At 51.9% G+C, this 115,343-nt stretch carries 110 protein-coding genes (2 of these 110 only partly in view); 35 read left to right on the forward strand and 75 right to left on the reverse strand.

Annotation, left to right across the window (positions count from 1 at the left end):
• Positions 1 to 869 carry the 5' portion of a tryptophan--tRNA ligase gene (gene trpS / locus BLW37_RS00685; RefSeq protein ID WP_091337974.1) on the reverse strand. 136 nt of this gene lie to the left of the window's left edge, so the window shows 869 of its 1,005 coding nt (coding positions 1–869); its start codon is at positions 867 to 869; its stop codon lies off the left edge, out of view.
• Positions 870 to 951: 82 nt separating this feature from the next.
• On the reverse strand, positions 952 to 1,623 hold the full coding sequence (gene rpe / locus BLW37_RS00690) for a ribulose-phosphate 3-epimerase (RefSeq protein WP_091337975.1): 672 nt from the start codon (positions 1,621 to 1,623) through the stop codon (positions 952 to 954).
• Between the two features lie 223 nt (positions 1,624 to 1,846).
• Between rpe and BLW37_RS00695 the strand changes: the two genes are divergently transcribed.
• The 3 genes from BLW37_RS00695 to BLW37_RS00705 all read left to right on the forward strand — a co-directional run bounded on the left by BLW37_RS00695 (position 1,847) and on the right by BLW37_RS00705 (position 2,999).
• Entirely contained in the window at positions 1,847 to 2,452 is a 606-nt protein-coding gene (locus BLW37_RS00695) for a TorF family putative porin (protein ID WP_091337978.1), read from the forward strand.
• A 114-nt stretch (positions 2,453 to 2,566) separates the two neighbouring features.
• Positions 2,567 to 2,815: a hypothetical protein gene (locus BLW37_RS00700; protein WP_091337981.1), complete on the forward strand. Its 249-nt coding sequence runs from the start codon at positions 2,567 to 2,569 to the stop codon at positions 2,813 to 2,815.
• A complete protein-coding gene (locus BLW37_RS00705) occupies positions 2,802 to 2,999 on the forward strand; it encodes a DUF2970 domain-containing protein (RefSeq protein ID WP_091337984.1) in 198 nt (65 codons plus the stop codon). The genes BLW37_RS00700 and BLW37_RS00705 overlap by 14 nt, the downstream gene beginning before the upstream one ends.
• Here BLW37_RS00705 and BLW37_RS00710 read toward each other — a convergent pair.
• From BLW37_RS00710 to BLW37_RS00750, 9 genes are all read right to left on the reverse strand, one after another.
• On the reverse strand, positions 2,962 to 3,831 hold the full coding sequence (locus BLW37_RS00710) for a Dam family site-specific DNA-(adenine-N6)-methyltransferase (protein WP_091337986.1): 870 nt from the start codon (positions 3,829 to 3,831) through the stop codon (positions 2,962 to 2,964). The genes BLW37_RS00705 and BLW37_RS00710 overlap by 38 nt on opposite strands.
• A complete protein-coding gene (locus BLW37_RS00715; protein WP_091337989.1) occupies positions 3,828 to 5,234 on the reverse strand; it encodes an SPOR domain-containing protein in 1,407 nt (468 codons plus the stop codon). Before BLW37_RS00715 ends, BLW37_RS00710 begins: the two co-directional genes overlap by 4 nt.
• Complete coding sequence (gene aroB / locus BLW37_RS00720) at positions 5,235 to 6,296, reverse strand: 3-dehydroquinate synthase (RefSeq protein ID WP_091337991.1); 1,062 nt, start codon at positions 6,294 to 6,296, stop codon at positions 5,235 to 5,237.
• Positions 6,297 to 6,333: 37 nt separating this feature from the next.
• Complete coding sequence (gene aroK / locus BLW37_RS00725) at positions 6,334 to 6,852, reverse strand: shikimate kinase AroK (RefSeq protein WP_091337993.1); 519 nt, start codon at positions 6,850 to 6,852, stop codon at positions 6,334 to 6,336.
• Between the two features lie 205 nt (positions 6,853 to 7,057).
• Positions 7,058 to 9,112: a type IV pilus secretin PilQ gene (locus BLW37_RS00730; RefSeq protein WP_425426597.1), complete on the reverse strand. Its 2,055-nt coding sequence runs from the start codon at positions 9,110 to 9,112 to the stop codon at positions 7,058 to 7,060.
• A gap of 17 nt (positions 9,113 to 9,129) precedes the next feature.
• The gene (locus tag BLW37_RS00735; protein WP_342744189.1) at positions 9,130 to 9,627 is read right to left on the reverse strand and encodes a pilus assembly protein PilP; all 498 of its coding nucleotides are present in this window, start codon (positions 9,625 to 9,627) and stop codon (positions 9,130 to 9,132) included.
• A 20-nt stretch (positions 9,628 to 9,647) separates the two neighbouring features.
• Positions 9,648 to 10,253, reverse strand: a complete 606-nt coding sequence (locus tag BLW37_RS00740; RefSeq protein WP_091337999.1) for a type IV pilus inner membrane component PilO — start codon at positions 10,251 to 10,253, stop codon at positions 9,648 to 9,650.
• The gene (locus BLW37_RS00745; RefSeq protein ID WP_091338000.1) at positions 10,250 to 10,813 is read right to left on the reverse strand and encodes a PilN domain-containing protein; all 564 of its coding nucleotides are present in this window, start codon (positions 10,811 to 10,813) and stop codon (positions 10,250 to 10,252) included. Before BLW37_RS00745 ends, BLW37_RS00740 begins: the two co-directional genes overlap by 4 nt.
• Positions 10,801 to 11,880 carry a pilus assembly protein PilM gene (locus BLW37_RS00750; protein WP_091338003.1) on the reverse strand — a complete coding sequence of 360 codons (1,080 nt, stop codon included), beginning with the start codon at positions 11,878 to 11,880 and terminating at the stop codon, positions 10,801 to 10,803. The genes BLW37_RS00745 and BLW37_RS00750 overlap by 13 nt, the downstream gene beginning before the upstream one ends.
• 151 nt (positions 11,881 to 12,031) lie before the next feature.
• On the opposite strand from BLW37_RS00750, the gene BLW37_RS00755 reads away from it, so the two are divergent.
• Positions 12,032 to 14,608 carry a penicillin-binding protein 1A gene (locus BLW37_RS00755; protein ID WP_091338005.1) on the forward strand — a complete coding sequence of 859 codons (2,577 nt, stop codon included), beginning with the start codon at positions 12,032 to 12,034 and terminating at the stop codon, positions 14,606 to 14,608.
• A 73-nt stretch (positions 14,609 to 14,681) separates the two neighbouring features.
• On the opposite strand, the gene argH is transcribed toward BLW37_RS00755, so the two are convergent.
• The 8 genes from argH to metB all read right to left on the reverse strand — a co-directional run bounded on the left by argH (position 14,682) and on the right by metB (position 24,828).
• Positions 14,682 to 16,064 carry an argininosuccinate lyase gene (gene argH / locus BLW37_RS00760; RefSeq protein ID WP_091338007.1) on the reverse strand — a complete coding sequence of 461 codons (1,383 nt, stop codon included), beginning with the start codon at positions 16,062 to 16,064 and terminating at the stop codon, positions 14,682 to 14,684.
• A 2-nt stretch (positions 16,065 to 16,066) separates the two neighbouring features.
• Complete coding sequence (locus tag BLW37_RS00765) at positions 16,067 to 17,287, reverse strand: argininosuccinate synthase (RefSeq protein WP_091338010.1); 1,221 nt, start codon at positions 17,285 to 17,287, stop codon at positions 16,067 to 16,069.
• A gap of 8 nt (positions 17,288 to 17,295) precedes the next feature.
• Positions 17,296 to 18,210 carry an ornithine carbamoyltransferase gene (locus BLW37_RS00770; protein ID WP_091338012.1) on the reverse strand — a complete coding sequence of 305 codons (915 nt, stop codon included), beginning with the start codon at positions 18,208 to 18,210 and terminating at the stop codon, positions 17,296 to 17,298.
• A gap of 25 nt (positions 18,211 to 18,235) precedes the next feature.
• Positions 18,236 to 19,006, reverse strand: a complete 771-nt coding sequence (argB, locus tag BLW37_RS00775) for an acetylglutamate kinase (RefSeq protein ID WP_139243638.1) — start codon at positions 19,004 to 19,006, stop codon at positions 18,236 to 18,238.
• The gene (gene argC / locus BLW37_RS00780) at positions 18,999 to 20,048 is read right to left on the reverse strand and encodes an N-acetyl-gamma-glutamyl-phosphate reductase (protein WP_091338015.1); all 1,050 of its coding nucleotides are present in this window, start codon (positions 20,046 to 20,048) and stop codon (positions 18,999 to 19,001) included. The genes argB and argC overlap by 8 nt, the downstream gene beginning before the upstream one ends.
• A gap of 165 nt (positions 20,049 to 20,213) precedes the next feature.
• Complete coding sequence (gene metF / locus BLW37_RS00785; RefSeq protein WP_091338018.1) at positions 20,214 to 21,119, reverse strand: methylenetetrahydrofolate reductase; 906 nt, start codon at positions 21,117 to 21,119, stop codon at positions 20,214 to 20,216.
• Positions 21,120 to 23,516, reverse strand: a complete 2,397-nt coding sequence (gene metL / locus BLW37_RS00790; protein ID WP_091338020.1) for a bifunctional aspartate kinase/homoserine dehydrogenase II — start codon at positions 23,514 to 23,516, stop codon at positions 21,120 to 21,122. It abuts the gene before it with no gap.
• A gap of 4 nt (positions 23,517 to 23,520) precedes the next feature.
• A complete protein-coding gene (metB, locus tag BLW37_RS00795) occupies positions 23,521 to 24,828 on the reverse strand; it encodes a cystathionine gamma-synthase (protein WP_091338023.1) in 1,308 nt (435 codons plus the stop codon).
• Positions 24,829 to 25,053: 225 nt separating this feature from the next.
• On the opposite strand from metB, the gene metJ reads away from it, so the two are divergent.
• Positions 25,054 to 25,389, forward strand: coding sequence for a met regulon transcriptional regulator MetJ (gene metJ / locus BLW37_RS00800; RefSeq protein WP_091338026.1), 336 nt, complete (start codon positions 25,054 to 25,056; stop codon positions 25,387 to 25,389).
• A 64-nt stretch (positions 25,390 to 25,453) separates the two neighbouring features.
• On the opposite strand, the gene BLW37_RS00805 is transcribed toward metJ, so the two are convergent.
• From BLW37_RS00805 to BLW37_RS00825, 5 genes are all read right to left on the reverse strand, one after another.
• On the reverse strand, positions 25,454 to 26,671 hold the full coding sequence (locus BLW37_RS00805; RefSeq protein ID WP_091338029.1) for a malic enzyme-like NAD(P)-binding protein: 1,218 nt from the start codon (positions 26,669 to 26,671) through the stop codon (positions 25,454 to 25,456).
• Positions 26,672 to 27,020: 349 nt separating this feature from the next.
• Positions 27,021 to 27,497 carry a magnetosome magnetite crystal formation protein family gene (locus tag BLW37_RS00810; RefSeq protein WP_091338031.1) on the reverse strand — a complete coding sequence of 159 codons (477 nt, stop codon included), beginning with the start codon at positions 27,495 to 27,497 and terminating at the stop codon, positions 27,021 to 27,023.
• Positions 27,498 to 27,609: 112 nt separating this feature from the next.
• Entirely contained in the window at positions 27,610 to 28,908 is a 1,299-nt protein-coding gene (locus tag BLW37_RS00815; protein ID WP_091338033.1) for an inosine/guanosine kinase, read from the reverse strand.
• A 55-nt stretch (positions 28,909 to 28,963) separates the two neighbouring features.
• Positions 28,964 to 29,740, reverse strand: a complete 777-nt coding sequence (gene yaaA / locus BLW37_RS00820; protein ID WP_091338036.1) for a peroxide stress protein YaaA — start codon at positions 29,738 to 29,740, stop codon at positions 28,964 to 28,966.
• A 44-nt stretch (positions 29,741 to 29,784) separates the two neighbouring features.
• Complete coding sequence (locus tag BLW37_RS00825; RefSeq protein ID WP_091338037.1) at positions 29,785 to 31,431, reverse strand: response regulator; 1,647 nt, start codon at positions 31,429 to 31,431, stop codon at positions 29,785 to 29,787.
• Between the two features lie 211 nt (positions 31,432 to 31,642).
• On the opposite strand from BLW37_RS00825, the gene tal reads away from it, so the two are divergent.
• The 3 genes from tal to BLW37_RS00840 all read left to right on the forward strand — a co-directional run bounded on the left by tal (position 31,643) and on the right by BLW37_RS00840 (position 34,524).
• Complete coding sequence (gene tal, locus BLW37_RS00830; RefSeq protein ID WP_091338040.1) at positions 31,643 to 32,593, forward strand: transaldolase; 951 nt, start codon at positions 31,643 to 31,645, stop codon at positions 32,591 to 32,593.
• Between the two features lie 25 nt (positions 32,594 to 32,618).
• A complete protein-coding gene (gene pgi, locus BLW37_RS00835; RefSeq protein WP_091338043.1) occupies positions 32,619 to 34,250 on the forward strand; it encodes a glucose-6-phosphate isomerase in 1,632 nt (543 codons plus the stop codon).
• 94 nt (positions 34,251 to 34,344) lie between these two features.
• Positions 34,345 to 34,524 (forward strand): DUF3545 family protein, encoded by a 180-nt coding sequence (locus BLW37_RS00840; RefSeq protein WP_091338045.1) that lies wholly within the window; start codon positions 34,345 to 34,347, stop codon positions 34,522 to 34,524.
• Positions 34,525 to 34,574: 50 nt separating this feature from the next.
• Here the strand turns inward: BLW37_RS00840 and ung are convergent, their stop codons facing one another.
• From ung to BLW37_RS00875, 7 genes are all read right to left on the reverse strand, one after another.
• On the reverse strand, positions 34,575 to 35,252 hold the full coding sequence (gene ung / locus BLW37_RS00845) for a uracil-DNA glycosylase (RefSeq protein WP_091339519.1): 678 nt from the start codon (positions 35,250 to 35,252) through the stop codon (positions 34,575 to 34,577).
• Complete coding sequence (gene thrC / locus BLW37_RS00850; protein ID WP_091338047.1) at positions 35,245 to 36,531, reverse strand: threonine synthase; 1,287 nt, start codon at positions 36,529 to 36,531, stop codon at positions 35,245 to 35,247. The genes ung and thrC overlap by 8 nt, the downstream gene beginning before the upstream one ends.
• Complete coding sequence (gene thrB, locus BLW37_RS00855) at positions 36,522 to 37,478, reverse strand: homoserine kinase (protein ID WP_091339521.1); 957 nt, start codon at positions 37,476 to 37,478, stop codon at positions 36,522 to 36,524. The genes thrC and thrB overlap by 10 nt, the downstream gene beginning before the upstream one ends.
• A 14-nt stretch (positions 37,479 to 37,492) precedes the next feature.
• Positions 37,493 to 39,952 carry a bifunctional aspartate kinase/homoserine dehydrogenase I gene (gene thrA, locus BLW37_RS00860; RefSeq protein ID WP_091338050.1) on the reverse strand — a complete coding sequence of 820 codons (2,460 nt, stop codon included), beginning with the start codon at positions 39,950 to 39,952 and terminating at the stop codon, positions 37,493 to 37,495.
• A gap of 317 nt (positions 39,953 to 40,269) precedes the next feature.
• Positions 40,270 to 41,241, reverse strand: a complete 972-nt coding sequence (locus BLW37_RS00865; protein WP_091338052.1) for a sensor domain-containing diguanylate cyclase — start codon at positions 41,239 to 41,241, stop codon at positions 40,270 to 40,272.
• A 66-nt stretch (positions 41,242 to 41,307) separates the two neighbouring features.
• A complete protein-coding gene (locus tag BLW37_RS00870; RefSeq protein WP_091338055.1) occupies positions 41,308 to 41,916 on the reverse strand; it encodes a chemotaxis protein CheC in 609 nt (202 codons plus the stop codon).
• A complete protein-coding gene (locus tag BLW37_RS00875) occupies positions 41,916 to 42,281 on the reverse strand; it encodes a response regulator (RefSeq protein ID WP_091338058.1) in 366 nt (121 codons plus the stop codon). Before BLW37_RS00875 ends, BLW37_RS00870 begins: the two co-directional genes overlap by 1 nt.
• A 307-nt stretch (positions 42,282 to 42,588) precedes the next feature.
• Here BLW37_RS00875 and BLW37_RS00880 point away from each other — a divergent pair, with 307 nt between their 5' ends.
• Positions 42,589 to 44,334: a sensor histidine kinase gene (locus tag BLW37_RS00880; protein WP_091338059.1), complete on the forward strand. Its 1,746-nt coding sequence runs from the start codon at positions 42,589 to 42,591 to the stop codon at positions 44,332 to 44,334.
• Between the two features lie 85 nt (positions 44,335 to 44,419).
• A complete protein-coding gene (locus BLW37_RS00885; protein ID WP_091338061.1) occupies positions 44,420 to 45,322 on the forward strand; it encodes a recombination-associated protein RdgC in 903 nt (300 codons plus the stop codon).
• A 15-nt stretch (positions 45,323 to 45,337) separates the two neighbouring features.
• Here the strand turns inward: BLW37_RS00885 and BLW37_RS00890 are convergent, their stop codons facing one another.
• From BLW37_RS00890 to BLW37_RS00960, 15 genes are all read right to left on the reverse strand, one after another.
• Positions 45,338 to 46,177: an HDOD domain-containing protein gene (locus tag BLW37_RS00890; protein ID WP_091338064.1), complete on the reverse strand. Its 840-nt coding sequence runs from the start codon at positions 46,175 to 46,177 to the stop codon at positions 45,338 to 45,340.
• 21 nt (positions 46,178 to 46,198) lie between these two features.
• Positions 46,199 to 46,633 (reverse strand): HIT domain-containing protein, encoded by a 435-nt coding sequence (locus BLW37_RS00895; RefSeq protein ID WP_091338065.1) that lies wholly within the window; start codon positions 46,631 to 46,633, stop codon positions 46,199 to 46,201.
• Positions 46,626 to 49,208 (reverse strand): ATP-binding protein, encoded by a 2,583-nt coding sequence (locus BLW37_RS00900; protein ID WP_245785566.1) that lies wholly within the window; start codon positions 49,206 to 49,208, stop codon positions 46,626 to 46,628. Before BLW37_RS00900 ends, BLW37_RS00895 begins: the two co-directional genes overlap by 8 nt.
• 177 nt (positions 49,209 to 49,385) lie before the next feature.
• Complete coding sequence (locus BLW37_RS00905) at positions 49,386 to 50,933, reverse strand: M17 family metallopeptidase (RefSeq protein WP_091338068.1); 1,548 nt, start codon at positions 50,931 to 50,933, stop codon at positions 49,386 to 49,388.
• Positions 50,934 to 51,046: 113 nt separating this feature from the next.
• Positions 51,047 to 51,259 (reverse strand): (Na+)-NQR maturation NqrM, encoded by a 213-nt coding sequence (nqrM, locus tag BLW37_RS00910; protein WP_091338071.1) that lies wholly within the window; start codon positions 51,257 to 51,259, stop codon positions 51,047 to 51,049.
• A complete protein-coding gene (locus tag BLW37_RS00915) occupies positions 51,259 to 52,305 on the reverse strand; it encodes an FAD:protein FMN transferase (protein WP_171907505.1) in 1,047 nt (348 codons plus the stop codon). The genes nqrM and BLW37_RS00915 overlap by 1 nt, the downstream gene beginning before the upstream one ends.
• A 9-nt stretch (positions 52,306 to 52,314) precedes the next feature.
• Positions 52,315 to 53,541, reverse strand: coding sequence for an NADH:ubiquinone reductase (Na(+)-transporting) subunit F (nqrF, locus tag BLW37_RS00920; protein WP_091338074.1), 1,227 nt, complete (start codon positions 53,539 to 53,541; stop codon positions 52,315 to 52,317).
• 19 nt (positions 53,542 to 53,560) lie between these two features.
• Positions 53,561 to 54,175, reverse strand: a complete 615-nt coding sequence (gene nqrE / locus BLW37_RS00925) for an NADH:ubiquinone reductase (Na(+)-transporting) subunit E (RefSeq protein ID WP_091338076.1) — start codon at positions 54,173 to 54,175, stop codon at positions 53,561 to 53,563.
• A gap of 11 nt (positions 54,176 to 54,186) precedes the next feature.
• Positions 54,187 to 54,816 (reverse strand): NADH:ubiquinone reductase (Na(+)-transporting) subunit D, encoded by a 630-nt coding sequence (locus tag BLW37_RS00930; protein ID WP_091338079.1) that lies wholly within the window; start codon positions 54,814 to 54,816, stop codon positions 54,187 to 54,189.
• Positions 54,809 to 55,597 carry a Na(+)-translocating NADH-quinone reductase subunit C gene (locus BLW37_RS00935; RefSeq protein WP_091338081.1) on the reverse strand — a complete coding sequence of 263 codons (789 nt, stop codon included), beginning with the start codon at positions 55,595 to 55,597 and terminating at the stop codon, positions 54,809 to 54,811. Before BLW37_RS00935 ends, BLW37_RS00930 begins: the two co-directional genes overlap by 8 nt.
• A complete protein-coding gene (locus BLW37_RS00940) occupies positions 55,590 to 56,792 on the reverse strand; it encodes an NADH:ubiquinone reductase (Na(+)-transporting) subunit B (RefSeq protein WP_091338083.1) in 1,203 nt (400 codons plus the stop codon). The genes BLW37_RS00935 and BLW37_RS00940 overlap by 8 nt, the downstream gene beginning before the upstream one ends.
• 2 nt (positions 56,793 to 56,794) lie before the next feature.
• A complete protein-coding gene (locus BLW37_RS00945) occupies positions 56,795 to 58,132 on the reverse strand; it encodes a Na(+)-translocating NADH-quinone reductase subunit A (protein ID WP_091338085.1) in 1,338 nt (445 codons plus the stop codon).
• Between the two features lie 353 nt (positions 58,133 to 58,485).
• Positions 58,486 to 59,679: an enoyl-ACP reductase FabV gene (gene fabV / locus BLW37_RS00950; protein ID WP_091338088.1), complete on the reverse strand. Its 1,194-nt coding sequence runs from the start codon at positions 59,677 to 59,679 to the stop codon at positions 58,486 to 58,488.
• A 185-nt stretch (positions 59,680 to 59,864) separates the two neighbouring features.
• Positions 59,865 to 60,191 carry a BolA family protein gene (locus BLW37_RS00955; protein WP_091338091.1) on the reverse strand — a complete coding sequence of 109 codons (327 nt, stop codon included), beginning with the start codon at positions 60,189 to 60,191 and terminating at the stop codon, positions 59,865 to 59,867.
• Positions 60,192 to 60,317: 126 nt separating this feature from the next.
• Positions 60,318 to 60,929 (reverse strand): alpha-ketoglutarate-dependent dioxygenase AlkB family protein, encoded by a 612-nt coding sequence (locus tag BLW37_RS00960; protein WP_091338092.1) that lies wholly within the window; start codon positions 60,927 to 60,929, stop codon positions 60,318 to 60,320.
• Positions 60,930 to 60,961: 32 nt separating this feature from the next.
• Here BLW37_RS00960 and BLW37_RS00965 point away from each other — a divergent pair, with 32 nt between their 5' ends.
• The 5 genes from BLW37_RS00965 to BLW37_RS00985 all read left to right on the forward strand — a co-directional run bounded on the left by BLW37_RS00965 (position 60,962) and on the right by BLW37_RS00985 (position 65,183).
• Positions 60,962 to 62,134 carry a methyltransferase gene (locus tag BLW37_RS00965; protein WP_091338095.1) on the forward strand — a complete coding sequence of 391 codons (1,173 nt, stop codon included), beginning with the start codon at positions 60,962 to 60,964 and terminating at the stop codon, positions 62,132 to 62,134.
• Complete coding sequence (locus BLW37_RS00970; RefSeq protein ID WP_091338098.1) at positions 62,131 to 62,697, forward strand: YajG family lipoprotein; 567 nt, start codon at positions 62,131 to 62,133, stop codon at positions 62,695 to 62,697. Before BLW37_RS00965 ends, BLW37_RS00970 begins: the two co-directional genes overlap by 4 nt.
• A complete protein-coding gene (locus BLW37_RS00975; protein ID WP_091338101.1) occupies positions 62,694 to 63,284 on the forward strand; it encodes a peptidylprolyl isomerase in 591 nt (196 codons plus the stop codon). Before BLW37_RS00970 ends, BLW37_RS00975 begins: the two co-directional genes overlap by 4 nt.
• Before the next feature lie 101 nt (positions 63,285 to 63,385).
• Positions 63,386 to 63,706, forward strand: a complete 321-nt coding sequence (locus BLW37_RS00980) for a hypothetical protein (RefSeq protein WP_091338104.1) — start codon at positions 63,386 to 63,388, stop codon at positions 63,704 to 63,706.
• Positions 63,707 to 63,797: 91 nt separating this feature from the next.
• The gene (locus BLW37_RS00985; RefSeq protein ID WP_091338106.1) at positions 63,798 to 65,183 is read left to right on the forward strand and encodes an AmpG family muropeptide MFS transporter; all 1,386 of its coding nucleotides are present in this window, start codon (positions 63,798 to 63,800) and stop codon (positions 65,181 to 65,183) included.
• A gap of 74 nt (positions 65,184 to 65,257) precedes the next feature.
• Here BLW37_RS00985 and BLW37_RS00990 read toward each other — a convergent pair whose 3' ends face one another.
• Entirely contained in the window at positions 65,258 to 65,497 is a 240-nt protein-coding gene (locus tag BLW37_RS00990) for a helix-turn-helix domain-containing protein (protein WP_091338108.1), read from the reverse strand.
• A 305-nt stretch (positions 65,498 to 65,802) separates the two neighbouring features.
• Here BLW37_RS00990 and BLW37_RS18675 point away from each other — a divergent pair, with 305 nt between their 5' ends.
• Positions 65,803 to 65,976 carry a hypothetical protein gene (locus tag BLW37_RS18675; protein ID WP_171907506.1) on the forward strand — a complete coding sequence of 58 codons (174 nt, stop codon included), beginning with the start codon at positions 65,803 to 65,805 and terminating at the stop codon, positions 65,974 to 65,976.
• 42 nt (positions 65,977 to 66,018) lie between these two features.
• On the opposite strand, the gene erpA is transcribed toward BLW37_RS18675, so the two are convergent.
• On the reverse strand, positions 66,019 to 66,360 hold the full coding sequence (erpA, locus tag BLW37_RS00995) for an iron-sulfur cluster insertion protein ErpA (RefSeq protein WP_091338111.1): 342 nt from the start codon (positions 66,358 to 66,360) through the stop codon (positions 66,019 to 66,021).
• 150 nt (positions 66,361 to 66,510) lie between these two features.
• Here erpA and BLW37_RS01000 point away from each other — a divergent pair, with 150 nt between their 5' ends.
• A complete protein-coding gene (locus BLW37_RS01000) occupies positions 66,511 to 68,241 on the forward strand; it encodes a chloride channel protein (protein ID WP_091338113.1) in 1,731 nt (576 codons plus the stop codon).
• On the forward strand, positions 68,238 to 68,666 hold the full coding sequence (locus tag BLW37_RS01005) for a CopD family protein (protein ID WP_091338116.1): 429 nt from the start codon (positions 68,238 to 68,240) through the stop codon (positions 68,664 to 68,666). Before BLW37_RS01000 ends, BLW37_RS01005 begins: the two co-directional genes overlap by 4 nt.
• Positions 68,667 to 68,681: 15 nt before the next feature.
• Here BLW37_RS01005 and BLW37_RS01010 read toward each other — a convergent pair whose 3' ends face one another.
• From BLW37_RS01010 to BLW37_RS01045, 8 genes are read right to left on the reverse strand one after another with little or no spacing between them, the layout of a single operon-like run.
• Positions 68,682 to 70,211, reverse strand: coding sequence for a proton-conducting transporter transmembrane domain-containing protein (locus tag BLW37_RS01010; RefSeq protein ID WP_091338118.1), 1,530 nt, complete (start codon positions 70,209 to 70,211; stop codon positions 68,682 to 68,684).
• Positions 70,204 to 71,703: a complex I subunit 5 family protein gene (locus tag BLW37_RS01015; protein WP_091338121.1), complete on the reverse strand. Its 1,500-nt coding sequence runs from the start codon at positions 71,701 to 71,703 to the stop codon at positions 70,204 to 70,206. Before BLW37_RS01015 ends, BLW37_RS01010 begins: the two co-directional genes overlap by 8 nt.
• A gap of 1 nt (position 71,704) precedes the next feature.
• Positions 71,705 to 73,123 carry a complex I subunit 5 family protein gene (locus BLW37_RS01020; RefSeq protein ID WP_091338124.1) on the reverse strand — a complete coding sequence of 473 codons (1,419 nt, stop codon included), beginning with the start codon at positions 73,121 to 73,123 and terminating at the stop codon, positions 71,705 to 71,707.
• A complete protein-coding gene (locus BLW37_RS01025; RefSeq protein ID WP_091338126.1) occupies positions 73,120 to 73,392 on the reverse strand; it encodes an NADH-quinone oxidoreductase subunit K in 273 nt (90 codons plus the stop codon). Before BLW37_RS01025 ends, BLW37_RS01020 begins: the two co-directional genes overlap by 4 nt.
• Positions 73,389 to 74,324 (reverse strand): hydrogenase subunit MbhD domain-containing protein, encoded by a 936-nt coding sequence (locus BLW37_RS01030; protein ID WP_091338129.1) that lies wholly within the window; start codon positions 74,322 to 74,324, stop codon positions 73,389 to 73,391. Before BLW37_RS01030 ends, BLW37_RS01025 begins: the two co-directional genes overlap by 4 nt.
• Positions 74,321 to 74,620 (reverse strand): monovalent cation/H(+) antiporter subunit G, encoded by a 300-nt coding sequence (gene mnhG, locus BLW37_RS01035; RefSeq protein WP_091338132.1) that lies wholly within the window; start codon positions 74,618 to 74,620, stop codon positions 74,321 to 74,323. Before mnhG ends, BLW37_RS01030 begins: the two co-directional genes overlap by 4 nt.
• On the reverse strand, positions 74,617 to 74,871 hold the full coding sequence (locus tag BLW37_RS01040) for an MrpF/PhaF family protein (protein ID WP_245785567.1): 255 nt from the start codon (positions 74,869 to 74,871) through the stop codon (positions 74,617 to 74,619). The genes mnhG and BLW37_RS01040 overlap by 4 nt, the downstream gene beginning before the upstream one ends.
• Positions 74,865 to 75,404, reverse strand: a complete 540-nt coding sequence (locus tag BLW37_RS01045) for a Na+/H+ antiporter subunit E (protein WP_171907507.1) — start codon at positions 75,402 to 75,404, stop codon at positions 74,865 to 74,867. The genes BLW37_RS01040 and BLW37_RS01045 overlap by 7 nt, the downstream gene beginning before the upstream one ends.
• Positions 75,405 to 75,636: 232 nt before the next feature.
• Here BLW37_RS01045 and BLW37_RS01050 point away from each other — a divergent pair, with 232 nt between their 5' ends.
• Positions 75,637 to 76,659 carry an aspartate carbamoyltransferase gene (locus BLW37_RS01050; RefSeq protein WP_091338138.1) on the forward strand — a complete coding sequence of 341 codons (1,023 nt, stop codon included), beginning with the start codon at positions 75,637 to 75,639 and terminating at the stop codon, positions 76,657 to 76,659.
• 16 nt (positions 76,660 to 76,675) lie between these two features.
• Positions 76,676 to 77,965 (forward strand): glutamate-1-semialdehyde 2,1-aminomutase, encoded by a 1,290-nt coding sequence (hemL, locus tag BLW37_RS01055; protein ID WP_091338141.1) that lies wholly within the window; start codon positions 76,676 to 76,678, stop codon positions 77,963 to 77,965.
• Here hemL and BLW37_RS01060 read toward each other — a convergent pair.
• The 6 genes from BLW37_RS01060 to pepB all read right to left on the reverse strand — a co-directional run bounded on the left by BLW37_RS01060 (position 77,962) and on the right by pepB (position 88,747).
• Positions 77,962 to 80,043: a winged helix-turn-helix domain-containing protein gene (locus tag BLW37_RS01060; protein WP_171907508.1), complete on the reverse strand. Its 2,082-nt coding sequence runs from the start codon at positions 80,041 to 80,043 to the stop codon at positions 77,962 to 77,964. The genes hemL and BLW37_RS01060 overlap by 4 nt on opposite strands.
• A 78-nt stretch (positions 80,044 to 80,121) precedes the next feature.
• Complete coding sequence (locus BLW37_RS01065; RefSeq protein WP_091338146.1) at positions 80,122 to 80,415, reverse strand: hypothetical protein; 294 nt, start codon at positions 80,413 to 80,415, stop codon at positions 80,122 to 80,124.
• Between the two features lie 86 nt (positions 80,416 to 80,501).
• Positions 80,502 to 82,676: a winged helix-turn-helix domain-containing protein gene (locus BLW37_RS01070; RefSeq protein ID WP_091338149.1), complete on the reverse strand. Its 2,175-nt coding sequence runs from the start codon at positions 82,674 to 82,676 to the stop codon at positions 80,502 to 80,504.
• A 133-nt stretch (positions 82,677 to 82,809) separates the two neighbouring features.
• Positions 82,810 to 84,921 carry a penicillin-binding protein 1B gene (gene mrcB, locus BLW37_RS01075; RefSeq protein WP_091338152.1) on the reverse strand — a complete coding sequence of 704 codons (2,112 nt, stop codon included), beginning with the start codon at positions 84,919 to 84,921 and terminating at the stop codon, positions 82,810 to 82,812.
• The gene (hrpB, locus tag BLW37_RS01080; RefSeq protein WP_091338155.1) at positions 84,918 to 87,365 is read right to left on the reverse strand and encodes an ATP-dependent helicase HrpB; all 2,448 of its coding nucleotides are present in this window, start codon (positions 87,363 to 87,365) and stop codon (positions 84,918 to 84,920) included. The genes mrcB and hrpB overlap by 4 nt, the downstream gene beginning before the upstream one ends.
• A gap of 86 nt (positions 87,366 to 87,451) precedes the next feature.
• Entirely contained in the window at positions 87,452 to 88,747 is a 1,296-nt protein-coding gene (gene pepB / locus BLW37_RS01085) for an aminopeptidase PepB (protein WP_091338158.1), read from the reverse strand.
• Between the two features lie 211 nt (positions 88,748 to 88,958).
• On the opposite strand from pepB, the gene dksA reads away from it, so the two are divergent.
• The 7 genes from dksA to cutA all read left to right on the forward strand — a co-directional run bounded on the left by dksA (position 88,959) and on the right by cutA (position 94,379).
• Entirely contained in the window at positions 88,959 to 89,408 is a 450-nt protein-coding gene (gene dksA, locus BLW37_RS01090) for an RNA polymerase-binding protein DksA (protein ID WP_091338161.1), read from the forward strand.
• Positions 89,409 to 89,415: 7 nt separating this feature from the next.
• A complete protein-coding gene (gene gluQRS, locus BLW37_RS01095) occupies positions 89,416 to 90,303 on the forward strand; it encodes a tRNA glutamyl-Q(34) synthetase GluQRS (protein ID WP_091339528.1) in 888 nt (295 codons plus the stop codon).
• Positions 90,304 to 90,371: 68 nt separating this feature from the next.
• The gene (gene pcnB, locus BLW37_RS01100) at positions 90,372 to 91,844 is read left to right on the forward strand and encodes a polynucleotide adenylyltransferase PcnB (RefSeq protein WP_091338164.1); all 1,473 of its coding nucleotides are present in this window, start codon (positions 90,372 to 90,374) and stop codon (positions 91,842 to 91,844) included.
• Entirely contained in the window at positions 91,841 to 92,350 is a 510-nt protein-coding gene (gene folK, locus BLW37_RS01105) for a 2-amino-4-hydroxy-6-hydroxymethyldihydropteridine diphosphokinase (protein ID WP_091338166.1), read from the forward strand. Before pcnB ends, folK begins: the two co-directional genes overlap by 4 nt.
• Positions 92,351 to 92,423: 73 nt before the next feature.
• A complete protein-coding gene (gene panB, locus BLW37_RS01110) occupies positions 92,424 to 93,218 on the forward strand; it encodes a 3-methyl-2-oxobutanoate hydroxymethyltransferase (RefSeq protein ID WP_091338169.1) in 795 nt (264 codons plus the stop codon).
• Positions 93,219 to 93,221: 3 nt separating this feature from the next.
• The gene (gene panC, locus BLW37_RS01115) at positions 93,222 to 94,064 is read left to right on the forward strand and encodes a pantoate--beta-alanine ligase (protein ID WP_091338171.1); all 843 of its coding nucleotides are present in this window, start codon (positions 93,222 to 93,224) and stop codon (positions 94,062 to 94,064) included.
• Positions 94,065 to 94,379, forward strand: a complete 315-nt coding sequence (cutA, locus tag BLW37_RS01120) for a divalent-cation tolerance protein CutA (RefSeq protein ID WP_245785569.1) — start codon at positions 94,065 to 94,067, stop codon at positions 94,377 to 94,379.
• A gap of 71 nt (positions 94,380 to 94,450) precedes the next feature.
• On the opposite strand, the gene BLW37_RS18680 is transcribed toward cutA, so the two are convergent.
• The 6 genes from BLW37_RS18680 to BLW37_RS01145 form a co-directional block, all read right to left on the reverse strand.
• A complete protein-coding gene (locus BLW37_RS18680) occupies positions 94,451 to 94,627 on the reverse strand; it encodes a hypothetical protein (protein ID WP_171907509.1) in 177 nt (58 codons plus the stop codon).
• A 2-nt stretch (positions 94,628 to 94,629) separates the two neighbouring features.
• Positions 94,630 to 95,304 carry a hypothetical protein gene (locus BLW37_RS01125; RefSeq protein WP_091338174.1) on the reverse strand — a complete coding sequence of 225 codons (675 nt, stop codon included), beginning with the start codon at positions 95,302 to 95,304 and terminating at the stop codon, positions 94,630 to 94,632.
• Positions 95,305 to 95,541: 237 nt separating this feature from the next.
• Positions 95,542 to 96,816, reverse strand: coding sequence for a type II toxin-antitoxin system HipA family toxin (locus BLW37_RS01130; protein WP_091338177.1), 1,275 nt, complete (start codon positions 96,814 to 96,816; stop codon positions 95,542 to 95,544).
• Entirely contained in the window at positions 96,813 to 97,142 is a 330-nt protein-coding gene (locus BLW37_RS01135; RefSeq protein ID WP_091338179.1) for a helix-turn-helix transcriptional regulator, read from the reverse strand. The genes BLW37_RS01130 and BLW37_RS01135 overlap by 4 nt, the downstream gene beginning before the upstream one ends.
• 129 nt (positions 97,143 to 97,271) lie before the next feature.
• Entirely contained in the window at positions 97,272 to 99,926 is a 2,655-nt protein-coding gene (gene acnA, locus BLW37_RS01140) for an aconitate hydratase AcnA (RefSeq protein WP_091338181.1), read from the reverse strand.
• Between the two features lie 135 nt (positions 99,927 to 100,061).
• Entirely contained in the window at positions 100,062 to 100,805 is a 744-nt protein-coding gene (locus BLW37_RS01145) for a ferredoxin--NADP reductase (protein WP_091338183.1), read from the reverse strand.
• A gap of 186 nt (positions 100,806 to 100,991) precedes the next feature.
• On the opposite strand from BLW37_RS01145, the gene BLW37_RS01150 reads away from it, so the two are divergent.
• From BLW37_RS01150 to frdD, 5 genes are read left to right on the forward strand one after another with little or no spacing between them, the layout of a single operon-like run.
• A complete protein-coding gene (locus tag BLW37_RS01150; protein ID WP_091338185.1) occupies positions 100,992 to 101,909 on the forward strand; it encodes a prenyltransferase in 918 nt (305 codons plus the stop codon).
• Positions 101,909 to 103,711 carry a fumarate reductase (quinol) flavoprotein subunit gene (frdA, locus tag BLW37_RS01155; protein ID WP_091338187.1) on the forward strand — a complete coding sequence of 601 codons (1,803 nt, stop codon included), beginning with the start codon at positions 101,909 to 101,911 and terminating at the stop codon, positions 103,709 to 103,711. The genes BLW37_RS01150 and frdA overlap by 1 nt, the downstream gene beginning before the upstream one ends.
• Positions 103,711 to 104,463, forward strand: a complete 753-nt coding sequence (locus BLW37_RS01160; protein ID WP_091338189.1) for a succinate dehydrogenase/fumarate reductase iron-sulfur subunit — start codon at positions 103,711 to 103,713, stop codon at positions 104,461 to 104,463. The genes frdA and BLW37_RS01160 overlap by 1 nt, the downstream gene beginning before the upstream one ends.
• Positions 104,460 to 104,861 carry a fumarate reductase subunit C gene (locus tag BLW37_RS01165; protein WP_091338190.1) on the forward strand — a complete coding sequence of 134 codons (402 nt, stop codon included), beginning with the start codon at positions 104,460 to 104,462 and terminating at the stop codon, positions 104,859 to 104,861. Before BLW37_RS01160 ends, BLW37_RS01165 begins: the two co-directional genes overlap by 4 nt.
• Positions 104,848 to 105,246, forward strand: a complete 399-nt coding sequence (gene frdD / locus BLW37_RS01170) for a fumarate reductase subunit FrdD (protein WP_091338193.1) — start codon at positions 104,848 to 104,850, stop codon at positions 105,244 to 105,246. The genes BLW37_RS01165 and frdD overlap by 14 nt, the downstream gene beginning before the upstream one ends.
• Here the strand turns inward: frdD and BLW37_RS01175 are convergent.
• The 6 genes from BLW37_RS01175 to mpl are packed head-to-tail and all read right to left on the reverse strand — an operon-like array spanning position 105,243 to position 111,683.
• Positions 105,243 to 106,187: a hypothetical protein gene (locus BLW37_RS01175; RefSeq protein WP_091338196.1), complete on the reverse strand. Its 945-nt coding sequence runs from the start codon at positions 106,185 to 106,187 to the stop codon at positions 105,243 to 105,245. The genes frdD and BLW37_RS01175 overlap by 4 nt on opposite strands.
• Before the next feature lie 34 nt (positions 106,188 to 106,221).
• On the reverse strand, positions 106,222 to 107,919 hold the full coding sequence (panP, locus tag BLW37_RS01180; RefSeq protein WP_091338198.1) for a pyridoxal-dependent aspartate 1-decarboxylase PanP: 1,698 nt from the start codon (positions 107,917 to 107,919) through the stop codon (positions 106,222 to 106,224).
• Positions 107,920 to 107,958: 39 nt separating this feature from the next.
• Entirely contained in the window at positions 107,959 to 108,747 is a 789-nt protein-coding gene (locus BLW37_RS01185; protein WP_091338200.1) for an ABC transporter permease, read from the reverse strand.
• A complete protein-coding gene (locus BLW37_RS01190) occupies positions 108,744 to 109,673 on the reverse strand; it encodes an ABC transporter ATP-binding protein (protein WP_091338203.1) in 930 nt (309 codons plus the stop codon). The genes BLW37_RS01185 and BLW37_RS01190 overlap by 4 nt, the downstream gene beginning before the upstream one ends.
• Positions 109,670 to 110,299, reverse strand: a complete 630-nt coding sequence (locus BLW37_RS01195) for a flavin prenyltransferase UbiX (protein WP_091338206.1) — start codon at positions 110,297 to 110,299, stop codon at positions 109,670 to 109,672. Before BLW37_RS01195 ends, BLW37_RS01190 begins: the two co-directional genes overlap by 4 nt.
• Positions 110,289 to 111,683: a UDP-N-acetylmuramate:L-alanyl-gamma-D-glutamyl-meso-diaminopimelate ligase gene (gene mpl / locus BLW37_RS01200; protein ID WP_091338208.1), complete on the reverse strand. Its 1,395-nt coding sequence runs from the start codon at positions 111,681 to 111,683 to the stop codon at positions 110,289 to 110,291. The genes BLW37_RS01195 and mpl overlap by 11 nt, the downstream gene beginning before the upstream one ends.
• Before the next feature lie 143 nt (positions 111,684 to 111,826).
• Here mpl and BLW37_RS01205 point away from each other — a divergent pair, with 143 nt between their 5' ends.
• The 3 genes from BLW37_RS01205 (at position 111,827) to BLW37_RS01215 (ending at position 115,227) form a co-directional block, all read left to right on the forward strand.
• On the forward strand, positions 111,827 to 112,816 hold the full coding sequence (locus BLW37_RS01205) for a class 1 fructose-bisphosphatase (RefSeq protein ID WP_091338210.1): 990 nt from the start codon (positions 111,827 to 111,829) through the stop codon (positions 112,814 to 112,816).
• Positions 112,817 to 112,899: 83 nt separating this feature from the next.
• Positions 112,900 to 113,430: an inorganic diphosphatase gene (gene ppa, locus BLW37_RS01210; protein WP_091338213.1), complete on the forward strand. Its 531-nt coding sequence runs from the start codon at positions 112,900 to 112,902 to the stop codon at positions 113,428 to 113,430.
• Positions 113,431 to 113,607: 177 nt separating this feature from the next.
• The gene (locus BLW37_RS01215) at positions 113,608 to 115,227 is read left to right on the forward strand and encodes a methyl-accepting chemotaxis protein (protein WP_091338214.1); all 1,620 of its coding nucleotides are present in this window, start codon (positions 113,608 to 113,610) and stop codon (positions 115,225 to 115,227) included.
• Between the two features lie 57 nt (positions 115,228 to 115,284).
• Here BLW37_RS01215 and BLW37_RS01220 read toward each other — a convergent pair whose 3' ends face one another.
• Positions 115,285 to 115,343, reverse strand: the 3' end of a protein-coding gene (locus BLW37_RS01220) for a two-component system response regulator (RefSeq protein ID WP_091338217.1). 2,164 nt of this gene lie beyond the right edge of the window; only the last 59 of its 2,223 coding nucleotides appear in the window; the start codon falls outside the window, past its right edge — the gene reads right to left on this strand; the stop codon is at positions 115,285 to 115,287.

The following is a 115,343-nucleotide window of genomic DNA, read 5'->3' on the forward strand; positions in this document are numbered from 1 at the left end:
TGCAAAGGCTCCAGTAAACTGACGACTGCATCAGCCACATCCGTTTTTAAATGACCGTACATCTTGCCTTGGTATTCGGCTTCGAGTTCTGGCACGGTTTTGCCGGTAACACCGCTCAAAATACTCAGCAGGTTGGCTACACCTGGCTTTGCCTCCAGATCAAAAGTGACCCGTGGTGGATCATCGGAGTCGGTCACTGCACGTTTGATTTTCTTGGCAATGACTTTGGGTTCTTCCAACAGACCAATAAAGTTCTGCGGGTTGTCGTCGGACTTCGACATTTTCTTGGTAGGGTCCTGCAAGCTCATTACCCGGGCAGCCACTTTCGGAATAAACGGCTCAGGAACGGTAAATACATCACCATGCAGCGCATTAAAGCGCATCGCCACATCACGGGCTAGCTCTAGATGTTGCTTTTGATCTTGCCCGACCGGGATTTGATTGGCCTGATACAATAAAATATCAGCAGCCATTAACACCGGGTAGGTAAAAAGCCCGGCATTGATGTTGTTGTTGTGGCGCTCGGATTTATCTTTGAACTGCGTCATCCGTCCCAGTTCACCAAACTGAGTGTAACAGTTCAGCACCCAGGCTAATTGACTGTGCTCCGGTACATGGGATTGCATAAAAATACCGGCGCGTTCAGGATCAATGCCACAGGCCAAATACAGCGCCAGGCTATCGAGCGAGGCATTGCGCAACGCTGAAGGATCTTGCCGAACGGTGATGGCATGCAAATCAACGATGCAATACAGGCAATCAAAATCATCCTGCATCCGATCCCACTGACGAAGGGCGCCAAGGTAGTTTCCAATGGTCAGTTGTCCTGAAGGTTGTGCCCCACTGAGCACGATCGGCTTGCTTGTCATAGATCCTTTCCGTCTTAAAATTGTAAAAATAATCCTGCAGTATAACTGCTTCCCATACCCTACGGCAGCAGCAAACTGCGTTTTAGCTTACTTTAGCCAGCTCAGCCCGCATAGCGTCGATGGTATCGCGATAGCTCGGACTGTTAAAAATGGCAGAGCCGGCCACAAACATATCAGCACCCGCTGCTGCAATCTCAGCAATGTTATCGGTTTTCACACCACCATCTACTTCCAGCCGGATCGGCCGGCCAGATTGGTCAATCAGCTGCCGTACTTGTTTTAGCTTCTGCAACGTCGCAGGAATAAAGCTTTGACCGCCAAAACCTGGGTTGACCGACATCAGCAAAATCAGATCGACCTTGTCCATCAGATAATCCAGTACCGAGAGCGGTGTGGCTGGATTCAGCACAACCCCGGCCTCACAACCATGTTGTTTAATCAACTGCAGGGTACGATCGACATGTCGGCTGGCTTCCGGATGAAAGCTGATAATGCTGGCTCCGGCTTCGGCAAATTGTGGTACCAGCGCATCCACCGGCTCCACCATCAAATGCACATCAATCGGGGCCTGAATACCATAATCGCGCAACGCCTGACACAGCATAGGGCCAAAGGTCAGGTTAGGGACATAGTGATTATCCATCACATCAAAGTGCACCACATCCGCACCAGCGGCCAACACCTGATCCACATCGTCTCCTAAACGGGCAAAATCGGCTGACAAAATGGAAGGCGCAATTAAAAAAGGTTGCATGGCTAAGTTCTCCGCACCAAAAAGAGTCGCTACTTTACTGAATTTAGGCCGGAAAAGCACCCGCCTTCACTGCACAAAAAGCAAGCAGCATTGCACCAGCTCCGCACAACCAAGCATGCATGTGGTCACGAATAAAACTTAATCAATTGATTTATATTGACAAAGTAAGCTGGCACAGTTCTTGGAATTGCCATGTGATAATCAAAACACAAGGACAACTGCAATGAAGAAAACCATCTTAGCCAGCGCTTTGCTGCTCGCAATCAGCGGTCTTAACACAGCTCAAGCCAATGAAGTCGGCATCAGTGCCGAAGTCAGTGGGATGACCAAGTATGTCTTCAGGGGTTACAAGCTCACCAATCACTTCCACGTGCAAGGTTCGATTGAAGCGGATTACCAGGGCTTTTACGCCGGCTTCTGGGGCACCACCGATCAAGAGGTTGGTTCAGAGACCAACCTTTATCTTGGCTATGGTTTTGATGTTAGCGACAGCATCGCCCTGGATATTGGCGTGCTGCAATACCGTTTTGATGGTATCGATGAAGACTATCTGGAATACCACATTGGCATCGACTTTGGTTTTGCTGGCATTACTTTCTATTACGATGAATTCGATAATATCTACATAGAAGCCAGTACTGAGTTTGCCTTAAATGATCAGTGGAGTATTGGCCTGCATGCCGGCTGGGAAGACTCCGATGAATCCCTGTACGATGTTGGCATCAGTCTAAATTACGCCATTACGGATACATTGACCGCCTCAGCTTTTGCGACCAAAAAGGAAAGCGGCGATCGAAGCATCTTTTTCGGTCTGACAGCGTCTTTCTAAGACGCTTTACTTACCAACTGATTGCACAACAGACCAACATAAAAGTAAATAACTTGTATCCCTACGCTCATTCTGCTATGGTAGCGACCATGGTTGGGACGCTGTGGAATTTCAATGATGAAAGCTTTGTTACAGCATAAAACGCGGATTGCCCTGCTGGTCTCAGTGCTACTGGCCAGTGGTGTCGTGTGGTTGCTGCAGTCTGAGCACAGCACACTTTCTTGCCAGACCTCTGCAGAATGCGCCACCCAATTTAGCTGGCTAAGCTGGTTGCAGGGGCAAAGCCGCTCTTCACAGTTTCACTTTGTTGACTTAGTTGAGTTGCTGGATCGGATGCTGCCAGTCAATAATGACAAAAAATAAGCCTGCCTCCTGGAAGCAAGTTCTCAAAGCTGTTGCCGGTGCATTTATCGGTGTTCAATCAGAGCAGCAACGCCAACAAGATTTTAATGCCGACAGTCCTATGCCCTACATCGTTGTAGGCGTGATAATGGCCTTAATTTTTGTCGTTACCGTACTGCTTGTCGTATCTTGGGTACTACGCTGATCACATTGCTGACTGGCGGTTGGTACAACGCAAATAGCTCGGCTACTTTCTTACGACCATCCCCTTTTTGACTAATAGAGCGAGCCACCTGGATCGGGTGTAAACTCGCTTGCTGGTAAATCTTTCGGGTTAAGGTGGTATCGTGATTACTGATAAGCACAGTGCAGCCCTGTTGGGATGCTTGCTCTGCAAGGTTGGCAAGTTGCGCCTGATCATCCAGATTAAAGCCTTCACGAGCATAACTGGTAAAGCTGGCAGTTTTACTTAGCGGTACATAGGGTGGATCACAATACACCACAGAGCCGGACGCCAGATTTGCAAATACCTGTTGATAACTGCTACAGCTAAACTCAGCCTGCTGCGCTTTTTCTGCAAAAAAATACAGTTCAGCTTCTGGAAAGTACGGCTTCTTGTAACTGCCAAAAGGCACATTAAACAAGCCTTTCAGGTTATAGCGGCATAACCCATTGTAGCCATGGCGATTAAGATACAAAAATAGCACCGATCGCTCATAGGCATCCGTACTATCATTAAAACGCTGCCGGAAGTTGAGGTAACACTCTTTTTGATTGCTGGCTGCAACGAAACAGGCTCTGGCATCAGCCACAAACTGTTCAGGCCGCTGTTTAACAATCTGATACAGGCTGATTAGATCCTGATTAATATCATTCAGCTGGTAACGAGCATACTGGGTATTCAAGAAGACAGAGCCGGCTCCAACAAAAGGCTCAACCAGAGTATCACCCTGTGGCAAAAAGCGGGCTAATGATTCCACCAAGTTGTACTTGCCGCCAGCCCATTTAAGAAAGGCTCGTTGCTTGGATTTACTCATGGACTGTGATTACCCCGCCCCGGTTGACTCGAGCGAATCTCCTGCCACACCTGTTGCATCGATTTAATAAAAGGAGTCTCAGCTCTCAGGGCTGCAGGGATATCAGCCCGGATTGCTCTGGCCTGCTCAGCCGTTGGGTAAGCAGCAAGCACGACCACCCACTGTGACTGGCCATTGTGCTGTCGCTGATAAATCAACACAGTTAGATCCGGGTAAGACTGACGCACTGCCTTAGCAGCATTTAGATTTGCAAAGGCACCGAGCTGCAAGACATAGTGGTTTTCATCCATCGCTAATAGCGTGGCTTCATCATGCGGCCAAGCATTAGGATCCAGTGAAGTGGTATCGGCTATAGTCGCAACGTCTTCTGCGTGCTCCGTGATAGCAGTCTGCCCGGCCATCGCAGATTGTTCAGCACTGGCAAGATGCTCAGTAGTCTCTGGCTGCATGGCAGGCTCTGCTGAAGCTATTTCCAGCACTGGCTCATCCAGCAGCTCTTGCTCGACGGCTGCTATTGATTCGGTTCGATGCAACTCTTCAACATCAGTCACCAAGGTATCGTCGGCGCGAGTTTCATCAGGAAGCCTATTGTCAGCATGCGTTTGACCGGGTTCAGCTTCAGACACCACTACATCGGCGGGGTTCCACGCTTGTACCACTGGTCTGGGCTGATTATCAGCCAGTAATAACTCGGGTTCTGATGGCTGAGACAGCCACCAAAATAACAGAATAGCCACAACCCCCAGCACAGTCAGCACCAGGGATGCTGTTCGGTACTTTTGAGCCAGCATAGCAACCGGCTTGCTGTCGCTTCGATCCGGCACAATCTCGGGCTCTAGCAAACGGTGTAAATTGCCTGCAGCAGCTTGCAAGCGCTCAGCGGCCGTGCGCGTTTGCAACATCTGTACTGGCAGCAACTGCTCTGCTTCAGCTTCAGTTATCGGTGAAATCGCTAGGTTAAGATCAGCCTCAGTTAATACATCAGGGCCTGTGGTGATAATATGAATAGGGTGGGCGCGCAACAGCGATAAACAGCCTAACGGCAAACTACCCTGACTATCTAAGATCCAGACCAATGGCTGGGGTTGTGGCTGCTCCAGCAACTCCATCAGGTTTGCTTCAAACTCACTTAAGCCAAACCATTGTTGCAGAAGATGTTTCTGACACTGTGTAGTCGTCATATCTGGCTGGGCAGAAAAATAAGCCAGATTCATTGCATCCGATAATAACTCTGCAAGCACCAGACTAAGTGTTGTTTTACCTGAGCCGGTACCCCCTATCAGATGGATATGTTGAAACCCATTGAACTCAATTTGAAATAATACCCGTTCCAGCAGCTCGCACTGCGATGGCAGTAAAGTAGCGTGAGCTTGGAGCTTAGCAGCTAGGGGTGATAGCGACATTCAGGAAAAAACACTCAGCAATTCAACTTCATCAACATCAGCAATGATTTCACTATAGCCAAACGAAGTTGGCAATACAAATCGCATCTTGCCAGCCCGGACTTTTTTATCCGTTTTCATATAGGGTAAAAAGTCCTGTATCGACATGCCTTCAGGTTTTGCCACTGGCAGGGAAAAGCGTGTTAGCAACCTTTGAATGCGATTCAGCTCGGCTGCCGATAACCAACCACGACTATGCGCTAATTGCCCAGCCATCACCATACCGACCGCAACTGCCTCACCATGAAGCCAGCTACCATAACCAAGCCAAGCCTCAATCGCATGTCCAAAGGTATGACCCAGATTCAACAAGGCACGTCTACCCTGCTCCGTTTCATCTGCGGCTACGATATCTGCTTTCATCTGACAACAGTGTGCAATCATTTCGCCCAGTACCGTTGGCTCCAATCGCTCAATGGCTTCAGCTTGTTGCTCTAAATAATCGAAAAAATCAGGATCCGCTATCAAGGCATACTTAACAACTTCCGCCATGCCTGCAGCAAACTCTTTCGCTGGCAGTGAGGACAGCACATCGGTATCAATCAATACCTGTTGTGGCTGTTTAAAAGCCCCGATCATATTCTTACCAAGAGGGTGATTCACCGCTGTTTTTCCACCGACGGAAGAATCGACCTGAGACAGCAAAGTCGTTGGGATCTGTATGAAGTCGACACCACGCTGATAGGTGGCGGCAACAAAGCCGGTGATATCCCCGACAACACCACCACCAAGTGCCACCAGCAGACCATCGCGCGCAAAGCGATTTTCAAGCAAAAATGTCTGAATATGACCAAACTGCTCCAGAGTTTTGTACGCTTCTCCGTCCGGCAACAAAAAATGCAGTACCTGACTGTTCGCAAACAAACGGCTGGCAGCCTCGAGATAAAGGGGGGCCACAGTCTCGTTGCTGATGATGATAACCTGAGGGTAGTGTTTTAACAGCAAGTCAGTCTGCTGCAGTAAGGCTGGACCTATATCGATAGGGTAGCTGCGTTCACCCAGTTCAACCTGAACACGATGCATAAGCAGCCCCCTTTAACTGAAAGATAGTAAAACGAAATCAGAAACCCAGCTGCTCTACAATTTGGCTGGCTACGGCGCGAGCACTTTGCTCATCCGTCCGCACGGTCAGGTCGGCAATTTCTTCATACAATGGATTACGCTCTGCTGCCAGTCGCGTCAGTACCTCTTCGGAATCCTCTTCTGTTTGCAGCAAGGGTCGACGCTTATCGCGTTGAGTACGGGCAACCTGCTTTTCAATTGGAGTTTCCAGATACACCACAATACCACGTGCGGACAGCCGATTTCGGGTTTCTTTGCTGGTAACAGAGCCACCGCCCGTTGCCAGAACAATGCCCTGCATTTCCGTCAAGTCTTGAATGACATTCTCTTCACGAACCCGAAAACCAGCTTCACCTTCTAAATCGAACACCCAGGCGATATCAGCACCGGTTCTGCGTTCAATTTCCTGATCCGAGTCATAGAAATCAAGATGCAGCATGTCTGCCAAATGACGGCCAATTGTGCTTTTACCAGCACCCATAGGACCTACAAGGAAAATATTACGTTTTTCTGCCATATGTCGTCGTGCTAATTCATTGTCTTGGTGAACTTAAAGTCAGGAACAAAGGCTCCCACGAAGATTTGAAGCGCTGAATTATGTCAGCAATGGCGTTCGCTTGGCAAGCTTATTTCAAAAATATTAGCCGGTTTGCTGACCGCTCAGCAAGCAGGCCGGACATTGCCGGCCTGCTTGGTTCACTGAGTGCTAAAAAGCAGCTCACTTACAAGCCATCGGTTAAGATCCTTGGCGTTACAAAAATCAACAGCTCAGTCTTTTCATTGAATTCGCTGGTATTCTTGAATAAGCGCCCAACATAAGGGATATCACCAAACAACGGAACTTTGGAAACTGCCGAAATTGCCTGTTGCTGGTAAATACCACCGAGCACTATGGTTTCACCATTATCGACCAACACCTGGGTTTGAATACGTTGGGTATCAATGGCAGTGGCTGGGCCTGTTGGCGTTTGGACCGTATCACCCCGCGTATCCTGAGTAATAATTAAATCAAGAATAATGCGGTTGTCAGGGGTAATCTGCGGCGTAACTTCCAAACTTAACACTGCTTTTTTGAAGGTCACAGTAGTAGCACCACTGGATGCAGCTTGCACATAAGGGATTTCAGTACCTTGCTCGATGCGAGCCATTTTCTGGTTGGATGTAGTGATCCGTGGGCTGGCAATGATTTCGGCTTTATTTTCTTGCTCCAGAGCCGACAACTCTAAATCAAGGATAGTACCATCCGATAACCTGGCGACATGAAAGGCGATATTACCGGCTGGATTAGTGACCGGCAAATTGACATTCCAGCGCTGATCCAGGCTAGGAATTACCCCGCCCGCTATCGTATTGGCACCGGCAGCAGTACCTGAAGTACCCTTGGTGCGCTGCTGATCAGAGAATCCCCAGCGAATACCGAGATCTTCCTGCACATTGTCTTTGACGGTAACCATCCGCGACTCAATCAACACCTGCCGAACAGGAATATCCAGGCGCTCTACCAAACGACGGGCATTTTCAATTGAGCGACTGGTATCACGGATCAAAATGGTATTGGTTCGATCATCCACTGTGACAGCGCCACGCTCAGATAACAAGCTGGTATCCTGATTACGCAGCAGTGTGGCTATATCAGCAGCTTTGGCATAGTTGATGACCAGGAAATCAGAATACAGTGGCTCCAGATTTTCAACATCCAGCCTTGCTTGCAGTTCACGGGCCTCCCGGCTAGCCAGTTCATCAGTCGGTGCAACCATTAAGATATTACCATCCATGCGCTTATCCAACCCACGAACCCGCAATACGATATCCAGCGCCTGATCCCAAGGCACGCCATCCAGACGTAAAGTGACATTACCAGTTACCGAGTCGCTGGTAACCAGATTAAAGCCATTGTAATCAGCAATAATCTGCAATACGGTCCGAACCGGAATATCCTGGAAGTTAAGAGAAATGGCCTGCCCCTGATACTCACGCCCGCCTAAAATACTGCGTTGCGTGGTATCCCGCTGCACGGTCAGAGTAAAAATATTGTCGACTTGCTGGTAGCTGTGCGTGAAGGCTTCCGTTGGTTCAATCACCAGTCGGCTGATACCATCCTGATGAAAGGTTTCAATCTGCCGAACAATGGTACCGAAATCCATCACGTCTAAAATATACAACATGTCATCTGGAATGCTGGTGTTATGAAAGTCCAGATGCAATTTACCGGCGCGCTCAGTCACATTCACAGCCGCGGCATTATTCCGCAGGAACACCAAAACACGCCCTTCACCACGCTCACCACGACGAAAATCGATGGCTTGGATGGCATTGAGTGCCCGCGGTTTAATTTGGTTGTTGTACGTTGGTATCGACTCAGTCTGGCTATCCTGTAAATGCAGGAAAAAGCTGTTGCCATCCTGTCGTGTCTGGTAGGGGTTTAACCGTTCCAGGTAGACCACGATCCGGGCACTTTGCTCTTCACTGAAGGTATTTATTACCTTGATACCGGCTCGGCCTACATCGATTTGTGCCAGCGCTTCATCCACACCTATATTGCTGAACAACAGCTCAATACGGGCCGGTTGGGTGAACACCTGTACATCCGGAGACTGGCCAAACGATCGATCGAACACAAATTCAAGCTCAGTCTCACCGCTCATTAATGGGCTGTAACGCACATCATGCAACAATGGCCTGGCCGTTGCCGGCAAGCTCAGCAACACCATTAATACCATAGCCTTGTAGATGGCGTATTTTACATGGCTTCTCATTGTTTTAGTCATCTTATCCATCATGCATTACACACCTGTTAATTAGCAGATCCAGCCATCTGCAACGTTGTTGTTCTTTCCTGCCAACAGCCTGCTCCATCAGGGATTAGCTCAAGCAATTCAATGTGCGTTGGAGTAACTGCCAGCACCCGGCCATGATACAAACCAAGATAGTTACCCGTTGTCACCCGATGCAATGTTTGATCCCCTGCCTGGATCAAAGCCCATAACTGGCTCCTGTCCCCCAGAGTACCACTCATGATCAGATTATCTAACGCAAAACTTTCCAATGGCTCTCTACGCCGATTTGGATCGGGGTGCGGACAATCACGTTGCTGCACAAAACGCTCCTGAATGACCTCGCGCCGCGGCAGCGCAAACGGACTTCTTGCCTGCGCACCTTGATAAGCGATGTGTTGAAACTCTTTCATTTCAGGTAAAGGTTCAATTCGGGTACGCGTATTGGCTTTCACTTCAGCCTCAAACTGATGAATATCCGACATATCATCAAAACAGGCTGTTAAAAGTAGTACCATTGAAACCAACCACAACCACCTCATTGGTCAGCCTCCTTGTAACGATAGGTTTTCGCCACCACATTAAAACGCAGCTTGCCATCCTGCTCTGCAGCAATATTAAAATCGTGCAGACTAACGATACGCGGTAAGCGAGCAACTTCACTGACAAAGTTACCAAACTGATGGTAGTCACCTATCACATCAATACGTATCGGCAACTCGGTATAAAACTCTTTCTCAATCTCCGGCATCCAGTTAATACGAACAAAGTTCAGTCCACTGGTGGTGCCAACATAAGTAATGTCATCCAATAGACCGGGGGTTTCATGCGTGGCCGGCAACTGTTTTAACAAGAAAGAAAAGGTTTGCTCCATCTCGGCCATTTGCTGTTTATAAGGCTCCAGATTCACGGCCGATGCATACTTGGTACGGTACTCCTGGCGCAGCTGCGTTTCCTGACGCTGAGCTGCATTTAAACCATCAATCTTGCTGCTAACAAGCAAGTAATAACTCAGCGCGGCAACCGCTATAGCCACCATGGCAGCAAAGATGACCTTCACCACTGCGGGCCAGCTGCCAATGTTGTCCAGCGTCAGCTCATTGAAATCAATGTTGGAGAAGTCAATATTAAAATCAAGCTTCATGGCATCTCCCCTTGCAGTACTTCAAAACCTTGCACCCGGACATGCATTTTGAAATCACTTAACAGCTGATTACTGCGACCCGTTTCAATAAATTCCAGCAAAGGGTCCGACAGCAGCTCGGAGTCTTCCACCAGACGAATCATATTGGCCAAGCGATTATTGGATTCACTTCGGCCATTGATAAGGATGGCGTTGCCCTTTTTCTCCAGGCTGGTCAAATAGACGCCACTTGGCACCACTCGCACCACTTCGTCCATGATCTGAGTTCCCAAATTACGACTGCCCTGCAACTGGCTGATCAATGCCATCCGCTGCTGCAGACTATTCTTGGTCTCATTCAAATCACGAATTTCAGCTATTTGCCGGTTTAGTTTAGCAATCTCAGCTTGCAAATACTGATTGCGCTTTTGCTGCCCTTCCAGCCTGGCGCTGTAAATCGAACTAACGACGAAAACGAGCAGGAAACTGACCAGGGCTACGGCAGTCAGAATGCTCAGATATTGCTTTTGCCGCTCTTTACGCGCAGCCTCGCGCCACGGCAGTAGGTTTATATGTGCCATGGTGAAAAACTCCTCAACGCCAGGCCTGTGGCAACCATCAGTTGGGGCCCCTGCTGTTTCAGTAACTCTTTATCAACCGAACTGGCGCAATTCATGTCGGCGAATGGCCTGGCGATCACGGTATAAATACCTAATTCGTCCGTCAGCAACTTATCGATGCCTTCAAGCAGAGACGTACCACCGGAAATCACCAGATAATCAATATTCTCTTTACCACTGGTGGTCAAATACATCTGAACACCACGCCGAACTTGCTGCAACAACATGGTCTGAAAAGGTGCCAACACTTCAAAGGTATAGTTGGGTGGTAAATCACCATTTACCTTGGCTTGCTCTGCCTCTTCGTAACTTTTGTTGTAGTAGGATAAAATACTACGAGTGTATTGCTCACCGCCAAATACCTGGTCACGGGTGTAAAGTGTTTTGCCTTTTTCCAACACCGATAACAGTGTCATGGTTGCGCCAATATCGACCATAGCAACGACTTTCTGGCTGGCATCATCTGGCAACTGTTGCAGGCAAAGAGTCGCTGAGCGGCTTAGTGCATAGCTTTCCACATCGATCACTTTGGCCTGAAAGCCACCATGCTCCAACGCCGCTACACGGCTTTCCACACTCTCGGTGCGGGCTGCACTTAGCAATACATTGACTTTGGATGGATCGGATTCATTAATATCCAACTTCTCAAAGTCCATGCTGACTTCGTTGAGTGGATAAGGAATGAGGCTATCTGCCTCAACCTCGATTTGACTTTCCAGTTCAGCATCGGTTAAGGCGACATCCATAAAAATGATTTTACTGATGACCGTTGAACCAGAGACTGCTGCAGCAGAAAACTTAACCGAGCGCGGAATTTTTTTACGGATTTTATTGATTACATTGCCTACGGCTTCAATGTCCTGGATTTCACGTTCGGACATAGCTCCTTTGGCCATCGGTTCAATTGCAAAGGCTTCCAGCTGGAATTGATCCTGCTGTTGACTTAGCAACACAGCTTTTACCGAGTGGGAGCCAATATCTATGCCCACCATCATCGGAGACTGTTTTCGAAAGAGTGGTTTCATCATAGCAACACACAGCCGTAGTTATTACATTTGTTATTGTTATACAATGTAGCTTAGATCCTTTTTTCAGGAATAAAAAGAGTTTATTCAAAAACAAACAACTATATACTAGTTGTCCGATGTCCAAATTGACAGTTGTAACTGAGGCGAATGGGTGTCCTGGCTTAAAAAAATTCTGTATTTATGCTTAATTGGCCTTGTCCTGGCTGTGTTCACAGTGGCGGGTGCCTATTGGTATGTGAAAGATGATCTGCCTGATGTGAGCTTGCTGCAGGATGTGCGGCTGCAAACGCCCATGCGCGTTTTTACAGCAGATGGCGAGCTGATGTCGCAATTTGGCGAGCAACGACGCATACCTCTAACCCTCGAAGAAATGCCACCTCAATTAATTGAAGCTTTTCTCGCAACGGAAGATAGCCGCTTCTACGAGCACCCAGGCTTTGATGTGATTGGCATGATGCGAGCTGCTATCGTAGTAGCCAGCACCCGGGATGCTAAGCAGGGTGCCAGTACCATCACCCAGCAGTTAGCGCGAAACTTCTTTTTAACCCGCGAAAAGAAAGTGATCCGTAAGATCAAAGAGATCTTCTTAGCCGTTCGTATTGAGCAACTGCTGACCAAGGATGAAATTCTCGAGCTCTACCTGAACAAAATTGAGCTGGGCCATCGTGCTTTTGGTGTTGGTGCTGCTGCTCAGGTGTACTTCGGTAAAACTGTGGATGAACTCACCCTGGATGAAATCGCCATTATCGCTGGTTTACCACAAGCTCCTTCGGTGCTAAACCCTGTCCGCTCACCTGTTAATGCCCGTAATCGGCGAAATATTGTGCTTGGCCGTATGCTGGCCATGAATTATATCACTGAGCAGGAATACCGGGAGGCCTTGCAAGCGCCGGTCATAAGCCGACGTCATGGCGCTCAGATTACTGCTTCGGCTCCTTACGTTGCCGAGATGGTACGTCAGCAGGTAGTGGATATGTTTGGCGAAGATTACGCCTACAGCGCAGGTCTGCAGGTGTATACCACCATCACCAAGCCTATTCAGGATGCAGCCCGTCGCTCCCTCCAGCAAAATTTGTACGATTACGATGAGCGCCATGGCTATCGTGGACCACAGACGCAGCTTTGGACCGCAGTAGCGAATGGAACGGAGCCGGAACCCGCCTGGCAAGAAACAGAGATCCTAAACTATCTGTCAGAGCACACCACCCTGGAAGATTTGCATCATGCCGTCGTAGTCGCAGTTGAAGAACAAGAAGCTCGGGTGCTGCTGGCGGATGGTCGGCAACAGACCTTGCCGTGGGACGGTCTCAAATGGGCCCGCCGTTTTATCAACGACCAACGCCAGGGACATGCCCCTAAGCAAGCAGCCGATATTTTGCAGCCTGGCATGCATATCCGGGTGCGCCACAATGGCGATCATTGGCAATTAAGCCAGGAACCAGAAGCCACCAGCGCTCTGGTAGCCATAGATCCAAATACAGGCGCCATCCAGGCATTAGTCGGTGGCTTTAGTTTTGCTCAAAGTCAGTTTAACCGGGCAACTCAAGCGAAGCGTCAGGCAGGCTCTACCATTAAGCCTTTTATTTATTCGGCAGCCTTAGAGCATGGTTATACCTTAGCGTCCATTGTCAATGATGCCCCTATCCATCACTGGGATCAGGGAGCCGGCATAGCCTGGCGTCCCCGCAACTCTCCGGCCGTGTACGACGGTCCTATCCGGGTGCGTGAAGCGCTGGCCAAATCAAAGAACGTGGTATCGGTGCGCTTACTACGCGGTGTCGGCATCGACGCCACCATTCAACACCTACGCAATTTTGGCTTTGCTGAATCCGACTTACCACGCAATGAAACCTTATCGCTAGGCTCTGCGTCACTGACACCACTGGAACTGACGGCCGGCTACGCTGTTTTTGCCAACGGCGGTTTTCTGATTGATCCTTATGTGATCGAGCGGATTTACAACGAAGAAGGCGAGCTGATTTACCAACACCAGCCTAAAATTGCCTGTCGCGACTGCCTGGAACGACCAGAGCCAAGCGCTAACGGACAAGCGCATGCAGACGGCGATGCTGAAGCTCAGTTGGCCCAACTCTTTGCCAGCTTAGATCCAGTCCCAGAAAAACCACAGTCGGAAGCATCGAACCAAGCCGTACGAGTGCTTTCTGAGCAAAACGCATTCTTAATCCGAGAAGCCCTTAAATCCAGTGTTTGGGGTGGTGGTAACTGGAACCGCGGTACCGGCTGGAATGGCACAGCATGGCGGGTTCAGAGCTTGCAACGCCGTGATATTTCCGGCAAAACCGGCACCACCAACGATTCTAAAGATACCTGGTTTGCCGGCTTTAACAGCCAGCTGGTCGGTGTCGCCTGGGTAGGCTTTGACGATGCCAACCGCAGCCTGGGCCGCGCCACCTGGAACGCGAATTTAGGACGCGATCAAAGCAGTGGCGTCGAAGCCGGTGCCCGTACCGCCCTGCCCGCCTGGCTGGAGTTTATGCGGGTGGCGATGAAGGATATGCCGGCAGATCAGGTGGAAACACCTTCCGGTATCTCCTCAGTGCGTATCGATTTGGAAACCGGTCTGTTAACCCGGGCCAATGATCACACCAGCAGTTTTGAATACTTCCTTCGAGGCACTGAGCCGAGCCAGTACGCTCAACCCGGTAGTCCAGCCTTCTCTTTTGATGAAGATGATCCCAGTACCGAGCTACTGGAACTATTTGATTAGACAGGTAGAGACTCATAACAACCCAAACAAAACGGCCAGCTCAATGCTGGCCGTTGTTTATGCTTAGTACGGCTTATTGCTGAGTAGCCAGCCAAGCCCTTGCTTGCACCAGCGCTGGCAGCACTTGCTCCGGACTGGTCCCCCCCAGCGCATTGCGCCGTGCCATACCTGCTTCTAAGGTTAATGCTGGATAGACATCCTCGCTGATATCCGGACAAACTTTTTGCATCTCAGTAAGTGACAACTGCTCCAGAGGCAATTGCTGCCCGGATGCAATCAGCACCAACTGACCGGATAAGTGATGGGCATCGCGAAAGGGAATGCCCTTCCCCACCAGATAATCAGCCAGATCGGTGGCATTGCTGTAGCCTAGCTCGGCAGCCTGACGACAAACAGCTACTTTCACGCTTAAATGCGGCAATACCGTCGCCAGCACCTGCAAGGATTGCTGCCACTGCTGCATCAGGTCAAAAAAGCCTTGTTTGTCTTCCTGCATGTCTTTGTTGTACGCCAGCGGCAAGCCCTTCAGTACGTGCAAAATAGCGACCAGTTGGCCCAGAATACGACCACTTTTGCCGCGAAGTAACTCAAATACATCCGGGTTCTTTTTCTGCGGCATCAAGGAGGAACCACTGCTGATGGCATCGCCCAGCTTGAAAAAGCCCGCTTCGCCGGAGCAAAAGAAGATCACATCTTCCGATAAACGCGAAACATGGGTCATGCACAAACTGGCCGCGGCTGAGAACTCAACCACAAAGTCGCGATCAGACACCGCATCCAGGCTATTGGCTGCGGCTGCATCAAACCCCAATTGCTGTGCCAGCCAGCTGCGATCCACCGGTACACCGGTGCCAGCCAGGGCACCCGCACCAAGCGGGCAGACATTGAGCCGCTTGCTGGCATCATCCAACCGGCCAAGATCACGTTTCATCATCTCCACATAGGCCAGCGCCCAATGCGCAACCATCACCGGCTGGGCGCGTTGTAAGTGGGTATACCCCGGCATCACCGCCGTACCGGCAGCCTCAGCGAAATTCAGCAATGCCTGAATACTGCCAAGCAAACTGCTGCGCACAGCGCTGGCGGCAGCCCGGGTCCAAAGCCGTAAATCGGTCGCCACTAAGTCGTTACGGCTGCGGCCGGTATGCAGTTTACGGGCGACCGCGCCAAGACGCTCGGTCAGCTTACTTTCGACCCAGCTGTGAATGTCTTCCTCGTCGCTTTCGACCGGTAAACGAGGGTTTTGCAGCAGCTCCTCGGCCAACTGCTGCAACGCCTGCTGCAGCTGTTTGGCTTCATCGGCTGCAATCAGGCCGGCTTTGGCCAGGCCTGCTGCCCAGACTTTGGATGCTGCAATATCCTGCTGCGCCAGCTGATAGTCAAAGCTGATGGAATCATTAAAAGCTTTGAACTCATCCAGCGTTGCTTCGGTAAAACGCCCGCCCCACATCGCCATAATCAGGACTCCTGCGCTGTTTTATCAGCCGCATGCATGGCACGGATGCGGCTGGCCAGGCTGTACAAACGAATAAAACCGGCTGCATCCTGCTGGTTGTAGACTTCATCGTCTTCAAAGGTAGCAAAGGCTTCCGAGTACAGGCTGTTGACAGAGCGACGCTTGGCTACAGTGACCCGGCCTTTGTACAATTTCAATACTACATCACCGGTCAAGTCCTGCGCCAGGCTGGTCGCCGCTGCCAGTAAGGCGTCTTTAAGTGGGGTAAACCAGCGGCCATCGTACACTAACTGGGCAAACTTCAGGCCAATCTCTTCACGGTAATTCAAGGCGGTACGGTCATACACCAAGGCTTCAAGTCCCTGCAAAGCAGCCAGTAAAATGGTGCCGCCCGGGGTTTCATAACACCCCCTTGATTTCATACCCACTAAACGGTTTTCGACAATATCAATCCGGCCAACGCCGTGCTCAGCACCTATGTCATTGAGTAAGCTTAAAGCATCAACCGGCGCCAACACTTGACCATTGATTCTTTGCAACTCACCGGCCACAAAAGACAGCTCAATATAGGCTGGATGATCTGGGGCCTGCTCCGGTGATTTAGTCCAGGTCCACACCTGCTCACTTGGCTCACACCAGGGATCTTCCAGCTCTCCGCCTTCATGCGAAATATGCCACAGGTTGGCATCCCGACTGTAAATCTTGGTGGCAGACGAAGTGGTTGGGATCTTCTTTTCAACCAGATAGTCCAGCAAGGATTGCCGCGAGCTGAACTCCCACTCACGCCAGGGCGCAATCACTTTGAGTTGTGGTGCCAGTGCCGCAAAGGCGCTTTCAAAGCGAACCTGATCATTGCCTTTGCCGGTGCAGCCATGGCTGAGCGCATCAGCGCCTACTTTCAAGGCCAGCTCGACCTGGGCGCGGGCAATCACCGGCCGGGCCATGGAGGTGCCCAGCAGGTACTGACCTTCGTAGACGGCGCCGGTTTTTAAGGTCGGGTAGACCACTTCACGCATCAACTGATCGCGCAAATCCACCACGTAACAGCTGGATGCTCCTGAGGCGATGGCTTTTTCTTCCACTCCGGCCAGTTCGTCATCGCCCTGACCGACATTGGCAACAAAGGCCACCACTTCGCAGTTATAGTTGTCTTTTAACCAAGGCACGATGGCCGAAGTATCCAACCCGCCGGAATACGCCAATACGACTTTTTTTACACTCATCTCGCACCTCATGCTAAAAGTTGAACCAGCACCGCATTTTGCGCGTGCATTCTGTTTTCTGCTTGCTGCAATACCAGGGCTGCTTTACTGTCCAGCAGCTCACTGGTTACTTCCTGCCCCCGATGCGCGGGCAAGCAGTGCATTAAATAGGAAATGCCCAGTCGCTCTAACACAGCACTGGACAGCTGATAATCACCAAAACGACGCAGCTGCTCGGCTGCATCCATCGATTCTCCCATCGACACCCAGGTATCTGTGTAGATAGCCTGGCTACCATGAGCTTCGGATAAATGATGGCTTAAACTGAGGCTGGCGCCCGTTTTTGTGGCTATGGCCTGCGCCTGTTGCAGCACATGGCCATCCGGACCATGATTAGGCGGCGTGATCACCACCAGTTTCATGCCAGCTAAGGCGGCGCCCAGCATCAATGAATGGCAGACATTGTTGCCATCGCCGACAAAAGCCAGCTGCACCTGACTTAAATCGCCGAAGGTTTCGTGCAGGGTCAGCAAGTCGGCCAGCGCCTGACAGGGGTGGTATAAATCGCTGAGTGCATTGACCACCGGAATACCGCTGCTGGCAGCGAGCTTCTCCAGTGTGCTCTGCGTATAAACCCGTGCGACGATGGCATCGGTCCAGCAGGCCAGATTACGACCAAAATCCTCCACCGTCTCCCGCTTACCCATAGCACCATTTTGCTGATCCAGGTAGACGCTGTGCCCACCCAATTTATGGATACCTACATCAAAGCTGACGCGGGTTCGTAGTGAAGGCTTTTCGAACAATAAAGCGATGCTTTTGCCGGCCAGAGCTTGTTGGTACAGTGCTGGCTGATGCTTGATTTGCAATGCCAGTTGCAGCAAGTGCTGCAACTGCTCTGGTGAGAGCTCTTGCAAGGACAAGAGTTGATGAAGAGATGTCATAAGCGAACTCGCTGTTTTTTTTAATCTAAGGTTGGATCCGGCTACCAACAGGCTGCCCCGCCAGCAACGCCAGCAACAGGTCCGGTTGTTGCCAGCCGGCCACTACGATGCTGCGCTTTAAGGCTTGCGCCGTTTCCAGCGCAGCGTCCAATTTTACTTTCATGCCGCCCTTAATCACGCCGCTGGCAACCAGGCGGTTGGCGGCTTGCGCATCTAACTGAGGAATTAAGCTGCCATCGGCTTGCAAAATCCCCGGTACATCGGTCAGCAGCAGTAAATCACCCTGCAGCAACTGGCAAAGCGCTGCGGCCGCCAAATCAGCATTTACATTTAGCAGCGCGCCGCTACTATGACCGATAGAGCTAAGGACCGGAGTAAAGCCTTGTGTCAACAATCCCTGCAATAACTCGGGCTGGCCTGGCAAGGCCTTGGCAACAGCGCCTAGCTGCGGAATGGCTTCAAAGAGACAACTACCTCCGGCTCCCAAGGTTAAACCAACAGGCTTTAAACCCGCCGAATCGGCCAAAGCCACCAACTCCGCATTCACCGCGCCAGCCAGAGCACCGGCAATCACCGGCATTTGCTCAGGCGGCGACACCCGCTGGCCATCGATCTTTTCAGTGACAAAGCCAAAGGTCTGCAACCAGCTTTCTACCTGAGCACCGCCGCCATGCACCAACACCAGTGGCCGCTGCTGTTTGATTTGCTGGCAGACCGCTAGTAAAGCAGTAATCGCTGTCGGCTCTTGCAACAGGCGACCGCCCAGTTTGACAATAAGGGGCCGTACTTCAGTCACGATAACCTCCTGCCAGTAAGCCGGTTGTTTCCGGGTAACCAAACTTCAAATTGGCCAATTGCACCGCCTGAGCCGCCGCTCCTTTTAGCAGGTTGTCGATAGCAGATACCACCACCAGCTGTTGGCCGTGCTGCTGCCAGTGCAAATCGCAAAAACAGGTGCCTGCCACATCGGCTACATTGGGCGAGCGCGGCAATAAGCGCACCATCGGTTTGTGCTGGTAATATTGCTGATAGGCAGCATCGACCTCTGCTTTACTGATTCCGGCTTTTAAGCAGACACTGATGGTTGCCAGAATGCCGCGCTTAAAATTACCCAGATGCGGGGTAAAGACCACAGAGCAGCCCAGCGTCTGCTCAATTTCCGGCCGGTGCCTGTGACCAAAAAAGCCGTAAGCCGAAAGGCCAACCTCGCAAAAAGAGGTGCCGAGACTGGCTTTGCGGCCGGCCCCGGATACGCCACTGATGGCATTGATCACCGGCACAGCCCCATCGGCCAGCAAGCCAGCTTTGATTAACGGCAATAACGCCAGCGCTGAAGCGGTTGGATAACAACCGGCCACGGCAAATAAAGACTGTTCCAGCTCAGAAGCACTGATCCATTCTGCCAGGCCATAAGGTGCCTGTGGCAAAAGTTCCGGATGCTGATGCGGGCAGCCATAAAATTCTGGGTACAAAGCAGCGTTTTTTAACCGAAAGGCACCGGATAAATCGAACACTACCAGGCCCTTGGCCAGCAATTGCGGCGCCAGTGCTTCGCTGGCCTCATGCGGCAGAGCTAAAAAGGCGATATCCGCCTGCTGCGCTATCTCATTGATGGCTTCTGGCTGCCAGGGCAACACCTGCAGATCCAGCTGATTACTGTACCTTGGATACAAACTGGCAAAAGCCTCAGGCTTACGACCAGCAGATGCATAAGCCGCCACTAATTCGATGGCCGGGTGCTGACTGATCAGCTGCACCAGCTCGGCACCGCTGTAACCAGCAGCGCCCAGAATAATAGCGCGTTTTTTCGACAAAAGTTTTGATTGAGATTGCGACATCGGCGACTTTCCTCACACGGATAAGCCGCTAGTCTACGCAGTGGCACAGCAAAAAACAAGAATTATTATGCTGTTTTTGTGAATTTATATCCAAAAGTTGATTATAACTAAACCACTAGTCTGCCGGCACGGGATGACCGGCAGATGACAAAGCAGGTGTTGGCTTCAAACCTGCGGTTGAGCAATAGGCCGCACCCCCAGTAAATGGCAGATGGCATAGCTTAACTCGCTACGGTTCAACGTGTAAAAATGGAAATGTTCCACCCCTTCCCGGCTTAATACTTTCACCATTTCCATCGCAATATTGGCCGCTACCAGATTGCGGGTGGTAGCGTCTTGCTCCAGACCTTCGTAGGCATTATGCATCCAGCCAGGCACAGCCACATTGGTCAGGGCCGCAAACTTCAGCAACTGCTTAAAGTTGGTGACCGGTAAGATACCCGGGATGATGTCGACATCGATACCAACGGCAGCACAGCGATCGCGGTAACGCAAAAATTTTTCCACATCAAAAAAGAACTGGGTGATGGCGCGGGAGGCGCCGGCATCGACTTTTCGTTTTAAGTTCAGCAGATCAAATTGTGCATTGGGTGCTTCCGGGTGCACCTCTGGATAAGCTGCCACTGAAATATCAAAATCGGCCACTGAGCGTAGGATCTCGACCAGATCCGCAGCGTACAGCGCTGGCTTCTCTGTAGTGCCTGCAGGCAAATCACCTCGAAGCGCTACTATGTGGCGAATGCCATTGTCCCAATAATCACGCGCGATTTGTTTTAGTTCTTCAACACTGGCATCGACGCAGGTCAGATGCGGCGCTGCAATTAAGCCAGTACGTTGCTTGATGGATTTAATGATATCGTGGGTGCGATCACGTTCGCCGGAATTGGCACCATAAGTCACCGAAACAAAGCTCGGTGTCAAAGGGGCTAAACGCTCGATGGATTGCCAGAGCGTCTGCTCCATTTGCTCGGTTTTTGGTGGGAAAAACTCGAAACTGACCTTGGTTTTCCCTTGCACATCGTGCAAGTTGCGGTTAATGGCTTCTAAAAATTGGGCATGAGCAAAGGACATTTACGACGACCTCGGTAAATTAGCAACATTTGATAGTAACAACTGGCGGCTCAGCTGAGCCAAATCCGCATGCACACCACCGGCTGTCACGGTGCGACCAGCGCCGGGACCTTTGATGACCAAAGGCAGCTCCTGATACCAGTCGGATTCAATCACAAACACATTGTCGCAGGGTTGTATGCCGGCTAGCGGATCCGAACCCGCCACAGCAACCAGACGGACACTTGCTTCCACCCCGTCACCTGTTAGGCGAAGCTCACCAACATAACGCAGTTTCTTTGCTGCGGCCTGCGCTAAATGCTGCTGCATCAGAGCATCGAATTCAGCGCGCTGTTGCCAGAAATGATCCCAACTTGCGCCAGCCAGAGCTTCAGGAAGTAAAGGCTCCAGCGTGATATCGGCTAAATCCAGTGAGCAACCCAGTTCCCGGGCTAGCACCAGCAATTTGCGCTGAACGTCGCGACCAGATAAATCCTCACGCGGATCCGGCTCGGTATAGCCCAATGCTTTTGCCTGCAGCAGCAAGTCTGAAAATGCGCTGCTGCCATCATACTGACACAGCAACCAGGATAAAGTACCGGAGAAAATACCACTGATGCGCCGCACTCTATCGCCGGCGGATTGAAGCTCCTGCAGTGCCCGTTGCACAGGCAAGCCGGCACCAACCGTGGTATTGCTCAGCCAGTGAAGTTTGTGTTCGCTTAACAGGGTCCTGATCTGCAGGTACTTGCTTTCAGGCAGAGTGACGCCTTGCTTGTTGGCGCTGATAATATGGCAACCTGCGGCAATAAAGTCTGGGTACTGCTCGGCCAGGGCTTGGCTTGGAGTTAAATCAATCAACACCTTAGGAGCCGGTAAACGGGCAATTTCATGAAGTAGAGTATGCTGCTGCAAAGGCTCGGCCTGCTGCACCAGTGAAGGCAACTCAAGCGCTGTGGTAGGCTTTAGCACCATCTGTCGCGAATTAAATAATGCCGCCAATTGCAAACCATGGCTGCCCTGACAGCGCTGCTGATGTCCCGGTAATAAACGCAAAAACTCTGAACCCACATTGCCGGTACCGGCAACGATCAACTGAATCTCGGGGCGTGGCTGAGTACAATACTGATGCAGTTCGGCAAAACGCACGGCAGATAACTCCTGTTCAAATAACCAAACGGCCAACTCTTTGCTTTGATAACTGTGAGCGGGTCTTAGCTGCTGCAAGCAAGCCGCCACGTCAGCAGGTAAGGTCTCCTGCTGCACCGGCGCAGGCTTTAACCAAGCTACCGCATAATAGGGGGTGGTATCATGCACCGCATGCACCTGGCGCTCAGCCAGCAGCTGTACTGCCCGATCCGCAACAGTGGCTGGCAGCAACCACAAGTTGCCCTGTGCACTTTGCTGCAAGGACACCACAGGCTGCTGCAATTCGGCAGCCAACCAGTGCGCATCAAAGCCATGCAGGTCATGCACACTTAGTAGCACCATCTGCTTTAAATCGGTAACAAAACTGGCCTGGCAGCTGGCATCTGGTAGGATTTGACAACCTGGACGGGCCGGCTCAAAGCTGGAGCGCACCTGCAACTGAGTCTGACTGTTGTACAAAGGGGCCAGCGTGCGAGCGTGCAGTACCGGGTTCCCCAATTCAGCCAGCAAACAAGCCTGGCGCCAGCTGACCTGATGATAAGGTCGGGCCGCCGGTAAACGGCGTGGATCGCCGCTGTAAATCGCATCCACATCGGTCCAGATATGCACCTGCTGTGCTTGCACCAGTCGCCCCAGTATAGTGGCGGAATAGTCGCTACCATTTCGCCCCAGCGTCAGGCTGTGTCCGGCCGGATTACGACCAATAAAGCCGGTGACGACCTGAATGCCTTCCGTCCGCAGCGCCAGCAAATGCTGCTCGGACTCATCCCAGCGGATCTGTTGCCCTTCCACAGTTAGAAACTTCCGACTGTCCAGCCAATCGGCTTGCAGGCCGGATTGGCGCAACAAGCGACTCAACAGCAAGGCGGATAAAGATTCCCCCAATGCCAGCACATCAGCCGTTTGACCAGACTGAATCTGTGCAGGCAAAGCTACCAACCACTGGGTAAGCACGGTCAGCACTTCGTCTTGCCAAGGGGTAGTCAGGGTCTGACGAACCAGCTCAGTCAAAGCACCACCCAGCTCAGCTACGGCTTGCTTAATCGACTCGTCCTGACCGGTCAGCGCTAACAAAGCACACAGCTGATCGGTGGTTTTGCCTGGCGCAGACACTACCACCCAGCAATCACTGCCTGGTTGCAAGCCATGTTGCTGCACAATGGAGGCAACTGCCAGAAAGCGGCTGGAATTGGCCAGGCTGGTACCGCCAAATTTATGCACTTGGCTGTTACCGGCACGATCAAGTTTTCTTAAAGCTTGTGTTGTCATCATCTCACCATAAAGCGGTCAATGCCGGATTCAACGGCAATGACTGCGAAAAACCTTGTTTGCTATCAATAGCACCACTGGCACTCGGGCCTGATGCTTTGGCACTGGCCTGGTTGGTAGCAGGAGCACTCTGCGGTCGACCGGCCCGGCTGGCTGATTCCAACACAGCAAAGCCATGCGCTAAATCCGCCAGCAAATCGTCGATGGCCTCAATACCAACCGACAAACGCAACAGGGTTGGCCCTATACCTGCAGTTGCCTGGGCGCTGGCATCCATGGAGGCATGCGTCATGCTACCGGGATGACAAATCAGACTCTCGATACCGCCCAGCGATTGTGCCAGGGTAAAGCACTGCAATGCATCCAAAAAATCCTGCAAAAACACAGGGTCAACCGCCAGGTCAAAACTAAGCATGGCACCAAAGCCCTGCTGCTGGGCCTTCGCAATAGCATGGCCAGGGTGATCAACCAAGCCAGGGTAATAAACGTTACTGACCAAAGGCTGTTGCTGCAAAAAAGCGACGATCCGCTCAGCATTAGTTTGATGTTGTTGCATCCGTGGCAATAAGGTACGTAAACCACGGAGTGTCATGTAGGCATCAAAGGCTGCGCCGGTAATGCCCAGACAATTAGCCCACCATTTTAGTTCATCACCCACCGCTTGATCGGCGCAAATCAAAGCACCAGCCACCACATCGCTGTGACCATTGATGTACTTGGTGGTGGAGTGCACCACGATGTCTGCCCCCAATGCCAGTGGTTGCTGCAGTACCGGCGATAAAAAAGTGTTATCCACTACCACCCTTGCAGTCAGTTTTTTGGCCAACTGGCAAACAGCACGAATATCGGTGATTTGCAGCAAGGGATTGCTCGGTGTTTCCAGCCAAATCATCGCGGGCTGTGCGGCTTCAATCTGGCTGACCCAGTCCTTTTGCTGAAAATTGACAATCACCAGTTTAAAGCTGTGTTTACGCTCAGCCAGATTGGTAAAGAGCCGATAACTGCCACCATAGCAATCATGCGGGATCACCAAAGTATCAGCCGGTGTCAATAACTGCAGTGCCAGCAAACAAGCCGACATACCTGTATTGGTCACGATGGCTTTGGCCCCCCCCTCCAGCTCAGCCAAAGCCTCGGCCAGCAGATCGCGGGTTGGGTTGTTGGAGCGACTGTAATCATAAGCACCCGCCTGCCCGAGCGCCTTTAACCGATAGGTGGTGGTCAGGTACATCGGTGGCGTCACTGCATCATGGGCTGTGTCCTGGGCAATACCGGCCCGGGCCGCTATGGTAGCAAAGTGACGTTGGCTCATGCTGTAGCTCCTGAGTTATTTTAGATGTTTAGACGTCTAAAAGTATAACCAGATAAATGGCGATGTCAAAACTTTTCTCTGCTAAGATAAAGCTTATTGCCGGAAGGCTATTTGACTGGAACGCTAAAAGAGTTAAAATTTCGGCACTTGCTACCACCTTTTGCAGCAATGGATGGAAAGCACGGGTGATTGAGCATCTTACGACAACAACTACAAGGTATTGTTATGGCTAAATGGAATGGTGAATACATTCACCCCTATGCGGAACATGGTAAAAAATCCGAACAAGTCAAAAAAATCACTGTGTCTATTCCGCTGAATGTTCTGAAAGTTTTAACCGATGAACGCACCCGACGTCAGGTCAACAACCTGCGCCATGCCACCAACAGCGAATTGCTGTGCGAAGCTTTTTTGCATGCTTTTACTGGCCAACCATTGCCGGGCGATGACGATCTGCGCAAAGACAGCCCGCACCAGATCCCTCAGGAAGTGCGTGATATCCTGACCAGCATGGGCAAGCCAATCCCGGAAATCATTGAAGCAGAAAACGCCGAAGATTAAGCCGATCTTCACGAAAAAAAAACCGCAGCCAAGCTGCGGTTTTTTTTTACCGGCTTGCGCAACGCTAAATACGGGCCACACCTGAGGCGATGGCAGCATCGGAAACCGCTTTAGAAACCCGCTCCAGTAAGCGCGGATCCATTGGTTTGGGAATAATGTACTGTGGACCAAACTCAAGCGACGCAACCTCGGCTGCTTTTAACACTGCCTCTGACACAGGCTCTTTGGCAATGCTACGAATCGCTTCTACCGCCGCAATTTTCATTTCATCGTTGATCACGCTAGCCCTTACATCCAGGGCACCACGGAAAATAAATGGGAAACACAGCACGTTATTGACCTGATTCGGATAATCCGAACGGCCTGTGGCCATGATGATATCACTACGGGTGGCATGAGCCAGTTCAGGCTTGATTTCAGGATCCGGGTTGGAGCAGGCAAAAATCACCGGTTTATCGGCCATTAACTTCAGCGCTTCGGCTGGCAAGACATCCGGGCCAGACACCCCGACAAACACATCGGCACCTTCGAGTGCATCTTCCAGTGTGCGCTTATCGGTGTTGTTGGCAAACAGTTGCTTGTACTGGTTCAGATCGTCCCGCCGCGTGTGGATCACGCCTTTGGTATCCAGCATGTAAATGTATTCACGCTTGGCGCCGCATTTGATCAGCAACTCCATGCAGGCAATGGCCGCAGCACCAGCCCCCATACAAACGATGGTCGCTTTGCTGATATCTTTGCCCTGAATTTCCAGTGCATTTAGCATACCGGCAGCAGTGACTATGGCAGTGCCGTGCTGATCGTCATGAAATACCGGAATATTGCAGCGCTTGATCAACTCTTTTTCGATCTCAAAGCATTCAGGCGCCTTGATATCTTCTAAATTGATGCCACCAAAGGTATCAGCAATGTTGGCAACGGTATTGATAAACTCTTCGGTGGTGCGATGGCTGACTTCAATATCAATCGAGTCCAGGTTAGCAAAGCGCTTGAATAGCAGTGCTTTGCCTTCCATCACCGGCTTGGAAGCCATAGGTCCCAGGTTGCCCAAGCCCAAAATGGCCGAGCCATTGGAAATAACCGCCACCAGATTGCCTTTGGCGGTATACTTGTACACATCGTCCGGGTTTTCGGCAATGCAGCGCACCGGCTCAGCCACACCCGGGCTGTATGCCAGAGCCAGATCGCGAACCGTTTCTGCAGGTTTACTAATTTCAATGCTGATCTTACCTGGCGTTGGCTCTGCGTGGTATTTCAGTGCTTGTGCTTTAAAATCGGACATGATGATTTCCTGAATGATTTGTAGGGTGCATTCGGGCCAATTGCTTGACCATAAGCGGCGGGCTTGATGCAAGGCTGTTATTTTATCCGCTGGAGTTGCGGAAAAGAATCATTGTTCTGCACCTCGTACCAGTAGCCACGACCATCCAAAGATTAGTGCATTTACTCTGGATGTAAAGCCGTCTGGAATGATTTATAGCAAGTTTCCACAGTTTCGCCAAGCCTGAAAAAGCCGCAGCCGCTGGTGCACTGCAGAAGGATGCAGCCAGACTGGATGCTCATGCAACCAAAGCTATAGCTAACCCAGACAGAGACTACAACGCGACCAACAGCGACTGCATAAATTTTTTTTACGTCTCTTCCACTTCATCGATGCGAAAGAAGCGGATGGAGAGGGGGTAATTTTGAATGATACCCTCTTTTGCCTTGATGGCACCGAGCACACTAAAGGCGATAGAACAAATGACCAACGCCAGCAGGATCGGAAAACCAATAATGATGACAGTCAGCAATAAAGCAATAAAGCAATAAAGCACAAAACTTAAAATCCAGTTAAAAATCACTTTACCATGCCGGTCAATGGTGGCGTCTTCATTGCGCGATAGCCACATCACTAATGGCACCACCCAGCCGAGTATAGGCAAAATGAATGCACAAAGCTGGGCCAGATGCATCAACATGGTGTAGTGGTTGGTTTGCAAAAAAAACTGCTGCAGACTTATCGTGGACTGACTTAGGATTTTTTGTTTTTGCTCGGTATATTCCTGCTCAGTTAGAATGCCCTTCTCACGCAATTCGTTTAATTTTTCCAGTTGCTGCAAATCCATGCTCCCCCCCTGCATTCATTGAGTTCATAAACAACTTAGCCAAGATTACAGCAAACAGCAACTGAGTTCGTCCTTATCCGGAAAGATTCACACGATTCATAAAAGGCATTCGTTAGCGCTCCCAGTAAGCCTCTTCCAAACTGTCTTCGCGCTCAGGTAAACCTTTGCTGAGTCTGGAGGCGAATTGCACCAGGATCTCGTAACTCACCCTGTTGGCATATTTACAAATCTGAGCAAAAGATGAATACGCCAAATAGGGTTGCTCATGTTTACTAGACATTGGCTGCAACTGACGATGATGATGATTGGCTGCCATATCGTGCAGTAAGGCCGCTAAAGCACCATCACCAGCACCATTGGTGTTGGCAATGCGCTCTGGTCCACCAAGGTATGGATCAATATGCGAATAGACTTTCAGCGGCTGACGGCAATCACGCCGCAACATAGGCCGGCTGAATTCGTACCGGTTGAAGTCAGCGAGGCTGCCTGATTTGATCGGATGGCTGGTTTCGCGCTTAAGTGCTTCATCGGTGTAGCCACATAAGTAGAGCCCATCAGCGCCGGCAGTAATCAGTACCATATCCACCCATTCTAAGATAGTTTCAGCGGCCAAAAGCGGGTCAGCCTGGCCGGTAAGTGCCTCAGCCTCCTGCTCGTTCATTGCCAGAATTTGTACATGCTGGCTGGCCGTTTGCTGAATGCTGCTGCGCAGCTCCTCTACCAGATGACGAGTGCCCAGGCTCATCACCACTGGCACCTCAGCTTTATTAGCCAGTTGCAGGCTATGCTGCATCGCAGCGATGATAGGTTGACCGCTGGCGCGAAGCGGATAGGCACTTAGCACCAGTGCGGAGGCATTGGTCACCAGCTCAGCCGGAATACCGGCGGCTGTTAGCTGATCCATGTCGCCGGGGTCAATCACAAAAGTACGCTCGCCATCCGGTGTGATCAGAGTAATACCACGGCCAACATCGCCCTGGACCGCTTGCAAATGGTTTAAATCTACCTTGCTGCTGGTATGGCAAAGATAATGATAGGCCGGTGAGCCCAGCGTAATATTGGCCGACATCACACCAAGCAACACCGATTTATCATCTGCCAGCACGGAGTAATTGTGTACCGTGTTGCCGATGGTGCCACCAGCAAAATGATCGGAAATAGCACCCAGACTCAACAACTGCTGATAAATGCGATCGGCTTTGTCATGTTCAACCAGATTAGACAACCCCTTGCCAATTCCATGCTGCTGCAAAAAAGTATCATCGACTTTGGCAACCACATCAACAATCACCTGATCCAGCCCTACCACATAGGTATCGCGCCTCGGATCCACCTCAAAACGAGGTAATTCCGGTTTTGGAGCCGACACCGGAAAGTAATGTTTGATTTTACGATGACCTGGAAACTTCATCTTAAGAGCTGCCTCTGGCGCAAAAAGGGGCGCTAGTGTACTTGATTGCCAGGCTTCAGGCTACTTCATCGCGCAGGAAAACCAGCTCGCTGGCACTGGACTCTTGCTGACTGAAATAATAACCACCGCTATTAAAGCTCTGCAGTTGCTCGGCAGTCTTGATCCGATTGGTAATCACATAACGAGCCATCATGCCCCGGGCTTTTTTTGCATAGAAGCTGATCACCTTGTATTGGCCATTTTTGCAATCTTTAAATTGCACATTCAGCACCTTGGCCTGCAAGGCTTTAGGCTTTACTGCTTTAAAATATTCTTGCGACGCCAGGTTAAGTAACAATTCGGAGCCAAGCTCATCCAGTTGTTGGTTGAGCTGTTCACTGATCCTATCCTGCCAGAAGGCATAGAGAGTCTCACCCGCTGGGTTTTTAAGCCGGGTGCCCATTTCCAGTCGGTAGGCCTGCATTAAATCAAGCGGCCGCAGCACCCCATACAGGCCACTTAAAATCCGTAAATGCTGTTGTGCAAATCGCAGATCCTCTGGAGTCAAACTACTTGCATCCAGGCCCTGATAGACATCACCATTAAAAGCAAATAACGCTGGGCTGGCATTGTCTCTGGTAAAAGGCAGCTGCCAATCTGCGAAACGGGCAGCATTAAGGCCAGCCAACTTATCACTCAGCTTCATTAGTTTGGCAATATCCACCGGGGTTAGATCGCGGCAGATGTCAATCAGTTGCTTGGCATCTGCCAACATGGCCGGCTCGGTCCACTCCTCAACTGGAGCTGGGCGTTGCATGGCTAGATCCTTGGCAGGAGAAATTACCATCAGCATTCTGTTTATTCCTCTTGGTTGTCAGCACTTAGCCTCGTCGTTATCTAGCCTGCCGAGGCTGACGGAAGCGACAGTGCAGGTAGTTTGTAATGAGCCAAAAGTTGCTGGTGCAAGGCTGCAAAACGTTGCTGCCCTGCTTGGTCCAACTGGCTTTGCTGCAGCACCTGGCACAGCACACTGGCAACAGCTTGCAATTTATTGCTTGCTGGCAAGCTAGCAAGTGTCTGCCAAAGGCTTAACGCTAGATTGCTGTTGCCCGGCAGATACAGAAATGCTTGCCATAGCCGGCTCAAAGCCTGATGAAACGACTGCTCCCGATAATCCAGCTGCCCCTGTTGCATCAACCCTTTGGCTGCTTTCCAAAGTGTTGGGATCTGCTGCTGCCAGTACTGGCAGTATGCCAAATCAACCGAGCCGGTTAGCCCGCCCGCTAAGTTATGCCGCTGCAATCGCTCCATCACTGCGTCGGCTTGCTTAACATCAGCCATGGCCAACTTGACCAACGCCAGATCGATGAATGCAGCAACCGACCAGCTCCTTACATCCCCCTGCTCTGCTTCTGCCCGCCACTGATTCGCCTGATGCAATTTACCTTGCAGCAGAGCAATACGGGCTTGCACCAACAAGAGTTCAGGTTGCAACGTCTCGGTCAAAAAGCGTTTCGGAATGGCTTGCAAAGACTCTTCAGCTTTACTCAGCAAAGGATCCAATTTCAGCGACTTGCTTTGCATCGCTTTGAGCAGCAACATACGCGCGGGGTTTAAATAGTGTTGAGCCGAATCGAGCACACTGTAGCGATGCTGCTGGCTGGCTTTTTGCCAACAGCGTATCGCCTCATCCAGTTGCTGACAAAGACTGGCTAAAACTGCTTGCACCTGCAGCACTTCGACCGATTGAGGTAACGAACGTGCTAACTCCTGACAATGCAACAAGGCCTGCTCAGGTTGCTGTTGCAGTAACGCCAGACGGATCAACCAATCCAGTGCTTCTGGCCTGGTTTCTTCTGCTTTACTGAGCACCAACAGCATATTGCTGGCCTGATCCAGATCGCCAAGCTGGAACTGAGCAATCGCATGACCCAACAGGGCCCAACTAAGCTCTCTGCTTTGTAAAATTTGCTGGAACAATTGTGCGGCCAGCTGTGGCTGTTTATGCTGCAGCAATAATTCGCCTTTTAAGCGCAGCGCGTAGAGCGCATGCGGAGGGGACTCTCTGACAACCCGATCGCACTCAGCCAAAGCTACATCTGGTGCATTTGGCAAAGCCTGAAAAACTTTCCGTACCACCAACCTTTGCTGCATCGCTCTGGCCAGTCGTTTTTCCAGCGTAAGGTACGTAAAGGGTTTTTGAATGTAGCAATCAGGTTGCCGATCACTCAGACCAAAAACCGGTTGTCGCATCGACTCGGCACTGAGCATGGCGAAACAACAGCCCGCTTTTAAAAGCTCGCGCTTTTTGAGAGCATCAAACAGCTGAGCACCATTTAAACCATCACCCAGCTGAAAGTCAGCTAGAATAAAATCAAAGCTGTGCAGCTCTGCTTTTTCAAGTGCAGCACTGGCATCAGCTACAGCCGTAATGTGTTCGAAACCAATCTGCTGTAGCATGCCACGAATGGACGCACGAATGGGTTCGCAATCATCGACCAGAAGAATACGTTTCGTTTGGTAAAAACTGCTTTGGAAAATCATGGACGTCCTGTGATAAGTTTCCCGGTTAGAGCAGCGCCTGTCGGCCCATAACCGCACTATAGTAATATCGGCTTGTCTGCGCAATGGCTTTTGCCGCAGAACCAAATCAAACCGCAGGGAAGGCAACGGTTATGTTGTAATTTTCCTACATTAATTTATGATAAACGCTGAAAAATAGTTTTTCGGCCAAAAATGATGGTAATTAAACAATATGAGCACGCTACTTGATCAGCTAAAAGCCGTTACCACCGTGGTTGCAGATACCGGTGATCTGGACTCCATCGCGCAGTTTAAACCAGTGGATGCCACCACCAACCCATCCCTGTTATTGAATGCTAGTCAGCAAGTATCCAGCCAATCCATGCTCGACAACGCTATTCAGTATGCCAAAGTGAAGGCTCAGAATAGCCAGGACCAGCTACAACTTGCCTGCGATAAGTTTGCAGTGGATATCGGCACGGCCATCAGTAAGCTGGTACCGGGCCGGGTCTCAACCGAAGTGGATGCCCGTTTGTCTTTTGATACGCAAGCTACCATTGATAAGGCCCGACAGTTGATTGCGCTCTACCAGGAAAATGGGGTTGGCCCAGAACGGGTTCTGATTAAAATTGCCTCCACCTGGGAAGGCATACAGGCAGCCCGGGTATTGGAGCAAGAAGGCATTCAGTGCAACTTAACTTTATTGTTCCATAAAGCACAGGCCATAGCCTGTGCTGAAGCCGGTGTCTTTTTGATTTCACCTTTTGTCGGCCGTATTCTGGACTGGTACAAGGCCGCAACAGGTAAGGACTATACCGCTGAAACTGATCCAGGTGTGTTATCGGTGCGGGACATCTACCACTACTTCAAAGCACACGGATATGCCACCATTGTGATGGGTGCCAGCTTCCGCAATACCGGCGAAGTATTGGCATTAGCTGGTTGCGATCGCCTGACCATTAGCCCTGCCCTGCTGCAAGAACTGGCTCAACAACAAGGTGAGCTTACCGTATATTTACAGGATCATGGGGCCTCGTCGCCGCAGCCATCACCGATGACGGAAGCCGCATTTCGTTGGGCATTGAATGAAGATGCTATGGCCACCGAAAAGCTCGCGGAAGGCATCCGTAAATTTGCGGCTGATCAGTGCAAACTGGAGCAACTGTTACAGCAGCAACTATAACTAACCATCGCAGAAGGATTACATTATGAGCGCCCCCTGGCAGGCTCTGCAGCAACTGGCATCTGAGCCCTTTTCATTACGGCAGGCCTTTTCAGACGATCCGGAGCGCGCTCAGCGCTTCCGGCTTAACGCCTGCGACATTGAACTGGATTATTCCAAAAACCTGATCAACAGCAAACGCTGGCAACAACTGCTGGCATTGGCAGAGCATAGTGAGCTGCGCCAGCTGCGCTCACGCATGGCGGCCGGTGAAGCCATCAATCATACCGAACAGCGCAGTGTTGGCCATATGCGCTTACGTTTACCGGACCAGGCTTTAACGACGCTGGAAGATCAGGCTATCGCTGAAGCAATCCGTCTGTGCCGTCAGCAGATGACAGCGCTGGTCAATCAACTCAATACACAGAGCTATCTTGGCTATAAAGGCAAACCCATTACAGACTTAATCTGGGTCGGTATTGGTGGTTCCTTGCTCGGCCCACAAATGGCCTGTGAAGCGCTCAGCCCGTTCAACCAGAGCCCGCTGAAACTCCACTTTGCCGGCAACATTGATGGCGCTGTGGTGCATGATATCTGCAAGACCCTGAATCCGGAAACCTGCTTGGTGGTGGTCGCATCCAAATCCTTCGGTACCGAAGAAACCCGGCAGAATGCGCTGACTCTGCGGCAATGGTTCCTAGACCATGGCGCTGATCAGGCTGCGATTGCCCGGCATTTTTGGGCAACCAGCTCCAATATCAAGGCTGCCACTGAGTTTGGTATTGTACCAGAGCACATCCTGCCGATGTGGGATTGGGTGGGTGGCCGCTATTCCATCTGGTCGGCCATTGGCTTGCCATTGGCTTTGCAGCTTGGTAATGCACAGTTTGACCAATTCCTGGCCGGTGCCCATGCCATGGATCAACACTTTCTGCAGGCTGATCTCAGCAACAACATGCCGGTGGTATTGGCACTGCTTGGTATTTGGTACATCAACGGTATGGGCTGTCAAAGCCAGGCCTTGCTGCCTTACAATCATTATCTGCGTTTGCTCCCTTCCTATGTGCAACAACTGGATATGGAAAGCAACGGCAAACAGGTAGATCATGACGGACAACCGCTGGCGTGCGCCACGGCGCCTGTGATTTGGGGCGACGCCGGTACCAATGGCCAGCATGCCTACCATCAATTATTACATCAAAGCAAATTGGTTATCCCAGCTGATTTTATCCTGGCCGCCAAGCCTCAGCATGCTCTGTCGGACCATCACCTCAGACTGGCAGCCCACTGCTTTGCTCAAACGCAGGCACTGATGCAAGGTAAAACCATCATGGAAGCCAAAGCAGAATGTCTGGCACAGGGCTTGAGTGAAGAACAGGCCAGCAGATTAGCACCGCACAAAGCGTCACCCGGGAATAAACCCAGCAATACCATGCTGCTGCCTGAGCTGTCCCCCTTTTATTTGGGTGCCCTGCTGGCCTTGTACGAACACAAAGTGTTTTGCCAGGGAGCAATCTGGCAGCTTAACTCCTTTGATCAATGGGGTGTTGAGCTAGGGAAACAGTTATCTGGCCCTATTTATCAATCACTTAATGGCAAATCATCAAACTTTGACAGCTCTACTTCGGCCCTGATGTCCAGCCTGCAAAGACATCTGACCAGTAGCAAAATAGGGTAAAATGTCATCAGGCTGTCACTCTGAACCTTTATTTTTAGCGTCGTCTATGGTACATCTTTGTTGAAAATAACAACAACATCAGAGAGGCAGCTTAATGGAAAGCTTCGAAGACTTACTGAATATGTTGGAACGTCCGGCGCAAAAAGCGCGTGGTACGGGTAAACGAAAATGGCGGGAAATCGAGGCCATGAAAGAGCGGCAACGGTTAAAACGCGAACTGGCTGACATGGACTGGACCATCGAACCCGAACTGGATGACATCGAGTTATTTTAATAAAAACGCCCACATCGCAAGATGTGGGCGTTTTTATTGATAAGCTCGCATCACAACGTAGCTTGCAATGGCAACTGCCAATCAATCGGCTGTTGCCCTCGGGCTATAAGTGCTTCATTGGCTTGTAAAAAGTGATTGCAACCAAAGAACCCCCGGTAGGCTGATAGGGGGGATGGATGAGGCGCTGTCAGCACCGTATGCTGCTGACGGTTAATCAGACTCGCTTTGCGAATTGCATGCGACCCCCAGAGTAAAAACACCACATGCTGCGCCTCAGTGCTAATCGCGGCTATTACCTTATCGGTGAACTGCTCCCAGCCTAAATCTCGGTGCGAGTTGGCCTGATTGGCCACCACCGTCAGTGCTGTATTCAGCAAGAGTACCCCCTGCTCAGCCCATGCTTTCAGGTAACCATGGGAAGGGATCTGATAATCCGGATACTCATGTGCCAACTCTTTGAACATATTGCGCAACGAAGGCGGCACAGCAACACCAGGCCGTACCGAAAAAGCCAAGCCATGCGCCTGATTTGGCCCATGGTAAGGATCTTGCCCCAGAATCACCACTTTTAAATCGGCAAAACGAGTCAACTTAAAAGCACTGAAGACCTCTTTTTCTGGCGGGTAAATCACCTGGCCAGCTGCCCGCTCGGCTTGCACCTGCTGCATGATGTGTTGAAAGTAGGGCTGATGCTTCTCAGCCCCCAAGACATCCTGCCATTCAGGCATTGGCTTCAAGCGCATTCAGCAACTGCTCCAAGGCTGCAAAGTCGGCTGGTAGTTCTTTGCTCAGACTAGGTTCGGCCTGACACTTGGCCAAAGCCGGAGGCAATGCGATGGGGCACCCCAAAATATTTTCCACTTGTTCTTTAAACTTAGCTGGATGTGCCGTACCAAGAAAAATACCAATCTCGCCAGGCTGCAGCGAACGCTTGAGTGCCTTGTAAGCGACCGCAGCATGAGGCTCACTGATGTATCCATCGGCTGCAAGCTGCCGCATACCCAGCTGGGTGTCGTCTTCATCGACCGCCATGGCTTCAAGTGCCTCACGCTGAATGACGCCATGCTCGATCAGCGCTTCGACACGCGGCCAGTTGTTCGGTGCACTGATATCCATCGCATTGGATAAAGTGGCCTGAGTACGCTTAGGCAGCCACTGTCCATCACGCCAGTAGCGAGGTACTGTGTCGTTGATATTGGTTGCAGCCACCATACGCTTGAATGGCAATCCAAGCGCCTTCGCAATCAACCCCGCAGTAACATTGCCAAAGTTACCGCTCGGTACAGCAAATACCACGTCCTTACGCCGCTCGGCCGGCAGCTGAGCCAAGGCCTCAAAGTAATAACAAACCTGTGCCAGTAAACGACTAATATTGATTGAGTTGGCGGAGTTGATATTCAGCCGCTGCACTAACTCTTTCTGATCGAACACCTGCTTCACCAACGCCTGACATTGATCAAAGTCCCCTTCAATGGCGACACTGGTAATGTTCTCACCCAGGGTAGAAAACAGCTTTTCCTGCAGGCTGCTGATCTTACCTTTAGGATACAGAATCACTACTTGCACACCTGGTTGGCGATAGAAAGCTTGCGCTACCGCAGCCCCGGTATCACCGGATGTCGCTGTCACTATGGTCACTTTTTGCTGTTGTTGCGCTTTGGCCAGAGCCTGCGCCATAAAGCGCCCACCAAAGTCTTTGAACGCCAACGTTGGGCCATGAAAGAGTTCCAGGCAATACAGGTCATCTTTCACCAGCTGTAGAGGCGCGGGAAAGGTAAAAGCCTGCTGCACCATCTGCTGAATTTCATCCGGCGATAGCTCATCACCGAACAATGCTTGCATGATTTCACTGCTGCGCTCTACCAAGGGCAGCGCTAACAAAGCCTCACAATCCAGCTTTGGCCAGTGGGTGGGGAAAAACAACCCCTGTTGTTGGCCAAGGCCAGTTCGTACTGCCTGCAAAAAACTGACTTGCTCACTGGCAACTTTTAAATTCACTAACTGCATTGGGTTGGATCCTTCACTGCTCGAGCCCCTGCTGAGGCCAGTCGACAAATATGCGTCATCGCATCCTGATTTTTTTCATAATGGCTAGCCAGATAAGTGGCTGCCTTTGCGGCGATCTGCTCCGATTGACAGAGCGCAAATACGGTAGGACCAGCACCGGAAATACCAACGTGGGCAACGCCCAGCTCCGTTAAAGCCTGACGCAACGCGGGTAGCTCGGGCATAAGCAAAGCACGGGCTGGCTCTGCCACCACATCGTGCAATGCCGCTATAGCGTCCACTTCGTCCTGACAATACAAAGCCGAAACAAAACGGCTAAGGCCTGCTGCGAATTCAATACTGGTTTTCAGCGGCAATTGCGATGGTATGGCAGCTCTGGCTGCTTTGGTTGAAAGCGTGGTACCAGGATAACTGAGTACCACCTGCCAATGGTCAAACCAAGGCAAATTCCGGCACAAATGGGCACTACCTGGCAGCATCAACTGTAAACCACCCAAATAGGATGGCGCCACATTGTCATAATGGACGGAGCCACTGACGCCACCTTCCGCTTCTGCCATCAACTGCAACAACTCTGCCTTGCTTAATGGCTCAGCAAAATAATGATTAAAGGCGAAGCAGGCCACTACTATAGAGCAAGCACTGGAGCCAAGTCCACTGCCGACCGGCAGCTCCTTGAACAGATGCAGATCCAGTCCCGGCAGAGTTTTACCGACACGTTGTTGGAACAATTGATAGCAGTGTAAAATCAGATTGTCAGTGCTGTCGGTGGGCAGTTGATGCTGATAACGCCCACTGAGGCTTAATTTAGTTGTGGCGCATTCACCGCGAATTGCCAACACATCGCCGAGCACCTGCCCATTGACCGGTTCAAAAGCGGCACCAAGCAAATCAAAGCCCGCGCTAAAATTGCCGGTGGATGCCGGTGCATAATAATACTGTGTCATGCTGATGGCTCCGCTCAAACTTCCTGCTGCCAGGACAAGGTCCGCAGAATATCACTAAACACCCCAGCCGAAGTTACCGCCGCACCCGCACCATAACCACGCAGCACAAAAGGGATCGGTTGGTAATAACGGCTGTGAATCGCCAGCGCATTTTCACCATCTTTAACTTTTGAAAGTGGATGATCATCAGCCAGCGCCTTGATAGCCACCTGACACTTGCCATCACGGATTTCACCAATATAGCGCAGCACCTTGCCTTCGGCTTTGGCAGCAGCAACCCGGTCAGCAAAAGCAGCATCGGCTTGTGGCAGTCGGGTTAAGAAGTCGTCGATGGAACCAGAGGCATCAAAATCTGCTGGCAACACCGACTCCACCTCCACCTGATCCAGCTCCAGCTCCAAACCTGACTCCCGCGCCATGATAAGCAGCTTACGCGCCACATCCATGCCGGATAGGTCATCCCGCGGATCTGGCTCCGTGAAACCCATAGCCTTGGCTTTCAGAGTCACTTCGGACAAGCTCAGCCCTTGTTCCAGCATGCCGAAAATGTACGATAAAGAACCAGACAAAATGCCTTCAAAAGCCAGCAGCTCGTCACCGGCGTTCAGCAACCCTTGTAAGGTATCAATCACTGGCAACCCGGCACCGACTGTGGTTTCATACAAAAAGCGGCGGCGATGCTGCTGGGCCGTTTGACGCAGCTGACGGTAATACGCCATGCTGGCAGTATTGGCTTTTTTGTTCGGGGTTACCACATGAAAACCAGCAGCGAGAAAGTCGGCGTATTGACCCGCAATGGCTTCAGCACTGGTGCAATCCACCAGCACAGGATTGATCAGGTGCTGTTCCTGCACAAACTGATTAAGTGTCTGCAACGAAAAGCTATGTTTACTTTGCGCCAACTGCGATTGCCACTCGGCTAAATCGACACCGTCGGGCTGCAGCAGCAATTGCTGACTGTTAGCAATGCCATAGACTTTCAGTTTAACGTGGCGCTGCTGCAGGAAAGCCTGCTGCCGTTTGATCTGCGCCAATAGCTCGGCCCCCACCACCCCACAACCCACTAAAAACACATCGATGCTGGGAATGTGACTGAAAAAGTTTTCATGACAGACTTTGACAGCATCCTGGCAGGACGACTGTGCCACCACGGCAGAAATCGAGCGCTCACTGCTGTCCTGCGCAATGGCCACTATGTTGACCCTGGCTTGAGCAAGCGAGGCGAAAAATTTTGCCGCAACTCCTTTATGCTGACGCATGCCATCCCCAACCAGGCTGACAATCGCCATATCAGCTGCAATATCCAAAGGCCGCAGCAGGTTGTTTTGCAGTTCAAGTTCAAATTCAGCTTCCAGCGCTTTTTGCGCTGCGGTTAAGTGCAGTTGAGGCACACAAAAGCTAATGCTGAACTCGGACGAGGACTGGGTGATAAGGTTCACCGAAATATTGGCCCGAGCCATAGTGGCAAAAACCCGGCTGGCCATTCCAACCACACCTTTAAGCCCAGGGCCAGATACCGTTATAAGTGCCAGATGCTGCAAGCTGGAAATACCTTTCACCAGCGACTCACCATCGCCCTGACTAGCAATGCAGGTGCCAGGTGCTGACGGGTTCAGGGTATTTTTGATATAGCAGGGGATGCCATAGCGAGCCAGCGGACCTATGGTTTTAGGGTGCAAAACCTTAGCACCGAAGTAAGACAGCTCCATGGCTTCATCGTACGATAAACGTTCAATCAACTGCGTTTGCTTCACCTGACGCGGATCCGCACTGTAGACACCATCGACATCGGTCCAGATTTCACAAGCATTTGCCTGAATACTGGCTGCAATGATGGCCGCCGAGTAATCTGAGCCATTGCGCCCCAGCAAACAAGTTTCCCCCTGTGCATTGCTGGAAACAAAACCGGCCAGCAGGTATACCTGAGCGGGCGAAGCGGCGATAGCCGTTTTCAGTGCTTGCTCCGAGCCTTTAATATCGGCAGTGGCATTAAGATAATCGCCTTCACTACGCACACATTCAATGGCCGATAACAAAGCTACTTTAACCCCTTTCGCCTGCAATAGAGCCTGCATCAATGCCACACTAAACTGCTCACCGAGTCCGAGCAATTGCGCTTTGATGTGATCAGGGCAGTGCCGCAGCAGTTGCACCCCCTGCAACCGCTGTGCTAACAGCTCCAGCTGGCCTTGCATCAAGACCTGTACTGAAGTGAGTTGCTCGGCACCAGCTTGTATGGCAGCTTCATCCAGCAATTGCTGATAGCGCTGCTGCAGGCTTTGCAGCAAATCTTGATAATCGGCTCCCATATAGGCCAGATCGGTGAGCTCAACCAGCAGGTTGGTTACGCCTTGCGGCGCAGACAAGACCAGACAAAGCTCGGTTTGCCGGGCACTGTCTGCAACAATAGCAGCCACATCCTGAAAGCGTGCGACTGAAGCCAGCGAAGACCCGCCAAATTTTAGCACTCGCATGTATTACTCCTGAATCATTCAACTTGTTGGTCTATTTTGAACCTGGTTGCAACTCTTGGGTCTTAATGCCCTTATTCCCATGAGCCTTCACACTGCGAAGCTGCCGCAGCCTGCCTGCATGTCGAAGCTCTGTGGGTAAAAACAAAAAACCCGTGACGGGTGAGGTCACGGGTTTTCTGGCGACAAAGCACCACCGACCTCCTACCCCGACAGGGTGGTGGTAATAATAATGGTGGTAGTGAGTGTCAGTAATTTTTTCATAGCGCCCATAATGCACAGACTTGTAGACGTCTGTCAATAGTTAATCAACGTGAATCTTAATTTACCTTTTGCAGCACCTTTTGCAAGTCATCCCGGTAGCAGGTGCTTCGGTTACGCCCTTGTCGCTTCGAAACATACAACGCTACGTCGGCACACTGCAGTAAATCATGCGCTTCCTGATGTCGATGTGGATTCAACTCGGCAACCCCTAAACTGATGGTGGCACGAATAATACGCTGATTGAACAACAACTGATGAGCTGCTACCTGACGGCAAATCCGCTCTGCAACTTCGTTAGCACCACTTTGGCTGGTATTCGGTAAAATAATCCCGAACTCTTCCCCACCATAGCGCCCGAGAAAATCTGACTCACGCAACAGGCTCTGAATGAAGCTGGCCAACTCAATCAGTACAAAATCTCCACCCAGATGGCCATAGTCATCATTCAGCTGTTTGAATTTATCCAAATCAAACAAAATCAGTGACAAGGGCTGGTGATAGCGTTTAGCTCGCAAGACCTCGGATTGTAATAACTGCTCCCAGTAACTGCGGTTGTAAAGCTTAGTAAGGCCATCCAGTCGGTTCGCTTGCTGCAGAGCCTGCATATTACGCTGCAATTCTAACTGATAAATGCTGACATCGGTGGCGTCCTCAATCAGCAAGCAGATAAAGGTTTCGCCGGTATGGGGGTGGACCAATGGTAGCATGCTGCAGTTTTGCATCATGTAGTCGCTGCCACCACTGACAGGTCGAAGATGTGGCAGTTTTAATACATAAGGGCGCTGTTCCCAGGAGCTAAAGGTTGGCGCGTTTAACGCCACAACACTATCCAGTTTTCGCTTCAGCCAGGCTTCCGGTAAGTCAGTAAACACATCAAACACCGACTTATGCCGGACTTCGGCCAAAGGTACACCTAGCCGACGTTCAATAAACTGGTTGTAAAAGCTGATGCCATAGTCTGTGCTTAACACCAATACACCGCTGTTTAATTGCTGCAATATCGGCATCGCCAGCCAATGCGCGTCCATCCGTACTCCTCGCCTATCAATGCTGCTCGCTTGTGCACACTTGTTGTGTATCCGAACCCTTTCCTATCAATAATCCTGCAAAATATCATCCAGCTGCTGCTGCAGCGTCTGCAAAGCAGTGCCCGGAATCAGCAAAATCATATCGCATTGAAAAGCATAATCTGTCACTTGATATTGAATATTGACCTGCAAAGCTACGTTCCAACGGCTCGCCAGGGCTTGCAGACGCTCAACCAGCTGATTATTCTGGCAATTCAGTTGCCGCGGAGCACTGTAGGACAAGGTGCTACCTAACTGTGCTGCCAAACTATTTAAAAAGGTGGTGGTGAGTATAGAACTAATATCGGTCAACATTTCCGCATCGCTGACCTCGCTTTGCTGATAACCAAGAATAGCGGCCAGCTGTTTTGCGCTGCTAAAGTTGTAGAGCAACATCGCTTCGCCCTGCATGCCAGCTGGACCAATAAACCCCTGACTGATCAGGTGTGCCTCTTTATCGGCATACAATTCTCTCAATTGCGCAGGCATATCACTGGCTCGAACCACCTGCATTGCAGGCACCTGCAAATGAACCAGCGTATCTAAAAAGCGTGCTAACTGGTCACTGGCGAGGCCCATGGAAACATTCATCAGTTCCTGCAATGCATCCTGCTGGTCTGGCGTCAGCATGGTCATTAGATTAACCCGTACTGGTGCATAATGTGGGCGAGTTTGTCGCTGTTCACCGGCTTTTGAATAAAAGCCAAAGCACCGAGTTCAGCGACGCGTTTTTGCATCTCAGGTTGAATGTCGGCAGAAATCACAATCACAACACACTTCAACTGCCGGGCTTTAATGGCTTCCAACACACCGATGCCATCGAGCTCTGGCATAGTCAAATCAAGAAAGACCACCCCAACTTCTTGCGAGCTAAGAATATCCAGTGCTTCCAGGCCATTGGATGCCGTGAGAATCTCAGCAGCAAAGCCCTCCGGTAAACTTTTTTTTACTTGCTTACGTGCTAATACCGAATCATCACAAATTAAAGCGGTTAAGCTCATTCTACGGCTCTCTTTTAATTATGAGTGCTTATTGTATTTTTAATTTCTTGGCGTTACCCGCAGTCTTTCATCGACTATAACCAGAAGCTAAATACAATGCAAGTCAGCACAAATTCTGCTACTTTAGCAAAAAAACACAGTTCAACTATGGCGGCCCATGGAGCCAGTTAAAGACCCCATTGTGTTCCTTGGTGCAGGCAACTAATCTGAAAATTAGGCTATAGTCATAGGTGGGCGCTATACTGATGCTTGCCACACAAACAAGCCTGACAAAAATAAATATCATGCTGTTTTTAAAGGACCATCTATGCAGCAAAGAAGTTTATCCAGAACCCTGCTGACCAAAGTATTATCTGTGTATTTTATTCTGACCTTTGTGGTCACGCTTGCTCAGATCGGTGCTGAATACTTCAATACCAAACGCTATATCAACAGTGAACTTGCTACCTTGCAACAAACCTTTTCTGGGAGCCTAACCCGTGCGATCTGGGAATTGAACACCCAGCAGGCCCTGGTGATTGCGGATGGTTTACTGGCTATTCCTGCGGTGGAAGGCATTATTGTGCGTGATGATAGCGGCACCGTCATCACTCAACTTGGTCGTCATGTGGACATCAGTCAGCGCCATGGCAGTGAATTGGTCCGTGAGGGTATTCAACTCGCTGAACAACAGTCCGGCCTTTTTGGTTATACCTTCCCGCTGATTTTCGAGTTTTCCGGCCGTGCTACCCAGGTCGGTGATGTCACCTTATTCTCCAGCCGCGCCATTGTTATTGATCGGATAAAGATTGGTATTTTCTTTCTGATCGGCAACGCTATGTTGAAAACCACCTTCTTAATCATTCTGTTTTTATTCGCGTTTCGCCGTTATCTGACAGAGCCGCTTGGTGAGTTAACTCAGCAAATTGAAGATCTGGAGCTGGATCATCTGGAAGGGACCCGGATCGAAGCAGGCCGGGCACAAAACAGCGTTGAGCTTGGCGTAATGACCACAGCCTTCAACCGGCTCATTCGTCGGGTTCAAGATTACAAAGCAGAACTCGAAAGCACCCAAAAAGAGTTGTTGGTGAGCAATGAAAAGTTGGATCAACACAATCTGGTGCTGGAACAGGAAGTGGCACGCAAAACCTCAGGCCTCAGCCAAGCCATGATGGATTTACAACAGCAAAAACAACAACTTGAAGTAAAGCAGCAAAGTCTGAAAGAAGAAATCGAACGCCGTCGTCATATCGAGCATGCGCTGCGCAACAAGCAGACCGAGCTGGAAAATCTGGTCGATGATTTAAAGCAAACTCAAGATCGTCTGGTGCAATCGGAGAAAATGGCCGCTCTTGGTGGACTTGTCGCAGGCATCACTCACGAAGTCAATACACCGGTCGGTATCGGCGTAACCGCTACCAGTTTTTTAGCCGAGAAAATTCAGACATTGCAAAAAGCCTATCAGGAAAAAACACTCTCACCAAAAAACCTGGAGCAATTTATTGCTGAAGCAAGTGAAACAACCAGTTTGCTTGAGTCCAATCTAAACAGAGCATCCGATCTGATCGCCAGTTTTAAACAAATCGCAGTCGATCAAACCAGCGAAGCTATCCGCACCATCCGGCTGGATACTTACATACAGGAAGTCATCCGCTCTTTGCATCCGCACTTCAAGAAAACCAAGCATCAGGTGGATGTAAACTGTCCGGCTGATCTGCAGCTAACCTGCCCAGCGGGGGCTATTTCGCAAATCTTTACCAATTTGCTGATGAACTCACTGATCCATGGTTTTGAGGAGCAGGAACAAGGCCACATTCGTATCACGGTACTGGAGGATGGCGACGACATTGATATCCGCTTCAGCGACGATGGTAAAGGACTCACTGCTGATCAGCTGGAGAGGCTCTTCCATCCCTTCTTTACCACTAAACGTGAGGCGGGTGGCAGTGGCCTGGGAACTCATATCACCTACAATCTGGTGCGCCAAACCCTGAAAGGTAGTATTGAAGTAAGCAGTGAGCCAGGCAAAGGCCTGCACTACCACATACGCTTTCCAAAACAATTAGCCAGCTAATACCAACACAGAAACAGTCGCTGGCATTGTACCGGCGGCTGACCGCACGTTATACTGCCCGCTTTTCAGCACAACTGAGTGAGTTATGTGGTTTAAAAATAGTCGTGTCTATCAATTAAGTTCCCCATTGTCTGTTGACCTCGCTGCTCTGGAGCAGGCACTGGTTGAGTTTCGTTTTACCCCTTGCTCTGGTCAGCAACAAAGTAGCCAGGGATTTAGTTTTCCTTTTGAATCGGCACAGAGCTATTGTTACCAAAACCAACACTATCTGTTTTTCGCTATCAAACGACAGGAAAAGCTACTACCAGCAACGGTTGTGCAAGAAGAAATGCAACCACGTCTTGAGGCGCTAGAAGCTGAAAAAGGCCGAGCGCTAAGCCGCAAAGAAAAAGACAGCATCAAAGAGGATGTCACTTTTGAATTGTTACCTCGAGCGTTTAGCAAAACCCAGCTGGTGCTAGCCTGCTATGACCAGAACAAACAGCGCATTATGATCAACACCAGCAGTAGTAGCCGGGCTGAAGATGTGCTGGCTTTGCTGCGGAAAGCTATTGGCTCTTTACCAGCGCTGCCCTGGCTGGATCCATACCGTCTAAGCAATTGCCTGCAACTCTGGCTGCAGTCTGAGCAGTTACCTTCATCTTTTCAGCTTGGGCACGAAGTAGAGCTTAAGGCGCCAGACGAAGAAGGTGCCAAAGTACGCTTTAGTAATCACTTGCTTACAACCGAGGAAGTGCAGAGCCATCTTCAGGACAAGCAGGTGACCCGACTGGAGCTGCACCAGGAAGAAGGCTTGAGTCTGAAAGTCTGCGACGATGGCAGCCTGAAAAGTATTCGCTACCATGACAGCATCAGCAGTAAAAACGACGAGCTGGGCTGGGAAGATGCTGACGCCAGGCTGGCTGCGGATTCCCTGTTGATGGCTTCAACCCTGAGCGCTGCGCTTGAGCAGATCGCTCAGGCTGTGACTGTGACCAAGGACGAATAAAACACAGTGACCAACTCAGGCAAAAAGAGCCCGTACATCCTTATAGACAGCGGCGATGGCAGGCTCTTGCATAAAATCTGCATCCGGCAGCAGCCCAAGTTCAATGTAGCGGCTTAGTAAAGCTTGTTGTTGTTCCGGTTGGGGGAAGCTGCGCTGCGCTATGGTAGCAATTCGAACGAAATCGGTATAATCCGGCTGTGCCGATACCTTAGGTTGCTGCCACTCAGCAATTACCCGCTGGTAGGTTTCCGAAAAGCCCCAAGCTTTCATAATAGCCAAACCAATCTGTGGCGATAACTTCGCCATGGCGTGCCGCATAAAGCCGGGGTGACCAAAGACTTCCTGGTGCTTCTCTGCCTCCGTCAAAATGGGTAATAAACCGATATGATGCAACAATGCTGCTAGTGTCATTACATCCGGGCTTAATGCGCATTTGTTTTGCAGTGAACGATAGTAACTCAGACAGGCTACAGCGATGCTGGTGACCTGTACAGTATCCCGCCAGGCTTTGTCCATCATCTGCTGGATGTGCGTATTCTGACTTAAAAACAATTGTTCCATCGCCATCGCCGTAGCAATGGTCTTGATTTGGCTTAGACCAATGCGGGTAACCGCCTGATTTAAAGTACTTACCTTGATGGAGCGCCCCAGAAAGGCGCTATTCGCCACCCGGATCATCCGGGCAGTCAAGGCGGGGTCCATGCTGATAGTTTCTGCCATAACGGCAAGGCTAACTTCGGGATCATCGGCGGTTCGACGCACCCGTAACGCAATCTCCGGCAAGGTAGGCAATACCAGGCTATCGTTTCGTAACTTTTCAACCAGAATGGTAATGAGTGCATGTTCTGCAGACATCGGAAACCTCGTATTGGACGATTAAGCCAGTGACGGCCACTCAGGCAAACTCTGCTGCCATAGACGGATGCGCTCTTGCAACTCAGCCTGATGATAGGGCTGCATCTTAACTACCCCCCAGATTGGTGCTGGCCATGCTTTGTCCTCTTTGAAACGGGCAATATGATGAATATGTAATTGTGGCACCACATTACCAAGAGCAGCAATATTTAATTTATCCGGTCGAAAGTGCTGACGCAACCAGCAAGCCAGCTGCCAACTTTCCTGTTGGTACTGCAGGTAATCCTCCGGCGTTAAGTCAACCAACTCCAAAACACCAGCTCGCCTTGGGATCAACAAGAACCAGGGGTACTGCTGATCATTGATCACGCGCAGCTGACACAAAGGCCAGTCCGCGACAAAACAACTGTCTTGCTGCAAGGGAGCAGCCAATTCAAAGGACAACAACTCAGGCATTGGTGACATCCTCACTCACGATGTGTTGCATTTGTTGCACTAACTGCTGGCACGACTGGTGTGCATGACGATGCGCTTGCTGCTCCAACTCATCGGCCAATGCAGTTAGGTTGGTAAACCCCATGCTGCCGGCACTGCCTTTTAAACTATGGGCTTCAAAAGCCAGCTTATCCCAGTCCAGCTTCATACACGCTTGATGCAAGCCGGCAATCAATTCAGGCAACCTATTGCGGAAGTTAGCCTGTAAGGCAAGCACGACAGGATCCTCAGCCAGTTTACGTTCAAACTCATGGTAATCATACCGACGACCATCGCTACGATAGGATTGAATCAACTTTAAAAATTGTTGCTGATCAATCGGCTTCGATAGCACTGACTGACAACCCGAGCGTTTATAACGCTCGATATCTTCGCTCATGACATTGGCTGTAACCGCGATAATTGGTGTCTGGATGCCGGCATGGCGAATCAGCTCAGCGGCTTCCTCTCCTCCCATCTCAGGCATCTGCATATCCATAAAAATCAGATCGAAATCTTCTTGAAGTGCCTGCTCAACCGCTTGATGACCATTTTCCACCATGACATAACTGGCATTCACCTGCTGCAGTAAAATACTAAGCAGCAACTGATTGTCCGGATTATCTTCTGCCACCAGGATATGCAGCGGGCATTGCTCATTCATCAGTGGAGCCGGTTGTGGCTGCGGAGGCGTCTGATACGACTGCACCAGTTCCACATTCATGCCACTGCAATCGAGTAGCACTTCAAAGTTACTGCCGACGCCTTTGACACTATCCACCCGGATATCACCACCCATTTGCTGAATGAGCTTTTTCGAAATACAAAGTCCAAGCCCGGTGCCACCAAAGTGACGAGTGACAGTAGAGTCCGCCTGCACAAAAGGCTGGAACAGGCGGGATAGCTCAGCCGGAGCTATGCCAATGCCGGTGTCTTTTACCGATATTTTCAGCAATTGCGCCATCAAATCGTATTCAACCCTTATGATGACTTTACCTTGCTGTGTGAATTTGACAGCATTGCTGGTTAGATTTAACAGTACCTGACGGAACCGCACTTCATCACTGATGATCACAGCCGGCAATGGGAAACGCAGTTGTAACTCACAATCCAGTCCCTTGGCTTTAGCTTGCGTCTGGCTCAGCTGGTATACATCATCGATAATCTCGAGGCAATGACAGGCTTCTTGCTGCAGCTCTAACTTGTCGGCTTCTATTTTTGATAAGTCGAGAATATCGTTGATAAGGTTCAATAGATGCTGGCTGCTTTTAAGTACCCGCAACTGATAATCTTTGATCCGCTCTAACTGTTGCTCCTGTACGCTTTGCTCACTAAAACCAATAATTGCAGTGAGAGGCGTACGAATTTCATGGCTCATATTAGCCAGGAATACACTTTTTAACCGACTGGCTTGTTCCGCGGTTTCCCGCGCGACAATCAACTCTTGGTTGGCTGCGGCCAAATCATCATTAGCACGCGCCAAGTCCTGGGTGCGTTTGAGCACTTTTTCTTCCAGTTGCTGCTTGTAAGCACGCTCCCGCTCACGGTATACCCGCAATTGACGCACCATCACATTAAAAGCAGCAAACATATCGCCAAGCTCGTCCTGCTTTTGTACCGGGAGCAAGGTGGATAAATCCCCCCGGCCAACCGCTGTTTTCGCCTGAGTCAGTTTGCGGATTGGACTAAATACATGCCGGATCAACAGCCAATAGATACTAAATGGTAGCAACAGAATTACACAGAGTAGTAAACCTCCAATGACCCAAGGAAGCTGCAAGGTATCAGCCATCAACTCGCTCTGGTTCAACCCCATCAGCAGTTGAAAATTGCCGGGTAACTCCGCACCTTTTAGCAGCATTGATTGGCCAAGCAGAGTACCAGGGATCATATCTGATTGCTGCATACTTTGCTGAATAGTACGAAAATGGCTTGGTGCGAAAGTACTGCCAATCAACTGTGCACGATCCGTAAAGGCGATGGTTGCGGCAGGACTGATGATGAGAGAAATACTACCCGGTGTCAGTGACTGTTGCAAAATAGCACGTAGCTCATTAGGCTCCAGACTAAGAACCAGATAGCCCCATAACTGACGCGAGTCACCCACAGCAGATGAGCTGTTGTGGTACACCTTACGTGCCAGATACAAACGCTGTTCCGAGCTGTCAGGCTCGGTTGCAAAAAAGAAGCTTTCATCACGGATCATACTTTGCAAACGAGCCAAATGCCGTTGCCGAAAACGTAAAGGAGTAACATCGGCCTCTGAAGAGGGTGCAAGCAGCTCGGTAGTACCATTAAGTTGCAATAACTTGATGCGGAACTTAGACCTAGCCTGGCGCTGCAGAAAGTCTTGCCATTCCTGTAGCAAGGGTGACTGACTAGCACCATTGCTATTGAGGTAGCTGGCCAGGGTTTGGCTGGAAGACAACTCTTCCAGCTTCATACTCAACGCCATCAACTCGCTATGAATGGCTAGTTGTTGGCCATGTAAGAAATGACTGGCTTTTTGATTCGCTTGCTGCCAGTAGAAGGAGTAACTGTACTTTATGGCGAGCACACCAAAAAAATAGCCGGCAGCAACAACAAGGGAACCAGGTAAACCAGGAGTGTTTGTCGTAATCTCATTGCCAGATCATCTGCTGCCTAAGCCATCGTATTCATTCCACAGCATAACCAGCATTTGCTGGCAGAACAAGCTTTGTCCTGCCAGCTAGTCAGCGAATGTTACAACCGGCTAATCAGCTAAGGTTGCAGCCAACAAGGCCAGCATAGGTGCTGCCGATGGTTTACCATGGATCCAGTCGCCACCATCGACACCACTGCCTGCAATATCCAGGTGCAGATAGGGTATGGGCTTAGCTTGATGCTGGCCATGCGCGGCCAGGCCGGAAGCCTCCACCAGAAAAGCCATCGGGAACTGATGGCCACGAACCGTGACCGAAGAAGCCGCATTGTTGCAACTGAGCACATCTTCAGCTGCGGATTTGGCTTGGATAAACTGAAAGTCCTCACGTCGGCTTCGTGATATTTCACAAGGGTCCCCCCAGAGATCACCAAACTGCTGGAGCTTAGCGGCCAATTGCAATGCACGGGAAGGACCGTTCTCAACCAAAGCGGTATAGGGCCCAACCGATCGAGCGGCATGACCGGTTAAGGTGGCAATGGAATAAATCTGCGGAGTCACTTCATTAAGCGCTTGTTCTCGCAGGTGCGACAATAAATCAGCCAGCACCAAACGCCCTTCAGCGTCGGTATTCCCTATCCGGACCCGCACACCGGCATGACTGGTTAAAACTTCATCCGGCACAAACGCATCAGAGCCAATACTGTTGCGCACCGCACCAATTTCTGCCACTACTTTAACACCTTCCGGCTGCAAACCGGCTATCGCTTTCATAAAGCCGGCAACGGCAGCGCCACCGCCTTTGTCCCGGCTCATGCCCGCCATGCTACCACCCACTTTTAGATCAGCACCACCGGTGTCGTACACCAGCCCCTTGCCTGCCAGCAATAACGTTTGTGCTACGGCGCCCTCAGGATTATACGTCAAACGGATAACCGCCGGATGATGTCGTTTCACCGCAAGCGAGCTGCGGGCAACTGCCATCATCAGGGGGTAGTCACGCTGCAAGGTAGCAACATCAGTGACCACCTCAACCTGAACAGCGCTACCGGCAAAAGCTTCCTGACAGTAGGCCGCAAAATTCAGCGCACTCATCCGCTCGGGCTCGGTCCCGGCAAGATCCCGCGCTAGTCGCCTGCCGGCTTCAATCGCCATAAGTTCGGCGGCCTGGTCAGGCGAGACGCCACACAAGCCAATGCAATGCAAGGGTTCAAGCTTTTCTTCACCCACCACCTCACGCCCTTCCAGTGGTTGCCACAGCGCCTGACACATTGCCAGATAACTCACAGCAGCTGCTTGCCGATAAAAAGGAGTTACCACAGGTTCAACCCAGACCAAGGGCGCTTTGGCTCCCATCTCTTTAGCAAGCTGAACAGCCTGCTTGGCCGCATCAGCAAAACTACGTACATCATCGTAATCTCTGTCAAGGCTGCCAACCGGAGCCAGGATTAGGCGCTGCCCCGGCACTGTAGGGCAATGCAGGCTAGCCAGTTGTTGGCCGATACGCTGATCCACCTGCCCGACTGTATTGATGGTTTCGTGCAGAGCTAAAAGCTCTGTGTGGTTGAAATCGCAGGCCAGCACAATAAGTGCATCGTAGCGGGTATCCGTAAGGGCATGGTCCAAGGAACCTAAGGCATAGAGATGTGGATAAGACATAATGACTTCCATCAGGCTAAAAAGTCATTATTTCGGAAAACAAAAAGCAGAACAAGCCAAGCGTCACTTTAAGAGCTACGCAACTGGCAGTTCTGCTTTACGCAGGAGCCGCTTTAGATAATTTTATTTTCTTGCCAGAACTGCTCTTTTTTCATTCTGGCCTGGCGTTTCTCGCATGGATTGTCACAATCACAAGCTTTTTCAACGCCAATAGCACCAAGGCCACCACAGCTGCCACTGATGGTTTTGCGCTGCACCAGGTAGCCAACCGCCATGGCGACCACCACCAACAACAAAACAGCGAAGGTCAGTAAAAAGGTACTCATCATCGTGTGGTGCCTCCTGTATGCATAAAGGGTTCAAAAGCCTCACTCACCAGCTCAGTAAAGCCATCATCAGTTTTCACAATCAAAATAGCCGCCAAACCAATACGATTGGCAAAAGCCAGCGCCTCGTCCGCTTCCATAATCATCAGAGCGGTAGAGTACCCATCGGCCACCATACAGGATTCATGCAGCACGGTGCTGGAGACTACACGCCCCTGAATAGGGCGACCTGTACGTGGGTCCAGGATATGGGAAAAACGTACCCCGTTCTGCTCAAAATAATTGCGGTAATCCCCGGAAGTGGCCAGCGCCAAATCACCAGGCTCGATGATGCGTTGCACAGCACGACCATCCGCATCCGGCTTTTCAATGGCAATGCGCCAGGGGCTGCCATCCGGCTTAGGACCTCGGGCACGGATTTCACCACCCACCTCAACCAAAAAAGCATCAAAACCCTTCGTATCGAGTAAGTCGGCTACCCGATCAACGCCATAGCCCTTGGCAATGGTGGATAAATCCACCGACACCCTTGGATCAGCCTTACTAAGCCAAAGGCCATCCAGGCGAAGCTTATCGATGCCCACATAAGGCAGTATAGCCTGATATTGCTCACTGGTGGGTGCCCTGGTGATACGACCTTCGGCGCCAAAGCCCCACAGCTCAACCAGGGGCCGGATGGTCACATCGAGTAAACCATCAGTTTCAAGGCCAAGCCGGATCGATTCCGCCATGACTTCAGCCGTGGGCTCGGACAGCAAAAATGGCTGGGTGCTATGCCAGCGATTAAAGCGCATCAGTTCCGAATCCGGAATATAGGTCGACATCAACTGGTTCACCAGCTCCAGTTCGGCATCGATCTCGGCTTGCAATTGCACATAATCAACCTCTTGCTCACCGGCAAAAACCGACACCACATAGTAGGTCCCCATGGTTTGACCATGCAAACGCTCGGGCGTGATGCGTTCCTCGGTTGGAACCGGGCTGCAAGAAACGAAAATGGCCAGCCCCAGAAGGGCCAGCCAGAGTTTGTAATGCACTTTCAACATAAGAAAGGATTAACCACCAAAGTCATCAAGCATGATGTTTTCGTCTTCAACACCCAAGTCTTTCAGCATGTTGATCACGGCTTTGTTCATCATTGGCGGACCACACATGTAGAATTCACAATCTTCTGGCGCTTTGTGATTCTTCAGGTAGTTCTCGTATAAGACGTTGTGGATAAAGCCAGTATAGCCTTCCCAGTTGTCTTCCGGTTGCGGATCCGACAGAGCTACATGCCACTCAAAGTTATCATTCTCAGCAGCCAGCATATCGAAATCTTCTACATAGAACATTTCACGGCTGGAACGGGCACCGTACCAGAACGACATCTTGCGCTTGGATTTCAGACGACGCAGCTGATCGAAGATGTGCGAGCGCATTGGCGCCATACCAGCACCACCACCGACGAACACCATCTCTGCTTCGGTCTCTTTGGCAAAGAACTCACCAAAGGGGCCAGAAATCGTCACTTTATCGCCTTCTTTCAAGCCCCAGATAAAAGATGACATCTTACCGCAAGGCAGTGACAGGTTGTTTGGCGGCGGCGTTGCAATCCGCACGTTCAACATAATAATGCCTTCTTCTTCCGGATAGTTCGCCATGGAGTAAGCACGGATGGTTTCATCATCCACTTTGGATTCCAGGCTGAAGAAGTTAAAACGCTCCCAATCACCACGGAATTTTTCCGGGATGTCGAAGTCTTTGTACTTCACATGGTGCGGTGGTGCTTCAATCTGAATGTAACCGCCGGCACGGAACGGCACCGACTCGCCATCCGGAATACGTAGCACCAACTCTTTGATGAAGGTCGCTTTGTTGTCATTGGAAATAACTTCGCAATCCCACTTACGAATACCAAAGACTTCATCTTCGACTTCGATTTCCATGTCACCTTTTACAGCTACCTGACAGGATAGACGACACCCTTCACGGGCTTCTTTTTTGGTAATATGATCCAGCTCAGTCGGCAGAATTTCACCGCCACCTGAGTGTACATGCACTGTACACTGGCCACAGGAGCCACCACCACCACAGGCAGATGACAGGAAAATGCCTTTATCAGCCAAAACACCCAGCAATTTGCTGCCTGGTTTGGTTTTGATGGCTTTTTCCGGATCGCCATTGATCAGGATGGTCACTTCACCACTGGCAACCAGTTTGGATTTCGCGGCAAGAATGATGAATACCAAGGCCACAACGACCAGAGTAAACATCACTACGCCAAGAGTAATCTCTTGCATCGTGTTTTCCTTCTACTGCTTACAATGAAACGCCGGAGAACGACATAAAGCCAAGGCCCATCAAACCTACAATCAGGAAGGTGGAGCCCAAGCCTCGCATGCCGTGAGGCATATCAGCGTATTTCAGTTTCTCACGCACAGCAGCCAGCAAGGTAATTGCCAGCGCCCAACCTACACCACTGCCCAGACCGAACACCACGCTTTCAGTAAAGGTATAATCCCGCTCGACCATAAACATCACACCACCAAAGATGGCGCAGTTTACGGTAATCAACGGCAGGAAAATCCCCAGCGCGTTATACAGTGCCGGGAAAAACTTATCCAGCGTCATTTCCAGGATTTGCACCATGGCTGCAATCACACCAATGTAGGTGACAAAGCCAAGAAAGCTGAGATCAGCATCCGGGAAGCCAGCCCAAGCCAGCGCACCTGGCGCCAGTAGGTTGTGGTACACCACGTTGTTGATTGGCACAGCCAGACCCAACACCACGATCACCGCAACACCCAGACCAAAGGCGGTGGTAACCTTCTTGGACACCGCCAGGAACGTACACATGCCAAGGAAGAATGCCAGCGCCAGGTTTTCAATAAAGACGGCGCGGACAAATAAACCTATGTAATGTTCTAAACCCATCTGTCAGCTCCTTATGCCTGCTCAACCTGCTCTGGACGGAAGGTCCGCAGCACCCAAATAAAGAAAGCAATGATCATGAAGGCACTCGGTGCCAGCAACAACATACCCATCGGCTGATACCAGCCACCTTCACTGACCAGTGGCAGAATTTCAACACCGAACACTGAACCCGCACCGCCCAGCTCACGAATAAAGGCAACCACCAACAGGACCAGACTGTAACCCATCGCATTACCAAGACCATCCAGGAAACTCATACCGGGTGTACTTTTCATGGCATAAGCTTCAGCACGACCCATCACGATGCAGTTGGTAATAATCAGGCCAACAAACACCGACAGCTCTTTGGAGACTTCATAGGCGAAGGCTTTGAGGATTTGGTCGACGATAATAACCAATGAAGCAATGATGGTCATCTGCACAATGATCCGCACACTGGATGGAATGTGATTGCGAATAATGGAGATAAACAGGTTCGAGAACGTCAGTACAAAGGTCAGTGCGAAGCACATAACCAGAGCCGTTGCCATTTGCGTGGTTACCGCCAATGCAGAACAGACCCCCAGCACTTGCAAAGCGATGGGGTTGTTTGCAAAAACAGGCCCGAAAAGTACTGTTTTAATTTCTTTTGCATTAGCCATTGTTCAATGCTCCTTGATGAACTTTGCTCAGGAAAGGACCAAAGCCTTTATCACCCATCCAGAAGGTAAAGGTATTTTGCACACCGTTTGCCGTCAGGGTTGCACCGGATAAGCCATCGATTTCATGGTTCGGATCAGAAGCATTACCCGGTCGCACGACGCTCAGAGCCAGATTGCCCTGGTCATCGAACAGCTTTTTGCCTTCAAACTGACCAATCCACCGAGGATTCTCGATTTCACCACCCAAGCCTGGGGTCTCACCCTGCTCGTAGTAATTCATGCCGATGATGGTGTTACCGTCTGTTTCCAGTGCAATGAACGCATGCATGGTGGACCAAAGGCCATAACCATGAATGGGCAACACAATGGATTTCAGCTCACCGGCCTCATCACGCACCAGGTAAACCGGTGCATAATGTGGGGCACGGCGAATCGAAGCCACATCCTGTTGCTTGCTAAGCTGAGTACTCAGCTCAGGATCACGCCAGGAAGCACGGTAATCGAACTGCATTGGATCTTTATCGGTAAACTCACCAGTACTCAGATTAATAATGCGCTCTTCGACACGTTTGTCGAATAACTCACGTACCTGAGCAGCCGATGCTGCACCATCCAGCACACGGGCACTACGCAAAATATTGGTCTGGGCATCCAACAGCATATTGGCTTGCTGCAAAGGACGCAGTTGCACTGCCGCTGTGGAAACCACAAAGGCGCAAACCAGACAAAGGGAAATGACTACGATCAGTGTTTTACTGATGGTATCGTTTTTACTAGACATTGCGTGCCAGCCTCCGTTTGATATTGGCCTGAGCCACGAAGAAATCGAATAATGGCGCGAACAGATTCGCGAACAGGATCGCCAGCATCATGCCTTCCGGGTATGCAGGGTTGACCACACGAATCATCACCACCATAAAGCCAATCAGAATACCGTAAGCCCATTTACCCTCATTGGTAAAAGATGCGGACACCGGATCGGTCGCCATAAAGAACATACCGATGGCAAAGCCGCCGATCACTAAGTGCCAGTGCCAAGGCATAGCAAACAAGTGATTGGTATCTGAGCCAATGGCGTTGAATAACAAAGCGGTCAACACCATACCTACCATGACACCCAACACAATGCGCCAGGAAGCGATGCGGAAGTAGATCAGCGCCAAACCACCAATCAACAGTGCCAGCGTCGAGGTTTCACCGACTGAGCCAGGGATAAAGCCAAGGAAGGCATCCCACCACTGCTGCATATCGCTGTAATCCAGAGTCGCGTTTTGGCCTTGGCTTAACAGGGTGGCACCTGAGTAGCCATCAGCTACGGTCCAGACAGCATCACCTGAGATTTCTGCCGGGTAGGCGAAGAACAGGAAAGCACGGCCAGCCAGCGCCGGGTTCAGGAAGTTACGGCCGGTACCACCGAACACTTCTTTAGCAACCACCACACCGAAGGTAATACCCAAGGCAGCTTGCCACAATGGAATGGTAGCAGGCAGAATCAGTGCGAAAAGGATTGAGGTTACGAAGAAGCCTTCATTCACTTCGTGCTTACGCACCGAAGCAAACAACACTTCCCAGAAGCCACCGACTATAAAAACAGTGGCGTAAATTGGCAGGAACCAGCAGGCACCATAGAGCATTTTCATGCCCCAGCCAGAGCTCTCGGTCAGATTACCGCCCAGCAAGTGGAACACTGCAACCTGCCAGGTATCCGGCGTACCAAAACCTTCAGCCAATGCAGCAACAGCTTGATGCCCGATATTGAACATACCGAAGAACAAAGCAGGAAACAATGCCAGCCACACGAAGATCATAATTCGTTTCAGATCGATACTATCGCGAACGTGAGTCTTGTTTTTGGTGACATAGCCTGGCGTGTAAAGGACAGTGGCAATGGCTTCGTACAGCGCATACCACTTTTCGTATTTGCCGCCTTTCTCAAACTGCGGTTCAATGCGTTCTAAATAATGCTTTAAACTCATGATTAGCCTTCCTTCTGGATCGTCGTCAGGCAGCTACGCAGAATGGAGCCGTAATCATACTTGCCCGGGCACACGAAGGTACACAAAGCCAAGTCTTCTTCGTCCAGTTCAAGGCAGCCGAGAGCCTGAGCGCTGTCGGTATCACCGGAGCACAGATCACGCAACAACAAAGTGGGCAAAATGTCCAATGGCATGATCCGCTCGTAATTTCCGATCGGTACCATGGCACGGGCAGAGCCGTTGGTGGTAGTGGTCAGGTTGAACAACTTTTTCGGATTCAGGTGCCCTAAATAAGCACGGGTAACGGAAAACTTCTCACTACCTGGCGCAATCCAGCCTAAAAAGTGTTTATCACTACCATCAGCTAACACCGACAACTGAGTGTGAAAACGGCCCAAATAACCATGCACACCATGCGCCGTCGTTCCGGCCAATACCGAACCTGAAATGATACGGTGTTCACCATCGGCAAGTTCACCGGCGGTCAGCTCCTCAACAGAAGCTCCGAGTACCGTTTTTAGCAAACGTGGCGATTTCACTACAGGACCGGCCAATGAAATAACCCGTTCAACCGGCAACTCACCGCTGGTAAATAGCTGGCCTATCGCAATCACATCCTGATAACCAATGTGCCAAACCACTTTTTGAATGGAAGCACCCTCGAGGAAGTGAATGTGCGTACCAGGCAAACCTGCAGGATGTGGCCCGGCAAACTCAGCAACCTCAACCCCAGTAACAGACGTCACATCGGCGCCTGCTTTTTTGCACAGATAGACCTTGCCGTCGGTCAGATGCCGCAGCACCGTCAGACCATGCTGGAAGGCACTAGACTTCGCCTTGATCACCAACGCCGGATCAGCAGCCAGCGGATGGGTATCGATTGCAGTGACAAAAATAGCTTTGGCGGTACTGTCAATCGCAGGCGTCTGACTAAATGGCCGGGTGCGCAGCGCCACCCATAAACCGGAGTCGACCAGGTTTTTACGAACCTGTTCGGAACTCAGGCTTACCAGCTGCTCTGGGCTGTATTTCTCGAACTGCACAGCATCATTGCCTTGCACCTCAATCACTACAGATTGCAATACCCGTTTAGCTCCACGGTTGATTTCAACCACCTTGCCGGCTGCTGGGGCAGTAAAAACAACACCAGGGGTTTTCTTGTCTTCAAACAAGCCCTGACCTTTTTTTACTGTATCGCCAACTTCGACCAACATGGTCGGACGCATACCATGAAACTCTTCGCCGAGTACGGCGACGCGCTTGATAGCAGGCCCGTCGGTTATCTCTTGTTTAGGACTGCCCGCGAGGGGAATGTCCAAGCCTTTTTTGAGTTTTATCATACGTACTTGCACTACTAGTTTGGGAAGAAACAGGTTCAGTTTTTCAGCTGCTAACCTCGCAGCGCACCCGATCGGCGTGGAACTTTCAGATGATCTGTGGTTCCAAAGTCGGATACACGTATTAAAGGCGCGGATTTTACCATCAAACGCGGCCGCTATCCATGCGATCATGAAAATTTATCACAGTCGCACCGGTTGCATTTTAGTCTAGCCAATTTGCGCAATTTTTCAGCAAATTGTGCTATTTTACTTACTGTTGCCAGTAGCGGCTATGCCAACTTTGGTAGTACTCACCTTATTCTAAGGTCAATCCGGCTGTAAAAAAGCCACCCGAAGGTGGCTCGTTCAGGGGCTTAATTCAGCAACTGTTGCAAAGGTACTTCAGGGCTGACATCCGCCTCGTAATCCACACCGGCCACTCCAAAACCAAACAGCTGCAGGAAATCCTGATGGTAGCCAGCATAATCGGTCAGCGTATCAATGTTGTCGGTTTCCACCTGCTGCCACAAGGCTTTCACTTCCGCCTGGACATGATCGGCCAGCTCTTTGCCATCCTGACGCAAGCGGCCGGCTTCATCCAACACAGGCGCAGCTGCATACAGTCCCTGACGGAACAAACCATCGATCTGCTCAATACAGCCTTCATGGCTTCCCTCGGCTTTCATCACCCGATACAGTAAAGAGATATAAAGTGGCATGATGGGGATAGCAGAGCTGGCCTGAGTGACCACCGCTTTTAAAGAAGCGACATAGGCTTTGCCTTTTTTATCAGCCAGTTTGGCAGTCAGGGCCGCGGCGGCTCTGTCCAGATCTTCTTTGGCTTTACCAATGGTGGCCTTGCCGTAAATTGGCCAGGTCAACTCTTTACCAATGTAGGTATAGGCTACTGTCTGGCAGTTATCGGCCAATACACCGGCCGCATTCAGTTGATCCAACCAGCGCTCCCAATCTTCGCCACCCATCACTTTGACGGTATTGAAAATTTCCTCGTCATTGGCCGGTTCCACACTGACTTCTTCGATTACCCGCTTACTGGTGTTTAAATTTTTCTCGGTGTAAGCCTTACCAATGGGCTTGAGCACTGAACTGTAGATTTCGTCAGAGACCGGATCTTTGCGGCGAGGCGCCGCCAGGCTGTAGACCACCAAATCAATTTTGCCCATCTCCTGTTGAATTACCTCGATGGTCTTCGCCTTTAGCTCATCAGTAAAAGCATCGCCATTGAGGTGCTTGCACCAAAGACCTGCTTTGCTGGCTTCCTGTTCAAAAGCAGCCGTGTTGTACCAGCCTGCCGAAGCCGTTTTGCTGGCCGTTGGCTCTTTTTCAAAGAAAATACCCAGGGTTTTGGCACCTGAGCCAAAAGCTGCGGCAATTCGCGAAGCCAGGCCATAGCCAGTTGACGCCCCGATCACCAGCACATTTTTAGGGCCATTAGCGATAGCGCCACGCTGTTGGACATAATCGATTTGTTGCTTTACATGGGCAGCACAGCCGGTTGGATGGGCATTGGTACAGATAAAACCACGGATTTTTGGTTGAATTACCATCATTCAGTCCTGTTCTTCAGTGAGGAAATTGCGACTAGTGTAAGACTTTAGCAGACAAAGCTGGTCGGATCAGGGGATTTTAGCAAGCTAGCCGCCCGCTGAGAAGCAAAGCCTAGCCGCTATCGCTAGCTCCCGAGCAAGAACTGCTCAAGTTATAGCGATGCAGCCAGGATACGGCTAGTTGATTAAACGGGTACTTTTTTTTCACCACCCAAGCATTTAGGCGACGCCGGGGGCTTTTCAGCATAGTACTCGTACCATTCACCTGGGGTGTAAGTGTGTAACGCCAGCGCATGAATATCCTGCGCTAACTCTTCCGCTACAATGGCATTGACCGCTCTGTGCCGCTGCAATAATCGCAACCCATCAAACTGTGGCGTTACAATCACCACTTTAAAGTGGGACTCCGAACCAGCTGGTACATTATGCATGTGGCTTTCATTGGTTACTTCCAACACCACGGGATCAAATGCATCCAGTAATTTCTGCTCAATACGCGTGTGGATTAACATAGACTTCATCCTTTAATGGTCCCTCTTTTACTCTAGTTAAGTCCACCGGACTTGCCAGTGTCTTTTTGCTGTCAAGCTTTTTGTTGACAGCTAACCGGCTGGTGGCCCGTGAAAAAATAAATTGGTCTAAACAATAGGCACGATATAACGAAACGTCAGATTGAGCCGTCCGGCCGTCAAGCGGCTTTGTTTGGGCACCCGGTGTACCCAGTATTGCTGGGTGCTGCCAGTCATTAGCAATAAATCCCCCTGCCCCAGTTCTAACTGCAACTGCCATGGTTGCTGGCGATGTTTTAAATCAAAGCGTCTGGCCTGGCCTAAGCTCAGTGAGGCAATGCAAGGCTCAGTGCCTAGCTCTGGCTCATTATCGGCATGCCAGCCCATATGATCCAGGCCAGAGCGGTACCAGTTCACTAGCACCGAATTGAAGGGTTTCTCAAGTTGCTGCGATAACAGCTGGCACCAACGACTGACCAATGGATGCCAGGGCTCTGGCGCAAACAAGGTGCCCGAGTATCGGTAATGAGCATTGGCATCTCCCATCCAAACCTGCTGTCTTGGGATCGGATGTTCTCGGCCAAACAAGCGTATACTTGGCTGTTGCCATACTAGCTGCTGCACCAACTGCTGATATGACGCAGCGGCTTCCGTTTCAGGCAACCATCCCCGCCACAGTAGTAAGTTAGCATCTGGCAGTTGCCAGCACTCTGGCTTGAGCTGCTTAGCTGCACGTGTCAAAATGGCCGCCCTGTTTTATTTGTAGCATTCGCATGAATACGCATTTTACGTTGGCAGAGGTCCATCTGCAATTAAAGCGCTGGCCAGCTGGGACCGACTTTGTCAATCTTCAAGCTTGGGATACAGTGGATGAACTGCTGCTAACCTCAGCATTCCGCCAGCTGGATGCGCTGTCAGCCGCCGAGCGAACAGCTTTACCTGTGGTGCTGCTCAATGATCAGTTTGGCGCTTTAAGCTGTACTCTCATCGCTCGCTACCCGGAGTTAACGCTGCTTCATTGCAGTGACTCCTATGTCAGCCAGCTGGCTTGCCAAGCCAATCTGCAGCTTAACCAGCTGCCAACAAGCCAGTTGAGATTTATCGATAGCCTGCAACCACTGCCGGACTCCGTCGCTTTGGTACTGTTAAGGGTACCTAGGGATCATGGCTTCCTTGGCTATCAGCTGCAACAGTTAGCACCGCTTATTACAGACAGCCAACAACTGATTGTAGCGGCCAGAGCCCGTGATATTCATAAAAACTTGCTGCAACTTTTTAGCCAGTGTATCGGGCCAACCACGGCATCCTTAACCCTCCGGAAATGCCGCTACCTGCACTGTCAGCCAGAGCCAACTGCACGCAAGCAACCACCTGCATGGCCAAAGATCTGGCTATTGCCAGATAGCGACTTGCAACTAGTTAACCATGCCAATGTTTTCAGTGGGGAAAAACTCGATATCGGTGCCCGCTTCTTTCTTCAGCATCTCCCCGCCACTCAAGCAGGAGAGACGCTGGTGGATTTAGGCTGCGGCAATGGCGTGCTTGGCCTTTGTGCACTGGCAGCCAACTCAGAGCTTAATGTCATTTTTAGTGACGAATCTGCCATGGCGATTGCCTCCGCCCGACAGAGCGTGCAACTCAGCCTGCCCGAGCGTCTTGCACATTGCACTTTTTTGCAGGACGATGGTCTGAGCAAGCTGACGACTAGCAGCGTTGATTGGGTACTCTGCAATCCACCCTTTCATCAACAGGATACTGTTACCACGCACTTGGCCCGGCAAATGTTTCGCGATGCCTGGCGAGTATTAAAACCTGGTGGAATTTTACGCATCGTTGCAAACCGGCATTTGCCTTATGCGCAGGAGCTCACTCGTCTTTTTGGTGGGGTACGCTGTTTAGCCAGTCAGCAAAAATTTGTCATTCTGGAATCGGAGCGAAAACAATGAAGTTGCCCCTACTGTGCATGCTAACAGTGTTGCTGCTATCTGGCTGTGCCAGCCCACATCGACCTTTATTTGTAAACCCTAGTGTGACCACCGAGCCACAGTTACAACTGAATAGCGCGCGTTTTCAATGGCAGCTACAGGACAAACGAACCAAGCCGGTCATGCTGAGCATTCAAACAGGCGATCAATTGATCAACCTGCAAAATAAGCCGGATTGGCGCAGCAAGCTTCAAACTAAATTGCAGCAACGATTCCAGCAAGCGGGCGCCCGACTTGATCCTTCTGCCAGCACCAAGTTACAGTTCAATGTTCAGACGTTAATCGCAAGAGCCAAGCAGCATCCCTTGGATCACGAAGTACATTCTGAGGTAGTGATTGAGGTCACCATCAGTTCACCTGCCGGACAATATCGCAAGCGCTTTGCCGGCAACAGCAGCTATACCGCTCCTTTTAAAGTAGACCCCGCTTCGGTGGAGCGAGAGCTGAACCAACTGACCGAGCGGGTGCTGCACGATATTTTGAGTGATCAGCATTGGCAGAAGTATTTAAGGAGACATGCATGAAGTTTATCCTCACCGTAGCATCCGTTGTTTTACTGTGGCTCAGCCAGGCTGTGATGGCGGGGGAAACCCTGCAAGCGGATAATTTATTTCCCAAGGTTATATTGCACACCTCACTGGGTGACATTACGGTGGAGCTGGATCGCAGCCGCGCACCTATCACCGTCAATAACTTTCTAAGTTATGTCAAAACCCAACGCTACAACGACACGGTTTTTCACCGACTGATTAGCGACTTTGTGCTGCAAGGTGGCGGCTATAAAGAGGATTTTGAGCCTATCACCACGCTTGATGCCATCTTTAATGAATCAGGCAATGGCCTGCGCAACGAAATTGGCACCATTGCCATGGCTCGCACCAGCAACCCGCACAGTGCCACCAGTCAGTTCTATTTCAACTTATCGGACAACGAAAGCTTGAACCCTGGTGCCCGCTGGGGCTATACGGTCTTTGGCCGGGTGATGGAAGGCATGGGTATCTTGCAACAAGTGAATGAATGGGAAACAGCCCAGCATAAAATTACCGGTTGGCCAGATGTGCCGGTAGAACCAATTGTGCTTCATCGCGTGACCTTGGTGCCTGAAGGCTAAAAGCCTCCAACGCTAATTTTTCCGGCAACATCACACTGGCCAGCTATACTTGCAGCAACAGCAACGCATTTTGCTGGCATCACAAGTACAGAGGTCGGTGTATGCTGGAACAATTTATAGAGCTTAAAACGCGGCAATTAATTTATTATGCTTCCCGCTATTTTCGTGGCAGGCTGCCTCATCGCGAATTGCATCTCTTTATCTGGGATACTTTGGAAGAGTGGGCGCAATTTGGTATTCAGCTGAAAACTCCACAGAATCAGCAGGAGCAGGTGTTTTGGCATCTGCTGCACCAATTGGAGTTCTGGCCAGAGCAGCAACTTAAAAATGATCCGATACTGCAACACAATATCCAAAGCTGTTTAAGTTACTTGCGGGGTAACGGCTCCATCCCGCTGGACTGTGTTGGCATTCGCCCCTAAACGTAGTCCAAGGTAGAATATTTTCCTCCAACTATTTCCGAATCCTTCCGGCTTTGTTATGGTCTGAGCCACGCAGTTTTGAGAATTCCCGATGTTATTTAAAGCTGAAAGTAAAGTACAAAGCTGGCGTCAGGCCATCGACAGCTACTCCGATATCCGCCTGCTGTATATTTTTCTGATGGGCTGTGCCTCAGGCTTTCCCTGGGTATTGATAGGCTCCAACATGAGTGGCTGGTTGCAGGATGCCGGTTTATCACGGGCAGCCATTGGTTATTTCGGTTCTATCTTTATTGTCTATGCGCTGAATTTTCTCTGGGCTCCTTTGTTGGATCGGGTGCGATTACCGCTGCTTAACCGTTGGCTGGGCCAGCGGCGCAGTTGGATCCTGTTAATGCAAAGTCTGATCCTGGCAGCTACCCTGACCATAGCCTTTACCAACCCAGGCTACAGCCTGCTATGGACATCCCTGCTGGCCTTGTCCATTGCCGTTGCTTCTGCTACCCAGGATGTAGCTATTGATGCTTACCGTATCGATATTATTGCCGGTGAGAAGCTCAGGCTACCACCTGCCGCTGCCATGGCTGTCATCGGTTGGTGGACCGGCTATTCCTTACCTGGTGCGCTGGCATTTTTTAATGCCGATACCTTTGGCTGGCCTGCCGTATATCTTGGTATGGCTGGCGTTCAACTGGTGCTGATGCTGGCAACCTTGTACATTCGTGAGCCAGGCAAGGAGCGCGAGCAATTGCAACGAGATGCCAGTCTGCGTTATCAGCAACACCTTGGTACAGGTGGAGTTCGAGGCTATCTGGTCTGGCTCAGTGTTACTGTGATTGAGCCTTTTGCCGAGTTTTTCAGACGCAATGGCTGGAGCCTGGCACTGGCCATTTTATTCTTTGTGTTTCTATTTAAAATTGGTGAAGCTTTTTTGGGACGGATGTCGATCCCATTTTATCGTGAAGTTGGCTTTAGCAATGAACAAATCGCGGAATATTCCAAACTGATTGGTTGGGTTGCTATGGTGATATTTACCCTGATTGGCAGTGCTATCAATATTCGTTTTGGTATTTTACGTGGCTTGTTTATTGGTGGTGTTGCCATGGCCGCCAGCAATCTGATGTTCGCCTGGATTGCCGTAGTTGGCCCCAATACGGACTTATTCCTCGCCACTATTTTGGTTGATAACTTTACCAGTGCGTTTTCAACCGTGGCTTTTGTTTCCTTTCTAACTTTCCTGACTGGCCGGGCTTTTTCTGCAACTCAATATGCGTTGCTGGCATCTCTGGGTAACCTTGGCCGCACCACGCTGGCATCCTTCAGTGGCGAGCTAGTCGATTTTCTTGATGGTAACTGGGCTTTGTTTTTCACCATCACGGCACTGATGGTCATTCCATCACTGTGTCTGCTACTATGGATTGGTAAACGATTTCGGCAACAAATGGCAGCTACAGAAAAACAGGCCGAGAGTTCCGTCTAAGAAAGCATTCCTTCAGTAAAGCCGAATAAAAAGGGATACCTGTTTGGTATCCCTTCTCAGCATCAAACGTCCTGTTAATTCAGAGCTTGCTTCAAACCTTCAGCCGGATCCACTTCCAGTGCCTGACAGTAGCGAATAAACTCCACTACATCCAGCCGGCGCTCTTGATTCTCTACCTTACCAATAAAGGAATGGGGTGTACCCAACAGCTCAGATAAACTGCGCATGGTATGGCCTTTTTCCTGACGCTGACGCTTCAGCCACACACAAAGCCGTTTATTCTCTTCAGAGACAACGCTTTTACCACCTTTCATTTATGATGTACTCCCAGCGTTTAATACGCTTTTATTATGGAATTAACATTTATTTGCCCACCTTCATAGCTCTGGCAAGCCAGCACACTATGAAAACTTCTCCATTAAAACATAGGATGCGACAGGCGTACAGTTACAAGCGTTAAAAAACGTACTGCCTATTGACAGGTCGGAGTGGAATGAATTATGTCCCATAAAAAGGGAATCTACTGCTATTTACCAAAGATCCTGCCTAATCGAGTTCGTCAGCAGCAAGATTTTCTTCTATAATGACAGCAACTTAACTTACAGAGGGTAGAGACACTATGATCCGGTTGATTTTTTTGCTGCCCTTGCTGATGTTTGCTGCCTGGTTTTGGTTTCTGCAAAGTCAGGGGCTAAGCTTGCAACAAGGCAAGAAAGGTTTCATTTATATCGGCATTTTTAATCTGGCGATCGGGGCTTTGCTGGCTGGAATTATCTGGCTGACACAGCGGTAAATCAAACACCTGTTACCGCTGCTTATTTTGTTGGTGTGCGTTTTAAACAGAGAACGAAGAACCGCAACCACAGGTCGTGGTGGCATTGGGGTTACTTACGACAAATCGACTGCCTTGCAGGCCTTCGGTATAATCCACGGTACCACCCATCAGGTACTGTAAGCTCATCGGATCCACCACCATACTCACGCCTTGCTTTTCCAATACAAAATCACCTTCATTAACTTTCTCATCGAAGGTAAAACCATATTGAAAGCCTGAGCAGCCACCACCGGTGATGTAAACACGCAGTTTCAGTGCCGGGTTTTCCTCTTCGGTCACCAGTGCCAATACTTTATTTGCAGCAGCATCGGTAAATTCCAGTGGGACCTGAATCTCTGACATACATACTCCGAAGGTAACATTCTGTGGTGGATTATCCAATACCTGACTGTTTTATTCAAGTATTGTCCGACCTATGCCCAATAGGAAAAAATTTATGCTTTAACACCAGTCTGTTACACTGTAGGAACTTAACATCTTAAGCGGTGAGCCATGAAATACTGGTCTAAGGGCTGGCAGTTGCTGCAACAATCGCTGCCGAGCCTGCGCAAACAATTGGCTTTTCCACAAACCTCACTGCAACTGTGTCTACTCGGCGCACTGGGTGGTTTGCTGGCAGCCATCCTGATTATTCTGTTTCGGCTGTCCATCATTGCTTTGCAAAGCTTTTACCTGGATAAGTTCGATGACTTCTCCACAGCTCCTCAGGAAATTCGCTGGTTACTGCCTTTTGCCGGCGCTTTTTGCGTTGGACTGATTGCACTTCTCACCGGCTACAAGCACTACCGACTCGGTATTCCTTTTGTGATCCATCGCATGAAAACCATGTATGGCCTTATGCCATTTCGCAACACCTTCAATCAGTTTTTTGGCGGCGTGGCGGCATTGGCCAGCGGTTTTTCTGTCGGACGTGAAGGCCCTTCTGTTCATCTTGGCGCCTATGGCGCCAGCTACGTCGGTAAGAAACTCAAATTGCCTTTTAACAGCATCCGTACGCTAGTTGGTTGTGGTATTGCCGCGGGCATTGCGGCTTCTTTTAACACCCCATTGGCGGCAGTGATCTTTGTAATGGAAGTGGTGTTGCGTGAATACCGTATCCATATCTTTATTCCAGTGATGCTGTCCGCTGTCGTCGGGGCCTTGGTGACCCGGCTGGTATTTGGTATGGAGCGCGAGCTGGCGATTTTACAAATCAGTACCTTGCCCGGCTGGCATTTTCCCTATTTGATCCTGTGTGGCGTCTTGATTGGCATGGTCGCTTTTGTTTTTAACACCAATATGATGCGCATTATTCGCTGGTTTAAAAACTGGCCGCTGCCATTGCGTTTACTGCTGGCAGCGGCGATCACGGCTGCTGTTGGTATGCTGATCCCTCAAGCCATGGGTGCAGAAACCGGCGCCATCCAATACGCTGTGGATGCACCAACCGATGTGCAACTCTTGCTGGCGCTATTTATCGGTAAAATGATCCTGACCATTTTTGCCCTCGGCCTGGGTGTGCCAGGTGGTGTGGTTGGCCCTATTTTTGGCATTGGTATTGTGTTCGGTACCCTGCTGGCCCTGTTCCCCGGTTTATTGCATGGTCACAGTGATCATGCTGGTACCTATGCTGTGCTGGGTATGGCCGGGCTGATGGCCGCCTGCCTGCATGCGCCACTGGCAGCGTTAGTGGCCGTGATGGAACTCGCTTCCAACCCGGATATTATCTTACCTGCCATGCTGGTTATTGCTACCGCCTATGTCACAGGGGTGCAGTTTTGCAAGACAAAATCCCTGTTTCTTATGCAGTTGGATTTCCTGCAATTGCCGTATAAAGTATCGCCTGCAGCCGATCTGCTGCAAAAAGTGGGGGTTCTGGCTCAACTTGATCACCGCTATCATCTGCTGATGGAGTCCAATGAAACAGCCATTCGCCAACAACTGGATCGCTTAGCTGCCGATGAGCTGCTACTTCTCAAAACCAATAGCGATGATGGACCACAGTATCAACTGGCCAGTTACGATGTCAGTTTGTCGCTCACTGGCCAGGATGCTATTCATTATCTGCCAGTCCCGGTGGTTAGCCAACAAGCCACGATGGCCGAGGTGCATCAGTTGCTGGAAGCCAGTCGTGAAGGTGCAGTCTGCGTTATTGACGATGCCCAGCAACAACCAGAGCCTGTCGGCCTGGTGCGCTGGGATCAGGTCCAGGGTCTATTGGTTAAACAGAATAACTTATTATGACATTACTACTGATTTATAAAGCATTGCATCTGATTTTTATGGTCGCCTGGTTTGCCGGCATCTTTTATTTGCCTCGGCTTTTTGTCTATCATGCAGAAAGCAAACACCCGGATATACAGGCGCAGTTTAAAATTATGGAGCGGCGCCTGCTGCTGTTTGTAACCCCTTTTGCGGTGCTAACCCTGGTGTTTGGGGTGCTGTTGATCCACAGCTACGGTATGGACTGGTTTAAAGCCAGCGCTTGGTTGCATTACAAGCTGCTGTTGGTCGCCTTACTGTATGGTTACCATGGCTATTGCTTTAAATTGCTGGCCGACTTTAAAGCCGATAAAAATACCCGCAGCGGCCGTTTTTACCGCTGGTTTAATGAGCTGCCAGTGCTGATCCTATTCGCGACTATTTTACTGGCTGTGCTAAAGCCTTAAACCAACGCATATTGCTTAACGAGACACTGAGCTCAATAGCCACAACAACAGAATCACAGCCAGTAAGGTGCTGCTGGCAAGTGGTAATAACGCCTGCTGGGTCAGCCAACGATTGGCCCGGCGTTCCTGTTTTCGCCACTGAGGCAGCGGCAAGGCCTGTTGGCGACTGCTTTGCGTCTGGTAGCAGGATTTTAGCCACAAGGACCAACCCAGCGCCGGGCTTACCGGGTCCTGCCAGCTCGCGGGTAGCGGCCGTCCGCGATGTTGCCACCACCAGTACAAACCAGCAGCCAACAACACAGGCCAGCCTGCAGCCAGCATGGCGGCGGGTTGCAGCGCCTGCCACCACAGCGGCTGCAGTTGGGTCAGCCACCAAGGCATACTGAGTGAAGCAAGCACCAGCACCAGCCAGCTAAAGCTAGCTGTCGATGGCAGCTTTGGCCTTGTCGGCTGGTGCTGCTCGCGCAACAACGCCAACAAGTGCCAGGCCAGTAAAGCGGTGCTAAGTGCACCTAATGTCAGTAAGCCTGGCAACAGCGACCAGTTCGCAAAAATACTTTGCCCAAGATCCTGCTTCAATCCGTATTTTACCGCAGCGCCTGAGCTCAGTGGCAAAGCGCTCAGGCTCACTAATGGCCAAATCAAGGCCAGCCAGTGCCAGACTTGCAACCGGTAGCTACTGACTGTGCCGGCAGCCAGAAATAATGCTGATTTTAACAAGGCATGATGGCAGGCATACCAAACCAGCAGCCAGGCAGCCTGAGCTTGGTAATCGGCTGGGCTAGTCCAATACAATACCAGAGCCAACAACAGATAACCCATCTGACTGACCGAGGAGTACGCCAACACCACCTTGGTTTTGCGATGCAGCAATGCCAACAAAGCCCCGAAAAAAGCCGAGCTAAAGCACAGCACCAGCAACCAGGGCAACCATAGCAACAAGAGCCCATCACCAGCCGGAATAAACTGCCACAGACCAAACAAGCCAGCTTTGATCATAGCCCCGGATAGCACAGCACTGGCCGGAGCCGGTGCGGCAGGATGTGCCTGCGGTAGCCAGATGTGCAGTGGGAAGAACCCCGCTTTTAAACCAAAACCAAGCAACAACAGTGACAGGGTTAGGGGGGTAAGGGCTGCGGCCTGTAAATCGCTGATCGCCAGAGCACCATCGGCCGTCTCTACGCGCAGCAGCAAGGCAGCAAACAGCAACAGCTCACCAAAGATAGCCAATTGCAAGTACAAACGCCCGGCTCGCCTGGCCGCACCTTGGCCACTGTGAATGACCAAACCATAGGCAGATAAGCTCATCAGGGCGAAGCCCAAATAAAAGCCCAGCACATCCTGCGCCAGCAACAGCAGCAGGTTGCCCGCCATTGCCAGAGTAAAGCTACTCCAGTACAGAGCTTTACGCTGATTGATGGTACTGAGACTGTACAAGCCGGCACAAAGCCACAGCAGCAGGGTAAAGCCAAACCAGAGCGCAACCGGCCCCTCTGGCACCGCAAACTCGGCTCCCGGCCACAGCAGTGTCTGCAGCTCAGTCATAGCTAAACTCCCGCTCAACAATCAATTTGCTCCAGCTCAGTGGGCTGAGATCCGTCCCCGCCAGCAGCCCCATCAACACAATCAACACAGCGGTAATCACCGGAGGCAACAGCAACATCCAATGGGTTTCAAAGCGCCGGGACAGCTGCTTTGGCGCTGGCCAATCGCCGGCAGGCAGACACCAGATCCGAAAGATCACAGGCAAAAAATACATGGCGTTGAGTGCACTGGATGTCAGCAGCACCAGCAGTACCAGCGGATACCCCGCCTCCAGCGCACCGCTGGCCAGATACCATTTGCTGATCATGCCAGCCGTAGCAGGTAGCCCTATCATGCCGCAGGCCCCCAGCGTAAAAGCGATACTGCTAAGCGGCATGCGCCGACCTACTCCGTTCAGTTCACGGATTTTATGAATGCCCAAAGTTTCGGCAAAGTTACCGGCACAGAAAAACAGCGTGATTTTCATCACGCCCTGATGCACCAGATGCACCAGGCCACCCACTGCCGCCACCGGACCCAACATGGCGACCCCCAGCGTGACATAGGAGACCTGACTAACGGTCGAGTAAGCTAGTCGACGCTTTAGATCCTGCTGCTGCAGCGCACGCCAGGAGCCATACAAAATAGTGGCAGAGGCCAGCAATACCAGCGGCCAGGTCAAATCCAGCTGCTGCATCACATCCACGCCAAATACATCGTACACCACCCGAACAATGCCAAAAGCACCGGCTTTGACCACAGCCACGGCATGCAATAAAGCACTGACCGGTGCAGGTGCCACCATGGCCTCAGGCAACCAGCCATGCAGTGGCAGCAAGGCAGCTTTAACCCCTAACCCTGTAATCAGCAACACAAAGGCCAGCATCAGTAGGCCACTGTGCTCTGCCAGCAAAGGACTTAAGTAACCACCCGGCATAAAAACCGGACTGCCGGTCAAACTATGCAATAACGCAGCACCTAGCATCAGCACCACGCCACCACTGATGGTATATGCCAAATAGCGCCTGCCAGCCCGCAAGGACTCCACCGTGCCGCGATGCACCACCAACGGGAAGGTAGCCAATGTCAGCAGCTCGTAAAACAGCACAAAACTAATCAGGTTGCCTGACAAGGCAAGGCCGACAGTGGCACTGACGCACAAGCTGAAATAGCCAAAGAAACGCGAACGCAGCGGTGAGCCTTCCAGGTAACCAATGGCATACAAGGTCGTGACCAACCAAAGCACCGAGGACAACAAGACAAACTGCAGTGATAGAGCATCGCCATGCAGAATAAAAGCGCCACCGGGTAAAAAAGGCAACTCGAAATAATAATCCTCGCCGGCCTTTACACCTTGCCACATCCAGGCCACCAGCAGCAGCTTCACCACAACGCCACCAAGGTTCAGCGTCGTACGCAATGCAAACCGATGCTCTGCCAGACTAAAAATCAACAAGCCAGGCAGCAGCGAACTCAATACAATAAACACAGGCAACCAGCTATTCCAGTCCATCTCAGCCTCCCAGCCAGCTCAGCAGAGACCCACTGGCAAAAGCCAGCATCCAGACCAGCAAGGCAGGCAACAATGCCAGCCATTGCGGCAACAAGACCGGGGCAAAGTCAGGGCTCACGGGCTTAGCCCGGTTAAAGGCCAGCACCACCAGACGAAAGATATAAGCTGCAGAAAGTAAGGTACCCGCTAGGATCACCGGCAACAACCACCACAGCTGACTGTGCTGCCATAGGGGCAGCAGCAAGTGCCATTTCGCCACAAAACCACCGCTTGGGGGCAAGCCAATCAAACTGCCGCCAGCTACCGCTACGGCAAACATGGCCAGTGGCATGGTCTGGCTAGCACCGCGATAGGTACTTAGTCGCTTACCACCTAACCGCAGCTGCATCTCACCAACGGCCAGAAAGGTTGAGGTTTTGGCCAGCGCATGCGCCAGCACAAAGAGAAAGAGTGCCTGAGTAAAGGCCGGATCGGTCAAATGCAACATCAGGCCAAGTGCCAGCAAGCCATAGCCCAGCTGTGCCACGGTCGAATAAGCTACCATCACTTTGGCGTAAGGGGTCCGTAATGCCGACCAGCCACCCACCACTAGCGCCATACTGCCCGTGAGCAAAAACAACCAGCTGCCGGTTACTGCGAGTTCAGGTCCTGCCAACTGCCCCCAGATCATATAGAGCATAAAGAGCGGCCCTTTTACCACCAGCGCCGACAACAAAGCGCTAACCGGAGCTGGCGCCGCGGCATGGGCGGCGGGTAACCAGACATGCAATGGCCAAAGCGCAGCTTTGAGCATCAGGCCCGCTGTGATCAACCAGAGTGCCAACCGGTGATCGACCGGCTCCTCGCTGATAGCCACGGCCAGTTGGGGTACATCCAGCCAACCATAATGGCCATAGAGCAAGGCGACTCCCAACAAATAGCAAAGGGACCCAGCCAATGACAGCAACAGATAACGCATGGCTGCCTGCAAAGCTTTTTTACCACTCAGTAACACCAAAGCCACGGCGGCCAGCCCCAACAGTTCCAGAGTGACATACCAATTGAACAGGTCAACCGACAAAAACAACGATGATAAAGCCGCTTGCAATAAAGCCGAGAGCGGCCAGAAATCAGCCGATAAGCCAGCATCACGCCACTGACTAAAACTGTAGCTGGCGACCAGACTATGGATCAAAGCGGTCATCAGCAGCAATAAAGCCGAGAGCTCATTCAAGTGCCAGCGAATAGCAAGGCCAGTCTGCCAGCCACCCAACTGCATACTGACTGGTCCAAAGGTCACCACCTGCCACAAAGCCGCCAACGCCAGCAGCAGGCTGAACAAGGTACTAAGCCACACCAGCCTGGCGGCCTCACTACGCCAGCACAAGGCCAGTACAGCCGCAAGCAGTGGCAGTAACACAGCCGCCAGAGCGAAGCTCATGCCGACTCCGACAACGTACGGGCGACCAGGGCCAGTGCAAAGGCAGTGGCACTCACCGCCACTACCAGACCAGTGAGTACCAGAGCATGCAAGACGCCATCAGCCGGTTCAGTGCGGGCAGCCAGCGTCACCATCACCAAAAAAACGGCTGCCCCCATCAGATTCAGCGCAATGACACGTCGCAACAACTCAGGGCCCCGGATCAAGCCATAGCAACCGATGCCCCAGAGGCCAGCCGCAATCAACAGATACCAATGCACCAGGCTCATCCACGTAGCTCCTTGCGTTCACCCACCACCAACAAAGTCAGGGTCAGGCCTATTGCCAGGGTGGCACTGAGCTCAATCAGCAGGATCAAACCTTTGGCCAACGGCAGCGGCCAGCGCAGCCATTGCACTGCTTGCTCTGGTTGCCAGTTCAGCCACAGACTAAGTAATCCAGCCAGCAAAAAAGCCAGTACCCCAGCCAGAATCAATGCCCGCACCCACCATAAATCGAAACGAAGTGCCGGTAGCTGACCATTAAGACGCAGCACCACCAGCGCAGCTGCAAGCAAGGCTCCCGCCTGGAATGCGCCCCCTGGCGCTGTAGCCCCGCGCCACAGCACAAAAAATGCCACCAACACCAACAGGGGCAATAAGCGTTTGCTCCACTGCCTGGCCAGTGGCCAGTGTTGCAGCGCCGCAGGCTCTGGCGCAGCCACTAAGCGAGTTCCGAGTAAAGCCAGTAACAACACCAGCAATTCGAGCAAGGTGTCCCAGGCACGAAAGTTCAGCAGCACAGCCGTCACCAAATGCTCGGTACCGCTGCTGCCCAGTTGCTCCAGCGCTGCTGGCAGCTGGCTGTGTTGTGGCTGTAGTGGCAGCTGCCAGAGTGTCCAGCCAAGCACGGTACTGCTCGCAATGCAAAGCAGCAGGGCCGGCAAGCGCTCCACCCGGCCAGGCCCCTGTGCCGGCGCTAATGCTTTGGGTTGTCGCGCTAAAGCTGAAAACAGCAAGGCACCGGTCAGCCCTGCCCCTATGGCGGCTTCTGCCAGCGCCAAATCAGCTGCCCCCAACCGAGCCCAGGCCAGGGCTAACATCAAGCCGAAAACCACATACAGCATCACGGCTGCCGCCAACTGGCGAGCGAGTATCGTCGCCAGCGCTAACTGCAACAGCAATAGCCCCAGCAAAGCATCAAACCAAAAGTCACCGCTCATTCTGCCGGCTCCTTATAGTCGGCCTGCTGGTCACGGCCATATTGTCCAAGCAACTGACAGGAAATGGTACCGGATAGCATCACCAGTCCCCAGATCAGCAGCATTAGGAGAAAACGCTGCCAATTCGGCTCCAGCAGCGCCAGTCCCAGCACAATAAAACCAAGGCCAAGGGTATCGGCCTTGGTCACCGCGTGCAGTCGGCTAAAGACATCCGGAAAGCGCAGCAACCCCAAACTGCCTGCCAAAAAAAACAGCAGCCCCATTACCAATAAAAGTACGCCCGACCAGACCATCATTTGCGCTGATCCTGTTTTAATCGCTGGACAAATGCAGCAGGCACCACGGCAGCCAGCAACGCAATGATCAAAGCAACCTCCAGCAAAGCTGGTTGAGCCAGCGCCTGAGATAACAGCAACAAGATAGCCACGCCGCCACTACCCAGTAATTGAATAGCCAACAGACGATTGACCAAATCTGGTCCACGCCAGACCCGCCATAAACCCAGCAACACCGTAAGTAAGATAGCGGCGGCAATTCCCATCAACATAAGGGGCTCTCCCCAGCCAATAACTGACTTAAGCGCTGCTCTAGCCTGGCGACCGCCTGCTGCCAGTCACTGCTGTCAGTTAACAGGTGCAGCTCCAACCAAGCCTTATCATCGCCGGATTGATCGGACAAACGACTGCGGCAGACGGTGGTGCCAGGCAATAAGCTAATCAGGCAGGCCAGGATCCGCTGTGCACTGGCTCGCTGTAGGCGAATGGAGTAACGCTGCCAATTCGGAGCAATCGCAGGTACAGGCTGCAGCGCACGCCAGGCGACATCAAAGCCCCCCCGCCACATTTCAACCAGGAAATAGCCGACAAAACCAGGCAGGTAACGCCAGCGTAGTCGAAGCAAAGGCACAGACCAGCGCTCAGACAACCAAAGCAACAGCGGCAACAGCATCAGAAAAAACCACCCGCCTTCACCACCACTGAGTAGCGCCCACAGCAAGGCATAGAAAAGCGCACGGCACGCCAGACGTTGCAGGGTCGTAAGGTTTGAACGGCTTGGTTGCTGTCCTGTGGCTGGTTGCATTGGTATCCTTAAAGCTGCTGGTTTGGCTTTACTGCTTGAAATAAAAAACAAATCACAATTTATACTATGGCTAAACGTAAGAAAACTCAAACCCGCAATGTTGCACAGCATTCGCCTTTGCTAGCCACTCTGTCGTATAATAGACAACCTTAAGCAGATGGGTCACAGCGTTGTCGGTCGCGCCTAAAACCAATCTTCCCAGTTTACTCTTAGCAACTACAGGCAGCAGCATATGAGCTTCAAAGGCCAGCATATTCTTTCCGTCAGCCAGTTTGATCGCGATCGTATTCAGCAGGTGTTTCAGGTAGCCCGCAGCATGGAGCCTTATGCCTGCCGAAAAAAGCGTACCAAGGTGCTGGATGGAGCTATTTTAGGGAATTTATTTTTTGAACCCAGCACCCGTACCCGGGTGAGCTTTGGCTGTGCTTTTAATTTACTGGGTGGTGAAGTACGCGAAACCACCGGCATGCAAAGCTCAGCCTTGGCCAAAGGCGAGTCGTTGTTTGATACCGCCCGGGTGCTAAGCAGCTACAGCGATGTGATTGCCATGCGTCACCCACAGTCCGGCTCGGTGGCTGAGTTTGCCGAAGGCAGCCGGGTACCGGTGCTGAACGGCGGTGACGGAGCCAATGAACACCCAACGCAGGCTTTACTGGATCTCTTCACCATCGAAAAAGAGCTGGCCGCCAGTGGCCAGAGTATTGATGGTATGCATATTGCCATGGTCGGTGATTTGAAGTTTGGTCGCACCGTGCATTCACTGGCCAAGCTGCTTTGTCTGTACAAAAATATCCGTTTCACCTTGATATCGCCAACCGAGCTGGCCATGCCAGATACAGTAGTCAGTGCCATCGAAAACGCCGGCCACAGCATTGAGTTCAGCGATACGCTGGAAGGCAAGCTGGCGGCAGATATTGTCTACCAGACCCGGGTGCAAGAAGAGCGCTTTGCCAGCAAAGACGAAGCCAACCTGTACCGCGGTAAATTCCGGCTGAATCAGGACATATACACCCGGCACTGCAAATCCAATACCGTCATTATGCATCCACTGCCGCGCGACTCACGACTGGATGCCAATGAACTAGATAACGATCTGAATCTGAACCCAAATCTGGCGATTTTCCGTCAGGCCGATAATGGCGTGGTAATCCGGATGGCCCTGTTTGCCCTGACGCTTGGCGTCGAGCACCTGGTGACCAAGTACGAGTGCGATGTGCCCTGGTACAGCAACAAATCCTCCTTTTCTCCGCTTTAATCCCCAAGGACCCAGCATGAATAAATCCAAGCAACTGTTTGAACGCGCCCAACATACCATTCCCGGCGGTGTCAATTCACCGGTACGGGCGTTTAAAAGTGTCGGTGGTACACCGGTGTTCATTGAAAAAGCCGATGGCCCCTATATTTTTGATGTCGATGGCAAACGTTACATCGATTACATTGGCTCCTGGGGCCCGATGTTGCTGGGCCACAATCACCCTGCCATTCGCCAGGCGGTACAACAGGCGGCAGAGAATGGCTTAAGCTTTGGTGCACCTTGCCCGGCTGAAGTTGAGATGGCCGAGCTGGTCAGTAAGTTAGTACCCAGTATGGAAATGGTACGGATGGTCAGCTCTGGTACCGAAGCCACCATGAGTGCCATCCGATTGGCACGCGGTTACACCGGCCGCGACACTATTTTAAAATTTGAGGGCTGCTACCACGGCCATGCCGACTCCTTACTGGTAAAAGCCGGCTCTGGCGCTCTGACGTTAGGTGTACCGAACTCGCCGGGGGTGCCGGCAGACTTTGCCAAATACACCCTCACTGCTGAGTTTAATAATTTGCAGCAGCTCGAAGTAATCTTTGCCGAGCGTGGGCAGGACATCGCCTGCATCATCGTCGAGCCGGTCGCTGGCAATATGAACTGCATTCCACCAGCCCCGGGTTTTTTAGAAGGGCTAAGAGCGTTATGTGATAAATACGGCAGCGTACTGATTTTTGATGAAGTGATGACTGGCTTTCGGGTCGCACTGGGCGGTGCACAAGCCGTGTATGACGTGCAGCCCGATTTAACTACTTTAGGTAAAATCATTGGTGGCGGTATGCCCGTCGGTGCCTTTGGCGGCAAGCGCGCCATTATGCAGCAGATAGCACCCACAGGCCCGGTGTACCAGGCCGGCACTTTGTCGGGCAACCCGCTGGCAATGGCCGCCGGTTTGGCTGCCCTTCATGCCATCCGTCAACCAGGCGTGTATGAAGCCCTGACGGAGAAGACCAGCCAGTTGATTGCCGGTATCAAGGCTGCAGCGGATAAGCATGGCGTGCCACTTGCCACCACTCAGGTTGGCGGTATGTTTGGCCTGTTTTTTACCAAGGAGCAAGCCATCAGCAATTTCGCCCAGGCCACCCAGTGCGATATTGAAGCTTTCAAACGCTTCTTCCATTTGATGCTCAATGAGGGGATATATCTGGCTCCTTCCGCTTATGAAGCCGGCTTTTTATCGCTGGCACACAGCGAGGCTGATCTGGCCGCTACCATAGCGGCTGCCGATCGCAGCTTTGCCCAACTGGCGACAAACTAAGGCGAACGCTCCGGCAGCAAGCGGACTATATCGCTGTCCTGCTGCCGGTTTAATTGCAACAACCAATGCTGGCCACTGCGATCACTGTAGATGGCCACTGGTGTCTGTTCCGTTGGTAATGCGATCTGTTGCAACTCTCCCTGCCAACTCTGCAGGTGTAAGGTCGCACTGTGCGGCTCCAACCAGGCGATACCCTTATCATTGGTCAGCCACAGACCATCCTGACTGATATTTTGCGGAAAACCGGTAAGTGTCAATTCCGTAAACCCACCCTGAGGATACCAAAGCTGCAACTGTGCCGACTGTTCACGCCGGAGCAGCAAACCATCGTCAGCACAGCGCACATCCAGCACATCATCCAACAAAGGTTCCACGCTGTTGGCTGCCATGCGGAACAAACGCCAACCAGCGGCTTGATCAAAGGCTGTCCAGTACAATTGTTGGCGGCACACTTCAACCCGGCTGATGACAGTACCTTGCGGCAATAAAGAATGCAGCTGGCCGGTCCCCAGATCCACCTGATACAGCTGGCTATTGATCAATCCAACCAGTTGCTGACGGTACCAGAGCAGTTGTTGTATTTGTTGCTCGGAGTCCAGCTCCGTTAGTTGGCGCAACTGATCACGCCGTGCCAGCCAAACTTGTCCATGACCAGAACGATTTGAAACAAAAGCAACCTGCTGCTCAGCCAGCGCTGCCAGCCGCTCACTGCGATTGGATGCAAACCAGCGCTGCCAGGAGGGCTCAGCCCCAACAAACTGCATAAACCACAAGTCGCTGATTGGTTTAGCTCCAGCCACTGCGAGAATCTGTTGGTTCGCGAAAACTAAGTCCGTCAGGTCGGCAGACAAAGGTCCCAGCGAGTCTCTTGCTTTACCCGTCGGGCTAAGTCGCTTAAAAGGTTGCTGGGGTTGCCCCAACCAAAGCTGTCCGTGCAGCTCAGCCAGTTCTGTCAGTTGCTTTGAGTAACGCCTTAACACCTGCCAACTGCCATTTTCCGGTTGTATTCTGATAAGCTGAGTTTGACTAAAACTGACCTGAGCCAGCACATATAGAGCTTCATCATGCACCAGCAAGCGATGAATTTCCAATGCCGGCAGCGGTGTATCCAATAATGGCTCCGGCACAAAACCGGGCTCAGTTGCTGCGCTCTGGCTGCGCCACAATTGAAACCTGCTCTGATGCCCAGGCAGCTTATCCAGCCAGTACAACTGGTTGTTTAACTGCACCAATCCAGCTCTGAGCCACTGTTCACAATGGGTAAGCCGCTCTGGTGTCGAAAACTCCGGCAAAACAGTCTGTCGGTACAAACCGCAGTCATCCTGCCCGATGGCATTGAAATAAATTGCCGTTCCCAACCATACCGGCTTACCAAGCGCCTTAAACATCATCGGCGCATACACAGGAGACATTTGCTGCTCCGCCTGCAGCACCCATTGCCAATCAGTCTGACCGCTGGCCTGGTGCTGATACAACAAGCTACGTTGCGATGGGTTCCAAACCGGCAATTGTTCACGGCCATTCAGGGCACTGACGGGTTCAATCCGGGTCAGAACCGGTTGATGGCTACCGAGCGTCAGATGCGTTAAGCCATAAGCCAAGATGCCGCAACTAATCAGCAAAGACATCACTGCCAGCAGAATAAACTGACGATTCGATTGACTGGGCGTCTTTAGCTCCGGTGTTGCCCTTGTGGATTGCGTACTATCCTTTTGAGTCGCATCCACAGCTTTGGGGCTGGTAAGAGGAACCAGCTCGGCCAACCAGCAGTATCCTTTTTTCGGAATTGTGGCTATAAAAACAGGCGCCTGCGTATTGTCCTTTAGCAATTTGCGTAAAGCACCTACTGCACGCATGACAGCACCGTCGGTGCCCTCACTTGCTGGCCACACATCTTCGATCAACTGATTTTTGGACAGCAGTTGATTTGGATGCAGCAGAAAATAGTTCAATAGCTTTTGCAGCCGGGGTTCCAGCGTGATGGCCGTGGATTCATTGCCAACGGCTAACCAAAGCTTGCCGACTGATGCGCGATAACACCAGGGGCCAAATTGAACCAGGGGTTCCAGCTTAGACAAAGCAATCCGTCCTTACACGAGGTATGGACGGATTATAACGGAAAGCGGCAAAATTTCAGGTATGTAATTGTTACAGAGTTATGCAATCGCGGCTTCGCTCTGCTCTGCAAAGACAGGCATGTCTGGATCTTTACAGACAGGGAACCACAGACAAGCATACATAGAATCTTTTTCCAATATATCGCCCACTGAAGCCTCTGGCTCAATCGGATGAGGCTGATGAAAGTCAGGATCTTTGCATACAGGAAACCACAAGCATGCAAGCAAGGAGTCGGCTTCATATTGTTGTGTTTTTATTTCAAAGCTGGTTGCCACAATAGCAGCACCTGCGATAAAAGTAGCGATAGCAGCGGTTGTCATTAACTTTCTCATAGTGCAGTCCTCAGTGTGTGTGTATTGAACACCTTGAGACTGTCATAGAGGAAACAAAATAACTCGATGAAATCCTTATAAAAAAGCTATAAATTTTGCTGTACAACCGAAATCTCTGCGATATCCGTATCCCCAGCACCCATTGAGGGCAAATATAAGTATCGGCCATCAGCACTTACACTGAATTGATCAAAATACAAGGCAGCCGAAGTAGCAACTTTCAGCTGCATACTGGTAAAGTCTAGATAAAAAAGCTGGTAACGATTGTCTTCCTGATAACTGGAAAAGTACAAACCTTCATCTGTCAGAACAAAACGGAGCGGCAGCACGCCATCACTTATCAAATCAAGCTGTTGTGCCATATTACCAGCCATCTCCAGATAGTAGCGGTGATCGTGACTACTCTGCCAAAAACGGTAACGGCCCCCCGGGCTTTCTAAATACAAGGCGCGATCAGCATAGAGCAACTCAGCAGTGTCAGCCTCCTCAATATCCAGCTTCATCAGTTGCCATTGCCCACGCTGAGAAGCGGCAAAATAGATAGCTCGGCTATCAGAGCTCCAACTTGGATTGGAAATGTTCTCACTTCCATTGTGTACTAATGCCCTTGGTGGTTTATTCTCTTGCAGCAGCCACAGCTGCTGGCTGATTAGCGCAAGCAAATATTTCCCATTAGGAGAAAAGCGCAACTCGCTAAAGCGCTCATTGTCTGCAAAATGGGTTAATTGGACCTGACTTCCATCTTCATTGAACAGCCACACCTGCGAAACACCAGAGCGCCTTGACACAACAGCAACAGGGCCTCCTTCAACAGGGCTTGCTTCTGCAAAGGCTTCGCTGCGGTTCGAACTAAACACCTGTTGGTTATTTGCATAGGGCGATGCTTGCGCCTCATTGGGTACCTTCAGGATATTCAGCTGTGAAAATGAGCCTACCGATGCCAGAATACGACCAGAAGTACTAATTTGAATTTCTCGTGCATTATGGCTGGTATAGGCCAGCATCTGTCTAATCCCACTTTGAGCATGCACAGCGCCCAGCGTGGCTTGCCCTGTTGGGTAAATGATTTTTTGATCATCAAGGCTCCAATCAACATTACCAGGAATGTATTCGTGGAACCTCACCAGCATTTGATTCGAACGGTTAGACAGACTCAATACCCACAATTCAGCTGCGCCGGATGTATAACGTAAAAAAGCCAATTGATTACCGTCTCTTGAAAAACGGGCCGCATAATCGCCAAAACCCGAGGCTGGTGGAGCCGTAAGCACCTGCGGCTGACCGCCCGCCATCGGATACAACATCAATGCCATCTGGTTTTGCCCATCTTCACGTGATGGATAAACCAGAAAACGGCCATCCGGTGACCAACTAAGTCGGGCAGAGATGGACTGAGCACCACAGCTGGTTAACAGCTCATCGGTCAGCACCCGATCCCGCTGCGCATTCAAAGTCAGTAAGCGAATTTCACATAAGCGCCCTGATAAAACCCGTTGATACGCCAGTTGGGTGCCATCCGGGTTCCAGGCGGCACCAAAACTGCTGTAGGGTGCTTCGGTTAATGCCACCACCTGATGCGTTTTCAGGTTTTGCAGTTTCAGGCGTACCACCGAATCACTGGGGCTACTGGCATAACTAAACGCCAGCAGTTCCTCATCCGGTGAAATGCTGTGATAAAATTCAATGCCGTCCAAAAAGGTGACTGGTTCATAGCGCCAGAGTGGAATCGCACTGAAATCATCCTCGGCAGGCTGGGTTGCCAGCCAGAAATAACCGGCCAGCAGCAACGGCATCAGCACCAGTACCGACAACAGAGCCCGGCGCTGCCAGCTGCTACCTACTGGCGTTGCGGTAACTACCTCGTCCATGCTATTCGTTTCGGCTTGTTTTGCCTCGTGAATAGCCCCTGGCTCGCCGACACGCTCTATCGGTGCCACCAGCCGGTAACCGCGCTTCGGCACGGTTTCGATGTAAGTCGGGGTACGGCTGTCATCCCCAAGTGCGACCCTGAGCACCCGGATTACCCGGGTAATGCGACCATCCGAAACTGCCCGAATGCCCCATACCTTTTCCAGCAAATCATCTTTACTAACCAATTCGCCGGCATGCACCATCAGATAATTCATCACGTTCTGACATAAATTATCCAGCTCGGCTGTTTCTATGACTTGCCCGTTCGCATCACACTTCACCAGCTTGTCACGTTCTGGTAAATAAGTCCAAGCGCCCACGTTCAATCGATGTTCTGGTTTTATCGCCATAGCCTGTTCACAAATTATCCGTGGTTGTCGACAATTTTAATTCACCATTATCAACTTAAAACTCGAAGAATAACAAGTACATTAGGCAATGAGTTTACCCTACTGCTTAACAAAGCTTCAACAAGGCCCACCATCAGGGCCTAACGGCACCATGAAGGCGATAAAACTGACGCGTTAACTGCAGGGCTCCTGAGCTACCAGTTAAACCGGTGGAGTTATTATCATCCCGTCCTTGCCACACTGTGACCACTTTGTCGTCATCCATCGCCACAAACCAACTGTCACGGTAATCACTGGAGGTGCCCGTTTTCCCTGCGAGGTTGGGAAACTGCTGCCCTAAAGCTCGGGCTGTGCCTCGTTGTACACTTTGCTGCATCGCATCGTGCAACAAGGCTGTGGCTTCAACGCTGTAACGGCGGATCGGGGCTGGCTGGTGCTGATATAAAACAATGCCCTGCTGGTCCGTCACTACCGCTATGCTGGCCAGGCTCCGATGCACTCCGGCATTGGCCAGCGTTTGGTACAGTTGGGTTACTTCCAGCGGTGATAACTCAATGGCCCCAAGTAAAGCCGCCGGGTGCAGGGTAATCCGGCGCTGCAAGCCAAGTTTGCTGAGCGCGGCTGCTACCTGTGGCATACCCAGCTGCAACCCCAGCCGGACCATAGGCACATTGTAGGAGTACACCAGGGTATCCAGTAAGGTCACTTCACCACGGAAAGTTTGATCAAAATTCTGTGGTTGCCAGTCCTGCTGATTGCTGCGCAGCTGAATAGGCGCATCCAGCAAAACCGTCTGCAAGTCAAAGCGCTCAGGCTGGTCCAGAGCTTCAATGGCGATCACCGGCTTGATCAGACTGCCGATTTGCCGCCTGGCATCTATAGCCCTGTTGTAACCGGCAAAACGCGGATCGCGTCCACCCACCATAGCCGTCAGGCTGCCCTCACGATAACTTGCCAACACCACCGCAGTTTCAATCGCAGGATCCAGACCGCGCATGCTGCTGGCAATGGCACTTTCCGCTTGTTGCTGCAGCACAGGATCAAAGTAGGTAAAAATCCGCAAGCCGCTCTGTTGCAAGGTTTTGTCCTGCAGCTGACTGCGCAGCTCCTGCCGTACCTTAGCTAAATAAGCTGGGTAGCGATCCGACTGGTGCTGGCCCCGTGCAATTAAGGCAATCGGCTCTTCCAGAGCTTCGCGGTAGGCTTGCTGATCCAGCATGTGCTGTTCGAACATCAGCCGCAACACCAGATCACGCCGGCGCTGCGCCCGCTCCGGATTACGCCTGGGATCGTAAAAAGACGGCCCCTTGATCAGGCCAACCAACAGTGCCGTTTCTGCTGCCGTCAGTTCATTCAGCGGTTTGGCAAAATAAAAGCGACTGCCCAGGCCAAAGCCATGCACCGGATGCGCAAAATTCTGACCAATGTAAACTTCATTGATGTAGGCTTCTAAGATCTCGTCTTTGCTAAAACGCAGTTCTAAAATCAGCGCCATCAGGGCTTCATTGATTTTACGCCACAGGGTTCGATCCTGCGTCAGATACATATTCTTGGCCAGCTGCTGGGTTAAGGTAGAGCCCCCCTGTACCGTTCGGCCTGCGGTCAGGTTCACCAAAAAAGCACGCAGGATGGCCAGTGGGGCCACGCCATGATGCCGATAAAAATCGCGGTCTTCCACCAGCAACAAGGTATCACGCAGCATGGGTGAGACTTGCTCCAGTCGCAGCAATTCACGATCTTCCTGCTGCGCTGAAATCAGGTGCTCAATCAACGGGGCTTCCAGGCGGGCCATGCCTGATTCAGGCGCAACTGTTGGTATCGTCCATTGGATCCGTTCAATCCTTTGCTGTCGAAACTGCACCAGAAAGCGCTCTGGCGCTGCATAGCCATCGGCAAAATAAAATTCACGCCGGTAAATATCCACCGCCTGGTTGGCCAACCGAAATTGGCCCGGGCCAGTGATGTCCGATACCCGGCGATACTGCAACAACTCCAACTCCTGCACCAAAGCGCCAAGAGTGAGTGGCTGTCCTTGCTGCAACTGCAGGCTACGACCAAATACCTGGGCTGGCACCTGCCATTTTTGCCCCCTGAAGCTTTGCGTCACCTTGCTGTCCAGGTACACCAGGTAAATCGCAGCCGCTGCCAACATGGCCAGACTCAGCTTGAGCAGCGTCCAGCCCAGATAACGCAGCGCTTGGCGAGGTAGAGGTAATTTTTTTTTCAGGCTACTGAGCCACGTCATAAGTTCATCGCTTTGGTCGTTTTAGTAGTTGGCATAGCTTGTGCCGGATCCTCCGGCCAATAATGTTTTGGATAACGCCCTTTCATTTCTTTACGTACTTCCCGGTAAGCATTTTGCCAAAAACTGGCTAAATCGGCCGTGCGCTGCAAAGGTCTGCGCGCTGGCGACAAGAGTTCCAGCGTAAGCAGTAGCTTGCCACTCGCCAGCACAGGTGTTTGCAACTGGCCAAAAACCTCCTGCATCCGCACTGCAACCAAAGGCCCACCGTCGGCCAGGTAGTCAATCATCAGACGGCTTCCAGTCGGTGCCTGCCAGTGGGTCGGCAAAAGGCTGGCTAACTGCTGCTGCGCCTGATAATCCAGCCGGCTTTGTAGCGCCTGCAATAACGGCAGCTGTTTCAGTTGCTGTAGATTCTGGCAATCCAACAGCCAGGGCCCTAACCACGCATCCAGGCTAGTCAGCAAATCATCCGCTTGCCAACCATGCGGGCACTGCCCGGGTTCCAACTGCTGCCAAAGCCGCACCCGAGCCAGCCATTGTTCGCTGGCAGCCCCCCATGGCAACACCACCAAGCCGCGCTGTGCAATGTAATCCAACCAGCCTTGACGCCGCTGCTCGCCGTTTAGCGCCTGTGGCGCCGGTTTGCGCTCTAAAATACAGGCACCAAAACGTCGTTGCTGCTCACTGATAAAGCGGCCACTTTGCTCATCAAAAGCACTGTACAGCTGCCAGCTCAGCTCTGTGCCAAAAACCTGCTGCAGGGTGTCGAGGGTCAGGCGCTCGGCCTGACGAATCAGCAACCCCTGACTGGTTAGCTGCACACCGGCTAGCAGCAACATCGGCTCGCTGGCTAAAACATGATCAGGCGGTAAAACAGCGCCGGCACCATTGGCCAGCAAATAGCCTTTACCCCGCTTCACCGCCACCCGATCCGGATAGGCAAAACACAGCAGTGGCAGCAGTAACTCTTGACGCAGAGTGCCGCTTTTCCTGCCTGTAAGCTGCCGACACCATTGCTCTGCCTGCTGATAAGCAGCCGAGTTTTTTTGCTGCTGCAGCCGCTGCAACTGCCCCCAGAGCGGGCTGTCATCCCGGCTTTTCTCCAGTAGTACAGCCAGCAGCGCCGCCAGCCAGAGTGCGCCCTGCTCACCTTGTTGCTCCAGCGCTTCGGCACGGCACAACATGGCGGCCAGCCTGGGTTCGGTGCCCAAGCTGAGCATGCGCTGCCCCAGCGGCGTCATTTTTAATCCGGACGATAATGCGCCCAGTTGCTGCAATAACGCCTCGGCCACCGCCAGATGCGCCTTGGGTGGTGGGTCCAGCCAAAAAAGCTCATTGGCTTGCACGCCCCAGCCAGCCAGCTCCAATCGTAGTGCGGTTAACTCGGCTTCCAGCATCTCCGGCGGGGTGAAACTGGCCCGACGCTGCCACTGACATTCGCTATCCAGCCGCACACAAAGACCTGGTGATAATCGCCCTGCCCGGCCAGCCCGCTGAATCGCAGAAGCCTTGCTAATGGCTGCCGTTTCCAGTTTCATCACCCCATGTTTTGGATAAAAGCGTACTTTGCGGTACAAGCCACTGTCGACCACCACACGAATACCGTCGATGGTTAAACTGGTTTCCGCTAAATTGGTCGCCAACACCACTTTGCGCTGACCGGGTGGGCAGGCAGCAATGGCCGCCTGCTGTTGTTGCAGCGTTAAACTGCCTAGCAGCGGGTGAACCTGCACTGAATCGGGCAAGCCTTGTTGCAACAACCAGTCATGCGCCAGGCGGATTTCAGCCTGACCAGGTAAAAACGCCAACAGGCTGCCTTCTTCCTGCTGCACTAATTGCCAGCAAAGCCGGGCCAGTTGTTGCCAGACAGGTTGGCGATCCGGAGTTTGGTAGCGAATGCTGACCGGATAACTACGACCTTCACTTTTCAGCACAGGCGCATCCAGTGCTTTAGCCAGTTGCCCGGTATCCAAGGTGGCCGACATCAGCAACAGCTTCAAATCATCACGCAGTTGCTGCGCTTCTAAGCTGAGTGCCAGCGCCAGATCGGCCTGCAAGGAACGTTCATGAAACTCATCAAAAATCACCAGATCCCAGGCGCTTAACTCAGGATCTTGTTGAATGAAACGGGTAAGCAGGCCTTCAGTCACGATCAACAAGCGGGTGGCCGCACTGCTTTTGCGCTCCAGCCGCACCTGATAGCCAACCGTTTGGCCAACCTCCTCTCCCAGCTGCGACGCCATGTAACTGGCAATGCTCTTAGCTGCCAGCCGCCGAGGCTCCAGCAGCAGGATTTTCTTGCCGACAAATTCTGACTGCTGCAGTAAATAAAGTGGTAACCAGGTGGATTTACCGGCACCAGGCGGTGCCGACAGGATCACCCGCTGCTGTTGACGCAGAGCAGTCACAAGATCGCCAGCTATGGCAGCAACAGGGAGTTCCATCGCAGTTCGGGTCTCGCAGAGGTTAGGGTCATGTCTCGGCCGTCAACACCGGCAAAGACATGACCAAATACAGGTTTAGAGTTGTACTAAACTTTACCGGCTTCCTGACGCAGGGTTTCTGCAATGGCACGGATCCCCATGCCAGTGGCACCAGCGGCCCAGAGGCCGGTATTGCTGCTGTTAAAAGCAGCCGCCAGATCAAAGTGCAACCAACCTTTCCCCCCCTCCGGCACAAAACGGCTTAAAAAGCCGGCCGCATTGCTGGCACCACCGCTGCCACCACCTTTGATGGGACGGCTGTTGGCGGTATCGGCATAAGGCGAAGGGCATTGCTGCTGATGCCAGGGAGCCAGCGGCAGTGGCCAGGTCGGCTCCTGCACCAGGTTGGCATAGCCCAGCGCCCGCTGCTGCAACGCCGTATCCAGCGCAAAAAGTGCGTTGTAATCATTGCCAAGCGCCACCATAGCGGCACCGGTCAGGGTAGCGGCATCAATAATCAAAGGAGCGCCGGTTTCAGAGGCGTATAACAGGCCATCGGCCAGCACCAGACGGCCTTCGGCATCGGTATTGAGAATTTCAACCGTGGTGCCGTTTTTGTAGGTCAGGATATCACCCAGCTTGTAGGCATGGCCGCTGATCAGGTTTTCGGCGCAGCACAGCACCAATTGCACCCGGTGCGACAAGCCTTTTTGGATGGCCAGTCCCAGAGCAGCCGCTACAGTGGCCGCCCCCCCCATATCGCATTTCATATACGACATGGATTCACTCGGCTTGATGGAATAACCGCCACTGTCAAAGGTAATGCCTTTGCCCACCAAAACCGCATCGATAGGTGCATCGGCGTTGCCGGTTGGGTTGTAATCGAGCACCAGCATTACCGGCGGTCGCTCGCTGCCCCGACCCACGCCATGGATGCCAACCCAGCCTTCGGTGAGTAATTCCTCACCACGAATGACGCGATGGCTTATGGAGTCCGGTGCCAGCGGCGTTAAAAATTCGATGGCTTCGTGGGCCAGCGCTTCGGGTGATAATTGCTCCGGTGTTTGATTGGTGATCTGACGAGCCCAGCCAAAACAGCTGGCCAGCTGCTGCAGTTGGGTCGCCTCTTCCCCATACCACTGCACACCATTCAATTTTTTTGCCGAGGTAAAGCCCAGATAAAAGGCCCATTGCAATTCCAAAGTCCAGCCGTCGCCGCTCAGCTCTACCTGTTCAATGCCCAGGCCGTCGAGCTGGCGGGCTGCTTTTTGAATGCTGCGCGCTGGCTGCTTGCTATCCAGATGGATTTGAAACCCTTCAGCCGTCGGCGTCAGGCTAACTTTTTTGCCCCACTTTTCTGCGGCCACATCGGGTTGCAACGAAATACGAATCATATCCGTCATAAAAAACTATCCTGTATCAGCTGAGGGTACTTAGTAGGGTGATTGTACCATGTCGCGGCAAAAAATCAGCTCAGCGCACATCGGTCCACGAAAACAGATGACGTACGGATGTTCACTCTGTATACTTCTGCGTCTTTAATTTGCGATGTGCTTGATATTCTGTTATGAATATCCGCCATTTTTGCTTGGCTGTATTGTACAGGAGATGACTATGCCAGAGGGCAAAGCAAACAAACCGCTGGGGTTATTGGCCTTAGCCGGAGTGGAGCCTTATCAGGAGGCTGTGGGCGAAGAGTACATGAACTCCAAGCAACGGGAGCACTTCCGGAAAATTCTGGATGCGTGGCGCAAACAATTGCGCGAAGAAGTGGATCGCACCAAAACTCATATGGCTGATGAAGCGGCCAACTTCCCGGACCCGGTCGATCGTGCTGCCCAGGAAGAAGAGTTCAGTCTGGAGTTACGCGCCCGCGATCGTGAGCGTAAGCTGCTGAAAAAAATTGAGAAAACGCTGCAGAAAATCGAAGATGACGATTTTGGCTACTGCGACACCTGCGGTATCGAGATCGGCATCAAGCGGCTGGAAGCACGGCCAACGGCTGATATGTGCATCGATTGCAAAACCTTAGCAGAAATCAAGGAAAAGCAACTCGGCGGCTAAGATGCCAATGCTTGCCTCTCCCCCTGTGGGCCGGTTTGCTCCATCCCCATCCGGCCCGTTGCATTTTGGTTCACTGGTGGCAGCTCTTGCCAGCTACCTGCAGGTTAAATCCAGCCAGGGTCTGTGGCTGGTTCGCATGGAAGATATCGATGAACCCCGCTGCCAACCTGGCGCGGCCGACACTATTTTGCGCACTCTGGAGCAATTTGGTCTGTTGTGGGATGGACCTGTCTGGTATCAGAGCCAGCGCAAGGCCCGTTATCAGGCCATCTTTGAGCAGCTGCAACAGCAGGGACTGCTGTATGGCTGTGATTGCCCCCGTAAGTCCATTACTGCCATGGGCGGTCTTTACAATGGCTATTGCCGCCACCGGCAGCTCAGCAACTCCCCCTCACAACCGCTGGCCTGGCGCTTGCACTGCCCCGCTGTTGCTACCGAATTTACCGATCTGGTGCTGGGCAAACAGCAGCTGGATCCGGTTTTTTGCGAGGAGGATTATGTCATTAAACGCCGCGACGGCCTCTTTGCCTATCAATTGGTGGTGGTGGTCGATGATATGGATCAGGGGGTCACTGAAGTGATGCGTGGTGCTGATCTGCTCACGATGACCACACGCCAGCAGCAACTGTTTGCTTTGCTCGGCGCAACAGCACCCCGGTACGGCCATATTCCGCTGGCCAGCAGCAGCCCGGGCCAAAAGCTCAGCAAGCAAAATCATGCGCCCGCGCTGGATGCCTGCCAGGCCGTACCCTTGCTGCTGCAGGCACTGCAGTACCTTGGCCAGCCAACACCGGCTGAACTGCAGTCGGCTTCGGTCGCCGAGCTGATTGCCTTTGCCGTCAGCAACTGGCACCTCGAGCTGGTGCCCAAACAGACAGAAATCCTGCTCAATTGATGACTGTGGTGCTTTTTTATTGCACGGTTTGGCATAAAATGCGGTAAAATAACAGCCTAACTATCTCAATGCTGCCAAGGCAGCCTATTATTACGATTCAGGAGCTTGCCATTATTTCCCGTGTGCTCGATTTTTGCCGGCGCAATCTGCGTAAGGGCAACAAAGCTGAGAAAAAAACCGCTTTGGTATCACCTGGCGTCTTGCCTCCGCTGAAGCGGCTTAGCCGCGACCAACACCCGATTTCTCGCAAACAAATCAGCCCCAATGCGCTGAAAGTGCTGTATCGATTAAAAGACGCAGGCTTTGAAGCCTATTTGGTTGGTGGTTGCATTCGCGATCTGATGCTGGGGCTGGAGCCCAAAGACTTTGATGTGGCTACCAATGCCAAGCCGGAAGAAGTACGGCAAGTGTTTCGCAATTGTCGGCTGATTGGTCGGCGTTTTCGGCTGGCACATGTCTTATTTGGTCGCGAAGTCATTGAAGTCGCTACCTTCCGTGGCCACCACAGCCAGCCGGATGAAAGTGAAGAAGGCCAACATCAGCTGTCCAAAGCCAGTGAAGAAGGGCTGATCCTGCGCGATAATGTCTATGGCAGCATTGAAGAAGATGCCGAGCGCCGGGACTTTACCATCAATGCGCTTTACTACTCGATCAACAACTTTGAAGTGCTGGATTTTGCCAATGGTATCGAGGCCATTGCCGAACGTAAAATTGAACTGATTGGCGATCCTGAAACCCGTTACCGGGAAGATCCGGTGCGCATACTGCGCGCCATCCGTTTTGCTACCAAGCTCAATATGCAGATAGCCCCAGGCACTGCCGAGCCGATCCCACAGCTGGCGTCTTTGTTAAAAAGCATCCCGCCAGCCCGTTTGTTTGAAGAGTTCCTGAAACTGTTTTTGGCCGGCAAAGCCTTCGACAACTTTATGCTGATGAAGCAGCACGGCATCATCAAGCAGCTGCTGCCGTCTTTACACAAAGCCATTGCTCAGGAGCCTGAAGGCAAGGTCTTTCAGTTGGTCAGCCAGGCACTGCAGGATACCGATCAACGGGTTGCTGACGATAAACCAGTGACACCAGCCTTTTTGTTCGCTGCCTTTTTGTGGTATCCGGTTGAAATCCGCAGCCAGACCCTGCAGCTGGAAAGCGGCTTGCCGCCGGTGGATGCACTCAATATTGCCATGACGGAGATATTAAGCGATTTGCAGCAGCGTATTGCACTGCCAAAACGCTTTAGTCTGGTCACCCGCGATATCTGGTCGCTGCAAAACCGGTTGGCACGCAGTCGCGGTAAGCGGGCACTGACTTTGCTGCAATTGCCTAAATTCAGGGCCGGTTACGACTTTCTGCTGCTGCGCGCCAAAGCCGAAGGCGGCGAGTTGCAGCAACACGCCGACTGGTGGCAGCGTTTCCAGCAGGAAAATGAAAGCGGTCAGCAACAAATGCTGCAACAAGCAGGCCCCGCAGCCGACGGCCCATCCGGCAAAACCCGGCGCCGGCGCAATTACAAACGCAAGCGCAGCAGTCAGCCAAAACCATGAGCGTACAGAGCAAGCAGCGTTGCTTTATCGGCCTGGGCGCTAACCTGAATGAACCAGTGGCGCAACTACAACGTGCCATCGCAGCGCTGGCCGGGCTACCGGCATCAAAGCTGGGCCAGGTGTCGTCCTTGTATGCTTCCAGGCCGATGGGACCACAGGATCAACCCGATTACGTCAATGCCGTGGCCGAACTGCATACCGAACTGGCCCCATTGCAGTTGCTGGATGCCTTGCAGCAGATTGAGCAGCAGCAAGGCCGGCTACGTAAAGCCGAGCGCTGGGGACCGCGCACGCTGGACTTGGATCTGCTGCTCTATGGCAATGAACAGCTAAACTCTGAGCGCCTGACGGTGCCGCATTACGGCCTGGCCGAACGTGAGTTTGTGCTCTACCCTTTGCAAGAGATAGCAGCCGACCTGCAGTTACCGGATGGCCGCAGCATTCACGGCTTGTGCCAACAGGTACCCCGCCGAGGATTAACGGTGGTGACTCCGGCACCCCGTTAAAACAAACTTGCAGCGCACCCCGCTTTATGACAAGGTGCGCAGCGGATTGATTGAAAGAGGTCAGAGCAGATAAATGGCTAAAATTACCACCGCCGTACTGCAAAAAATGAAACAGCAGGGCGATAAAATCACCTCCTTAACCGCCTACGATGCCAGCTTTGCCAAGCTGTTTGCCGATGAAGGCGTGGAAGTGCTGCTGATTGGTGACTCGCTGGGTATGGTGCTGCAGGGCCATGGTGATACCTTGCCTGTGACCGTGCAGGACATCGCCTATCATACCCGCTGCGTCCGTGCCGGCGCGCCCGATGCCTTTGTGATTGCCGATCTGCCCTTTATGAGTTACGCCAGCACCGAACAGGCCTTTGCCTCCGTTACCCCGCTGATGCAAGCCGGTGCCAATATGGTGAAGCTGGAAGGCGGCGACTTTCTGCTGCCTACTGTGCAGGCGCTGACCGAGCGTGGTGTGCCGGTGTGTGGCCATTTAGGGTTAACCCCCCAATCGGTGCACTTGTTCGGTGGCTACAAAGTACAGGGCCGCAGCAACAAACAAGCCGATGCCATGCTGCGTCAGGCCCAAGCACTGCAAGCAGCAGGTGCCCAGTTGCTGGTATTGGAGTGCATCCCGGTAGAGCTGGCCAATCGTATTACGGCAGCGCTCAGCATTCCGGTGATTGGCATAGGTGCCGGTGCTGGTACCGATGGCCAGGTGCTGGTGATGCATGATTTGCTGGGCATCAGCAGTGGCTATATCCCAAAATTCTCGAAAAACTTTTTGCAGCAAACCGGTGAAATCCGCTCGGCCATCCGCCAGTACGTGGCCGATGTAAAAAGCCAGAGCTTCCCGGCTGCCGAGCACAGTTTCCAGTAAACCATGAAAACCTTAACCACCATCGACAGCCTGCGGGCTGAGATTGCCAGCTGGCGTAAGGCTGGCGAGCGCATTGGCTTTGTGCCAACCATGGGCAACTTGCATCAGGGCCATTTACGCCTGGTGGAGGTGGCCAAACATCAGGCTGATCGGGTTATTGTCAGTATTTTCGTTAATCCGATGCAATTTGGTGCCAACGAAGATCTCGACAGCTACCCCCGCACGCTGGAGGATGATTGCCGGGCGTTGCAGCAGCTGCACACCGATGCGGTCTTTACCCCAACACCGGAGCTGATTTATCCGCGCGGCCTTAGCGAGCAAACCTTTGTGGAAGTGCCCAAACTGGGCGATCACCACTGCGGTGCCAGCCGGCCCGGCCATTTCCGCGGGGTGTCTACCGTGGTCTGCAAACTGTTTAATCTGGTGCAGCCGGACATCGCCTGCTTTGGCCAGAAAGACTACCAGCAACTGGCGATTATCCGCCAGATGGTTGAAGACTTGTCTTTTCCTATCGAGATCATTGGCGTGCCGACCGAACGTGCGGCTGATGGTTTGGCACTCAGCTCCCGCAATGGCTATCTTACTGCAGAGCAGCGCGCTCAGGCGCCAAGGTTGCAACAGGTGCTGCAACAAGTGGCAACTCAAATCAAAACGAGCGATGCCGATTTTCGCAGCATTGAAACCGCTGCCAAAACCCAGCTCGAAGCCGTCGGCTTTATACCGGACTACCTGACCATCAGCGATCGCAGCAGCTTATTGCCAGCCGAACACCGGCAGCAACCCCTGGTGATCCTGGCCGCCGCCTGGCTTGGCAAAACCAAACTGCTGGATAACCTGGAGGTGTAAGTGGCTGAGTTCTGCCTGGTGATGACCACCTGCCCCAATCAGCAGGAAGCGGATCAAATCACCGCTGCACTGCTTAAGCAACAGCTAGCGGCCTGCATTCAGCAGCAAAGCGTCAACAGCCACTATGTCTGGCAAGGCAAGCTGGAGCAAAGCAGCGAAATCCTGCTGCTGATCAAAACCGCAGGCCACTGCTACCCAGCGCTGGAAGCCGAAATCCGTAAGCTGCACAGCTACGACACTCCGGAGATAATCCAGCTGCCGATAGAAGCTGGCTTTGCCGATTACCTGCAGTGGGTCAAAGATAGCTGCCGCTAGAACATCGAGTGAAAGTGATTCCTGTGCAACAGCGCTGCGTCTAGCAAGGCGCAGGCACAATCCATTCAGAGCTAATTGACGGATTCGATGGTCTCAAAGCTGCAGGCAATAACACTGCCTCTTACAGTTCGCTCTGCCGCAGCTAACAACTCCGCTCGACGCTCAGGCGTCAAAACGGTCTTAAAGTCGTCGCTTTCAATGTCGTTAAGTACCTGCGTTTCATCTTGATCCAGTTTCCTGATCACCATACTTAATCCTTTGGCTTTTCTCTTGATAGATTTATCTTTAGTGATTTGTTGTGATTTTTTAGTTTGAAATACAACACAACCCCAAAAGCTGCAACAATCAACAAGACAAGAGCTAGTTTTTTATTGTCGGAACTCTTAATATCAGCGTATTGAACAAAGTCTGAGTAGGAAACAATCGCTTCTTTTCCTGAACGAATTTCCCACACCTCATAACGACCAGAGCTCAATACCCGGATCTTGGTGCCAGGCTCAAGTTCGGTTAACTTTTGCCAGGTGCCGGCAACTCGGAACTTACGATCACCAACATGAAGATCATAGAACACAACACCACGCCTGTTGTAAGTCTGGCGGATACCATGGTATTCGCCATAGTACGAGTGCAATACTGAATAGCTTGGTACTTGATTTCCCGTAAAGAAAAAAGGCAGTAGCACGATGATGGCTATTGAGCAGTACAGCCAATATTTTTGCTGTGCTGCTGACTCTGGTTTTTTTAACCAGATAATTTCTTGGGTGGAAGATTTCTCTGCAACAGATTGTTCTTGCCGTTTGGCAATCCAATGATCCAGTTCTTTTGCTCGCTCTGGATAACGCTCTGCATTCAGATGTTTTTTAGCATCAATTAAGCTCGCTAATGAATATCTTGAATAATCAGGTGCACCAAAAAAGCCCGCCAAGTTGAGTTCCTTCTATATAACCCAAAAAAAAGGAGAGTCCTCACCACTTTTAATCTTAATTGACTCATTAATCAACAATAAGAGAATTGATTCGAATAATTATTGAAAGTGGAGTTAACTATGGCTTATTAACAGCTGAAAAACAGAGCCCACGCACTGGCATCCCGCTCATGCTGTTGTTGATAGTTCAGGATGCTGTGCATAGGTTTTTTAGACTCCAAATAGGTTGCACTTAACCTAATCAGCTTTTATCTGAAAGTCTTTGGGCAAATTTCGCCAGTGTTCTTTTAACTGACGCTGGTGCTCGTCATTCATTGGCAGATCCTTGATGGCTTCTGGCCACAAGGCTCTAGCCTTTGTTATCACATCATCCAGGTGTGGTTTGATAGCCCGCCATGGGATCCCTGCCCGGTCTGCCCACCATTGAAAATTCGCCAGTGAAACATCGTACCAGGCTTTGGTTTTCCCTAAATTGAGCGCAAACTGCCTTTCACCATCCATATAGACACTGGTGGTTAGGATATCGTAGGCCGGGGAAAGTCTTGGCGTGACTTGATCTGCATAGAGCAAGCTCCAATTTTTCAGGTGCGCATCGCCATTGGCGAGCAGAATATTCACCAATAATCGTCTGGCAAACTGTTGTGCATCCGCCAGGCCATCGCCAGAAAAGTCATAGAGAATCTTGCCGATTTGCTCATAGCTTGCCGAGTTGTATTTTTCGTGAGGATACTTCACCAATACCTGAGCAAAATCTTCCATGTGAATACGCGTATCCTGCTCGCGGTCAAAACGCTTGATCGCAAAAGCCAGCTTTTCATCCGGCAAGTTAATTTGCGGCAAATTATCCAGTTTATTTAGTTCAACCAGTTTGATATCAGGGATATGGATGCCAACCAATGCCGCTAGTCGCATCGCAGTGTACTCGTTTAACGGGACATCTTTGTGCCTGGTCGATGGTGTCTTTACAATCCAATCTCCCAGGATATCCCCATTGGCAAGATTGTAGCGCCCATCCTTTTCCTTCATGGAGAATTTCATCTGAACCCCGGCCAAAGAAAACTTGTTTTCCTTTGCACCTTTGTCAAATTTTACCGCTCTCACTTTGCCATGCGAGCTCAGTACAGTTGCTGGCACCTCTTCCGGATCCATAGGTTCAGCTACCAGGGCACCAGGCAAATCGGCTCCCAAACAGGTAAGAAGATGGAATTCCTGATCGACATGAACTTTAAGCCCCTGCGCGATCAACTCCCTAAGCGCGCCTTCTGGCAGTAAATTAGACAAGGTAGGGTGCAATCGTTGGTTTCGCGACCAGGGTTCTGACATAAGCTTTTCAGCTTTTGGGAAAGCTGGGTGAGTAATCAAACTAAATGTCGGGCGATGAATATCGTGTTTAAACGCCTCGGTAAAACTCAAAACATTCTTGCCGCCCTGATAACCAACCAGATAACCCACCAAGTGGTTATGCAACCTCAGCCTGAGTACCTTGACCTCTTCTGCATAGCTGGCACTCACTGGTCATCCCCCAATAAATCCTGCCATGGATCATCAGAGAGGCTTTTCTTGGTCTCCTCGTGATCTGGCGCTGAGGGTCGTTGATCAAGCGCTGAAGGCTTTTCCTCCAACAGCGCCAATACGGCACTAAGCTTATCTTTTGGGATCAGCAGAAGTTCACTGCTTAAGCCCTTAGCTATCAGCTCCAACGTATCCAACCTGGGGTTTCCCCTGGACTCGAGGCGCTGGTATTGCTGGCGTGAAATACCAACACGCAACAGCATATCGTTTTGCTTAAGACCGAGCGTTAAACGCCGCTGCTTTATCTGCTGAAGTAAAGATGTCATCTAAGTAGTCATATAAGTTGCTTTTCCGTCATTAAGAAACATGCTAGTTGCCTAACACGCAAAAAGCAACAAATGCGTTGCTTTTTGCGTAAGTCCAACAAGGATTGAAGTAGTAACTGCTGCCACGCCCTAACTTTGCAGCAGCTGCTCCAACACATGCTGCAGGATGCCGCCGCTGCGGAAGTACTGCAGCTCGGTGTCGGTGTCGATACGGCATCTGACCTGAAAGCGTTTTACCTTGCCATCGGCGCTTTTGGCTTCGACGGTCAGTTGCTGGCCAACGGTTAAATCCGCATCCAGCTCTGGCAGGCTAAAGCGCTCTTCGCCGGTCAGTTGCAACACCTCGACATTTTCACCGTCGCTAAACTGCAAGGGCAGCACGCCCATGCCAACCAGATTGGAGCGGTGAATGCGCTCAAAGCTTTCAGCAATGACGGCTTTAACGCCAAGCAAACGGGTGCCTTTGGCTGCCCAGTCCCGGCTGGAGCCGGTGCCGTATTCTTTGCCGGCCAACACCACCAGCGGCTGCTTGTCTTGTTGGTAGCGCATGGCCGCATCGTAAATCGCCAGTTGCTCACCGGATGGAAAATGCCTGGTCTCCCCGCCTTCCACCCCGGGCAGCAGGTGATTGCGGATGCGGATATTGGCGAAGGTGCCGCGCATCATCACCTCGTGATTGCCACGGCGTGAGCCGTAGGAGTTAAAATACTGTTCGGCCACGCCTTGCTGCTGCAAATAACGACCGGCTGGCGAGCTGGCCTTGATGGCCCCGGCCGGGGAAATATGGTCGGTGGTAATGGAGTCGCCAAACAAGGCCAGCGCGTAGGCATCCTTGATCGGTTCTATGCGCACCGGCTGGCCAAAGTCGGCAAAAAAGGGCGGCTGCTGGATGTAGGTCGAGCTGTCATCCCAGTGGTAGGTGCGATCCTCGGTGACCGGCAGCTCTTTCCAGTGGGCATCGCCGCTAAACACATCGGCGTATTGCTTACGGAACATGGCACCATCCACCAGGGCGACTGCCTCGGCGATTTCCTTTTGGCTGGGCCAGATATCTTTTAAATAAACCGGGCCATGCTTGCCCTCGCCGATAGGGTCTTCGGCTAAATTGATCAGCATGGTGCCGGCCAGCGCATAGGCTACCACCAGCGGCGGTGAGCCCAACCAGTTGGCTTGCACCTGCGGATGAATGCGACCTTCAAAGTTGCGGTTGCCCGATAGCACCGAAGCCACCGCTAAATTGCCCTGCTCGATGGCATCACTGATGGCATCCGGCAAGGGGCCGGAATTGCCGATGCAGGTGGTACAACCATAGCCCACCAGATGAAAACCCAACTGCTCCAGCGATTTGGTTAAGCCAGCTTTATCCAGGTAATCGGTGACCACCTTGGAGCCCGGCGCCAGCGATGTTTTCACCCAGGGTTTAACGTTAAGGCCATGCTCAATGGCTTTTTTCGCCACCAGGCCGGCGGCCATCATCACACTGGGGTTGGAGGTGTTGGTGCAAGAGGTAATGGCGGCAATCACCAGATCGCCATGCTTCAGCGCATGCTCCATGCCGGCAATGGCCACGGCCTCATGTTTGTTTTTCAGCTGCTCCAGCTCCAGCTGCATCACACCTTTGATATCCGGCAGGATCACTTTATCCTGCGGCCGTTTCGGCCCGGCCAATGCCGGTTTCACCGTGGCCAGGTCCAGCTCCAGCACGGCACTGAATACCGGTTCTTTGCTGGCATCGTGCCATAACCCCTGCGCCTGGCAGTAAGCCTTCACCAAAGCAATTTGTTGCTCTGAGCGGCCGGAAAGCGCCAGATACTTCAGGGTTTCTTCATCCACCGGGAAAAAGCCACAGGTGGCACCATACTCGGGAGACATATTGGCAATGGTGGCCCTATCGGCCAGCGGCAAGTGCGCCAGCCCATCACCAAAGAATTCGACAAACTTACCCACCACCCCCTTGGCCCGCAGCATCTGAGTGACCGTAAGCACCAGATCGGTGGCGGTGCTGCCTTCCGGCATCTTGCCGGTTAACTTAAAGCCCACCACTTCCGGCAGCAGCATCGAGACCGGTTGCCCCAGCATGGCCGCTTCGGCTTCAATGCCACCCACACCCCAGCCGAGCACACCCAGGCCATTGATCATGGTGGTGTGTGAATCGGTGCCTACCAGCGTATCCGGGTACACCCAGGTAGCCCCATCTTTGTCTTCGGTCCAGGCGACTTTGGCCAGGTATTCCAGATTGACCTGATGGCAAATGCCGGTGCCGGGCGGCACCACCCGAAAATTGCGAAAGGCTTTCTGGCCCCAGCGTAAAAAGGCATAACGCTCGCGGTTACGCTCCACTTCCAATGCCACATTGTCACCAAAGGCTTCGGCAGTGGCGAATTTGTCGACCATCACCGAATGGTCAATCACCAGATCCACTGCGGATAACGGATTAATCAGCTCCGGATCGGCGCCGGCTTTAGCCACCGCATCGCGCATCGAGGCCAAATCCACCACAGCAGGTACGCCGGTAAAATCCTGCATCAGCACCCGGGCTGGCCGGTACTGAATTTCCCGGCTGGAGCTTTTATCCTGCAACCAGGCCAGCATGGCGGTCAGATCCTCGTAGTGTACCGTCACACCATCCTGATGGCGCAGCAGGTTTTCCAATAGCACTTTCAAAGACAATGGCAACCGGCTGATATCGCCCAGGGTTTCAGCTGCTTTGACCAGCGAGCAGTATCGGTACTCCTTGTCCCCCACGCTCAGACGGGCATCGCAGTGGATTTTCTTTGCAGTCATAACCTTGCTCCTTAATCGTGTGCTGGCCAATGGGAGTAGCGTGCGCAGCTGTCTGTTCGTATCATGGCAACAGGTCTATCAGCTTAGTGGACAGATGACGGCACCGCCAATCCAACTACCTATTTATGCATGGGGTCAGTTCCAGTATTGTTCAACCGTGATATGGCCGGGCGAGCTGCGCAGGTTTTTGCGCAGGCCTAAGATTTCAAGCTCAGCCCGTACCGCTTTAATCATCTCCGGGTTGCCGCACAGCATCACCTGACTGTCGAGATCGAACTGAGCGCCAGCGGCCTGTTGCAACTGCCGGTTTTGAATCAGCTGCGGCAAGCGCGCTTGCAGCGCCTCGGGATGCGACTCACGGGTCACCACCGGCTGATAATGGAATTGCCCGGGGTAACGCTGCTGCCAGCTGGCGATACGATCGCGGTACACCAGGTCTTGCACCTGCCGCACGCCATGCACCAGCACGATGCGCTTAAAGCGCTGCCAGGGCTCATCCGTGGCCAGCATCGATAAATAAGGCCCAATGCCGGTACCGGTAGCCATCAGCCAGAGCGTCTCGCCTGCAGGCAGTTCATCCAGGGTGAAAAAGCCGGTCGCTGGCTGGCTGACCCAAAGCCGATCACCGGCTTGTAAGGCGTGCAGCCGCGGCGACACTTTGCCGTCGGCGACGGGGGTGAGTAAAAAATCCAGCCGGGTATCACCAGGGGCATTCACCAGCGAGTAGGCACGCTGCAGCCGGCCTTGTGCTGTTTCAACCGCTAAGCGGACAAACTGGCCGGCGATAAAATCAAAACCAGGCAATTCCACCCGCAAACTGCATAAATGTGGATGCCAGGCGAAATTTTCTGCAACTGCTGCCTCTAACCATTGTGCCATCATGGCCTCCTGTGCTTTATAAACCCAGCCTAAAATACCCGACTAAAATAGTCAACTACTCAACCAGTTTCATCCATTCTTATTTAGAAACAATATTTTGCAAAAGAGCCAGCCTTTTATTGGGCTGGATCAAGAGCGGTCACGATTCGTTGCTATACTCTAGCAGAATCATGCCAGGAGGGATCCGTGCTTAAAATTTTGTTTGGTGTTGCCCGCTTACCGTTTTTAACCTTAACCGTACTCTGCATCGCGCTGGCAGCGACCGGCAGTTGGTATCAGCAAGGCAGCCTGTCCATCGGCTTACTGCTGTTGGTCCTGCTGATGGCGCTGGCGGCGCATATCAGCGTCAATGCCTTTAACGAATACTTTGATTTTCGCTCCGGCTTGGATTTTCTAACCCGGCGTACCCCTTTTAGTGGCGGCAGTGGCACCCTGGTGGCGGCGCCAGAGCAAGCCCAGCTGGCACTCTGGCTAGCCATTGGCAGTTTGCTGCTGGTCAGTGCCATTGGCCTTGCACTTAGTGCGCTGGTCGACTGGCGCTTGCTGCTGCTAGGCCTGCCTGGGATTCTGCTGATTTACAGCTACACCGATTACATCAACAAATCGCCGCTGCTCTGCCTGTTGGCACCCGGGGTTGGCTTTGGCGCTTTGATGACGCTCGGCGCTTATTGGGTGCTGGCCGGTCAGCCCGATGCACTGGCGCTGAGTTTATCGGTCTTGCTGGCACTGCTGATCAGCAACCTGTTGCTGCTGAATCAATTTCCGGATATCGAAGCCGACCGTCAGGTGGGCCGCCGTCACCTGCCGATTGTGCTGGGCCCGGCTAAAGCGGCCTGGGTGTTCAGTGCCTTGCTGCTGGCCTGTTATCTGCTGCTGGGGGTGTCCGTCTGGCAAAACTGGCTGCCCACAGCTGCCTTGCTGGGTGTGCTGACATTACCACTGGCAGCGCATGTCGCCTGGTCGCTGCATCAACAAAGCCGAAGCCATACCAGGGGCCCGGACCAACTAACCGCGCTGCTTGGCAAAAATGTGCTGTTAACCCATGCTTTGCCCGCCCTGGTGTTGCTGGGCCTGGTACTGGCGAAACTGCAAGGAGCAGCCTGATGCATGACGCTGTCAAAACACTCAGCACCGATGTGCTGGTAGTCGGTGGCGGTGGTGCTGGCCTGCGCAGTGCCATAGCCGCCACTGAAGCAAACCCAAAGCTGAAGGTTACCCTGCTGTCCAAGGTGTACCCAATGCGCTCGCACACCGTAGCTGCCGAAGGTGGCGCTGCCGCCGTGACCATGGCGCACGACAGCCTGCAGGCCCACTTTGACGATACGGTGGCTGGCAGCGACTGGCTGGCCGAGCAAGGGGTGGTGGATTACTTTGTCAAACACGCCTTTGATGAATTGGTGCAGCTGGAGCACTGGGGCTGCCCCTGGAGCCGGCAACAAAGCGGTGAAGTGCAGGTACGGCGCTTTGGTGGCATGAAAACCGAGCGTACCTGGTTTGCTGCCGATAAAACCGGTTTCCATATTCTGCATACACTGTTTCAAACCTCGCTGAAGTACCCACAGATTAGCCGGCTGGATGAATACTTTGTGCTGGATTTGCTGGTGCATGACCGGCACTGCTATGGCGTAGTAGCCATTGAGATTGCCAGTGGCGAGCTGGTCCAGATTAAAGCCGCCAGCGTGATTCTGGCGACCGGCGGTGCTGGCCGGGTCTATCAGTTTAATACCAATGGTGGCATTGTCACCGGCGATGGCATGGCGCTGGCCTATCGCCATGGTGTGGCACTGCGGGATATGGAGTTTGTGCAGTACCATCCCACCGGTTTGCCTGGCTCTGGCATCCTGATCACCGAAGCCTGCCGCGGTGAAGGCGGTATTTTGCTGAATAAAGATGGCTACCGCTATCTGCAGGATTATGGCCTGGGCCCGGAAACCCCGCCTGGCCAACCGCAGAACAAAACCATGGAGCTGGGGCCACGCGATAAACTATCCCAGGCATTTTGGCACGAGCAACAACAAGGCCGCACCATCCAACATCCACAAGGTGAAGTGGTGCATTTGGATCTGCGTCATCTGGGCCAGCGCTTCCTGCTGGAGCGGCTGCCTTTTATCTGCGAGCTGGCTAAAGCCTACGTCAATGTCGATCCGGTCAAAAGCCCAATCCCCATTCGCCCAGCGGTGCATTACACCATGGGTGGTATTTTAACCGATACCAACTGCGCCACCAGCATTGCAGGCCTGTATGCGGTGGGCGAATGCGCCTCGGTTGGCCTGCATGGTGCCAACCGGCTGGGCTCCAACTCTCTAACCGAACTGCTGGTGTTTGGCAAGGTAGCAGGGCGTGAAGCCGCGCGTGTTGCCAGTGAGTCGCATCCGGCTGCTACCGAAGCCTTGCTCAGCAGCCTGACCGAACAGGCGCTTACCCCATTGAAAAGACTACACAACAGCAATGGCACCGAGCGCTGGCACGAGCTGCGCCAACAGTTGGCTGAAAGCATGGAGCAGGGCTGCGGCATTTATCGCAGCGAAGCGGGCCTGCAACAAACACTCAGCACCCTTAACCAACTGAAACAAAGCTATCAGCAACTGCGCCTTGGCGATACCGGCAAAGCCTTTAATACCGAACTGTTGCATGCACTGGAACTTGGTTTTGGGCTGGATGTGGCCGAAGCCATGTGCCAGGCAGCACTTGAGCGAAAAGAATCGCGCGGTGCCCATCAGCGTCAGGAGCCAGGACTTACCAAGCGCAACGATGAGGATTTTTTGCGCCATAGTCTGGCTTTTTATCAAACGGGATCCGCAGCCCGGATTGAATGGCAGGCGGTGGATACCAGTTTGTCGCCACCAGCTGAGCGCCGCTATGGTGGCCAACAACAACCTGACAACCCGCCAAAGGAGAGCTGCTAATGCCAACCCTAGAGATGCGATTGCAACGCTACCGGCCAGAGCAAGACAGCGCACCGCACTGGCAAGACTTTCGCGTTGAGTACGACGACAGCACTTCGGTGCTGGATGCGCTGGAGCAAATCAAGGCCGAGCAGGACAGCAGCTTAAGCTACCGCTGGTCGTGCCGGATGGCGATTTGTGGCTCCTGCGGTATCATGGTCAATGGCGTGCCCAAGCTGGGCTGCAAAACCTTTTTGCGCGATTACCCCAAGGGCCTGCAACTGGCACCCCTGGGTAATTTTCCGGTAGAAAAAGATCTGATCGTGGACATGTCGCGCTTTTTGGAACATTTAACCGCCATAAAGCCTTATCTGATTGCCGAGGCCGCACCACAAGGCCAACCCCACCGTCAAACCCCTGCCCAGCTGGCGCGCTACAAGCAGTTTTCCAACTGCATCAACTGTGGCCTTTGTTACGCTGCCTGCCCACAGTTTGGCTTAAAACCGGACTTTTTAGGCCCGGCGGCTATTGCGCTGGCGCATCGTTACAATCTGGACAGCCGCGATAGCGGCAAGGCTGAGCGCATGGCACAGTTAAACAGCGATAATGGCGTCTGGGGCTGTACTTTTGTTGGCTACTGCTCGACCGTCTGCCCTAAGGGGGTGGATCCTGCTGCGGCCGTCAATCAGGGTAAGATAGCATCGACGCTGGATGGGGTGATCCAGTGGTTTAAGCCCGCCAAGGAGCCTCGCAACAAGGAGCAAAGCAAATGAGCCGAAAACCCTATCAGCCGCCGATGCCAGCCAGCTGGTGGCTGAAGCATCCGGCCTACCGCTTTTACATGCTGCGCGAAGCCACCGTAGTGCCACTGCTGTTCTTTGTCGCCAGTCTGCTGTATGGCCTCTATGCCTTAGGCCAGGGCGAAGCGAGCTGGCTGCACTACCTGGCTTGGTTACAACAACCCTGGGTCATCGCACTAAATAGCCTGGCGCTTGTGGCCAGCTTGTTTCATGCCTGGACTTTCTTTGCGCTCTTTCCACAAGTGATGCCGCTGCGCTTTGGCAGTCGTACCCTCCCCGCCTGGCTGATGGTCAGTGCCCAGTGGGCCGGGGTGTTGCTGGTTATTCTGGCGCTGTGGTGGCTGTTAGGAGGTGTGGATGCGCACCAATAAGCAAGACACCCCTCAAACAACCCCACGCCGCTCGGATGAACCCATCTGGTGGTCACTGTTCAGTGCCGGCGGTGTTTGCGTGGCCATGCTGGTCCCGGCCATCGCTTTGCTGGTGTTGCTCGGCATCCCGCTTGGGTTAGTAAGCGCCGAGCAGCTCAACTATCAGCGCTTGCAGGCGCTGGTGTTTCATCCGCTGGGGCTGGGGGTGGTGCTAGGGGCTATGGTGCTGCCACTGTTTCATGCCATGCACCGCATTCACCACGGCTTGCACGATCTGAAACTGGCCCATGGCCGCCTGGCGAAATGGCTGTGTTATGGCAGTGCTGTACTGCTCAGCAGCTTAGCACTCTGGCTTTGGCTTACTGTAAGCATGGCCAGCGGTTAGTTGCACTGGTGTATCTGATGAAGCAAATCGATCCATTCTTTGACGGCGGCTGGCATTTCAATCTCAATACGGTCGGCTTGCCCCAGCTGACTGCGATGGAAGCGCCACTCTCTTTGTAAATCATCCAGCTGCTCTGCCACTTGTTGCTGTTCCTCCACCGTCAACTCCACATCTGCCAACATAAAGAGTGGGTTACCTTGGCGAACAATCTCCAGCACGGGCGCCACCCAAACATCAAACTCCATCAGCGCACGAATAGTGACCAGCAACTGCCTTTTATCACTTTCAAAAGACTCTGGTAAGATGCCATCTTCATTCTGGTAACGCTCAAGTTCTGCCTGATAGGTAAGGGCCTGGAAAGCAAACATCATCGGCACATTATGCAGTGCCGCCTGATAGAGCCAGAAACGGGCTTTGGCGTATTCAGGTACCGGTATGTCCGAACCATCGTGCTCAGCAAAGTCTGGCCAAAGCATTGGAAAGGCATAATAAACCCCCAAGGCCCGCATAGCCAAAACATCCCCAGCCTGAGCTGCCAACTCAATTGCCGACAGATCCTGATGCTGGTAATGCTCATCCGTCCAGTTGAAAAAAAGCAATTCATTGCGAGCCCAGTCATCAGCCAGAGGCCGGGACGGATGCTCTTCGAGCAACGCATAAGGTGGGCATTCCGTGGTAGCGATGGCAGCGGGTGCATCATCAGAGGACTTCGCATCAGTTGCCGTAACCTCCGCGACGACGATAGCGCCCTCTTGCTTGGCATCAAGGTTATCAGAGGTAAACGGCTTTGCTTCATCCTCAGTAAAAATGAACGGCTCAGCCAATTGGGGTTCGGCAGACAGCTCTGATAACTCAAACCAGACAGGGCTTGGCTCTGGCTGACGTACCCACCAGGCCAGCAACGCCAGCACCAGAGCCATCAACAATACCAGCCATTTCATCCAGGCCTCCTTACCCGTTCCAATTGATGCCAGCTCAGGCGGCCAGCTCTTTCACCCACTGCATCAGTTTGGGGTACACCTGGCGGCTTTGCCGGGCAATCTCGGTTTGCTCCTGCAAAATATCGTGCAAAATATCCTGGGTGGTCAGCGGGTTGGCCAGCACCACCCGAAACACGATCATTTCCTGGCGTTGGTACTGCTCGGGCGTTAAGCGGGTCCGGGACACAAACGACTTGCCCTGTTCACGTTGCCGTTTCTGGATAAACTTGGTCAGACTGTTCAGCAGCTCGTTGATTTTCTCGCGCTGCTCCGGGCTGGCTTTATGCAAAGCCACTTGCACTTCGGCCGGCACATAACGGTAGGTCAGCAAACACAGCTCCGGCTCGGTGATCAGCTCAAAGTCGCTATGTGCTTTTACTAAACCAGCAAAGTAACGGGCTTTTTCCAGGCTGCGGTTGATCAAAATCTCATAGCCATCCCGGCCAATGACCTGCAGACAGGCATGCACCAGCATCGCCATGCCAGGGCGGGAGCCTTCCAGCGTCTGACTGCCCAAATCTTTTGAGCCTTTCCGTAAAATGTACTCAGCGTGGTGCTCGATGGCGTGGGCACTGGAGGGATCTTTAAACACCACCATGCCGGCGCCCATCGGCACATACATCTGTTTGTGGGCATCGATGGTAACGGAATCGGCCCGTTCAATACCGCTTAGTAAGTGTCGGTATTTTTCCGACAACAAGGTTGCTCCCCCCCAGGCCGCATCGACATGGAAACAGCATTGCAGCTCTTGCGCCAAATCAGCCAGCTGATGCAAAGGATCGATGTTGCCCGTCTCGGTAGTGCCAGCCACGCCAATCACCGCCAACACGCGGATATTTTTCGCCTGCAACTCAGCACAGATACGGCGCATCTCAGCCATATCAACCTTATTGTTGCCATCGGTTTTCACGGCAATTAAATCATCGCGGCCAAGGCCCAGCACATCGGTCGCCTTGCCTAGCGAGTAGTGGCCTCGCTCAGACACCAGCACCGCCAGGCCATCGTAGCCATAGTGCTTCATCGCGCGGAACAAACCTTCACGGGCGATGCCACGAAAATCACCATCTGGCCCCAATAAGCGGTTACGTGCTATCCAAAGCGCGCTGATGTTGGCGATGGTGCCACCCGAACAAAAAGCACCCAGCGCATGATTGGCACTGTGCATCCACTTGGTGTAAAAACCGGCATCCTGCTGATACACCAGATGGTGCATCATACCCAGCACCTGGCGCTCCAGCGGAGTAAAGGCTTTGGAGGTTTCGATTTTGACCAGGTTCTGATTCAGCCCCACCATCATTTTCGACAGTGGCAGCACAAAGTACGGCAAGGCCGAGGTCATATGGCCAATAAAACTGGGCGAAGCGGTATGCACCGAGTGCGCCACCAGCTTTTCCATCATGGCATCGGCGTAATCGGAGACAAATTGTGGTGCCAGCGGGATCTGAAAGTCCTGAAAATCACGCTCGATTTGCCACAGCGGTTTTTCCACCGCCACGATGCTTTCGCGCAGGAATCCGGCCAGATTCTGCGAAATGTTCTGCTCAATTTTGCTGAGCGTGGAATCCGGCGCTTCCGGCACGGTAAAAATCCGCCAGAGTGCTTCTTCCGATGCTGTCGCCTGCCGTTTACTCACATCTATCCTGCTCGTTGACTCCGACTCTTTGGCCGGTATGGGTGCCACAAAAAAGGGCATTCACTTTACTGCATGCCTTGCCAAAAGTCTGCAAAAAAACTAGCTTCGTAAACCAATGCCTTTGTTGATTAAGACCATCGCATAACTAAACAGTAGCACAATCAACAGCAGCAAGAGGCCAAAGGCCAGCCACAGACTGACATCACTGATGCCTAAAAAACCGAAGCGAAAGGCATTGACCATGTACACCACAGGATTGAGCGCCGCCACCTGCTGCCAGAAACCAGGCAGCAATTGCAACGAGTAAAACACCCCGCCCAGATAGGTCAGTGGCGTCAGTACAAAGGTTGGGATAATGCTGATATCGTCAAAGGTTTTGGCGTAAACCGCATTAATCAGACCGCCCAGAGCAAACACCATGGAGGTCAGCAACACCGTCAGCACGATGATACCGATGTTGTGCAACTGCACACTGACAAAGAGCAAAGACACCAGGGTGACAATCAACCCAACCAGGATACCGCGCGCCATGCCGCCACCGATATAGCCCAACACAATGATGTAATTGGGCACCGGCGCGACCAGCAGCTCTTCAACATTGCGCTGAAACTTGGCGCTGAAAAACGAGGAGGCGACATTGGCGTAGGAGCTGGTGATCACCGACATCATAATCAGGCCAGGTACTATAAACTCCATGTAACTGAAGCCCCCCATCTGACCGATGCGCGAGCCAATCAGGCTGCCAAAAATCACAAAGTACAGCGTCATGGTGATGGCCGGTGGTACCAGGGTTTGCACCCAAATGCGCAGGAAACGGTTGGTTTCTTTTCTGAGAATGCTTTTTAGCGCGACCAGATAGTTGGCTTTGGAAAATGTCTGCTGACTCATGCGCTGTGCTCTCCCCGCCCTTGCTCGACCAATTTGACAAACAGCTCTTCCAGCCGGTTGGCTTTGTTGCGCATCGACAGTACCTTGACCTGTTGTTCGGTTAAGCGGCTAAAGATATCGTTTAAGCCGGCTGATTTTTCCACATCCACTTCCAGGCTGTGATCATCCAGTAGCCGGAACTGAAAGCCGTCCAGCTTCAATTCGGCCGGGTTGGTATCAACATCCAGCACAAAAGTTTCCTGACTTAACTTGCTAAGCAAGGCTTTGATGCTGGTGTTTTCAATGATCAGCCCCTGATCGATGATGGCGATGTTGCGGCACAGCATCTCGGCTTCTTCCAGATAATGGGTGGTCAGGATTATGGTAACGCCCTGCTGGTTGATACGACGTAGAAACTCCCACATCGAGCGGCGCAGCTCAATATCCACCCCGGCGGTCGGCTCATCCAGGATCAGCAATTTGGGTTCATGCATCAAAGCCCGGGCAATCATCAGCCGGCGCTTCATGCCGCCGGACAGCTCGCGGGCCCGGCTGTTACGTTTATCCCAAAGGCCCAACTGGCTCAGGTATTTCTCTGCCCGCTGCAAAGCCAGCTTTTTCGGCACCCCATAGTAACCGGCCTGATGCACCACAATTTGCAGTACGGTTTCAAACTGATTGAAATTAAACTCCTGCGGCACCAACCCGAGTTGGCTTTTTGCCAGCTCCAGTTCCTGGTCAATATTGTGGCCAAACACCTCGACGGTACCGCCGGTTTTATTCACCAGAGAAGTAATGACGCCTATGGTGGTGCTTTTACCGGCACCGTTTGGCCCGAGTAAGGCAAAAAAGTCACCCTGTTTGACTTCCAGATCGATGCCTTTGAGCGCTTCGACCTTGTTTTTGTAGGTCTTGCTCAGTTGCTTAATATTCAGTGCCAGTGTCAATGCGTTTCTCCCTGATAACCCCAACGGGCCAACAGTTGTTGTTCCAACCCCAAATGATCCAGCATTCTGGCCACCATAAAATCCACCAGATCGTCAATTGAGGTTGGGTTGTGATAAAAACCAGGTGCTGCAGGCATAATGGTCACGCCCAGCCGGGCCAACTTAAGCATATGCTCCAGATGAATGGCATTGAGCGGGCTTTCCCGCGGCACCAGGATCAGCTGGCCACGCTCTTTGAGCACCACATCGGCCGCGCGCTCAATCAGATTCTCACTAGCGCCATTGGCAATAGCGGCCAGGGTACCGGTTGAGCAGGGGCACACCACCATCTGTTTGGGCGCGGCCGAGCCTGAGGCTACCGGTGAAAACCAGTCGTCTTTGCCATAGACTTTCAGTAAATGGGGCGGACACTGCAACAATTCAACCAGTTGTGCCTGGCATTTCTCCGGTGCTGCCGACAGCTTGGTGCAATGCTCGGTCGCAAACACCACCCGGGCGGCGCTGGAAATCAGTAAATGCACCGTCACCTGCTGCTTGAGTAAACACTGCAGTAAGCGCCAACCGTAAGGCGCACCGCTAGCGCCGGTGAAAGCCAGAGTGATTTGCTGTGCTGTTTTATCCGACATGCTCTGTTTCCCTTAACTCGATGGCCTGACGCAGCCGTTGATGCAAGCCGCCAAAGCCGCCATTGCTCATCACCAACACCTGATCCCCGCTGGTGAGATTGTTCAGCACCGCCTGTTCCAGCGCAGAAAGTTCATCAAACAGCATTGCTTTATGACCCAAGGCCGCTGCCACCTGCTGCATGCCATCGGCGGCACCTTTGGCCTGAAAAATAAACACCTGATCGGCAGCGGCCAGCGCTGCCGGCAATGCCTGTTGATGAACGCCACGTTTCATGGTGTTGGAACGCGCTTCCAGTACGGCCAGAATACGGCTTTGGCCCACTTTGGCCCGCAGCGCCTGTAAAGTCGTTTGAATGGCGGTGGGGTGATGGGCGAAATCATCGTACAAACGCACCCCACCCGCTTCGGTAAGAAGCTCCAGCCGGCGTTTGGGTGCCTGAAAACTACACAGTGCCTCGATAGCAACGCTGACCGGCACACCCACATGGCGGGCAGCAGCCAGTGCCATCATGGCGTTATCGACATTGTGCTGGCCCAGTAAGCCCCAGTGCACTTCAGCTTGCAACTCCCCCTGCAGAAACACTGAAAAAGCCGAACCATCGGCTTTAAGCAACTGGCTTTGCCACTGTGCTTCCACCGTCTGTGCGCTGCTTTGAGCCGCATAGCTTTGGCGCTCGCTCCAGCAGCCCTCGGCCAGCATCTGTTCGATAGCAGGTTGTTGCGCTGGTGTCAGGATCAGGCCACTGGCAGGTACTGTACGGATTAGGTGATGAAACTGGCGCTGAATGGCCGCTAAATCGGGGAAAATATCCGCATGATCGTATTCCAGGTTATTGATCACTAAAGTGCGCGGGCGGTAATGCACAAATTTGGAGCGTTTATCAAAAAACGCCGTGTCGTACTCGTCGGCTTCAATAACAAAAAACGGGCTTTCACCCAAACGGGCAGAAACACCAAACTGCGGCGGTACCCCGCCAATCAAAAAACCGGGTTGTAAGCCTGCCTGCTCTAAAATCCAGGCCAGCATGCTACTGCCGGTGGTCTTGCCATGGGTGCCAGCCACCGCCAGTACCCAGCGCTGCTGCAACACCTGCTCCGACAGCCACTGGGCACCGGAAGTATAGGGCAATTGCCGCTCCAGCACAGCTTCCACCGCCGGGTTGCCACGCGATAAGGCATTACCGATAATCACTAAATCAGGGGCTGGCTCCAGCTGGTGCGGTTCAAAACCATTGGTTAGCTCGATACCCAGAGCTTCCAGCTGAGTACTCATCGGTGGATAAACGTTGCTATCCGAGCCAGTAACCCGGTGGCCCAGTGTATTAGCCAGGGCAGCGATGCCGCCCATAAAGGTGCCACAAATTCCCAGAATGTGAATGTGCATGCCGTCAACTCTTAATGCAGGTGATGCCCATTGTAACAAAACTGCGGCTTGCTGCGATTGAAACTGCAATTTTGGCAAAAATTCTTTAAACTAGCAGGTAAAAAGACAAGTACCTCACCTACACAGTAAAAAAGGAATCCCCCATGCGCCGTATCTCCCCGGTCCTGCAGCAAGACGGTGTCGATAGCGACCTGATTTCCCTGATTAAAACCATTCTGGCCGCCTGCCGTGAAATCTCCTTTCGCGTTAGCCAGGGGGAGCTGGCCGGTGTGCTTGGCTCAACCTTGTCTGAAAACGTCCAGGGTGAAACGCAGAAAAAGCTGGATGTGATTGCCAATGAATTACTCAAAGAAGTGATTCTGGAAACCGGCGTGGTCAAAGCCATCAGCTCGGAAGAAGAAGACGACATTATCGCCGGTAACCCCAGAGGCCGCTATCTGGTGACCTTTGACCCACTGGATGGTTCTTCCAATACCGATATCAACAGCCTGATTGGTACCATTTTCTCCATTTTACCAGCACCAGCCGATAAAGAGGCTGACGATGCCAGCATGTTCCTGCAACCTGGCACGGCCCAGGTTGCGGCCGGTTATGTGCTGTACGGGCCTTCCACCATGCTGGCTCTGACCACCGGCAAGGGTACCAGGATGTATACCCTGGATAAAACCTACGGCGGCTTTTTGCTGACAGAAGATAAAGTCACCTTGCCGAAATACACCTCAGAGTTTGCCATCAATATGTCGAACCAGCGGTTTTGGCAGACGCCGATGCAAAACTACATTCAGGATCTGCTGCTGGGCAAAGAAGGCCCGCGCGGAAAAAATTACAACATGCGCTGGATTGCTGCCATGGTCGGTGATGTGCACCGTATTTTGTGCCGCGGCGGCATTTTTGCCTACCCAGCCGACAACAAAGATGCCAACAAGCCTTACAAATTACGGCTGATGTACGAAGCCAACCCGATGAGCCTGCTGATTGAACAAGCTGGCGGCCTGAGCATCACCGGCACCGAGCGTATTTTGGAGATCCAACCAGACGACATACACCAGCGGGTAGCAGTCATTTTGGGTTCGCGCCATGAGGTAGAAACCTGCCTTGGCTATCACCAAAAGGCCGCTTTAGCCCAGCAGTGACTGGTTAAGACCAATTGAGGATAGCCATTTTGATGGCTATCGCTATAATAGCCGACATTTCATTCACCAATTAGGACACCACCATGAGCTTAAGCGATGTAACTGCAGGCAAGAACCTGCCCGATGAAATCAATGTCATCATTGAAATTCCGGCCAATGCCGACCCTATTAAATACGAAGTAGATAAAGACACCGGCACAGTTTGGGTAGATCGCTTTATGTCCACCCCGATGTTCTATCCGTGCAACTACGGCTTCGTCAACCAGACGCTGTCGCTGGATGGTGATCCGGTCGATGTGCTGGTGCCAACGCCGTACCCGCTGGTGCCAGGCGCGGTGATCAAATGTCGTCCGGTTGGTGTGCTGAATATGTCGGATGAGTCCGGTGAAGATGCCAAAGTCATTGCGGTACCGGTCAGCAAACTGACCAAGCTGTATGATCATATTCAGGACATCAACGATGTGCCAGAGCTGCTGAAACAGCAAATTCAGCACTTCTTTGAGCGCTACAAAGAGTTGGAGCCAGGCAAGTGGGTCAAAGTTGTTGGTTGGGCCGACGCAGCAGCTGCCAAAGCTGAGATTCTGACGTCCTATGAGCGTGCCAATAAGGCGTAATCGCTCCCAAAGCAGGGGCTGGTTTCAGTCCCTGCTGTTTCGTTTGCCACCTCACCGCACCTGGCAAGCATTTTTTGTTAATTTTTTCTACTTTCAATGCCGCGCTTCACAACTTTCTGACTATACTGATAAAACAATAAGCAACAGCCCCCCCGAAGTGACAGAGGCTAACACTCTATGGAATTCCTGAAGCAACTATCCATTGCAAAAAAAATCTACCTGATCCCACTCATTGGTACCATCAGCTTTTTAATTTACCTAACTCTGGCAACCAGCACAGCGCAAAATAATGCCCGTACCTTAGAAAATACCAGAGATGTGCAATTCCCTGTCTTGCAGGCCGCAGAAAACAGCCTGGTGTTGCTGGAGCGGATCAGCGAATCGCTGGCCAGTGCCGTTACCACTGGCGACGAAGACTCACTGCAGATGGCGCAGCAGTTTTCCCAGCAAATGAGCCAGAGCTTGCAACGCGTCAGTCAGTTGGATCAGCGCTTTGCTCAGGAAGTACGCACCATCAATCAGAGTTTTGATACCTACTACCGAGCGGCTTATACCATCTCGGAGGAAATGGTCAATAACACCGCTGACTTTACCACCTTAGCTCAGCGCAGTGAGCGGATGAATGAACATTACGAACAGACCTTACAGTTGTTGTCCAACTTTCGTGATGTGAAAGAGGCCGAATTCACCGAGGCCATTGATGCCGCTAGTGAGCAAGCCTCCCGCCTGATTATGGTTGGTATGCTGATGGGCCTGATCACCACTGTGGTGCTGTTTGGTACTGCCATTCCAATCGTAACGGGTATTCGCAACAACCTGAACAGCATCATTGCTTCCTTGCGTGATCTGGCAAAAGAAGATGGTGATCTCACCGTGCGCATCAAGACACAGAGTAAAGATGAACTCGGTGATCTTGCATACTGGTTTAACACCTTTATGGAGAAACTGCAGGGCATCGTCAAAGATGTGGTTAATACCGCTTTACCGCTGTCATCGCTGGCAAAAGATTTAAATGAACTCACTGAAGATACCAACAAAACCATTCAAGTGCAGCGCCAGGCGGCCGATCAGGCCCGCCAGGCAGTCGATCAGATGAACCACAGTGTGATGGCAGAAGCCAGCAGTGCCAATGAAGCTTCGCATGCCGCCAATGACTCAGGCGAAGCGGCTAATCGAGGCCAAAATACGGTTGAGCAAACGGTAAGCAACATTAAGCGACTGGCTGGCAACGTCCAGGAAGCTTCAACAGTGATTACTCAGCTGGAAAATGATGCCAATAAAGTAGGTGCTGTATTGGATGTGATCAAAGGCATCGCTGAGCAAACCAACTTGCTGGCGCTCAATGCAGCCATTGAAGCTGCACGTGCCGGTGAACAGGGCCGTGGTTTTGCGGTGGTAGCCGATGAAGTTCGCACTCTGGCATCACGCACCCAAGCATCTACCGAGCAAATTCAGAAAACCATTGAGCAATTGCAAAGCGCAGCCCGCTCGGCCGTGCTGAAGATGGAGCAAAGTACCAGCCAGGCCGATGAAAGTGTTGCCTCTGCCAATCAAGCTGGCGAAGCTTTAACACTGATCACCCAAAGCATCCATCAAATCCGCTTAATGAACCAGCAAATTGCCGATGCCACCGTTGATCAACAAAAAATGGCAACCACCATTGTCAATCATGTCGATGAGATCTATACCCATACGGAGCACAGTTCGAGCAGTGCCAATAACATTGCCAAAGCCAGTAGCGAGTTGGCCAACCTGGCACAGAGCCTGGAGCAAGTCGCACGCCAGTTCAGGGTATAATGATCGCTCACAAAAAAACCGGCAAACGCCGGTTTTTTATTGGTTTGTCTATCCCGCTTATTTTTTCTGCTGCTTAATAAAAGCTACCAGCTCATCTTTTGCCATTGGTTTGGCAT

This window comes from Alkalimonas amylolytica, from assembly GCF_900107845.1.
GTDB lineage: Bacteria > Pseudomonadota > Gammaproteobacteria > Enterobacterales > Alteromonadaceae > Alkalimonas > Alkalimonas amylolytica.

Bases quoted from the DNA above. Each gene is read 5' to 3' on its own strand.
- BLW37_RS01025 (WP_091338126.1), bottom strand. From the start codon at position 73,392: ATGAGCCTGGTGCATTGGTATCTGTTGATTGCGGCTGGCCTCTGGGGC.
- BLW37_RS00970 (WP_091338098.1), top strand. From the start codon at position 62,131: ATGAAGTTGCCCCTACTGTGCATGCTAACAGTGTTGCTGCTATCTGGC.
- BLW37_RS00710 (WP_091337986.1), bottom strand. From the start codon at position 3,831: ATGAGTAAATCCAAGCAACGAGCCTTTCTTAAATGGGCTGGCGGCAAG.
- fabV (WP_091338088.1), bottom strand. From the start codon at position 59,679: ATGGTAATTCAACCAAAAATCCGTGGTTTTATCTGTACCAATGCCCAT.
- BLW37_RS00945 (WP_091338085.1), bottom strand. From the start codon at position 58,132: ATGATAAAACTCAAAAAAGGCTTGGACATTCCCCTCGCGGGCAGTCCT.
- BLW37_RS00715 (WP_091337989.1), bottom strand. From the start codon at position 5,234: ATGTCGCTATCACCCCTAGCTGCTAAGCTCCAAGCTCACGCTACTTTA.
- pgi (WP_091338043.1), top strand. From the start codon at position 32,619: ATGAGCGCCCCCTGGCAGGCTCTGCAGCAACTGGCATCTGAGCCCTTT.
- BLW37_RS00695 (WP_091337978.1), top strand. From the start codon at position 1,847: ATGAAGAAAACCATCTTAGCCAGCGCTTTGCTGCTCGCAATCAGCGGT.
- thrA (WP_091338050.1), bottom strand. From the start codon at position 39,952: ATGCGAGTGCTAAAATTTGGCGGGTCTTCGCTGGCTTCAGTCGCACGC.
- BLW37_RS01010 (WP_091338118.1), bottom strand. From the start codon at position 70,211: ATGACTGAGCTGCAGACACTGCTGTGGCCGGGAGCCGAGTTTGCGGTG.
- BLW37_RS00895 (WP_091338065.1), bottom strand. From the start codon at position 46,633: ATGCCTGAGTTGTTGTCCTTTGAATTGGCTGCTCCCTTGCAGCAAGAC.
- BLW37_RS00740 (WP_091337999.1), bottom strand. From the start codon at position 10,253: ATGAAGCTTGATTTTAATATTGACTTCTCCAACATTGATTTCAATGAG.
- yaaA (WP_091338036.1), bottom strand. From the start codon at position 29,740: ATGCTGATGGTAATTTCTCCTGCCAAGGATCTAGCCATGCAACGCCCA.
- BLW37_RS00975 (WP_091338101.1), top strand. From the start codon at position 62,694: ATGAAGTTTATCCTCACCGTAGCATCCGTTGTTTTACTGTGGCTCAGC.
- metL (WP_091338020.1), bottom strand. From the start codon at position 23,516: ATGACAACACAAGCTTTAAGAAAACTTGATCGTGCCGGTAACAGCCAA.
- BLW37_RS01065 (WP_091338146.1), bottom strand. From the start codon at position 80,415: ATGAGAAAGTTAATGACAACCGCTGCTATCGCTACTTTTATCGCAGGT.
- gluQRS (WP_091339528.1), top strand. From the start codon at position 89,416: ATGCTTGCCTCTCCCCCTGTGGGCCGGTTTGCTCCATCCCCATCCGGC.
- panC (WP_091338171.1), top strand. From the start codon at position 93,222: ATGAAAACCTTAACCACCATCGACAGCCTGCGGGCTGAGATTGCCAGC.
- metJ (WP_091338026.1), top strand. From the start codon at position 25,054: ATGGCTAAATGGAATGGTGAATACATTCACCCCTATGCGGAACATGGT.
- hemL (WP_091338141.1), top strand. From the start codon at position 76,676: ATGAATAAATCCAAGCAACTGTTTGAACGCGCCCAACATACCATTCCC.
- BLW37_RS00730 (WP_425426597.1), bottom strand. From the start codon at position 9,112: ATGGATAAGATGACTAAAACAATGAGAAGCCATGTAAAATACGCCATC.
- metF (WP_091338018.1), bottom strand. From the start codon at position 21,119: ATGTCCTTTGCTCATGCCCAATTTTTAGAAGCCATTAACCGCAACTTG.
- BLW37_RS00750 (WP_091338003.1), bottom strand. From the start codon at position 11,880: ATGATGAAACCACTCTTTCGAAAACAGTCTCCGATGATGGTGGGCATA.
- hrpB (WP_091338155.1), bottom strand. From the start codon at position 87,365: ATGGAACTCCCTGTTGCTGCCATAGCTGGCGATCTTGTGACTGCTCTG.
- BLW37_RS01005 (WP_091338116.1), top strand. From the start codon at position 68,238: ATGACATTACTACTGATTTATAAAGCATTGCATCTGATTTTTATGGTC.
- BLW37_RS01030 (WP_091338129.1), bottom strand. From the start codon at position 74,324: ATGAGCGGTGACTTTTGGTTTGATGCTTTGCTGGGGCTATTGCTGTTG.
- BLW37_RS01015 (WP_091338121.1), bottom strand. From the start codon at position 71,703: ATGGACTGGAATAGCTGGTTGCCTGTGTTTATTGTATTGAGTTCGCTG.
- BLW37_RS00765 (WP_091338010.1), bottom strand. From the start codon at position 17,287: ATGAGTGTAAAAAAAGTCGTATTGGCGTATTCCGGCGGGTTGGATACT.
- BLW37_RS01215 (WP_091338214.1), top strand. From the start codon at position 113,608: ATGGAATTCCTGAAGCAACTATCCATTGCAAAAAAAATCTACCTGATC.
- metB (WP_091338023.1), bottom strand. From the start codon at position 24,828: ATGAGCCAACGTCACTTTGCTACCATAGCGGCCCGGGCCGGTATTGCC.
- acnA (WP_091338181.1), bottom strand. From the start codon at position 99,926: ATGACTGCAAAGAAAATCCACTGCGATGCCCGTCTGAGCGTGGGGGAC.
- BLW37_RS00805 (WP_091338029.1), bottom strand. From the start codon at position 26,671: ATGTCCGATTTTAAAGCACAAGCACTGAAATACCACGCAGAGCCAACG.
- BLW37_RS01165 (WP_091338190.1), top strand. From the start codon at position 104,460: ATGAGCCGAAAACCCTATCAGCCGCCGATGCCAGCCAGCTGGTGGCTG.
- nqrF (WP_091338074.1), bottom strand. From the start codon at position 53,541: ATGCAAGAGATTACTCTTGGCGTAGTGATGTTTACTCTGGTCGTTGTG.
- nqrM (WP_091338071.1), bottom strand. From the start codon at position 51,259: ATGAGTACCTTTTTACTGACCTTCGCTGTTTTGTTGTTGGTGGTGGTC.
- mpl (WP_091338208.1), bottom strand. From the start codon at position 111,683: ATGCACATTCACATTCTGGGAATTTGTGGCACCTTTATGGGCGGCATC.
- BLW37_RS00770 (WP_091338012.1), bottom strand. From the start codon at position 18,210: ATGACATCTCTTCATCAACTCTTGTCCTTGCAAGAGCTCTCACCAGAG.
- BLW37_RS00985 (WP_091338106.1), top strand. From the start codon at position 63,798: ATGTTATTTAAAGCTGAAAGTAAAGTACAAAGCTGGCGTCAGGCCATC.
- BLW37_RS00700 (WP_091337981.1), top strand. From the start codon at position 2,567: ATGATGAAAGCTTTGTTACAGCATAAAACGCGGATTGCCCTGCTGGTC.
- BLW37_RS00745 (WP_091338000.1), bottom strand. From the start codon at position 10,813: ATGGCACATATAAACCTACTGCCGTGGCGCGAGGCTGCGCGTAAAGAG.
- argH (WP_091338007.1), bottom strand. From the start codon at position 16,064: ATGGCGATGTGGGGCGGGCGTTTTACCGAAGCAACGCTGGATGAGTTC.
- panB (WP_091338169.1), top strand. From the start codon at position 92,424: ATGGCTAAAATTACCACCGCCGTACTGCAAAAAATGAAACAGCAGGGC.
- nqrE (WP_091338076.1), bottom strand. From the start codon at position 54,175: ATGGGTTTAGAACATTACATAGGTTTATTTGTCCGCGCCGTCTTTATT.
- BLW37_RS00865 (WP_091338052.1), bottom strand. From the start codon at position 41,241: ATGGACGCGCATTGGCTGGCGATGCCGATATTGCAGCAATTAAACAGC.
- thrB (WP_091339521.1), bottom strand. From the start codon at position 37,478: ATGACACAGTATTATTATGCACCGGCATCCACCGGCAATTTTAGCGCG.
- BLW37_RS00810 (WP_091338031.1), bottom strand. From the start codon at position 27,497: ATGGATTTGCAGCAACTGGAAAAATTAAACGAATTGCGTGAGAAGGGC.
- BLW37_RS01175 (WP_091338196.1), bottom strand. From the start codon at position 106,187: ATGAAATGGCTGGTATTGTTGATGGCTCTGGTGCTGGCGTTGCTGGCC.
- BLW37_RS18675 (WP_171907506.1), top strand. From the start codon at position 65,803: ATGATCCGGTTGATTTTTTTGCTGCCCTTGCTGATGTTTGCTGCCTGG.
- folK (WP_091338166.1), top strand. From the start codon at position 91,841: ATGAGCGTACAGAGCAAGCAGCGTTGCTTTATCGGCCTGGGCGCTAAC.
- BLW37_RS00870 (WP_091338055.1), bottom strand. From the start codon at position 41,916: ATGACCATGCTGACGCCAGACCAGCAGGATGCATTGCAGGAACTGATG.
- BLW37_RS00705 (WP_091337984.1), top strand. From the start codon at position 2,802: ATGACAAAAAATAAGCCTGCCTCCTGGAAGCAAGTTCTCAAAGCTGTT.
- frdA (WP_091338187.1), top strand. From the start codon at position 101,909: ATGCATGACGCTGTCAAAACACTCAGCACCGATGTGCTGGTAGTCGGT.
- erpA (WP_091338111.1), bottom strand. From the start codon at position 66,360: ATGTCAGAGATTCAGGTCCCACTGGAATTTACCGATGCTGCTGCAAAT.
- BLW37_RS01195 (WP_091338206.1), bottom strand. From the start codon at position 110,299: ATGTCGGATAAAACAGCACAGCAAATCACTCTGGCTTTCACCGGCGCT.
- BLW37_RS01020 (WP_091338124.1), bottom strand. From the start codon at position 73,123: ATGAGCTTCGCTCTGGCGGCTGTGTTACTGCCACTGCTTGCGGCTGTA.
- aroB (WP_091337991.1), bottom strand. From the start codon at position 6,296: ATGCATCGTGTTCAGGTTGAACTGGGTGAACGCAGCTACCCTATCGAT.
- rpe (WP_091337975.1), bottom strand. From the start codon at position 1,623: ATGCAACCTTTTTTAATTGCGCCTTCCATTTTGTCAGCCGATTTTGCC.
- BLW37_RS01000 (WP_091338113.1), top strand. From the start codon at position 66,511: ATGAAATACTGGTCTAAGGGCTGGCAGTTGCTGCAACAATCGCTGCCG.
- ppa (WP_091338213.1), top strand. From the start codon at position 112,900: ATGAGCTTAAGCGATGTAACTGCAGGCAAGAACCTGCCCGATGAAATC.
- pcnB (WP_091338164.1), top strand. From the start codon at position 90,372: ATGCTGCCAAGGCAGCCTATTATTACGATTCAGGAGCTTGCCATTATT.
- BLW37_RS01070 (WP_091338149.1), bottom strand. From the start codon at position 82,676: ATGGCGATAAAACCAGAACATCGATTGAACGTGGGCGCTTGGACTTAT.
- BLW37_RS00935 (WP_091338081.1), bottom strand. From the start codon at position 55,597: ATGTCTAGTAAAAACGATACCATCAGTAAAACACTGATCGTAGTCATT.
- BLW37_RS00880 (WP_091338059.1), top strand. From the start codon at position 42,589: ATGCAGCAAAGAAGTTTATCCAGAACCCTGCTGACCAAAGTATTATCT.
- BLW37_RS00905 (WP_091338068.1), bottom strand. From the start codon at position 50,933: ATGTCTTATCCACATCTCTATGCCTTAGGTTCCTTGGACCATGCCCTT.
- BLW37_RS01050 (WP_091338138.1), top strand. From the start codon at position 75,637: ATGAGCTTCAAAGGCCAGCATATTCTTTCCGTCAGCCAGTTTGATCGC.
- BLW37_RS00735 (WP_342744189.1), bottom strand. From the start codon at position 9,627: ATGGTACTACTTTTAACAGCCTGTTTTGATGATATGTCGGATATTCAT.
- BLW37_RS01205 (WP_091338210.1), top strand. From the start codon at position 111,827: ATGCGCCGTATCTCCCCGGTCCTGCAGCAAGACGGTGTCGATAGCGAC.
- BLW37_RS00875 (WP_091338058.1), bottom strand. From the start codon at position 42,281: ATGAGCTTAACCGCTTTAATTTGTGATGATTCGGTATTAGCACGTAAG.
- BLW37_RS01185 (WP_091338200.1), bottom strand. From the start codon at position 108,747: ATGAGTCAGCAGACATTTTCCAAAGCCAACTATCTGGTCGCGCTAAAA.
- BLW37_RS00955 (WP_091338091.1), bottom strand. From the start codon at position 60,191: ATGTTAATCCACACGCGTATTGAGCAGAAATTACTGGATGCATTTGAT.
- BLW37_RS00885 (WP_091338061.1), top strand. From the start codon at position 44,420: ATGTGGTTTAAAAATAGTCGTGTCTATCAATTAAGTTCCCCATTGTCT.
- aroK (WP_091337993.1), bottom strand. From the start codon at position 6,852: ATGGCAGAAAAACGTAATATTTTCCTTGTAGGTCCTATGGGTGCTGGT.
- mnhG (WP_091338132.1), bottom strand. From the start codon at position 74,620: ATGATGGTCTGGTCGGGCGTACTTTTATTGGTAATGGGGCTGCTGTTT.
- BLW37_RS00815 (WP_091338033.1), bottom strand. From the start codon at position 28,908: ATGAAGTTTCCAGGTCATCGTAAAATCAAACATTACTTTCCGGTGTCG.
- BLW37_RS00940 (WP_091338083.1), bottom strand. From the start codon at position 56,792: ATGAGTTTAAAGCATTATTTAGAACGCATTGAACCGCAGTTTGAGAAA.
- BLW37_RS00825 (WP_091338037.1), bottom strand. From the start codon at position 31,431: ATGATTTTCCAAAGCAGTTTTTACCAAACGAAACGTATTCTTCTGGTC.
- BLW37_RS00990 (WP_091338108.1), bottom strand. From the start codon at position 65,497: ATGAAAGGTGGTAAAAGCGTTGTCTCTGAAGAGAATAAACGGCTTTGT.
- BLW37_RS00965 (WP_091338095.1), top strand. From the start codon at position 60,962: ATGAATACGCATTTTACGTTGGCAGAGGTCCATCTGCAATTAAAGCGC.
- BLW37_RS01160 (WP_091338189.1), top strand. From the start codon at position 103,711: ATGCCAACCCTAGAGATGCGATTGCAACGCTACCGGCCAGAGCAAGAC.
- tal (WP_091338040.1), top strand. From the start codon at position 31,643: ATGAGCACGCTACTTGATCAGCTAAAAGCCGTTACCACCGTGGTTGCA.
- pepB (WP_091338158.1), bottom strand. From the start codon at position 88,747: ATGACGGATATGATTCGTATTTCGTTGCAACCCGATGTGGCCGCAGAA.
- BLW37_RS01045 (WP_171907507.1), bottom strand. From the start codon at position 75,404: ATGCAACCAGCCACAGGACAGCAACCAAGCCGTTCAAACCTTACGACC.
- BLW37_RS01135 (WP_091338179.1), bottom strand. From the start codon at position 97,142: ATGACATCTTTACTTCAGCAGATAAAGCAGCGGCGTTTAACGCTCGGT.
- BLW37_RS01145 (WP_091338183.1), bottom strand. From the start codon at position 100,805: ATGGCACAATGGTTAGAGGCAGCAGTTGCAGAAAATTTCGCCTGGCAT.
- dksA (WP_091338161.1), top strand. From the start codon at position 88,959: ATGCCAGAGGGCAAAGCAAACAAACCGCTGGGGTTATTGGCCTTAGCC.
- panP (WP_091338198.1), bottom strand. From the start codon at position 107,919: ATGCCCTTTTTTGTGGCACCCATACCGGCCAAAGAGTCGGAGTCAACG.
- mrcB (WP_091338152.1), bottom strand. From the start codon at position 84,921: ATGACGTGGCTCAGTAGCCTGAAAAAAAAATTACCTCTACCTCGCCAA.
- BLW37_RS00930 (WP_091338079.1), bottom strand. From the start codon at position 54,816: ATGGCTAATGCAAAAGAAATTAAAACAGTACTTTTCGGGCCTGTTTTT.
- frdD (WP_091338193.1), top strand. From the start codon at position 104,848: ATGCGCACCAATAAGCAAGACACCCCTCAAACAACCCCACGCCGCTCG.
- BLW37_RS00840 (WP_091338045.1), top strand. From the start codon at position 34,345: ATGGAAAGCTTCGAAGACTTACTGAATATGTTGGAACGTCCGGCGCAA.
- BLW37_RS00890 (WP_091338064.1), bottom strand. From the start codon at position 46,177: ATGTCTGCAGAACATGCACTCATTACCATTCTGGTTGAAAAGTTACGA.
- BLW37_RS00915 (WP_171907505.1), bottom strand. From the start codon at position 52,305: ATGTTGAAAGTGCATTACAAACTCTGGCTGGCCCTTCTGGGGCTGGCC.
- thrC (WP_091338047.1), bottom strand. From the start codon at position 36,531: ATGCAGTTAGTGAATTTAAAAGTTGCCAGTGAGCAAGTCAGTTTTTTG.
- BLW37_RS18680 (WP_171907509.1), bottom strand. From the start codon at position 94,627: ATGGTGATCAGGAAACTGGATCAAGATGAAACGCAGGTACTTAACGAC.
- ung (WP_091339519.1), bottom strand. From the start codon at position 35,252: ATGCCTGAATGGCAGGATGTCTTGGGGGCTGAGAAGCATCAGCCCTAC.
- BLW37_RS00980 (WP_091338104.1), top strand. From the start codon at position 63,386: ATGCTGGAACAATTTATAGAGCTTAAAACGCGGCAATTAATTTATTAT.
- BLW37_RS01040 (WP_245785567.1), bottom strand. From the start codon at position 74,871: ATGTTGATGGGAATTGCCGCCGCTATCTTACTTACGGTGTTGCTGGGT.
- argC (WP_091338015.1), bottom strand. From the start codon at position 20,048: ATGTCGCAATCTCAATCAAAACTTTTGTCGAAAAAACGCGCTATTATT.